Source organism: Sulfitobacter sp., assembly GCF_036960155.1.
GTDB lineage: Bacteria > Pseudomonadota > Alphaproteobacteria > Rhodobacterales > Rhodobacteraceae > Sulfitobacter.
The window spans coordinates 1-86,942 of the sequence record NZ_JBALWB010000017.1 but is presented as its reverse complement, the minus strand read 5'-3'; the positions used below and the strand labels follow the sequence as shown (position 1 = coordinate 86,942).

General features: G+C 53.5%; 93 protein-coding genes and 4 pseudogenes. 43 read left to right on the top strand and 54 right to left on the bottom strand.

What is annotated here, in order from left to right:
- From V7775_RS22285 to V7775_RS22260, 6 genes are all read right to left on the bottom strand, one after another.
- On the bottom strand, nt 1-215 hold a 215-nt coding region (locus tag V7775_RS22285), incomplete at its 3' end, for a type II toxin-antitoxin system PemK/MazF family toxin (RefSeq protein WP_335754138.1).
- A gap of 1 nt (nt 216) precedes the next feature.
- Nucleotides 217-459 carry an AbrB/MazE/SpoVT family DNA-binding domain-containing protein gene (locus V7775_RS22280; RefSeq protein WP_335754137.1) on the bottom strand — a complete coding sequence of 81 codons (243 nt, stop codon included), beginning with the start codon at nt 457-459 and terminating at the stop codon, nt 217-219.
- A 162-nt stretch (nt 460-621) separates the two neighbouring features.
- On the bottom strand, nt 622-1,461 hold the full coding sequence (locus V7775_RS22275; protein ID WP_335754136.1) for an EamA family transporter: 840 nt from the start codon (nt 1,459-1,461) through the stop codon (nt 622-624).
- 15 nt (nt 1,462-1,476) lie between these two features.
- Nucleotides 1,477-2,145, bottom strand: a complete 669-nt coding sequence (locus V7775_RS22270; RefSeq protein ID WP_335754135.1) for a hypothetical protein — start codon at nt 2,143-2,145, stop codon at nt 1,477-1,479.
- Nucleotides 2,139-2,399, bottom strand: coding sequence for a hypothetical protein (locus tag V7775_RS22265; RefSeq protein WP_335754134.1), 261 nt, complete (start codon nt 2,397-2,399; stop codon nt 2,139-2,141). The genes V7775_RS22270 and V7775_RS22265 overlap by 7 nt, the downstream gene beginning before the upstream one ends.
- A gap of 52 nt (nt 2,400-2,451) precedes the next feature.
- The gene (locus V7775_RS22260) at nt 2,452-3,249 is read right to left on the bottom strand and encodes a DeoR/GlpR family DNA-binding transcription regulator (RefSeq protein ID WP_335754133.1); all 798 of its coding nucleotides are present in this window, start codon (nt 3,247-3,249) and stop codon (nt 2,452-2,454) included.
- Between the two features lie 183 nt (nt 3,250-3,432).
- On the opposite strand from V7775_RS22260, the gene V7775_RS22255 reads away from it, so the two are divergent.
- The gene (locus tag V7775_RS22255) at nt 3,433-4,974 is read left to right on the top strand and encodes a sulfatase-like hydrolase/transferase (RefSeq protein WP_335754132.1); all 1,542 of its coding nucleotides are present in this window, start codon (nt 3,433-3,435) and stop codon (nt 4,972-4,974) included.
- A gap of 8 nt (nt 4,975-4,982) precedes the next feature.
- Here the strand turns inward: V7775_RS22255 and V7775_RS22250 are convergent, their stop codons facing one another.
- Genes V7775_RS22250 through V7775_RS22240 form a run of 3 tightly spaced genes read right to left on the bottom strand, consistent with a single transcriptional unit; the run spans nt 4,983 to nt 8,478 of the window.
- Nucleotides 4,983-6,452, bottom strand: a complete 1,470-nt coding sequence (locus V7775_RS22250; protein WP_335754131.1) for a M81 family metallopeptidase — start codon at nt 6,450-6,452, stop codon at nt 4,983-4,985.
- Between the two features lie 12 nt (nt 6,453-6,464).
- Nucleotides 6,465-7,370, bottom strand: coding sequence for a MurR/RpiR family transcriptional regulator (locus V7775_RS22245; protein WP_335754130.1), 906 nt, complete (start codon nt 7,368-7,370; stop codon nt 6,465-6,467).
- 1 nt (nt 7,371) lies between these two features.
- The gene (locus V7775_RS22240; RefSeq protein WP_335754129.1) at nt 7,372-8,478 is read right to left on the bottom strand and encodes an NAD(P)/FAD-dependent oxidoreductase; all 1,107 of its coding nucleotides are present in this window, start codon (nt 8,476-8,478) and stop codon (nt 7,372-7,374) included.
- 411 nt (nt 8,479-8,889) lie between these two features.
- Between V7775_RS22240 and V7775_RS22235 the strand changes: the two genes are divergently transcribed.
- The 5 genes from V7775_RS22235 (at nt 8,890) to V7775_RS22215 (ending at nt 15,173) form a co-directional block, all read left to right on the top strand.
- The gene (locus V7775_RS22235) at nt 8,890-10,929 is read left to right on the top strand and encodes an ABC transporter substrate-binding protein (protein WP_335754128.1); all 2,040 of its coding nucleotides are present in this window, start codon (nt 8,890-8,892) and stop codon (nt 10,927-10,929) included.
- A 101-nt stretch (nt 10,930-11,030) separates the two neighbouring features.
- Nucleotides 11,031-12,035, top strand: coding sequence for an ABC transporter permease (locus V7775_RS22230; RefSeq protein WP_335754127.1), 1,005 nt, complete (start codon nt 11,031-11,033; stop codon nt 12,033-12,035).
- 5 nt (nt 12,036-12,040) lie between these two features.
- Complete coding sequence (locus V7775_RS22225; protein WP_335754126.1) at nt 12,041-13,183, top strand: ABC transporter permease; 1,143 nt, start codon at nt 12,041-12,043, stop codon at nt 13,181-13,183.
- A complete protein-coding gene (locus V7775_RS22220; RefSeq protein WP_335754125.1) occupies nt 13,180-14,181 on the top strand; it encodes an ABC transporter ATP-binding protein in 1,002 nt (333 codons plus the stop codon). The genes V7775_RS22225 and V7775_RS22220 overlap by 4 nt, the downstream gene beginning before the upstream one ends.
- Nucleotides 14,178-15,173: an ABC transporter ATP-binding protein gene (locus V7775_RS22215; protein ID WP_335754124.1), complete on the top strand. Its 996-nt coding sequence runs from the start codon at nt 14,178-14,180 to the stop codon at nt 15,171-15,173. The genes V7775_RS22220 and V7775_RS22215 overlap by 4 nt, the downstream gene beginning before the upstream one ends.
- Before the next feature lie 98 nt (nt 15,174-15,271).
- Here the strand turns inward: V7775_RS22215 and V7775_RS22210 are convergent.
- A pseudogene (locus tag V7775_RS22210) lies at nt 15,272-15,407 on the bottom strand (IS5/IS1182 family transposase); the annotation flags it as partial.
- Between the two features lie 326 nt (nt 15,408-15,733).
- Here V7775_RS22210 and V7775_RS22205 point away from each other — a divergent pair.
- The 4 genes from V7775_RS22205 to V7775_RS22190 all read left to right on the top strand — a co-directional run bounded on the left by V7775_RS22205 (nt 15,734) and on the right by V7775_RS22190 (nt 18,015).
- Nucleotides 15,734-16,045, top strand: a complete 312-nt coding sequence (locus V7775_RS22205) for a mobilization protein (RefSeq protein WP_335754123.1) — start codon at nt 15,734-15,736, stop codon at nt 16,043-16,045.
- 181 nt (nt 16,046-16,226) lie between these two features.
- Nucleotides 16,227-17,303 (top strand): type IV secretory system conjugative DNA transfer family protein, encoded by a 1,077-nt coding sequence (locus V7775_RS22200; protein ID WP_335754122.1) that lies wholly within the window; start codon nt 16,227-16,229, stop codon nt 17,301-17,303.
- A complete protein-coding gene (locus tag V7775_RS22195) occupies nt 17,227-17,742 on the top strand; it encodes a type IV secretory system conjugative DNA transfer family protein (protein WP_335754121.1) in 516 nt (171 codons plus the stop codon). Before V7775_RS22200 ends, V7775_RS22195 begins: the two co-directional genes overlap by 77 nt.
- 18 nt (nt 17,743-17,760) lie before the next feature.
- A complete protein-coding gene (locus V7775_RS22190) occupies nt 17,761-18,015 on the top strand; it encodes a hypothetical protein (RefSeq protein ID WP_335754120.1) in 255 nt (84 codons plus the stop codon).
- Between the two features lie 794 nt (nt 18,016-18,809).
- Here the strand turns inward: V7775_RS22190 and V7775_RS22185 are convergent.
- From V7775_RS22185 to V7775_RS22155, 7 genes are all read right to left on the bottom strand, one after another.
- Complete coding sequence (locus V7775_RS22185; RefSeq protein ID WP_335754119.1) at nt 18,810-20,096, bottom strand: hypothetical protein; 1,287 nt, start codon at nt 20,094-20,096, stop codon at nt 18,810-18,812.
- A gap of 321 nt (nt 20,097-20,417) precedes the next feature.
- On the bottom strand, nt 20,418-21,512 hold the full coding sequence (repC, locus tag V7775_RS22180; protein WP_335754118.1) for a plasmid replication protein RepC: 1,095 nt from the start codon (nt 21,510-21,512) through the stop codon (nt 20,418-20,420).
- Between the two features lie 209 nt (nt 21,513-21,721).
- Nucleotides 21,722-22,717 carry a plasmid partitioning protein RepB gene (gene repB, locus V7775_RS22175; RefSeq protein ID WP_335754117.1) on the bottom strand — a complete coding sequence of 332 codons (996 nt, stop codon included), beginning with the start codon at nt 22,715-22,717 and terminating at the stop codon, nt 21,722-21,724.
- On the bottom strand, nt 22,717-23,907 hold the full coding sequence (gene repA / locus V7775_RS22170) for a plasmid partitioning protein RepA (RefSeq protein ID WP_335754116.1): 1,191 nt from the start codon (nt 23,905-23,907) through the stop codon (nt 22,717-22,719). The genes repB and repA overlap by 1 nt, the downstream gene beginning before the upstream one ends.
- Before the next feature lie 380 nt (nt 23,908-24,287).
- A complete protein-coding gene (locus V7775_RS22165) occupies nt 24,288-24,641 on the bottom strand; it encodes a hypothetical protein (protein ID WP_335754115.1) in 354 nt (117 codons plus the stop codon).
- Nucleotides 24,642-24,766: 125 nt separating this feature from the next.
- Complete coding sequence (locus V7775_RS22160; RefSeq protein ID WP_335754114.1) at nt 24,767-25,003, bottom strand: thioredoxin family protein; 237 nt, start codon at nt 25,001-25,003, stop codon at nt 24,767-24,769.
- Nucleotides 25,004-25,018: 15 nt separating this feature from the next.
- Nucleotides 25,019-26,071, bottom strand: a complete 1,053-nt coding sequence (locus V7775_RS22155) for a permease (protein WP_335754113.1) — start codon at nt 26,069-26,071, stop codon at nt 25,019-25,021.
- Between the two features lie 230 nt (nt 26,072-26,301).
- Between V7775_RS22155 and V7775_RS22150 the strand changes: the two genes are divergently transcribed.
- Nucleotides 26,302-27,699, top strand: a complete 1,398-nt coding sequence (locus V7775_RS22150) for an MBL fold metallo-hydrolase (protein WP_335754112.1) — start codon at nt 26,302-26,304, stop codon at nt 27,697-27,699.
- A 14-nt stretch (nt 27,700-27,713) separates the two neighbouring features.
- Complete coding sequence (locus V7775_RS22145) at nt 27,714-28,076, top strand: STAS/SEC14 domain-containing protein (protein WP_335754111.1); 363 nt, start codon at nt 27,714-27,716, stop codon at nt 28,074-28,076.
- 150 nt (nt 28,077-28,226) lie between these two features.
- On the opposite strand, the gene V7775_RS24905 is transcribed toward V7775_RS22145, so the two are convergent.
- From V7775_RS24905 to V7775_RS22115, 8 genes and pseudogenes are all read right to left on the bottom strand, one after another.
- Nucleotides 28,227-28,649, bottom strand: coding sequence for a hypothetical protein (locus tag V7775_RS24905; protein WP_443070158.1), 423 nt, complete (start codon nt 28,647-28,649; stop codon nt 28,227-28,229).
- A gap of 3 nt (nt 28,650-28,652) precedes the next feature.
- Nucleotides 28,653-29,127: pseudogene (locus V7775_RS24900) on the bottom strand (AAA family ATPase); the annotation flags it as partial.
- Between the two features lie 219 nt (nt 29,128-29,346).
- Nucleotides 29,347-30,891, bottom strand: a complete 1,545-nt coding sequence (locus V7775_RS24895; protein ID WP_443070157.1) for a Clp protease N-terminal domain-containing protein — start codon at nt 30,889-30,891, stop codon at nt 29,347-29,349.
- 220 nt (nt 30,892-31,111) lie between these two features.
- Nucleotides 31,112-31,861, bottom strand: a complete 750-nt coding sequence (locus tag V7775_RS22135) for a L,D-transpeptidase family protein (protein ID WP_335754110.1) — start codon at nt 31,859-31,861, stop codon at nt 31,112-31,114.
- 16 nt (nt 31,862-31,877) lie between these two features.
- Complete coding sequence (locus V7775_RS22130; protein ID WP_335754109.1) at nt 31,878-32,744, bottom strand: helix-hairpin-helix domain-containing protein; 867 nt, start codon at nt 32,742-32,744, stop codon at nt 31,878-31,880.
- Between the two features lie 99 nt (nt 32,745-32,843).
- Complete coding sequence (locus V7775_RS22125; RefSeq protein WP_335754108.1) at nt 32,844-34,103, bottom strand: APC family permease; 1,260 nt, start codon at nt 34,101-34,103, stop codon at nt 32,844-32,846.
- A complete protein-coding gene (locus V7775_RS22120; RefSeq protein ID WP_335754107.1) occupies nt 34,093-34,890 on the bottom strand; it encodes a hypothetical protein in 798 nt (265 codons plus the stop codon). Before V7775_RS22120 ends, V7775_RS22125 begins: the two co-directional genes overlap by 11 nt.
- Nucleotides 34,883-37,348, bottom strand: a complete 2,466-nt coding sequence (locus tag V7775_RS22115; protein WP_335754106.1) for a Lon protease family protein — start codon at nt 37,346-37,348, stop codon at nt 34,883-34,885. The genes V7775_RS22120 and V7775_RS22115 overlap by 8 nt, the downstream gene beginning before the upstream one ends.
- 252 nt (nt 37,349-37,600) lie before the next feature.
- On the opposite strand from V7775_RS22115, the gene trxC reads away from it, so the two are divergent.
- The 7 genes and pseudogenes from trxC (at nt 37,601) to V7775_RS22080 (ending at nt 43,607) form a co-directional block, all read left to right on the top strand.
- Entirely contained in the window at nt 37,601-38,035 is a 435-nt protein-coding gene (gene trxC, locus V7775_RS22110) for a thioredoxin TrxC (protein ID WP_335754105.1), read from the top strand.
- A gap of 116 nt (nt 38,036-38,151) precedes the next feature.
- The gene (locus V7775_RS22105) at nt 38,152-38,349 is read left to right on the top strand and encodes a hypothetical protein (RefSeq protein WP_335754104.1); all 198 of its coding nucleotides are present in this window, start codon (nt 38,152-38,154) and stop codon (nt 38,347-38,349) included.
- Nucleotides 38,350-38,391: 42 nt separating this feature from the next.
- A complete protein-coding gene (locus tag V7775_RS22100) occupies nt 38,392-39,225 on the top strand; it encodes a DUF6544 family protein (protein WP_335754103.1) in 834 nt (277 codons plus the stop codon).
- Between the two features lie 136 nt (nt 39,226-39,361).
- On the top strand, nt 39,362-40,246 hold the full coding sequence (locus V7775_RS22095) for an MBL fold metallo-hydrolase (protein WP_335754102.1): 885 nt from the start codon (nt 39,362-39,364) through the stop codon (nt 40,244-40,246).
- Nucleotides 40,247-40,284: 38 nt separating this feature from the next.
- Nucleotides 40,285-41,856: pseudogene (locus tag V7775_RS22090) on the top strand (TIGR01244 family sulfur transferase).
- 8 nt (nt 41,857-41,864) lie between these two features.
- Nucleotides 41,865-43,160: pseudogene (locus V7775_RS22085) on the top strand (SulP family inorganic anion transporter).
- Nucleotides 43,161-43,238: 78 nt separating this feature from the next.
- Complete coding sequence (locus V7775_RS22080) at nt 43,239-43,607, top strand: sodium-independent anion transporter (RefSeq protein ID WP_335754101.1); 369 nt, start codon at nt 43,239-43,241, stop codon at nt 43,605-43,607.
- On the opposite strand, the gene V7775_RS22075 is transcribed toward V7775_RS22080, so the two are convergent.
- The 3 genes from V7775_RS22075 to V7775_RS22065 form a co-directional block, all read right to left on the bottom strand.
- Nucleotides 43,584-43,994: a ClbS/DfsB family four-helix bundle protein gene (locus tag V7775_RS22075; RefSeq protein ID WP_335754100.1), complete on the bottom strand. Its 411-nt coding sequence runs from the start codon at nt 43,992-43,994 to the stop codon at nt 43,584-43,586. The genes V7775_RS22080 and V7775_RS22075 overlap by 24 nt on opposite strands.
- 143 nt (nt 43,995-44,137) lie before the next feature.
- Nucleotides 44,138-44,449, bottom strand: a complete 312-nt coding sequence (locus V7775_RS22070; protein ID WP_335754099.1) for a hypothetical protein — start codon at nt 44,447-44,449, stop codon at nt 44,138-44,140.
- Nucleotides 44,422-44,895, bottom strand: a complete 474-nt coding sequence (locus tag V7775_RS22065; RefSeq protein ID WP_335754098.1) for a hypothetical protein — start codon at nt 44,893-44,895, stop codon at nt 44,422-44,424. The genes V7775_RS22070 and V7775_RS22065 overlap by 28 nt, the downstream gene beginning before the upstream one ends.
- Nucleotides 44,896-45,074: 179 nt before the next feature.
- Here V7775_RS22065 and V7775_RS22060 point away from each other — a divergent pair, with 179 nt between their 5' ends.
- The 3 genes from V7775_RS22060 to V7775_RS22050 are packed head-to-tail and all read left to right on the top strand — an operon-like array spanning nt 45,075 to nt 46,242.
- Entirely contained in the window at nt 45,075-45,557 is a 483-nt protein-coding gene (locus V7775_RS22060) for a J domain-containing protein (protein WP_335754097.1), read from the top strand.
- Nucleotides 45,488-45,946: a DnaJ C-terminal domain-containing protein gene (locus V7775_RS22055; protein WP_335754096.1), complete on the top strand. Its 459-nt coding sequence runs from the start codon at nt 45,488-45,490 to the stop codon at nt 45,944-45,946. Before V7775_RS22060 ends, V7775_RS22055 begins: the two co-directional genes overlap by 70 nt.
- Nucleotides 45,943-46,242 carry a chaperone modulator CbpM gene (locus V7775_RS22050; protein ID WP_335754095.1) on the top strand — a complete coding sequence of 100 codons (300 nt, stop codon included), beginning with the start codon at nt 45,943-45,945 and terminating at the stop codon, nt 46,240-46,242. The genes V7775_RS22055 and V7775_RS22050 overlap by 4 nt, the downstream gene beginning before the upstream one ends.
- A 37-nt stretch (nt 46,243-46,279) precedes the next feature.
- Here V7775_RS22050 and V7775_RS22045 read toward each other — a convergent pair whose 3' ends face one another.
- From V7775_RS22045 to V7775_RS22020, 6 genes are all read right to left on the bottom strand, one after another.
- Entirely contained in the window at nt 46,280-47,176 is an 897-nt protein-coding gene (locus tag V7775_RS22045) for a carbamate kinase (protein WP_335754094.1), read from the bottom strand.
- Entirely contained in the window at nt 47,177-48,178 is a 1,002-nt protein-coding gene (gene argF / locus V7775_RS22040; RefSeq protein WP_335754093.1) for an ornithine carbamoyltransferase, read from the bottom strand.
- A 4-nt stretch (nt 48,179-48,182) separates the two neighbouring features.
- Complete coding sequence (gene arcA, locus V7775_RS22035) at nt 48,183-49,406, bottom strand: arginine deiminase (RefSeq protein ID WP_335754092.1); 1,224 nt, start codon at nt 49,404-49,406, stop codon at nt 48,183-48,185.
- Nucleotides 49,403-50,848: a YfcC family protein gene (locus V7775_RS22030; RefSeq protein WP_335754091.1), complete on the bottom strand. Its 1,446-nt coding sequence runs from the start codon at nt 50,846-50,848 to the stop codon at nt 49,403-49,405. Before V7775_RS22030 ends, arcA begins: the two co-directional genes overlap by 4 nt.
- A gap of 142 nt (nt 50,849-50,990) precedes the next feature.
- Nucleotides 50,991-51,137, bottom strand: coding sequence for a hypothetical protein (locus tag V7775_RS22025; RefSeq protein WP_335754090.1), 147 nt, complete (start codon nt 51,135-51,137; stop codon nt 50,991-50,993).
- A gap of 58 nt (nt 51,138-51,195) precedes the next feature.
- A complete protein-coding gene (locus V7775_RS22020) occupies nt 51,196-51,582 on the bottom strand; it encodes a hypothetical protein (RefSeq protein ID WP_335754089.1) in 387 nt (128 codons plus the stop codon).
- Nucleotides 51,583-51,695: 113 nt separating this feature from the next.
- Here V7775_RS22020 and V7775_RS22015 point away from each other — a divergent pair, with 113 nt between their 5' ends.
- Entirely contained in the window at nt 51,696-52,064 is a 369-nt protein-coding gene (locus V7775_RS22015) for an endonuclease/exonuclease/phosphatase family protein (protein ID WP_335754088.1), read from the top strand.
- Here V7775_RS22015 and V7775_RS22010 read toward each other — a convergent pair.
- Nucleotides 52,054-52,893 (bottom strand): universal stress protein, encoded by an 840-nt coding sequence (locus tag V7775_RS22010; protein WP_335754087.1) that lies wholly within the window; start codon nt 52,891-52,893, stop codon nt 52,054-52,056. The two genes, V7775_RS22015 and V7775_RS22010, sit on opposite strands and share 11 nt — an antisense overlap.
- A gap of 142 nt (nt 52,894-53,035) precedes the next feature.
- Between V7775_RS22010 and V7775_RS22005 the strand changes: the two genes are divergently transcribed.
- A complete protein-coding gene (locus tag V7775_RS22005) occupies nt 53,036-54,217 on the top strand; it encodes a hypothetical protein (RefSeq protein ID WP_335754086.1) in 1,182 nt (393 codons plus the stop codon).
- 20 nt (nt 54,218-54,237) lie between these two features.
- The gene (locus V7775_RS22000; RefSeq protein ID WP_335754085.1) at nt 54,238-54,669 is read left to right on the top strand and encodes a DUF2267 domain-containing protein; all 432 of its coding nucleotides are present in this window, start codon (nt 54,238-54,240) and stop codon (nt 54,667-54,669) included.
- A gap of 70 nt (nt 54,670-54,739) precedes the next feature.
- Here V7775_RS22000 and V7775_RS21995 read toward each other — a convergent pair whose 3' ends face one another.
- On the bottom strand, nt 54,740-55,414 hold the full coding sequence (locus V7775_RS21995) for a helix-turn-helix domain-containing protein (RefSeq protein WP_335754084.1): 675 nt from the start codon (nt 55,412-55,414) through the stop codon (nt 54,740-54,742).
- A gap of 185 nt (nt 55,415-55,599) precedes the next feature.
- On the opposite strand from V7775_RS21995, the gene V7775_RS21990 reads away from it, so the two are divergent.
- Nucleotides 55,600-56,367: a response regulator gene (locus V7775_RS21990; protein WP_335754140.1), complete on the top strand. Its 768-nt coding sequence runs from the start codon at nt 55,600-55,602 to the stop codon at nt 56,365-56,367.
- Here V7775_RS21990 and V7775_RS21985 read toward each other — a convergent pair.
- From V7775_RS21985 to V7775_RS21975, 3 genes are all read right to left on the bottom strand, one after another.
- The gene (locus V7775_RS21985) at nt 56,334-56,876 is read right to left on the bottom strand and encodes a response regulator (protein ID WP_335754083.1); all 543 of its coding nucleotides are present in this window, start codon (nt 56,874-56,876) and stop codon (nt 56,334-56,336) included. The genes V7775_RS21990 and V7775_RS21985 overlap by 34 nt on opposite strands.
- Before the next feature lie 8 nt (nt 56,877-56,884).
- Nucleotides 56,885-57,454: a sensor histidine kinase gene (locus tag V7775_RS21980; protein WP_335754082.1), complete on the bottom strand. Its 570-nt coding sequence runs from the start codon at nt 57,452-57,454 to the stop codon at nt 56,885-56,887.
- 72 nt (nt 57,455-57,526) lie between these two features.
- Nucleotides 57,527-57,883 carry a PAS domain S-box protein gene (locus V7775_RS21975; protein ID WP_335754081.1) on the bottom strand — a complete coding sequence of 119 codons (357 nt, stop codon included), beginning with the start codon at nt 57,881-57,883 and terminating at the stop codon, nt 57,527-57,529.
- Between the two features lie 126 nt (nt 57,884-58,009).
- Between V7775_RS21975 and V7775_RS21970 the strand changes: the two genes are divergently transcribed.
- Both V7775_RS21970 and V7775_RS21965 read left to right on the top strand, forming a co-directional pair.
- Complete coding sequence (locus V7775_RS21970; RefSeq protein WP_335754080.1) at nt 58,010-58,447, top strand: host attachment protein; 438 nt, start codon at nt 58,010-58,012, stop codon at nt 58,445-58,447.
- Between the two features lie 36 nt (nt 58,448-58,483).
- The gene (locus tag V7775_RS21965) at nt 58,484-58,930 is read left to right on the top strand and encodes a universal stress protein (protein WP_335754079.1); all 447 of its coding nucleotides are present in this window, start codon (nt 58,484-58,486) and stop codon (nt 58,928-58,930) included.
- 48 nt (nt 58,931-58,978) lie between these two features.
- Here the strand turns inward: V7775_RS21965 and V7775_RS21960 are convergent, their stop codons facing one another.
- Together V7775_RS21960 and V7775_RS21955 are read right to left on the bottom strand one after the other, a co-directional pair.
- On the bottom strand, nt 58,979-60,130 hold the full coding sequence (locus V7775_RS21960) for a site-2 protease family protein (protein ID WP_335754078.1): 1,152 nt from the start codon (nt 60,128-60,130) through the stop codon (nt 58,979-58,981).
- A gap of 72 nt (nt 60,131-60,202) precedes the next feature.
- Nucleotides 60,203-60,916 carry a VIT1/CCC1 transporter family protein gene (locus V7775_RS21955; protein WP_335754077.1) on the bottom strand — a complete coding sequence of 238 codons (714 nt, stop codon included), beginning with the start codon at nt 60,914-60,916 and terminating at the stop codon, nt 60,203-60,205.
- An 81-nt stretch (nt 60,917-60,997) separates the two neighbouring features.
- Between V7775_RS21955 and V7775_RS21950 the strand changes: the two genes are divergently transcribed.
- A complete protein-coding gene (locus V7775_RS21950) occupies nt 60,998-62,035 on the top strand; it encodes a sodium:calcium antiporter (RefSeq protein ID WP_335754076.1) in 1,038 nt (345 codons plus the stop codon).
- On the opposite strand, the gene V7775_RS21945 is transcribed toward V7775_RS21950, so the two are convergent.
- The gene (locus tag V7775_RS21945; RefSeq protein ID WP_335754075.1) at nt 62,023-64,599 is read right to left on the bottom strand and encodes a cation-translocating P-type ATPase; all 2,577 of its coding nucleotides are present in this window, start codon (nt 64,597-64,599) and stop codon (nt 62,023-62,025) included. The two genes, V7775_RS21950 and V7775_RS21945, sit on opposite strands and share 13 nt — an antisense overlap.
- Before the next feature lie 134 nt (nt 64,600-64,733).
- Here V7775_RS21945 and V7775_RS21940 point away from each other — a divergent pair, with 134 nt between their 5' ends.
- Entirely contained in the window at nt 64,734-65,078 is a 345-nt protein-coding gene (locus V7775_RS21940) for a phasin family protein (RefSeq protein WP_335754074.1), read from the top strand.
- Here V7775_RS21940 and V7775_RS21935 read toward each other — a convergent pair.
- The 5 genes from V7775_RS21935 to V7775_RS21915 are packed head-to-tail and all read right to left on the bottom strand — an operon-like array spanning nt 65,075 to nt 70,996.
- On the bottom strand, nt 65,075-66,727 hold the full coding sequence (locus tag V7775_RS21935; RefSeq protein WP_335754073.1) for a PHA/PHB synthase family protein: 1,653 nt from the start codon (nt 66,725-66,727) through the stop codon (nt 65,075-65,077). The genes V7775_RS21940 and V7775_RS21935 overlap by 4 nt on opposite strands.
- On the bottom strand, nt 66,724-67,935 hold the full coding sequence (locus V7775_RS21930; RefSeq protein WP_335754072.1) for an efflux RND transporter periplasmic adaptor subunit: 1,212 nt from the start codon (nt 67,933-67,935) through the stop codon (nt 66,724-66,726). Before V7775_RS21930 ends, V7775_RS21935 begins: the two co-directional genes overlap by 4 nt.
- Before the next feature lie 4 nt (nt 67,936-67,939).
- Complete coding sequence (locus tag V7775_RS21925) at nt 67,940-68,755, bottom strand: ABC transporter permease (protein WP_335754071.1); 816 nt, start codon at nt 68,753-68,755, stop codon at nt 67,940-67,942.
- Nucleotides 68,745-70,283 carry an ABC transporter permease gene (locus V7775_RS21920; RefSeq protein ID WP_335754070.1) on the bottom strand — a complete coding sequence of 513 codons (1,539 nt, stop codon included), beginning with the start codon at nt 70,281-70,283 and terminating at the stop codon, nt 68,745-68,747. Before V7775_RS21920 ends, V7775_RS21925 begins: the two co-directional genes overlap by 11 nt.
- Before the next feature lie 5 nt (nt 70,284-70,288).
- On the bottom strand, nt 70,289-70,996 hold the full coding sequence (locus V7775_RS21915) for an ABC transporter ATP-binding protein (RefSeq protein ID WP_335754069.1): 708 nt from the start codon (nt 70,994-70,996) through the stop codon (nt 70,289-70,291).
- Between the two features lie 125 nt (nt 70,997-71,121).
- On the opposite strand from V7775_RS21915, the gene V7775_RS21910 reads away from it, so the two are divergent.
- The 7 genes from V7775_RS21910 to V7775_RS21880 all read left to right on the top strand — a co-directional run bounded on the left by V7775_RS21910 (nt 71,122) and on the right by V7775_RS21880 (nt 74,723).
- A complete protein-coding gene (locus V7775_RS21910; protein ID WP_335754068.1) occupies nt 71,122-71,973 on the top strand; it encodes an NAD(P)H-hydrate dehydratase in 852 nt (283 codons plus the stop codon).
- 120 nt (nt 71,974-72,093) lie between these two features.
- Nucleotides 72,094-72,687: a Crp/Fnr family transcriptional regulator gene (locus V7775_RS21905; RefSeq protein ID WP_335754067.1), complete on the top strand. Its 594-nt coding sequence runs from the start codon at nt 72,094-72,096 to the stop codon at nt 72,685-72,687.
- Between the two features lie 85 nt (nt 72,688-72,772).
- On the top strand, nt 72,773-72,988 hold the full coding sequence (locus V7775_RS21900; protein ID WP_335754066.1) for a YgaP family membrane protein: 216 nt from the start codon (nt 72,773-72,775) through the stop codon (nt 72,986-72,988).
- Entirely contained in the window at nt 72,988-73,419 is a 432-nt protein-coding gene (locus tag V7775_RS21895; RefSeq protein WP_335754065.1) for a YeeE/YedE family protein, read from the top strand. The genes V7775_RS21900 and V7775_RS21895 overlap by 1 nt, the downstream gene beginning before the upstream one ends.
- A gap of 3 nt (nt 73,420-73,422) precedes the next feature.
- Entirely contained in the window at nt 73,423-73,869 is a 447-nt protein-coding gene (locus V7775_RS21890; protein ID WP_335754064.1) for a DUF6691 family protein, read from the top strand.
- Between the two features lie 23 nt (nt 73,870-73,892).
- Nucleotides 73,893-74,318, top strand: coding sequence for an ion channel (locus V7775_RS21885; RefSeq protein WP_335754063.1), 426 nt, complete (start codon nt 73,893-73,895; stop codon nt 74,316-74,318).
- A gap of 81 nt (nt 74,319-74,399) precedes the next feature.
- On the top strand, nt 74,400-74,723 hold the full coding sequence (locus tag V7775_RS21880) for a TraR/DksA family transcriptional regulator (RefSeq protein WP_335754062.1): 324 nt from the start codon (nt 74,400-74,402) through the stop codon (nt 74,721-74,723).
- Nucleotides 74,724-75,101: 378 nt separating this feature from the next.
- Here the strand turns inward: V7775_RS21880 and V7775_RS21875 are convergent, their stop codons facing one another.
- Both V7775_RS21875 and V7775_RS21870 read right to left on the bottom strand, forming a co-directional pair.
- Entirely contained in the window at nt 75,102-75,677 is a 576-nt protein-coding gene (locus V7775_RS21875; RefSeq protein ID WP_335754139.1) for a cation:proton antiporter domain-containing protein, read from the bottom strand.
- Between the two features lie 149 nt (nt 75,678-75,826).
- Nucleotides 75,827-76,240 (bottom strand): cytochrome c, encoded by a 414-nt coding sequence (locus tag V7775_RS21870; protein ID WP_335754061.1) that lies wholly within the window; start codon nt 76,238-76,240, stop codon nt 75,827-75,829.
- A gap of 321 nt (nt 76,241-76,561) precedes the next feature.
- Between V7775_RS21870 and V7775_RS21865 the strand changes: the two genes are divergently transcribed.
- From V7775_RS21865 to V7775_RS21850, 4 genes are read left to right on the top strand one after another with little or no spacing between them, the layout of a single operon-like run.
- Entirely contained in the window at nt 76,562-77,695 is a 1,134-nt protein-coding gene (locus V7775_RS21865) for an ABC transporter permease (RefSeq protein WP_335754060.1), read from the top strand.
- A gap of 5 nt (nt 77,696-77,700) precedes the next feature.
- Nucleotides 77,701-78,486 (top strand): ABC transporter ATP-binding protein, encoded by a 786-nt coding sequence (locus V7775_RS21860; RefSeq protein WP_335754059.1) that lies wholly within the window; start codon nt 77,701-77,703, stop codon nt 78,484-78,486.
- Complete coding sequence (locus V7775_RS21855) at nt 78,486-80,201, top strand: MlaD family protein (protein ID WP_335754058.1); 1,716 nt, start codon at nt 78,486-78,488, stop codon at nt 80,199-80,201. Before V7775_RS21860 ends, V7775_RS21855 begins: the two co-directional genes overlap by 1 nt.
- A 4-nt stretch (nt 80,202-80,205) precedes the next feature.
- Complete coding sequence (locus V7775_RS21850) at nt 80,206-80,817, top strand: ABC-type transport auxiliary lipoprotein family protein (protein WP_335754057.1); 612 nt, start codon at nt 80,206-80,208, stop codon at nt 80,815-80,817.
- 30 nt (nt 80,818-80,847) lie between these two features.
- On the opposite strand, the gene V7775_RS21845 is transcribed toward V7775_RS21850, so the two are convergent.
- Entirely contained in the window at nt 80,848-81,243 is a 396-nt protein-coding gene (locus V7775_RS21845; protein ID WP_335754056.1) for a cytochrome c, read from the bottom strand.
- 128 nt (nt 81,244-81,371) lie between these two features.
- Here V7775_RS21845 and V7775_RS21840 point away from each other — a divergent pair, with 128 nt between their 5' ends.
- Nucleotides 81,372-82,061 carry a hypothetical protein gene (locus tag V7775_RS21840; protein ID WP_335754055.1) on the top strand — a complete coding sequence of 230 codons (690 nt, stop codon included), beginning with the start codon at nt 81,372-81,374 and terminating at the stop codon, nt 82,059-82,061.
- 43 nt (nt 82,062-82,104) lie between these two features.
- Here V7775_RS21840 and V7775_RS21835 read toward each other — a convergent pair whose 3' ends face one another.
- Nucleotides 82,105-82,233 carry a hypothetical protein gene (locus V7775_RS21835; protein ID WP_335754054.1) on the bottom strand — a complete coding sequence of 43 codons (129 nt, stop codon included), beginning with the start codon at nt 82,231-82,233 and terminating at the stop codon, nt 82,105-82,107.
- A gap of 306 nt (nt 82,234-82,539) precedes the next feature.
- Nucleotides 82,540-82,785 carry a hypothetical protein gene (locus V7775_RS21830; protein WP_335754053.1) on the bottom strand — a complete coding sequence of 82 codons (246 nt, stop codon included), beginning with the start codon at nt 82,783-82,785 and terminating at the stop codon, nt 82,540-82,542.
- Between the two features lie 193 nt (nt 82,786-82,978).
- On the opposite strand from V7775_RS21830, the gene V7775_RS21825 reads away from it, so the two are divergent.
- Nucleotides 82,979-83,680 carry a transglutaminase-like domain-containing protein gene (locus V7775_RS21825; protein WP_335754052.1) on the top strand — a complete coding sequence of 234 codons (702 nt, stop codon included), beginning with the start codon at nt 82,979-82,981 and terminating at the stop codon, nt 83,678-83,680.
- 109 nt (nt 83,681-83,789) lie between these two features.
- Here V7775_RS21825 and V7775_RS21820 read toward each other — a convergent pair whose 3' ends face one another.
- Nucleotides 83,790-84,569: a formate/nitrite transporter family protein gene (locus V7775_RS21820; RefSeq protein ID WP_335754051.1), complete on the bottom strand. Its 780-nt coding sequence runs from the start codon at nt 84,567-84,569 to the stop codon at nt 83,790-83,792.
- Nucleotides 84,566-86,479, bottom strand: a complete 1,914-nt coding sequence (gene ftsH / locus V7775_RS21815) for an ATP-dependent zinc metalloprotease FtsH (RefSeq protein ID WP_335754050.1) — start codon at nt 86,477-86,479, stop codon at nt 84,566-84,568. Before ftsH ends, V7775_RS21820 begins: the two co-directional genes overlap by 4 nt.
- Nucleotides 86,480-86,942 lie beyond the last annotated feature (463 nt).

Genomic DNA, 86,942 nt, shown 5'->3' with positions numbered 1-86,942 from the left:
AGGCTTTTCACCTGATCTGCAAGTGCTGCGCTGGTCTGCGTTCCATCGATGACCACTTCGAATGGATATCCCTTCAACTTAGTCGTCATAGGACAGCAAAGCATCAAGCCAATCTTGTTGTATTTTGCCGGACTCAAAACGAGTGCTGGACGATGTCCGATTTGCGGAGTGAATTGGAGCCATACAATGTCACCGGCTTCTGGGATGTAGGCCATATCAGAGAGCTTCTTGGCCCAATTGTCCGCCCGTTTCTATCGCTTCGTGACAGTTTTCGCTGGTAATAGATTCCAACAAATCGTCCAACAAGACTTCTGGCGATTGATCCGGTTCGATAATGATGCGCCCATTTTCTTCACGTACATCAACGGGTGTGTCGAGCGATAGCTTCGCTGCCTGCATAACGGCTGCAGGTATCCGAACGGAGGCACTGTTACCCCATTTTTTCACAATCACGCGCATGTCTCATCCTCAACTTGAACCCAAGACATGAGCTGAACGAGAGCATGTATCAACATTGTTGATACTCTGAGAATCTATATTATGTTAAATGTAAAAAGACCCATGCAGCGTTGAATCGATTGAGAACTGGGAAATTCACCAAAACATACAGTTCCAGCTAGGCTATGCGTTAAACCCAATTAACGCGATGCCAATCGCCATCACCACAGCCGCGCCCAACCGTCTTTGCCAATTCCCCTCTTTGAGCAGGACAAAACCGATCAGGGTTGCAAAGATCACGGATGTTTCACGCAATGCTGATACGGCCCCCAACGGGGCAAAGTTCTTTGCATATAGAATGAGGCCATAAGCAGTCATCGAGACCATTCCTCCAGCAATGCCGACAGCCCAAATTCGCAATGGCAGCTGGGCCAGAACTCGCTTTCGGCGCATACCTACAAAACCTGCCAGGAACAGATGAAAGAATGCGCCCCATGCCCAATAGCTCAGTGTATCACCCGACAGTCGAACACCAATACCATCGATCAAAGAATAGACAGAGATGCAAAAACCTGTCGCCAAAGATAGACCCAAGGCTGTCGCCCCGATCCCCGTTCTCAAGGCCTTCCAGTTACTCAATAGAATACCGCAGATGATCAATGCGGTCCCTGCCCAAACCAAAGGTGGCAACACTTCACCCAAAAGCACCCATGCCCAGAGGGACACTAGTGCCGGTACAATTCCTCGGGCGATGGGGTAGACCACGCTAAGGTCGCCATGCTGATACGCGCGGCCGAGAAAATAGAAGTAACCAAAGTGAACGATTGTCGAGAGCCCAATGTAGATAAAGCTCTGGGAAGACGGCAAGGGCAACAAGACGACCATCACCGCTCCGGGCAACACATGACCCAAAGCAACAAGTCCTAAGGTCGTGGTTCGGTCGACTGCCGTTTTGACAATCGTGTTCCAGACGGCATGCAACAGGGCTGCAAATAGAATGATCGCTACGATAAAAAGGGACATGATGGTCCTTAGGGGTTAAGGCAGAAGGCAGGCCTGTTCTGCCCGCTTCATTTCGGTCTTTTCAATATTCAAAAGCTGCGCACTCTCTACGTCGTCAGATATCAGAACATTCGACGCCAGCTTCATATTGGCTAAAATAGCCTCGTGCATCGCTTGCAGTTCCTGCCATCTTTCTTTGGAAAAACTGCCCTGAGCCTCATGCAGTCTTGCTGCCAATACCGTCAAACGCTCGGTTCTAACATCGCCTGCGTCCTCAAGTCTTACGGCGTATTCCAGCATATCACGCGCGGCACTGCCCGACTGTCTAGTCATGACTTTGGTGGGCAAACCAGCCACAATGACACGTATCTGCGTCAAACATCCATTCACCTTTATGTTCAAATCCTGAACAGTCCGGATCTGTTCCTTCGCACCTGTACTGTAAAAATCCATCACAGGGTGCAACATGGCCTTGACCAGTTCGGTCATGCGGAGCAATTCGCGCTTGAGAGAGGCCAGCGCTTGTGTCGGTGTGCCAAAGCTCGCGGGAACAAGGGTTGTTTCAAGACGCGTCAGGACCGATACGTCAACCTTATCTGTCTGATCAGGCAAAAGCGCCTCAAAAGACCCACGCAGCAACCCGCAGAAGGGCAAGGCAAGCACCAACAAAGATGCGTTAAACGCGATGTGGGCGTTGATCAACATCTGTCCACTATAACCCGCACCTTGCGTACTGGCCGCGAACCCATGGCAAGCAGCGCGACAGCAGCCGAACTTTGTAACACAATCGCCAAGGCCACCCCAACCAAGCTTGCCTGCGTATGACTGCGTTGACCCGTCAAAACCCGCTGGAAAGATGTGCCATAACTACGCTCAATCCCTGAACGCACCATGCGCACGGCGAATAATAACAGCATCGTGGCGCCAGCAATGCAGATCAAGAAGGTTACAATCATCATGGGTTAAACACTGAACTGAGGTGGCGAAACTACAGCTTCCTGACCAGCAAATTTAGGATTGGGCAATATCGTCTCCATTCGCCAGATGCACGTTGATGCCCCAGCCTTGGATTTCCTTTGACAGATCCGACTTGGGAAGCTGATCCGTCACAAGATCGTCGACGTTGCTTGCATCAAATCCAAGATGAGGTGCGGTCTGTTCAAACTTATGATGGTCCAACGCCACCAACACCCTTTCAGAGCAGTCCGCGACAACAGCGGCAAGATTGGCCTCGGCCGCATTAAGGTACAAAAACCCACTGCGGATGGACAAGACATCCGTGCTAAAGATGGCCATATCAAATGAAAAACGCCGGCACTGCTGCTCTGTCACAAAGCCAAAGGTGCCGCGTTCATCGGTTTGCATTTCGCCACCCAGCAAATGCACACGGTTCGCGTTGTGCCCGGATAGCACCTGCGCCACGCCGATGGAATTTGTAGCAACCGTCAGATTGAAACGATCGCGCAGTTTTTCCGCCACGAACGCGGTGGTTGATCCTACATCAAGAAACAACGACATGCCGTCATGCACCCGTTCGACAACACCTGTGGCAATGGCCCGCTTTTCCGCTGCATTCTTGGTGATCCGGTTGAAAAAACTAGGGGCAGTGCGCGGCCCTACCAGATACGCACCCCCATACATACGCTCCACCACGCCTGACTTTGAAAGCCCTTTAATGGTGCGACGCACCGTTTCCTCAGACACATCAAGCGTCTTTGCCAATTCAGCACTGCGTGCAGAGCCACCCAAACGGTGCAAGGCTTCCAGCAATTCCATCTCTCGATGTGAGTGTTTAACTGGCTTTTTCATGTTTGGTGCTGTGATCCTCTTAGATTCTCCACAAACTCCCACAAATATGACCGACCTGACAGCTGTATTTGTGGAAGTTCGCACATAAGCAGTCAAAAATGCACGCCATGATCGGAATATGTCTTCACAGCCGGGCTCGTTTGGGTGCTATTAAAACAAGCGGCATCAAAAAGGATTCGCAACATGAGCAGCGCCAAGAACGTTCTGTTTATCGTCATCGATCAGCTTCGGGCTGACTGTGTTTTTGGTGATCTTGCTGACCATATGGAACTGCCGAACTTGCGTGCGTTGATGGATGATGCGGTGACGTTCCATCAGCACTTTTCGGTGGTAAATCCCTGCGGTCCTTCACGGGCATCGTTGCTGACCGGGCAATACGCCATGAACCACCGGTCGGTTCGCAACGGCACCCCCTTGCGCCACGACGTTCCCAATATCGCGACGGAAATGCGCAAAGCAGGCTATACGCCAATGCTGTTCGGGTACACCGACACATCCCAAGACCCGCGCATTTTTGATGCCAATGACCCGGCTTTGTACAATTATGAATCCCCGATGAAGGGTTTTCAGGAAGTCGTCGAGATGCAATTCGAGATGTCTTATCCTTGGCGCTCGTATCTGATTAACCAAGGGTACACGTTCGAGACCTTCGCGGATCTGTATACCCCCGTGTCACCCACTGGCGATGCACCCAAGGTCAATGATCCGGCACTGTACAGCGCAGAGGACAGCGATACTGCGTTCTTAACCGACCGTTTTCTGGCCACGATGCCTGCACACAAAGGCAACAACTGGTTTGCGCATCTCACCTATATCCGCCCACATCCGCCATTGGTCGCCCCCGCGCCCTACAACGATATGTATGACCCCACAGCAATTCCTCTGCCCACGCGGTTTGACCATCCCGATGCCGAGGCCGCAGTGCATCCGTTCTTTGGACCAACGCTTGCGCACAAAACGCCTGCTGGAAATGTGGCGGGCTTTCCCGATCTGGAAGCAACGGATGACAATATCCAAATCCAGCGCGCGGTATATATGGGGCTGATTACCGAAGTGGATGCGCACATCGGACGGGTGATCAAGTTTCTGAAAGACAGCGGTCAATACGACAATACATTGCTTATCGTTACTTCAGACCACGGCGAAATGCTTGGGGACCGCCACAGCTGGAGCAAGTTCACCGTCCATGATGCCGCATATCAAACGCCACTCATTATCCGCCAACCTGACAATGCTGACCGCGCTGGTAATATTGTCACGCACCCTGTTGAAACGATTGATATCACGCCCACTATCCTCGACTGGGTTGGCCGCGACATTCCTAATTCGATGGACGGCAGATCACTACTGCCGCTTTTACAAGGTGACGCGCCAAAGGATTGGCGGACCTATTCGTTCTCGGAACTTGATTTTTCTGAGCCATCCGAGCCTACCCTTTGGGAACGCGCCCTTGGGACAGGCCCTAGCGATTCCTCACTGTCGATCTTGCGCGAGCAACGTTTTACACTTGTGGAATTTGCAGCCGAGCTGCCCCCTATCCTGTATGATCATGAGGCGCGCGGCGAGCAGGAAAATGTCGCTGAAAAATCAGAGTATCAAAGCGAGTTGCACAGGCTTAGCCGGATGATGTTACGCCACCGAATGAAGAACATGGATCACACCCTGTCACTGGTCTCAATTACCAAAGATGGACCCCGCCAAAAGCAGCGGCACTCGCGGAGTTAACGCGCCTATCAATCCAGTGGGAACATCGGGCGCGGTACCTTTTCATAGCCCATTGACGCGTAGTCCAATGTACAAAGCGCACCACTGTCGCATACGATGATGCGCTCGGCGATGGGCGCGAACGCTGCGCGAAAGTGCTGCATCGATTTCAACGCCACAACTGCCTTTCGGGCCGGATCAATTCCAAAGGTTTCGAACTGTTTCAAGTCAAGCATCTGATGCGCAATGCTGACAACGAGTATGTCGATGCCCGCCACCTCAAGCACCGCAGTCAGGCCAAAGTTGCGTTCCAATCCGCCCAGAATAGGGCCGCTGCCCACCACAAGGCCATCGCCCTTCCATTTTAACATGCCCGTCACGCTAATCGGACCACCGCCAAATTCAGGTGCAGTTGTCCCACCAATCTCTAGCGTCACTTTGGCGCCCTCGGGTCGAGAATTTAAATATGCAGCTGCCACAGGGTCGATCAACGGACCAAAGCATGCATTACTCACGCCCGCTTCCAACAGCGCTGACAAAAGGCCTGTTGCGTCACCGTATGCTCCGGCACCGGGGTTGTCGGCATAGTCCGCAATGATCAGCGGTCCCGCGCTGCTGTTCCACATCTTTGCAGTCTGTGCCGCCTCGGCGCTGGTCACATAGGTATTCAAAACCTCAAACCGTCGCGCCCAGATGTCGTCGGCCAATGTTTCGCCTATGTGCCGGTGTGCGGGAGTATCCCCATCGCATGTCACCAGCACCGTAGGCCCAACCTCGGCAATATCTGCACATGGAAACGCGCCGTTGATACTGATGGCATATACCCCTTTGCGCGCTTCATATGCGCGGGCCAACGCATGGCGCTCGATCATTGGGCCAATGTCCGTTCGCCCGCCGTTGGCTTCCTCCAGCATAGGTCTGTGAAACCGAAGGGATTGGGGTGCGATATCGCCAGTCATTGTACGCTGCAAAAGCTCAGCTGCACGCCGCCCCGTGGCACGGACATCAACGTGAGGATAAGTCGTGAAGGAAACAAGTATTTGCGCCAAATCGCACATTGCGGCCGTGACATTTGCGTGCGGGTCCAGCGTCACGGCAATGGGTACGTCTGCGCCAACAACGTCGCGCACCCGCCGCAAAATCTCCCCCTCGCCATCTTCGCAAAGCTCTGTGACCATTGCCCCGTGTAGCATCAGGAATATGCCGTCCCACGTACCGTTTGCAGCCGCAATCAAAGGCGCGGCTAGCGCTTCGAACGCGTCGCGCGCCACCACACCACCCGGCCCTGCGGCGGCGCTGATCACATGGGTGATTGCCCAGTCATTTTCACGCCCTACGTCGAGCAAACCAGCAAGTTCGGTGTTGTTGCTACCCCGTGTTGCAAGCGCTTGGTCACCATTAAGAAAGTAGCGATCTCGAAAGCACTGCAATGTCGTCGGGTGGATGTTGAAGGTATTGGTCTCATGCGCGATCTCTGCGCTCAGAACTTTGAAATTCAAGGCGGTAATCCCTTACGGCTTTGGCTTATGCGGCGCCATTTGATCGACGTGGCCTGTAAACTTGCCATAAAGGCGCGCAACTTTATTCATACGAACCTCAACCTGCGGCCCTAATTCCAGGAACACGCCATTTACCAAAAGATTAGCAAGGCTGGCCATCTGCGCTGTAGATTCCCAGAACAGGTTAAACGACGTCGGAACCACGAATATTTCATCCGCAACCTTGTGACCCCAGTCGCAATAAGGATCGGTAATCAGGGTCACGGGAATTCCCGCCGCTTTCGCAGCGTCCGCCAGCAGCAAAGCGTTTTGTGAATACCTCCGGGCCTCAAAGATCACGAGGGCTGTGTTTTTATCTTCGGAGGCCAACAGGTCTGCGAAGTTGCCGCTAGCAAGGTCCAGCAACTGCACCTTATCGCGCAGATATTGTAGCTGATGGGTAAACACTTGTGCGATTCCACGCTCGGTTTGAAACCCTACAATATAAACACTACTGGCCGTAGCCAAACGATTGACCACGCGGCCCCATTCAGGTGTCTGAGCGGCTTCATATACTGCGACAAGGGCCCCCATTTCAAGTTCCAGACCACGGGTCAATTGGTCCTTGCCTGCTTTTGTACGTTCTTGAAGATCGCGTAGGCGGTCTTTGATCAACCAAGGTTGATCGCCCATATCACTGCGCAAATTTTTCTTGAGATCTTTGAACCCGTCATATCCGATCGCGCGGCAAAAACGTCCCACAGTAGGTTCGCTAACTTTGACTTTGGCAGCAAGACTTCCAGCGTTTTCAAACGGCAAGTTTGTAAATTCCGCCAACATATATACGGCCAGCGCGCGGTCCGCTTTTGAGGCGGATGTAGATGCAACCGCATCACTCAGACGATCACGTAAAGATTTGGTGTACAGGGATTTAGTCATATCATTGCACTCTACTTGGCGACAAAAGTTGCGCCAATTGGTCAACGTGTGTCCCGTGATTGCCAGTGCACAAATCCGCCGTCAACTGGGCCAATATCGGGGCCATCATAATCCCATACCCGCCCTGCCCAGCAAGCCAAAAGAAGTCGGGCACTTGTGCGTCAAAACCCACAACCGGTGCCTCATCATCCACAAAACTGCGCAAACCCGCCCAGCTGTGTTCAATCTTTGTCACTTTGATAGTTGTCTCCCGCTCGATCCAGTCTGCGAGCACTGCAATATCCATATCATCAGGCCACACGTCATGCGGATTTGTCGGGGTTGCATCACCGGGCGATGCCATCAGCAGGCCAGCATCAGGTTTCAGATACGCGTCAGACCCTGCGAAATCCACCGCAGGCAGCACCGCGCAGTTGGTGTTTTCCGGTGCGCTGATGATAATTGCAGTACGCTTTTTAGGAACCAGACCGATGGTTTGCGTCCCCGCCAGCGTACCAATCTGGTCAGCCCAAGCACCGGCTGCGTTGATCACCTTGGCGGCTGAAAAACTGCTTTTCGCAGTTTGGACATGCCAATTCGCCCCCATTCGGCCCATTGTTGTGACGCACTGTTTTACCATCACTACAGCACCACGCGCCTTCGCGCCTTTTAGGTAGGAAGAATGCAGTGTCGCTACATCAATGTCGCTCACATTTGCCTCATAAACCGCGCGCATTACCCGCTCTGGACGCAGAAAGGGCACCATTTCACAGGCCTCTTTTGTGTCAACATGAACAACTTCTTCTCCAAGCGACGACATCGCCAACAAGGCATCAAGTTCCCCTTCATCACCCGATTGCGCCACAGTCAAACATCCCCGCTTTGTCAGCAGTGGCGCTTCGCAGAACCCTGGAGGTGGTGATCGGAAAAAGTCGGCGCTGATCGCATTTATTTGACGAACAGTCTCGCCACCATAATTCCGGGTAAACAGCGCGGCAGACCGACCAGTCGCATGGTATCCAGTAGTGTCCTCTGCCTCGAGCAGCAAGACGCTCCCATGACTTGAGAGCTCGTACGCAGCGGATGCGCCCGCGATCCCACCCCCGATGATAAGAAAATCATAAATCAATGAAACTGCCTTTTAGAGGGCACAGATGTGCAAACTGGGTTGCCCAGACAACTGGCGCTTGTTTGGGAGAGTTTGCAAGAAAAATGTAATTTGTTGACTCTTTGAAAGTAATATTACTTAAATTGCCAATTGGGGTGGAATTATTAATGTCAAAGTCATGGTGCGCGCCGCTCGAGAAAGCAGCAACCCCGGATCTCAGTTTCAGCGGGCGGATGGACTTTGCCGACTGTCCGTCCACAGTCTTTCCTGCACCAAACGCAAACGAAACAGGCACTCCCTGTCAGGAGAGTCACAAAAGTATTACGGAACATCACTATTTCAGTGATTTAAGGCCTTAACTAGAGTTGAAATGTGCAAAAGGCCGCGCGGTTCGCTTTTGGGCACGTATTAACAACAAACAAGGAGACACGAATGAAGAAGATCCTTTTATCCAGTGCGGCGATTACGGCGTTTGCGGGGGCCGCGATGGCCGCCTGCCCCGCCGTCACCGTATCGGACCCAATGGGTGTTGCTGCTGGCGCATTCCCGCAGCAGTATGAACTGACCGAATTCCAAGGCCTTGCCAATTGCACGCTAGAGATGGCCGAAAACCCCGACATCGCAGCCATGAACGGACGTATTCGCGGCAATCCAGACATGCCCGCCTTGGCAGACCGCCTGCCGTCCGAACCATTGGTCGTTGCGCCCTATGAAATGGTCGGGAAATACGGCGGTACGTTCAACGCGCTGTCAAACGCGACAGAGGCTGGTACATCAGACTTTATGTCCGTGCGCCACGTCAATCTGGTACGCTATTCCGATGACCTGACCACTATCGTGCCCAATGTTGCAAAAAGCTGGTCATGGAATGACGACTTTACCCAACTGACATTCGTGCTGCGTGAAGGTCACAAATGGTCCGACGGCCAGCCGTTTACTGCTGAGGATGTTGAGTTCTGGTATGAAAACCTGCAGCTTGACAGCAATGTTATTGAAAGCCCCAAAGACTATGTGTTGGCAGGCGGCGAACCGATGACAGTTGATGTGATTGACCCCCTAACGGTGCGTTTCAACATGCCAGTACCCAAACCGGGTTTCCTTGCGCACTTTGCCAACCACTATGCTCAAGGCTTCCAGCCCAAGCACTTCCTTGGTCAGTACCACCCCGATATCAATCCTGATGCGGATACGCTTGCACAATCGCTGGGTTTCGAGAACGGCTATGACTTGGTCAAAGCCTACTACGGCAGCTCTGACTGGATGGACACGCCGACACCGATGTTGGCCCACCCTGACAAAGTCGCAAGCTTGCCTTTAGACGCGGCACCAACACTGGAAAGCCATATCGTCATCTCCGAGTCGACAGAAGGTCGCGCATTTGTCGCGAACCCCTATTTCTACAAGGTTGATACGGCAGGCAACCAGCTTCCTTATATCAACGAGATGGACGAAATCTTTGTTGGCGAAAGCGAAGTGCGCTTGCTGAAACTGGTCAACGGCGAAGTGGACTACAAAGCGCAGGCTTTGCAGATCGACTATGTGCCACTGCTGATGGAAAATCAGGAAAAGGGCGGCTTTGTCGTCGATCTAAAGCCCGACATCACGATGCCGACATTCGCATTCAACGTCACCTCTGACGATTTGGAAAAGCGCAAAGTCTTTGGTGATCTCAAGTTCCGCCAAGCGATGTCTGTTGCGATGAACCGCGACGAGATCAACGAGGTTGCGATGTTCGGCCTGGGTACACCTCAGCAGTACATCGGTTTCTCACCAACCCCTGCTTTCGTTCCGGCTGAATGGGAGCAGCACTTTGCGCAGCATGATCCCGAAATGGCGAAATCATTGCTGGATGAAATCGGCGTTGTTGATACAGACGGCGATGGCATGCGCGAATTGCCAAACGGTGAACCGCTGATCCTGAACCTGCAAGTTGCCACCCAAGGCATCTCAATCAAGATCGTTGAACTGGTCAGTCAGACATGGCGCGATGTGGGCATAAACAGCACTGTCAAAGAAGTCACCTCGGACGAGTACCGCTCATCGCAGTCCTCAAACCAGTTGGATGTGACCCTTTGGGAGAAATCTGTGCCACTGGCAGTGGTCTTGGGCAACGGTGAAATCTTTATTCCGCCCTATGACAACTACTTCAACATGCGCACCGCGATGCTGTGGGGCGAATGGGTGGACTCTGATGGTGCATCTGGTGTTGAACCACCAGCCTATGCCAAGGAAATGATCGAAGACGTCAAGGCGTTTCAGGCAGCCCAAGTTGGAACGCCTGAATCCGATGCCGCAGGCCTGAAACTGGTCGAGACGATGACCAGCAATCTGTTGTTCATCGGAACAGTGAAAGAACAAAAGCCGATCTATCACAACGCGGCGCTCAAGAACTTCACTCAGTTCCAAACGGCATCCTATGCCTACTACCGCACGTACCCTTACCGTCCGTCACAGTGGTTCTTTGACGAATAGGCTGACGGCTACATGATCACGTTGCGGGCCAGATATTTGGCCCGCAACCCACAAAAACAAGGACCCAAACGGGTCACATCTGCTGCGGGGCGCACAATCTGATGGTTCAGTTTCTACGATTTGCGACAATCCGCGCGGTGCTTGCTTTCATCACTCTCTGTCTGGTTTCCTTCATCGTGTTCTCACTGATGGAAATGGTTCCCGGCGATTGCGCCGAGCGTTACCTTGCCTTCAAAAACAGCCAAGGTGCACAAATTTCCATTGCTGATATTGAGGTCGAGCGTGTTCGCCTTGGTCTGGATCGACCGTTCTTTGAGCGATGGGTCAAATGGATATTTGGCGCCTTTCAAGGCGAATTCGGCGATAGCTGCATCCTGCGCCTCAACATCAGTCAACTATTGGGTCAAAAGGTCTGGCTGAGCATCGGCATCTGCCTTGGCTCGCTGCTCTTAGCCTATGCCATCGCCATTCCGGTTGGTATCATCGCTGCCACCTCGCGCAACCCGTTCCTCAACAACGGCCTGCGTCTGGTCAGCTATCTAGGTCTGGCACTGCCAAACTTCCTGCTGGCGCTTATGATCATGCTATTTTCGACCATCATGTTCGGCAATAGTTTGACAGGCCTGTTTTCCCCCGAATACCGCGACGCACCTTGGGACGCGGCCAAGATCAAAGATTTCCTAAGCCACGTCTGGCTGCCCGTCTTCATCCTTGGCTGGTCTGCAACTGCCTTTGCGATTCAAACCGTGCGCGCGTTGATGTCAGACGAGATCAGCAAGCTGTATGTCACTGCCGCCTCTGCACGCGGCGTATCGGGGCGCAAATTGCTGATGCGCTATCCCGCAAGGCACGCGCTTAGTCCGATCATCAACTCGTTGGGGTTCGACCTGAACCGCATTTTTAACGAACTGCCAATCGTCGCACTAATCCTGACCTTAACCGAAGCGGGATCACTGTTGATCGAAGCCCTCGCGCGGTCCAACGACCAACAGCTTGCTGGCGCGATCATCTTTTTCCTGACCGGCAGTATCATCGTCATTAACTTTATTACCGACATCACGCTGGCCATTGTCGACCCGCGCATTCGCCGTAGCATCTTAGGGTAACGGATATGACTGAAACTAACATCTACGATGCATCTGTCGATCAATCGGCCAAGGACGCGTATTTCACCGCCTCCCAAGGACAGCTGATCTGGACCCGCTTTAAGAAACAAAAGGCGGCGATGATCGGCGCGTGGGTACTGGTGATCCTGATCCTGTCCGGCATCTTTGCATCCTTTCTCACGCCGTATGATCCAACAATTGCAGGTCGCGACAAAGGCTACCTGAATGGCGCGCCCACCGTCCCGCAATTTTGCGATGATAACGGGTGTTCTTTGCGTCCATTCATCTATGCCTTAGAACGGGAACGGTCGGCCAAGACTAACTTTAGGTGGGTCACAACCGTAAACACCGAAGAGCGGCAGTATATGCAGTTCTTCGTCGAAGGCTCTGAATACAAGCTATTCTTTATGACGTTTGACACCCACCTGTTTGGGGTCGAAGACGGATACATCCATCTGTTCGGTACGGATTCGACAGGCAAGGACATCTTTTCGCGGACCTTCCATGCCATCAACACGTCGCTGGCGGTCGGCACCATTGGGGTCCTGATCGCCTTTGTGTTGGCGCTGATTATTGGGGGTATATCGGGGTTCTATGGGGGGTGGATAGACTCGATTATCCAGATGATCACGGACGCTGTGCGAACGATCCCCGCAATCCCGCTGTTCATGGCACTGGCAGCGTTTATCCCTGACACATGGAGCGCGGAGGAAAGGTTTTTCTTTATCTCGCTCATCCTTGGCCTGATCGGATGGCCCACGCTTGCGCGTCGCGTCCGTACCCATCTTTTGACGGAGCGCAACCAAGAATACGTGCTGGCCGCTCAGCTATGTGGCGCGTCCTCGGGCCATGTAATTCGCAAACATCTGCTGCCCAGTTTCACCAGCTACATCATTGTCGACCTGGTGATTTCGTTCCCTTACATGGTGCTTTCCGAAACCGCGCTCAGCTTTATTGGTCTTGGCCTAAAGGACCCTGTGAATTCCCTTGGCGTCATGCTGCAAAACGTCACCAGCGCTGACGTGCTGCTGAACTATCAATGGTATTTCATCCCGGTGATCTTCTTTATTATTCTAGTCATGGCATTTGTTTTTGTTGGTGACGGGCTGCGTGACGCGGCTGACCCCTACGGAGATACCAAGAAATGAGCCGCCTGATTGATGTCGAGAACCTGACCTTGCAATTCGACACCGACGAGGGCCGCATCACAGCTGTGGACAACGTATCATTCAGCCTTGAGGCGGGTGAAGTGATGGGGCTAGTCGGGGAATCAGGATCAGGCAAATCTGTAACTGCTAAGTCCTTGATGAAGCTAAACCCGCGCAATGCGATTTATGGGCCAGATACAAAGATCACGCTGCATCTTGAGGATGGCCCTGTCGATGTGATGTCCCTGCAAAACGACACCGAAATGAAGGTTGTGCGTGGCGGGGCAATATCATTGATCTTTCAGGAACCGATGGCCAGCTTTGCACCCGCCATTTCAATCGGCGACCAGATGGTTGAGCAGTTGATGATCCACACTGATTTTTCCAAGGCACAGTCCAAGGAACTGTCGATTGAAATGCTGGACCGTGTCGGCATTTCAGACCCCAGCACGCGCTTTGGGCAATATGCTTTCGAGCTGTCAGGCGGTATGCGCCAGCGTGCGATGATCGCGATGGCGCTGTCGACCAAACCAAAACTTCTGATCGCAGATGAACCGACCACTGCACTGGACGTCACCATCCAAGCGCAGGTGATTGACTTAATGAAGGACCTCGTGACCGAATTCGGCATGGGTATTATTTTCATCACACATGACCTTGGCGTGATCGCGCAAACCGCAGACAAAGTGGCAGTGATGTATTTGGGACGCCTGGTTGAACAAGGCACTGTACGCGATGTTATCCGCAAGCCTGCCCACCCTTATACGCGTGGCTTGTTGGCGGCATTGCCGACGCTAGAAGATATCGACGCTCCTTTGACGCCTATTCCCGGTGATATCCCTTCGCCACTCGAGCGCCCGCCCGGATGCGTCTATAATACGCGCTGCCAGGAGGTCATTGGCCCGAGATGTTCCGCTGAAATTCCAAAGTTCAGCCAAGTTGATACCGACCACGCAGCGGCCTGTCATTTGCACGATCCACAAGGGGACACCACATGAACGACAAGCCCCTGATCGCCGCCCAGAACCTGTCCGTCCATTATCCATTACGCGGCGGGTTGATCGGCCCCAAGCCTTATGTGGGCGCGGTTGAAAACGTCAGTATCCAAATCGCAGCGGGCAGTTTTTTCGGCCTTGTTGGGGAATCTGGATCGGGCAAAACAACTCTTGGCCGCGCCATGCTGCGTGCCGCACCAATCACCAAAGGCGATGTTCATTTCGATGACGGCGAGGTATCCTATTCTCTCAAAAATCTTGGCAAACAAGACCTCAAGGACTACCGCAAACGCGCTCAACTGATCTTCCAAGACCCCTATGCCGCCCTTAGCCCCCGTATGACTGTACGCGACATCATCGCAGAACCGTTGGAGGTCATGGGCCTAACCAAATCACGTAGCGAGACCGACGAACGCGTCCGCGAGATCGCCAACAAGTGCCGCTTGAACGTCGAACACCTGCGCCGCTTCCCACATGCATTTTCGGGTGGGCAACGACAGCGGATATCAATCGCGCGTGCGCTTGTTTCTGGTCCCAAATTCATCGTTGCGGATGAAAGTGTTGCAGCCCTTGATGTGTCCATTCAGGCTGACGTGCTGAACCTGCTCAAAGCGATCCAAAAGGACATGGGCCTGACATTCCTCTTTATCAGCCATGATCTCAGCGTAGTGGCGCATGTCTGTGATCATGTGGCCGTGATGTATCTGGGCCGCATTGTTGAAACAGCACCAACACGCACGCTGTTTTCAAACCCGCGCCACCCCTACACCCGCGCATTGTTGTCTGCGATCCCGTCACTGGACCCCGATGACCGTGGAAAAGCGCAAAAGCTGGAAGGTGAGATTCCCTCACCAACCAACCCGCCACCAGGGTGCAAATTCCAGACTCGCTGTCCCGCCGCGATTGACCGTTGCCGCGTCGAGGAACCGGTTTTAGAAAGTGCAGGAACCGAACATCATGTGGCTTGTCATCGCTGGAAAGAACTCAGCGCGTAATTGAATTGCAGACGACATTCATTTTTGAGTTTCGAGTCTGACAGGGCATTGTAGCATAAATCGATTGGAGGGTGAGGTTCCCTTTTCCTCAGACGGACTTATCTTAAGGTTTCTGTGATTGGTATGCCTAGAGTGGTATAGCGTAAGGATGGCGACGCAGATTTGAACCTCCGCGACTTGCCGCTCAAAGCCTCTTGCTATGAGGCTCTGACCCATCAGTTTCATGCAATGCATCCACTAACCGACAGGGTTATGCGTAGCATGATCCCGGAAGGTTTTGATTCCCCCCAAGAGGATCGCGCGCAAATCTCGAAACCGTAGGTGGAGAGTTTGCATAAGTGCGCCCTTCACTGTTTTTCAGCTCAGGTTTGCACACAATGGCTTCCATTTAGGTGCAGACCTCTCCCCCTGCCCTTCTTTGCGAGCTTCCGCCGATTCCATCTGCTGCGTTTCCATATTCCGCTGATCGTTGGGTATGAATTGGGATGCCGCTTGTTATCTGACGCGGAAGGTCGAAACTTCAATCTGAACGTGAAACTCAACACAGAGGGACTCGTGATATGGTAGACACAGCACTAGAACGCGCAGAGAAACGATTTACCCAAGCCAAGGCGCTACTTCAGGGCATTCGTAATCGGGAAGCTACCAAACAACGCAAGATGGATACGCGGCACAAGGTAATCCTGGGTGGGGTTCTGCTTGATCTGGCGGGGCGCGATAGCAATGCCGCCGCCATTCTGTATCGGCTCATGCGCAACCTGCCTCGCGAACAGGACCAGAAGGCATTTGTGGGTTGGGAATGGCCTTGGTCTGATCCCTGCCCTGCCCCGCTATCTTACGGGTCTGGTTCTGATCAGGACGGTACATCTTGATACGGTCTTTAATCTCCGTTTTCGGGTCGCTGTTCTTCTTTTTTCAGCGGATGATCTTCACGCCCATTCTGCTCGGTTGGATGGTCGGGTGTATGTGCCTCGGCGGAATGATCGGGGCTGTCATCGCCTATTTTGTATCAGCTCTATTCTTTGGAATACCATCGGGTCAGACGGATTGGGAATGGGTGATCTATGGACCGCTCATTTTTGTCGGTGTCGTCTTTGGGCTTCAATACTGGCGCATACCTCCGGTGCCGATGCCTTCTTCGGGTTGAACCGCGACAGCCACGGCTCGGCCCGCTTTGCCAACCGCAAGGAGCTGAAGAATCTGGAACGCGCGGATGGTCTGTTGATCGGGTGCAATCCACACACCGGACGGTTGTTGCGTTACGATGGCCCTGCGCATCTGATCACTCTCGCTCCGACACGGGCTGGGGCGGGTGTTGGCACCGTCATCCCCAACCTGCTGGCAGCGGAACGCTCGGTGCTGGTGATTGATCCCAAAGGCGAGAATGCCCGCATTGCCGGTGAAGCCCGGCGGCGGTTCGGGGCGGCTCATGTCCTCGATCCCTTCGATGTCAGCGACACTGGCAAAGTCTCCGAGATGCCGTCAGCGGCCTACAATCCGCTGGACCGTCTGACGCCAGACAACCTCGATCTGGGCGAGGATGCAGCCTCCCTGACAGAGGCGCTGGTAATGGACCTGCCGGGACAAGTCTCGGAAGAGCAATGGAACGAGGAAGCCAAAGCCACCCTCGCCGATCTGATCCTGTTCTGCGTTTGCCACGAGGAACAGAACCGCCGGTCACTAGCGACCGTCCGGGAATATCTTACCCTGCCCCCAGATCGGCTGCGGGCCCTGTTGGAGCTAATGCAGGACAGCGGTGAAGCGGGTGGCTTGATCGCGCGTGCCGCCAATCGGTTTCTTGGAAAGGCAGATCGTGAAGCCTCCTCGGTCATGTCAAACGCACAGCGCCACCCCTCCTTTTTGGACAGCCCGCGCATAGCGAAGGTTCTGTCGCGGTCAAATTTCCACTTCTCCGACCTGCGCCATCGGATCACGTCAGTATTTTTAGTGCTGCCGCCGAACCGGATGGACGCCTACAGCCGCTGGCTGCGCTCAGGCCCTCCAGGACATCGCACGGGACGCAGAAGCCTCTGTGACACCCAAGAACGGCAACGTGGCCACTCACACGCTCTCTCAGCGCCTGAAAGCGTCGAACCCCACGTTGGGGCCTGCGCTATTCCTGCTGGATGAGTTCGCCGCTCTGGGCCATTTAGAAGCTGTGGAACGTGCCATGGGGCTGATGGCGGGGTATGGCCTTCAGCTTTGGCCGATTTTGCAAGACATGAGCCAGCTCAAGGGCCTCTTCGGCGAACCGGCCGGAACCTTCATCGCCAATGCCGGGGTGCAACAGGTTTTTGGTGTGAATGATTTTGAGACGGCGAAATGGCTGAGCCAGATGATAGGCCAGGAAACAACTGGCTATCAAACCGACAGCTTCAAGCCGGGGGATGCCCCCAGTTTCAGCAACAACCTCACGGGGCGCGATCTGCTTACGCCAGATGAGATCATGCAACTTCGTCCTGAAAACCAACTCCTGCGCGTTCAAGGACAGGCGACGGCGGTTGCTCAAAAGCTGCAGTATTACCCTGATCCCGAATTTACGGGGCTGTTTATCCTACAGGACCATTGATCCGGAAAGGATACTGCCATGACAGACGCCTCCCCTGCCCCAATGGATGATGAGCTGCGTGAATCGCTCGATCTGCTTGCCACGGTAATGGCCAGCGTGTCGAACCGTGTGGATGCCAACACGCAAGTGCTGGACCGCCTGAACAAGACAGCCACGGAGGCGCGGCAGGCGGCGTTCGCGGCAAAAGCCCAGACCGATCCGAAGGCATATGGCGAGTTGGTGGGTGAAACCATCGACGGGAAGATTGACGTCAATCTCGTGCGCATGGGGTAGATATGCGTCGATCTGTTCGACGCATCAAATAGGGCGCAAGAAGTGCTCAAGAAAGCCGATGAGGACAGATCAGTAGTTCTTCGCCAGATCTGGGAGCGAGAATAAAAGATTGACTGGTTGAAATCGCGCCTGCCTTGGTTTGGTCTCGTTGCTGTTGTTCTGGCTTTGGCGATGACGGTGCTACTTCCCCGTTTCTTAACCAGCAATGCTGCAGCCTGCGCTGTCCTAGGAGGATCTTGGACAACGACAACAACGGGTGTCGATGCCTGCGTGTTCTACGCGGAGTGAGGTGAACGATTCCCATTCTCGGCCTCGCCCCTCTGGGGCGAGGCCGAGATCCGCAGGAACGCCAATAGAACCGGTTTGCTTCATTCGACTATCTCATGATGTCGGACGCTACCGGCCGCACAGAACAATGGTTGCTTTGTCGCTATTGCGTCCAAAGTGCGAGAAGCTGCGCCTTTTGTTCGGCGTGTTTTGCAGGATTTACGTAGTCCCGGAAAGTTTCATATGCGCAGGCTATTCTGGGTCAGCCACTTGGCGGCGACCAGATAGTCATTTGCGGAGGCGCTGAGGACGCTCTGTAACCTTTCTGTCTTTTCAGTGCTCTGAACACCAAAACCGGACAGTCTTCAAAGTGAGGCTCGCATGTCAAAGACCTGTGCATCCTTAATTTGACCTCGGTCTCTTCAGGAGATTTCGCCAATCAAGACGCTTATTCGCAAGGTCCTGAGATAATTTGAACGTGTAGCCAAGATGATTGCTAATCGACTCAGAACGCTTCTAAGTAGATGCTAATTTAGTTCAACACCTTCCAGGTCGTTAGACGTCAGGCGGTACCTGATCACATTGCCCTCGTGAAGACCGCTCAACTGATGCCTAATATAGTCAACGACAGCTGCCCTATCCGCTTCAGGGATGCCGTCTTGGGTCGCCATCTCTAAAACCTCATTTGGACGGAAGGCCTTGAACTCCAGAACGCACCGCCGCACCGTGGCGCGCACAAAATCACGATAGGCAAGTGCAGCCTTTTCAGGTTGCTCTACTTCAGCCCGCAAGATCCGATATTTCTCGGCCGAAGCCAAATAGGACTCGATATAGACGTCGCGAAGTAGAGCTACGTTGTTCAATTCATAAACGCCAATCAGCCCATCAATATACTCAGCGTCATTCATCGTAGTGAAGGACATTGGCGCAAGGTCAGATTTCAGGAGCGGGATATTGGAGGCAACACGGGATGTCCGCTTGTTCACATCCGCAAAGGCCTGCAAATAGGGAATATGGACCAAGAGAAAGAAGGACTGTTCAAACGGATCTGTTATCTGCCCAGCTTTAGCCGTCACGATGTCGAACTCTTCTGCAATCGTCACCGCATCATCAAGTGGCCAGTAGCTCGAGTGAGATATGCCGACAGCCATGGCTCTGAGACGGCCTGACATTGCTGGATCGGCAAGTAAACCATCAGACAGGAGCGCGTGAATGGCGAACAAGTCCGTACGGCCAAGCTCAATTTTATCGAGATTGTCGACAACGTACTGGATGGCTTCTTTGTGGTTCAGGATCATCAGGGCTTCTTTGCGATCTTTGCCCGCAACCTCTTCACCAAAGCGGATCAACCGCTCCGTCTGCAAGATATCATAGGTGTTCCCCTCCATGCGGGAAGAAGCCCAACTGAGATCGACAAGGAGCTGCTCAAGAATACGGCGCGCATAGGTCCCAGCGGGCATCCCCCTGCCCTGCAGTTGACCAGCCTCCAGAAGCCGCGTTCTGTCGGTCTCCGTCAAGTACCAGGTTTTACCCGGGACATAAGCATCAAGGAATTCCTTGCGATATCTAACCGGAGCCCGCCGATTGTAGGGAGTTGCGAGATGGGCTCGCACCACTGCAGCCCCCGCGATGTCATAGCTAGTAGCACGCCCTTTCCCTGAGACCTCCAAACGCCCGCTCTCGACAAGGCGCTTTAAAGCACGCCAAACGGTTGTTTCTCCGGCATTCGGATCAACGCCTTTTCTGATTGCATCCCGACCCGCACTTGGGTGCGCAGCAATGAAATCTAAGATAGCTTGGTCTGTGAGGGCCATGAAACGAAAACCTTCAAGAGTGAAACGATTATTGCCATATCTATATGGGCATTGCGTGCCTATCAAGTTTTCGTTCCACCCAAAATGAAACGATTAGTGTGCAGCGCAGCAGTAGAACGATCCGAACAATTGAATGAAACGTCTAAGATGTTGAATTAGAGAAGTTATTATCACTCATGGACGTCTCGTTTCGGCAATAGTGAAACGCAGATCGCAATTCACCAACAAAAACGTCTAAATCAGACATGGGCAGCGTTCTCTCGGAATAAGGCACTCTTTTTGCTTGTTGGGGGCAAAGATTGTCCGCGGACAATGGCTGGGTCAAGTAGCATAGACGTGACTTGTGGCAAGACGCCTAACTAGCTTCTCTGGACTAAAGCCTTCGCTTTTTGAGCCTGTCGTGATTGAGCGAAAGTATGCACCGACAGCTTTGATTTTATCATGAAACTGCATAATCGCCCAAACGGTCGCCGCAGCTCTTATAGCACCGAGGCGTTTATGTGCAGCTTCATAGCTTTGGCTTGTGATCCCTATCATAGGGGCAAGTGTTCGAGCGTGGGCAATGACATCGTGCATTGTCTCAATCTTCCTTAGCGAAAACTGAACTGCTTCTGGGCAAGCTGCCAGCAATTCTGAAACTGTGATAGGAACCTCTTCATTGGCAAGGAGCGTTTCTTTTTTTAAGTTGGGTCCTTCTTTATCAATATGTTCTTTATTTGACTTATGAAGGTGCCGGACAAATTGACCGTCACTGGCGGTCATAGTTGTCGTATATTCCGCGTTTTGATCATCGGCTGCTTCGGCTTTAACTTCTGTAACTCGCAGTTCCGAGATGATCTGTTCGCAGTCCCTTAGTGACAATTTTCGACGAAGGACACGGAAGATGTTGAGGGCTATGGTGTCATTTGGATTGTCCACGAGGCTATCATTGGCAGCAGCGCGAATCTTAGCTCGCAGGTAATCGATCTGTTCTCTTTCCCGCAGGACCTCTGCCGCCAACGCAGCGATTTCACGAAGACGATCAAAGAGCGGCGAAAGATCGAAGCCAAACCGTAGAGCTTTTCCCTCAATGCGGTTATGCTTTGTAAAGCGTTTCCGGTTTGGGCTGTCACGGCGAACGAGCAACCCAATTTCTTGTAATGTTGCGGCATGACGTCTGATCGTTCTGTCTGAAATGCCATTGCGTCGAAAAGTGAGTGTTGAGTTTGATGCAAATACCGTGTGGTGGTTGCGCTTGGGCGCGAGGCACGAAAGCATCGCGTCTAACGTTGAAATCACTGACGCGCTGAGTCCGAGACGCGGGGCTGCGTTTCGAAGCGTTGCAACGATGATGTGGCGTTCTGGAATGGAATTGTCCGCGGACAATACTTCACCAGTCTGCAGCCCAATGGGTGCAGTTGCTTGTGTAAATGCCATGTTTTTTCACGACAACCTGATGTGAAAGGCACCGATATCTCTGAAAACCAGAAAAAAGGTCGCAAATCTTCGGCAACCGAATCGGTTGTTGTTGACTGGCGCGGAGAAGCTGGTAAATCTGAAAGTGCAAAGAACAGATTGGGCTCTCCTAGGGAAACCTTGGGGGGCTCTTTCTTTTTGGGCTGTTGATCGTGCTCCTTATTTAAGTGTTACTGCTCTGTCTTCGACCAGTCAGGCTCTTGCTCTGACCGCCACGCCTCATAGAGACGCGTAAGCTCAACTTCTGCGTTGTTACGCATCCACTGAGCAAATTCTGGGGCATCGGACTTCGACAGTTTAAATGTCAAAGCACGCGCCGTTTCTTTCACCTCAGCCAAAGCTGTTCCATCATTGTATTTGACAGATAGGGTAGGGGAGAGGACTGGTTTGTCAGCCTTGGATTTCAGCGTCTGTGTAATGGCGTCGCTGACCAATCCAAAGCGATCCTCAGAGGTTTGGCTGGCCTTAAGCGCAAGCGTCGCAGTAATTTGTTCAAGATTGATACTTTCACTGCGTGACTGGTCCGCAAGCTCTTCCCAACGTCTGCGTCCGATTCCATGCGCGGAACCGATTTGTTCAATGACGGACTTCGGAATGGATCGCGCGACTTTAGTCATGCGGGATAGCATTGGTTTGTCGACCGCCAAGGCATCAAGGATGATGGCCTGTTCGTAACCGCTTGTGGCCAGCTCAGCCGCAAAAAGTGCTTTTTCAATAAAGCTGGGGTCAAGACGCTGGGTGTTCTCTTGTCCTTGCGCGAGAATGGCCTCTTCGTCAGAAAGTGATCTGACAAGGGCTTTCGCGGGAATGCCAAGCGATCGCAAAGCGCGCAATCTGCGGCGGCCATAGACAATCCTGTAGTGTCCCGGTTTGTCCGCTAAAGGGCGGACCATAATTGGCACTTGTTGGCCGTGAGATTTAATGCTCTCGGCTAGTGTTACAACGTCCGCATCTGAGAAGGAGAGGCGGTCCTTAGGGCCGTTCTCTTCGATGACATCAACGGAGATTTCTCTCACCGCATTGCTTGCGACATCCTTCAATGTGGATTTCACGCCACTCATTGCGCCGGTATTAGGGAACCGAGACTTTTGCTCGCCTGTGTCGGCTGCACTGCTGTCTACATCGGGTGGAGGCGGCGGGGGTCGAAATAGGTTTCTACGTGCCATTAGTTAGTTTCCCTTCCCCAAGCTTGCTGAATCGTCGTCTCGAATTCATCTGCAACCCCATTCACAGACTCTAATATGCGGGTTAGAGTCTTTTTTACGACTTGCGCGGGATCTAATTCATAAATGGTCTGCTGCGTCATCCCAGCATCGGAGATAGCAGTGGATTTGAGCATTGGAGTGGTTAAGACCTGATCGAGAAGGATAGATCGCAGGAACCCCGCCATTTGGGATTGTGGTACGTCCGTTGGCTCATACCGAGCTATCAAAAACTTAAGGAAGTTCCAGTCGATAGGTCCGGCTGCCTCTTCAAGAGTTTGTACAGTTTCTCCAGCCATTTCAAGGAATTGCGCCATAGAGGCCACGTCCAGCATGCTGGGTACGACCGTGATTAACAGGCCGGTCGATGCCAGAAGCGCGGTCATAGTTGTGAAGCCAAGCTGTGGCGGACAATCGATGATGACCAGATCATAATTAGCTTCAATCTCGTCGAGTGCTATCGCAAGGCGTTGTGTGAATGGCGGGTCGACCTTGTGCTGAAGCGCGTAAGCTGTTTCGGTCTCGTATTCGGACAGCAAAAGACCTGCTGGTGCGAGGTCAAGGTTGTGAAAATAGGTCTTACGGATGACTTGGCTTAGCGGTACTGGATCTTCATATTTTAACGCGTCATAGATAGTGCCGCTCTCTGCAAATTCGATCTCCGGGCGATAGCCGAACATCGTAGTTAAGCTGGCCTGCGGGTCCATATCGACTGCAAGAACCCTATAGCCGCGCAACGCGTAGCGCTGAGCCAAATGGATTGCACTGGTTGTCTTGCTTGAGCCACCTTTGAAATTGACGATGGAAATAACTTGGAGGGCGTCGTTGTCTCGTCGTCCAGGAAGATACGCCTCACCGTTCCGGCCCGTTCTGGCCATGACATGGCGGATCTGGTCAATTTCTTGGGCCGAATAGAGTCTACGGCCTCGGGAATCAGACTCTACCTCAGGGAAATCGCCTTCCTGATGACGTGTTCTTAGGTTTGACATGCTGATGCCAGTAAGTTCCGAAACTTCTGCAGGATGGAACTTGCGTAGCGCTTTTCTACTATCAGGCTGGAAGCTATTGCGCATATGATTGTTAAGCGCTTCCGACAGACGGGCGGCGTTCGCCGCAATGGATGCTGCGATGGAACTGGCTCCTGCGATTTTCATGTCCGAATCCATTCTGCCCTCACGACCTCTTGGTGGGTCATTTGTGTTTCGTCGCTAAAAGGCGTGATTTACGTCACATAGCGACAAGTGGACTTGTTACACGCAACTTATCCACAGACAATACTTTTTTGGTCTCTGGCTGTAGAGGGAGTGAGTGAGGTGTCGAGGTGGCAAGGTCTATTAGCTGACTAAAGAATTGATAATTATAGGGTAATCACAACACCAGCGGAATTTCGCAAGATATTGTAGGTTAATATATTACGGCCCCAAACTATGGTTGCTCTATCTATTGTTCGAATCGGCTGTGTTTCCGCGATAACGGTTTTGCGCGAATAGGGCCGGGCCTGAACGGGCAGGGGGCTGGTCCCCGTCTTTTCAAGTCAACCCAATGAGGTCGGATCGTGTGGCGCATGTAGAGGGGTTGCGATGACCTTCTTGGCGGCTCTCGGCTGGGCGTTCTTTGAAAACAAAAAGGCTCTGCCGCGGCGAAGCCAGTTGATCCCTACCACAAGGATTGGAAAGGGGATAGGCTTACTCCTTTGTGGTGTGAACGGGGTCGTTGCCCCTTTGGTTGTCTGGTTTTGAGAAAAGCCCTTGATGACTTGCTGAATGGCGACTGCAATGGGCGTGTTTGTACCCGCGCCCGGTTCCAACCCCGTTGCGTTAAAGAATACTCGCAAGCTAGGGGGCTGGAAGTACATCCCGATGACTGCACCCGTAAACAGCGTGGCCATAAAAACGGGATCAAGAACAAGCGGGATCGTCCCACTGTCCTGGGGGACCGCGCAGGGTCCATTTTGATTACACCAGTATCAGCAAGTGGCAGATCGTGTGGCATGTCGGGCGATTGAGATGCCATTCAGTGCCTTTTGAGCAGAGGAGCGATTTCGGTGGCACTCAACACCCGCCCGCTTGAAACGACCTGCTCATCAATCACCAGGCCGGGCGTTGACATGATCCCGAACCGCGCAATGTCAACAATATCGGTGATCTTGATAATCTCGGCATCCACATTTGCAGCCGTGAGCGCGGCTTTGGTGTTGTCAGCCAAAGCGACGCATTTCTTGCAGCCGGACCCCAGTATTTTGATAATCATTTGGTGTTTCCTTTCTCAGATAAATAGATGGGCCAAAGCGTTAAAAACATAACCGATCACGATAATTCCAACGGTAACTATCCCGATGAACACCATTAAAAGAGGCAGCTTTACAACGCGCTTGAGCATGATCATCGATGGGAGGGACAAGGCGGTGACGGCCATCATGAAGGTCAATGCAGTGCCAAGCCCGACACCTTTCTCGACCAAGGCTTCGGCGATGGGCAGCGTGCCAAAGATGTCGGCATACATTGGAACGCCTGCGAGCGTTGCAACCAGGACGGACCACCATTTGTCCTGACCCAGCAGGGCGGCAATAAAAGTTTCAGGCACCCAGTTGTGGATGGCCGCACCGATGCCCACGCCGATTAAAACATAAATCCAAACGCGATGCACAATTTCGAAAACTTGATCTACGGCGTACCTTAACCGTTCGCGGCGCGTGATTGTGCCATTGGCGTCATGATCGGTGACAGGGCTTTGGTAGACAAAGGCTTCTACCTGATCTTCCAGTTTCAGGCGGCCAATCAATGTGCCACCCAAGACGGCCAACACTAACCCCACGACCACATATGCCAAGGCAATACCCCAGCTGAAGATACTCGCTAGCAGTATCACCGAGGCCAGATCCACCAGCGGAGAAGAGATCAGAAACGAAAATGTCACGGCAAGCGGCAATCCCGCGCTGGTAAAGCCGATGAAGAGTGGAATCGAAGAGCACGAACAAAATGGCGTGATGGTACCAAGTAGAGCTGCGATGATATTTGCCCCAATCCCTCGTCGTTGCCCAAGGATGCGGCGGGTCCGTTCAGGCGGGAAATAGCTTTGGACATAGGAGATGCTAAAGATCAGAAACGCCAGAAGAATGAATATCTTGATGACGTCATAGATGAAGAAGTGGACGCTTGCGCCAATCTGGCTTGCTGGATTCATACCAAACCCGTCGCGCACCAATATAGTGACCAAATCTGATAGCCACTGCATGCGCAGCAGTTGATCGTTTAGCCAGACAAAGAAATCACCCACTGAAAACACTCCATAGATGGCTGAACCATCAGCACAAATCATAAGTGGTCCTGCAATTGGCGGATTGATCTAGCGCAATTCTATTGCCGGTTTTGTTGGCGTGCCAAATCTCTCGGGCTCGCTAAACGTTCAAAAGATTTAGGCCGATGGGTTTGGCCATGAGGCGGAAAAACCCGTGGCAAGGTCCCGCAATTGACAGGTGTCAAAAGGGGCAACCGAAGAGGTGATATTGCTTTCCCAATACTGGCACTGTTTATCGAGGGACCCACATTATGAAACTATCATTCCATGGCGCGGCACAAAGCGTCACCGGTTCATGCCATCTGCTTGAGGCAGGCGGGCTGCGGATACTTGTTGATTGTGGGTTGTTTCAGGGGGCAAAACACACTGACGAAGAAAATTCGGATGACTTCGGGTTTGACCCTTCCGAAATTGACTACCTGCTTTTGACCCATGCGCATCTTGATCATTGCGGCCGCATTCCACTGCTGGTCAAGCGCGGCTTTGCTGGCAAGATCATCACAACCGCAGCGACGCGCGAACTTACCAAACTGATCTTGATAGACTCAGCCCATATTCAGGAAGAGGACGCCATGCGTGCCTCGCGTCACAAGCGGCGCGGCGGGCACAAAGACATCCGTCCACTGTATGATCAGATTGATGTGCTGTTCGCTTTGGATTTCTTTGGACCCAATGTGGACTACGAACAAGATGTTGCTTTAAATGATGCGGTAACCGTACGCTTTATCAATGCCGGACATATCCTTGGGTCCGCATCGGTTGTTGTTGAAGCGGTCGAGAACGAAACCACTCGGCGGATTGTATTTTCCGGTGATCTGGGCAGCCCGAACCACCCGATCTTGTCCAATGCGACCACACCACCGGAATGTGATTATGTCGTCATGGAAACAACTTATGGTGGTAGAATGCACAAGGATCGTGAGGCGTCAAATGCCGAACTGACCCAAGTGATCGCCAACACAGTCGCACGCGGCGGAAACGTGGTGATCCCGACCTTTGCAATGGAGCGCGCACAAGAAGTATTGTTTCACCTGAAATATGCCATCGAAAGCAAAGACCTTCCCGAGTCACTTGCGATCTTTTTGGACAGCCCGATGGCGATCTCGGCGACCGAAATCTATCGCCGGCACGCGGGCTGTTTCAGTCCCGAAGTGCGGGATCTTATGTTGGCGGGGAAACACCCGTTCCATCCGCGCGGCCTGCGCTTTACCCGCCAGGTTGCGGAATCAACAGCGATCAATCGTATGCGGGGCGGGGCGGTCATTATGGCGGGGTCGGGCATGTGCACGGGTGGGCGCGTCCGGCATCATCTAAAGCACAACATCTGGCGGCCCGAGTGCAGCGTTGTTTTCGTCGGGTTTGCCGCTGAAGGCACACTCGCGCGCCAGATCGTTGACGGTGCCAAAAGCATCCGTATTTCTGGTGAGCCCATTCAGGTCAAAGCCCACATTCATACGATTAACGGGTTTTCCGCACATGCCGACCAACGGGAGCTTTTGTACTGGGTGTCGCACACAGGCAGGCCCAAGACCGTTTTCCTTGTTCACGGGGACTATGATCGTGGCATGTCCGACATGAAAAACAAGTTGGAGAAAAAGGGTTTAACGGTTCAATGCCCAACGCTGCATTCTGCTGTTGAACTGGATTAGGATAAGGGGATCACATGCTAGAGATTGAACACAGCCAAAGTCGCAAATGGATTACGCTGCGCGCGTCTGGAACGCTCAACCGTGCCGACTTTGACAGGGCGCTGCCCGAGATCGAGAATGCCATGGCATTGGCAAACAACCCTCTGAATTTGATGGTTCGCCTAGAAGACTTCCAAGGTCTGGAAATGGCTGCATTGTGGGAGGACCTAAAATTCGGCCTCGAACACAATCATGAATTTGGGGCAATCGCGGTTGTGGGCGATACGAAGGTGGAAGAATGGGGGACATGGCTGGCGTCATTGTTTGCAAATTCTGAGGTAAAGTACTTTAGTTTTGACGCCGAGGGCGAAGCTCTAAACTGGTTGAAGGTGGGATAGAACAACCGCGACAGACTGTGGCGGTTGAAAGGCTGATGCTCGTTCTGCGAAGACCCCCCGTACATCTATGGGGGCCGTGCCGAAGGGTTTGCGGATTGGTTGCCGACGCTTGCAAATCCAACCCACCCTCGGCGACCAGTCTAGCAAAGATTAGTTTGCAGACACATCATTTGACTGGTCTGCAGGCGAGGTTTCGTCATCCACGTTTATTGGGGCCACCTTTTCGAAGACGATCTTGCGGGTGTCATCCGGCCGGATTGCGCGAACATGGTCGCCGTCTTCAACAGTTGCGCCAAGCATGGCATGCGCCAGTTCTGTTTCCAGTTCTGACCGGATAAGGCGCTGCAATTCGCGAGCGCCGTATTCAGGCTGAAATCCAACTGTGGCAAAGTGGTCGACCACACTTATATCGAAGTCCAATTCGACCCCTTGACCAAGCGCTGTTCGGGCCACGCGGGCCAGTTGCAACGTGACGATCTTACGGATTTCGTCACGATCAAGTGAGTGGAAAACGATGACCTCATCAATGCGATTGATAAACTCGGGACGGAAGTGATGTCTTAGGACTTCCATCAATTTGGACTTCTGTTTTGCTTCGCCAAAGCTCTTGGCACTTCGCTTCTTGAGGTTTTTTTGAATGATGTCAGAACCGAGGTTTGAGGTGGCGATGATGATCGTGTTGGTGAAATCAACCACACGCCCTTTGCCGTCTGTCATCGAACACTTGCAGCAGGATTTTGTATACGTCGGGGTGCGCCTTTTCGATCTCATCCAGCAGAACAACCGAGTAGGGTCTGCGCCGTACTTTTTCTGTCAACTGACCGCCTTCATCATATCCGACATATCCGGGAGGCGCGCCGACAAGGCGGGCAACAGCGTGCCGTTCACCATATTCGGATATGTTGATACGGATCATTGCGTCTTCATCGCCGTACACCGTGGACGCCAATGCCTTTGCCAGCTCTGTTTTACCAACGCCGGTGAGACCAAGAAACAGGAATGTAGCAGTGGGTGACGTGCCTTCGCGCAATCCGGCGCGCGCCAATCGCACCGCGTCGGCGACTGAGTGGATTGCTTCATCCTGACCAATCACCCGCTCGTGCAGGCGATCTTCTATGGTAAGCACCTTTTCGCGTTCCTCGCTGGTCAGCTCTGTGACCGGAACACCTGTCAGTTTACTAACGATCTGCGCGACGTGATCAGCGCGGACTTCTGCCGAAGCGGAGGCACGGTCCCGTTTCCAGACATCCAAAAGCGTATCGAGGTTTGTCTATCTGTCTTCCAGTTCGGTTTTCAGACCAGTGGCACGGTCAAATTGTTTGCGCGCGGCCGCGTAATCCTGTTCGCGCTTGGTTTGCTTTACCTCGGCCTCCAGTTCTTGCACGTCGATTGGTCGGGCTGTCGCTCTGATCTTTACACGGGCGGCAGCTTGGTCGATCAGATCAATGGCCTTGTCGGGCATAAAGCGCCCCGTGACATAGCGGTCTGACAGTTCAGCGGCGGCGGCGATAGCCTCGTCGGTGATCGATACTTTGTGGTAGCTTTCCAAAGTATCGCGCAAACCGCGCAGGATCATCATGGTCTGGGCAACGGTAGGCTCATCAAAATTGACTGGTTGGAAGTGGCGCTCGAGGGCTGCATCCTTTTCGATGTATTTCTGGTATTCGTTTAGTGTCGTTGCGCCAATCAGGTTCAGATCGCCGCGTGCAAGTGCTGGCTTGAAGATGTTGGCAATGTCCAAGCCACCCTCACCACCGCCCTGACCGGCCCCAACAATCGTATGAACCTCGTCGATGAACAGGACAAGCTCGCCTTTTTGCTCTGTGATTTCTTTGAAAATTTTCTGAACGCGTTCTTCAAATTCTCCTCGATATTTCGACCCTGCGACCAAGGAATTGATGATAAGCTCAACCAACCGTTTGTCGTGCAATGCCTCGGGCACATCGTCCGCGACGATTCGCTGGGTGAGCCCCTCGATGATGGCTGTCTTGCCGACACCCGGCTCACCAATCAGAACGGGATTGTTCTTTTTGCGACGGACAAGCACCTCGATAGAGGCCTCAATCTCGCGGGTACGGCCAATCACGGGGTCCAACTTGCCGTCGCGGGCCATTTGGGTCAAATCGCGGCTGAATTCGTCTAGGCCCGGTGTATTCGATGGGGTGTCGATACGGTCTTCCTCTGCACCTTTTCCTACCACCTTTGTCACTTGTTGTCGCAACGCCTGCGAGGTTAAACCGTACTTGCGCAAAAGGTCCGCAGCCACTCCGTCACCTTCTTCTGCGAGACCAATCAGCAGATGTTCAGGTTCGACATAGGAATGACCAAGCTCGTTGGAGGCAATGAGCGCGCGGTTTAGGGCATCCTTCAGACGCGGACTGACACCAATCTCGCCGTCTGGCTCCGTGTCGCCGCGTTTAGCGTCTTTGTCGATCTGACGGCGCAAATCGTCGGTATCCACTTTGAACCGGTCAAGCAGCGTTTGCACAACGTCCGAACCTGTCAGTGAAAACAGGAGGTGTTCTGTATCAACTTCGGTGCGGCCAAATTCGTGTGCTTTTTGGGCAGCGTCCTGAAGTAGCTTGTTGGCTTGCCCACTGAGACGATCAGCGATGTTTACGCCGGTTCCCCGACGTGCAGCTGACCGTGCGGGAATGTCTTCTGGGGTGCTTGCTGTGTTGGTGCCACCGACACGGTCAAAAATGTTATTGCCAGCTCCGCGATCGCCAAAGAACTCTTCAAGAAGGGAACTGCCGCCAAAAAGTGATTCAAGCGGCCCTGATTTCGGGACAGCTTGCGGTAGTCTTCGTCGCAAAGCTCCATCGTTTTTCGGACACCGTTTGCCAAGACTTGGGCGCGAGAGGCCGCAGGGCGTGTTTTGCAGACGTCACAGATACCATTAGATATTTCATGTGCCTCCTTTTTCACCGCTGTTATGAACCGTCGTTGGCTGGTGTCTCTGAGGCAGATTAATTGACGGGTTCAGGGGTGGAGGAGGGAACGACGCTGCTATCCCAATCCCAATCCAAGTTTTATTATTCCACGCTTGTGGCTTCTGCGCAGGCAGTGGTCGTGCTGGTGTTGTCTTTTTCCAGCAGCTGGGACGTCGTGTTCAAACCGTAAACATCAGGGTGCGTAACCATCCTGCCTGCCGCATCTGGGAACCGTGTAAAATACGCGAGTGTGACTGAGATCGAGGGGGCAGGAGCGTCAAACGTTCGCTGGCCGTTTGCCAGCGTGTGGACGCGGGTGATGTCCATGTCCAATACGAAGGCTACCAGTTCATCCCAACGTTCAACTCTGACGCACCCATGGGATAGCGCGCGGTAGTCCTGCGCGAATAACGTGCGTTTGTTGGTGTCGTGCAAATAGATCAACAGTCCTGGTGCCAGCCTAACAGCAGCAAGCCCAAGAGGGTTATTGACCCCCGCTGGTCTGATGCGGTCAGTGTACTCACCGCTGGCAATCATGGACGGGGTCGGTCGCCAAGTTGGTCGAAACCGGACCGCTGATACAAATGTTTCCAGACGCGGGGTGGGATGCCAAGGTGCGCCGACAATGACACGGCTGCGCAATACTGGTGTTCCGTCCTCAAATGCGATCACCTCGAAGGAGGGGATATTGACCAATATGGACTTGCCAGTTTGCGGTACTTGGTACCCAAGGCCGGCCGTATCAAGCTGTGTCTGGAAATCTTTGGGTGTCGCATTGGCCAGACTGCCAAGCACCAAGGCCAAGAGTACGGAGAGGACCCTTACTAAAGGGCTGTGAGTGGTATGGGCCATCTTTCTGGGTCCTTTTCTATCGCGCATAAAACTGCGCACAATCCTGTTCACGTCCCCGCACGATGCGACGTCCATCAAGAGGGCTGCCGTGTTGTGTAATGACCGTTGACTGACCGCCGGGATGCCCGCTGCGTTCAAAGTAGATCACGACCCAGTCGCGGGTTCTGCCGTACTTATGAGCCGCCCCCGAGTTTGAAAAGAGCGCTGTAAACTGCCACTGACCGCGTTCCATATGCAAAACGGGGATACGGCGTTGACCTGACTCGTTAAAGCGGTGCGGCTTGATCGACGGCAGATTATCTGCCGTATCGCGGGATTTTTGATCCACGACCAGAATGTCAGCTATGGAGGGGGCATCCGTCGCTTTGTCGTGTGCCAAAGGTCGCCGCCGCGCCAACATATCATTCAATGAATGACCAATACTGTCGCTTCGCCGCGTGCCGAACCCTTTGATTTTTGACAGCCGACCATCGATCACGGCAGCCTCCAAGGCCTCCAATGTTTCGATGTGCAAGGTTTCGTGAATCCGGTGGGCCAAAGACGGCCCGATCATCGGAATAGTTTGAAACAGCTTTTCGGGGTCTATAGAGCCGCGCAATCGATCGAGAACACTCAAGAACCCGCTGTCTAAAAGTTCTGCAATGGCGGCAGCAATAGAGACACCTATGGTGGGCAGGTCTTCTAGCCCTCGCTTGCCACGGGTGCGGTAGATGGTGCGGATTGGTTCGGACAAACTTGCGACATAACTGGCTGCATCGCGGTAAGCGTTGACACGGAATTGCGTCGCATTTTGCTGCTCAAGCAGATCTCCAACTTCCCGCAGTTTTTCTGCGATAAACAGGTTTTCGCCTGCTCTTATTGTTGGGGCTTTGGGGTCTGTCATTTGGGCACCGTCTCCATAACGGGTTGTCATGTGCCAAGAAGTCTAGCTTTGTCTGGGTGGGGCGAATTGATTATCGTCAACGCGGTGCGGTGCAGGGCGTCAGTTCATGATAAATACTGGCCCGACAAGCATGGCTATACAGGTGAGCAATCCGATGACAGGAACGATTGCTGGCGCGGTGAATATTCCGTCGGGTGCGGGATCGCCGCGCCATTTGATTCGCAGAAGCGAAAGGTTGATCAAGATAAATACGGCTAGGACAACTTGCGATGTGCGTTCTGCAAGTGTGCCGATTGGGAAAAACAAAGCAAAGACCATCGTGGCAACGGTTACCAATACTGTTGCAAGTAAAGGTGTGCGTGTGCGATCGTTCAGCCTTGCCAATCCGTTGGGCAAACGGCCCACGTTTGCCATGCCATAGATGATACGTGAGGCAAGGATGGTTTGAATAACAATCCCGTTCAGCGTGGCACCAATTGCGATGAGCGTGATTGCGACTGGGGATATTCCGGTCAGTCGTTCAAACAAAAGGCTGACCGGTGCTGTTGAATCACCCAATTCGTCAAGAGGAAGTCGCAGCACAGCGATTGCCGCAACCGAAAAATAGAGCAGTGTCGCAATTGTTAGCGTGATGAATATACCCAGTGGCATATTACGGGCGGGGTTCTTGGTTTCCTCAACGATATTCACCATGCCGTCAAACCCGATAAAGGCAAAGAAGGCGAGCAGGCTGGTCATTGCGATGGCAGCCAAAGCGGGGGTGTCAGACAGCGCGGGAAACACAGACGGTAGCTCGCGAATGATTTCTGGCTTCTGCCAAAGCCCAGCAACGACGACGATGACCAGTCCCAAAACTTCGATCAGGGTAAAAACAGCCGCAAATCTGACAGATTCAAGAATTCCCCATGCGGCGACCAACCCCGAAAAGAGGACGATCACTGCAATGATTGACCAAAGTGGGATCGAGACCAGTGTGGCGACATACCCCGCACACCCCACTGCAATGGCTGCGGCAGAAACAGTTGCTGCCAAAAGCATCAAAGCGCCAGTGATGACCGTCAGGGAAGGCACCGAAAATGCAGCCTCGACATACGCCGCTTCTCCAGCGCTTTGGGGGAAACGCCCCGAAAGTTCGCTGAAACTGCACGCGCTGAAAAGCATGACAAAGGCAGCCAGCAGGAAGGACGTGGGGGCGTAAATGCCAGCTTGTTCTGCTGTGGCACCGACAAGGACATAAATACCTGCACCGATTGTAACCCCTAGGCCGTAGAACACCAAAAGTGGCAGCGTAATTTCACGTCTTAGCGTTGCGGAGTTGATGTCCTGAGGTGATAGTCCCCCCTCTAATTTAGCCGTCATTGTCAGAGTCCACCTTGGCAGTATGAGGCAAGATTTGCGTGTTATGCTCAAGCAGCGGATTGGTACGTGACGCACCAAACACAACGACGGGGCATCGAGCTGCCTCAAGCAAGCGCAATAGATCGTGCTGACTGCGGACAGGCCCCTGTTTTAAGTCCACAAGCACAGCTTGGGCATTCTGCCTTGTCAATGCGGTTAGCGCATCACCAAGCGTGTCGAATTCGAGTGCGTTTGGTCGAGGGTTATTGGTTGCTCGGTCAGGTTTCGTCTTGACTGAGAATGTGATTCGGCCGCTCCGCGAATAGTTTGAAAGCCGCTGGAATGCTTTTTCCATTTCATCGCTGGTGGGGGCGGATGTTTGGAATATGACGACTTTTCCCGGAATCTTGTGGATTTGGCGATACCCCAGCACGAGAACGTCCCAGCTGGCCGCTGCACGCAGCGCTGTGCTGACTAGGTCGCCTGTGTCTTGGGTGAATGCCCAAGCGTTTTCGGGCGGCGCGGCTGTCCGCGCGAGCAATTGTTGGAACGCGCGGGCATCGGCCATAAGCAGGGCGCGCACCTGTGACAAGCTGGGGGCTGACGATATTGCACCGCTTAACAAGACGACGCGCTGATCGGGGATTTTGCACGCCGCAAGCAAATCCTGTTCTTCGACCAGAATACCGCCAAGACCACCGCAAAACCCGTCCGGCAACCGTTGGACAATCCGCAGGGCTGCTTTTGCATCGGTAAATGACCCTGCACCAACAAGGATGCGCAGACCAGCAACGGGCAGATCATTCATTGCTCGGGTCCTTGTCATTGGCCTTGCCGTTTTGCACCCCGAAACTGCGGCGCGTTTCAGCAAAGGCACGCAGCTGTGCCTCGACTTTGCCGTTGATGCTGTTTGCGGGGAAATGGCCGCCGTTGCCCCGCCGCCCTGCGGGCACCCCTGTTAATACTTCGATGCCCTGATCAATTGACTTGATCGCAACGATGCGGAAATCACCCGCCTTGGCAGCCGCGACCACGTCACGACGTAACATGAGATGATCAACATTTGAGGCTGGAATAAGAACACCTTGTTCGCCAGTCAGACCTTGGGCCTTGCAGGTGTCAAAGAAGCCTTCGATCTTTTCGTTCACGCCACCGATGGCTTGAACTTCGCCGTTTTGGTTCACCGATCCAGTTACCGCGAGACCCTGAAGGATTGGCACGCCGGATAAGGCCGACAACATGGCATATAGTTCTGCCGATGATGCGCTGTCTCCGTCAATGCCGCCATAGCTTTGTTCGAACACCAGACTAGCGTGCAATGACATCGGCACATCCAGCGCAAAATGCGAGGCAATGTAACTGCTCAAAATAAGCACGCCTTTTGAATGCAGTGGTCCGCCAAGTTCGACCTCGCGCTCGATATCAATAAGCTTGCCAGCCCCCATCCGGACGCTGGCGGTGATGCGTGAGGGCCGTCCGAAATAGTGTTCGCCTACACCGACCACCGCCAATCCGTTTATCTGACCAACCACGGCATTTTTTATGTCTATCAGAATCGTCTTGCGGGTAACGGCCTCTTGCATCCGCTCCTTGATACGCGATCCTCTGCGCGCTGATTGAAGGATCGCGTTTTCAACTTCATTCTCTGATATCAGATCATGCTTTTGGCCAGCGGCATAAAAGTCAGCCTCCCGTATCACATCCCTAAGTGCGCCCAATCCAAGCGTCAGTTTTGTGCTGTCACCTGCCAGCCTTACTGCGTGGTCAACCAAAGCAGCGACTGCAGCCGCAGTCATTGGCCTCAGGTTTTCTTCGGCGGCATATCCGGCCATAATGCGGGCTAGGGCGCGCGTGTTTTTAGCAGTGCGCGGCAGATCGTCTTCGAAATCAGCCTGTAGTTTGAACAGTTTTCCAAACTCGGGATCGAGGCGCTGCAACAACATATGCAGCCGTCTGTCTCCTATCAGAATAATTCGCACATCCAGCGGAATTGGATCAGGTTCCAGCGTCACTGTCGACGACATGCTAAGCCGTTCTGCCAGAGATGTTATGGAAATAGATTGCCCCTGAAGACAGCGCTTAAGCGTATCCCATGCGTAGGGTTCGGTCAAAACTCGGCTGGCATCCAACACAAGGTATCCGCCGTTTGCGCGGTGCAGTGCACCTGGTTTGACCAATGTAAAGTTGGTGGAAAGGATGCCCATTTCCGATACGTGTTCAATGCGACCAGTGAGATGGGCTAAGGACGGTAATTCCTCGGTGACGATTGGCGCGGAGGACAGGCCAGCTTCGTGTGATACCATGATATTGATCGCATATCTGTCGAAATGTGCATCCTGATGGAATTTACGGATCACTTCGGGAAAAGGACCGCCATTCGTCTTTTGAGCGGAAACCAGAAACAGGTCGGCATTTGAAATCATGTCCATTCGCACCCGGTCCAAGTAGTTTTCAAGAGCGGCCACACCCGAAAACTCAGCCTCGACCTCTTTTATCCTTGCGGAAACGACCCGCTCGGCCATCGCAGCGTGCAGCGCCTCGACTCTCTGACGGTGTTCTTTTTCCAGTTGTGGGCCCTGTTTGAGAATTTCCGCTAACTGTTCTTGCAAGTCTTTGATTTTGGAGTCGATTTCTGCCCGCTCTTTTGGCGGCAGGGCCTCGTAGACTTCCGGCTTGATAGGCTTGCCATCCACGACGGCCGACAGCATGAATCCCATCGGCGTTCTTAGTAACGCGATATCTTGTGAATGAGCGCGCTCTGCAAAGTCTGCGATGGGTTCTTCGTGTTCCTGACCAGCCTCTTCATCGATGGCGCGGCGCTGGGTCTGGTACTCCTCTGAATCGAACAGTGCCGGTATCTCATTGGCCAAATCCTCTACAAGATGTTGCATGGCTGTCTTCAGATTTGCCGCAGTGCCGGGGGCCAGTTTGATCGCATGCGGCTTGTGGGCGGCGTCAAAGTTGTTGACATATATCCAGTCACACGGGATCGGACGCGCGGCGGCTGCATCTGACAGCAATTTTACAACTGCCCTGTGTCTGCCTGTTCCAGTACGGCCGAGAACGTAAAGGTTGAAATCCTTGTGATCGATGCCCGCTGAAAGTTTGATCGCCTCGATTGCGCGGTCTTGTCCGGTAAACCCGCGCGCGGGTTTCAAAGACGCCGTTGTGTCAAACCCCAGCATTTTGGGGTCACATTCACGGCGTAAGTGCTCGAACGGTACACTGCCCGAGGTATCAAACTGTTTTGATGCTTTGCCTGTCACGCCAAAATCCCTCAGTTCGATGGGGGATTAAAAGGGGCAATGCGTAAGGTTTTGTGGGCCGACAGTTGTGCCCAAACCACAGTCGCGCTCAGAAGGGCTGGTAGGATTAATGAAAAGAAATGTTGCATGGGGTGGCTCCAGTTGCTTTTGCCCCTTTATCTTCACAGGGTTGGAGCCCGAGGGATTGATGCGTATCAATTGGTTTGAGGCTTTTGCTTGGAAAATGAACGATAGCCAAAGGGATGTCAGACAATGGAAAACGCACTTAGACTAACCTGTTTGTCCTGCGGTCAGGCAAACCGGTTTCCTGCTGCAAGGCTTGATGCTGGACCCAAATGCGCAAAATGCGGCCTGTTACTGGTTGACGGGGATGTAATTGCGATCGGGCATCAGCGCCATGACAAGGCGACGCAGACAGACGCACTGCCGTTGATTGTCGACTACTGGGCACCTTGGTGTGGACCATGTAGGACGATGGCACCGGAATTTGCGAAAGCAGCCAAGGCACTGCGCGGTCAGGCGCGTTTTGCCAAGATCGATACAGAACAATATCAAGCCGTTTCCCAACGGTTGCAGATCAGGGGCATTCCGCTGTTGATTTTGTATGCTGGTGGCCGCGAAGTGGCGCGTCTTTCTGGTGCCCGGCCATCCGCAGACATCGAAGCATTTGTACGCCAACACCTTTGAAATAGACCTCAACAAAGAGGATTGGCCTGACATATGCAGTCGGCCCATTGATGCCGATCAATTCTGACTCCTGATTTATGCGGTACTGCAAAGTAGCCTAAAGCGGAGGACGACCCATGACACGAAAAGACACACCGCCAACACCCAGCGAGGTGCCGATACCTGAGGATCCAGCGCAGGATCCAGCCAGAACAGAGATACCGCAACAAAACGATCCCCTAGCAAAACCTGTTTCCCCAGAAATTACGGAACCGTTTGACACCCCCAAAGACTCGGCAGATGACCCGTTTGATAACGGTAACTTCCCGATCTAGCCCGCAGCGGTGGCTCGGCGTTTTTCAAATAGGGCGTGCTTTATGCGGATACTTCTTTTTTGTGCCTTGGCGCTTGTACTGGTCGTATTGGCTGGCTGGCGTTACAGCGATCACCGCGCGGACCGGATGGAAATGGCCCACCTATTGGCCCTGCAGCCAAAGGTTCCAATGTTGTTTGACTATGCGATGATCGCAAATCTGCCAGAGCCAGCACAGCGGTATTTCCGTTTCACCATTGCGCAAGGCACACCCCTTTTGCCTGTTGCCAAGCTGTCGATGACCGGACTGTTCAGTCTGGGTGATAAAGATCAACCCAACTATATGAAGATGCAAGCCCATCAGGTGTTGGCGCCCCCGCACGGCTTTGTGTGGAAGATGCGCGCACAATCGGGCCATCTGAGGGTGTCAGGATCAGACAGTTCAGGTTGGCTGCGTTTCTGGATAGGTGGGATTATGCCTGTGGCGCGGGTCGGTACATCCAAAAACCTCACGCGCTCAGCTTATGGCCGCAGTGTGGCCGAGGCTGTATTTTGGGCCCCTGCAGCGCTTTTGCCGGGGCCGGATGTTGTCTGGGATAAGGTGGATGTGGATACTGCAAAAGTATCCGTGCGCCATGCAGGAAATGAACAAAGCGTACAAATTACGCTGGCATCTGACGGCCAGCCCTTGAGTGTCAGTTTCGTCCGTTGGAGCAATGCGAACCCCGAGAAGAAGTATCGTGAACAGCCATTTGGTGGATATCTGTCAAAATTCAAGAAGGTTCAGGGGTACCAAATCCCTACCCATGTCGAGGCGGGAAATTTCTTTGGAACGGATGCTTATTTTCCATTTTTCATCGCGGATGTAACTGAGATTTCCTTTCCAAAATCACCGTAACAAAATCTGCTGTCTCAGAACGGTAGCCTTGATAAATCTCAACCTGATGAAGGCTTCATTGTTCCAATGTGTCCTTGTCACTGAAGCCCGCGCCGCGCGGCTCTAGCTTTTACCAAAGCGCAGAATGGAGAAAAAGATGTCACTGTTTCCAACGAATATGCATGTGCACCCCGAGATTGAATCGTTCTTTGATCCGCAAACAAACACGATCAGCTATGTGGTGATGGACCCCGGTTCAACATCCTGTGCTGTGATCGATTCAGTCATGGATATTGATTATGCCGCAGGCCGGATCACCTATGAACATGCAGACAAAATCATGGCCTACATAGAGAAATGTAATCTGAAGCTGGAATGGCTGATCGAGACGCATGTGCATGCAGATCATCTGTCTGCGGCACCCTACATCCAATCCAAACTGGGCGGAAAAATAGGGATCGGTGATCAGATCACTGTGGTTCAGGACACCTTTGGCAAAGTGTTTAACGAAGGCACCGAATTCCAACGGGACGGTTCGCAGTTTGATCGGTTGTTCAAGGACGGCGATACTTATGACATCGGTGGGATGGCTGCATTTGTAATCCACACACCGGGCCATACACCCGCCTGCATGGTCCATGTGATTGGCGATGCTGCTTTTGCGGGCGATACATTGTTCATGCCCGATGGCGGGTCGGCGCGGGCTGATTTCCCCGGTGGCGACGCAGGAGAACTGTACGATTCCATCCAGAAAGTGCTGTCCTTACCTGATGAAATGCGGCTGTTTATGTGCCACGATTATGGGCCGGATGGCCGTGACATCATGTGGGAAACAACGGTGGCCGAGGAAAAGGCCGACAACATCCATGTTGGCCAAGGCAAGTCCCGAGAAGAATTCATCAAATTGCGCGAAGCACGAGATGCAACTTTGGACGTTCCAAGGCTGATCTTACCGTCCCTTCAGGTGAACATGCGGGCGGGCGATGTACCCAAGACCAAAGACGGCAAGCCCATGCTGAAGGTTCCCGTCAACGCCATCTGATTGATGCCCCTTAGCATGTCCTCAGGAGAGAAAGATCTCTGGATATTCGAGAAGTAACAAGCCAGTTTTTTGTGGCACCCCAAGTCACGGAAACTGATCTGGCATTTCTGCGAAAAAAGGGATTTCGATCCATCATCTGCAACCGACCGGACGGAGAGGGCGCAGACCAACCAACGTTTCAGGAACTTTCCAAGACAGCTCAGAAAAATGGGGATGGCAATGCACTACCTTCCAGTTTCAGGGGGTCTTGTTCAGGATGAAGATGCAGTAGATTTCAGCGATGCCATGAGCGCCCTGCCGCAACCCATTTTGGCCTATTGCCGGACGGGCACGCTATGGTCTTTGGCGCAGGCGAACAACATACTGCTGGCGGATATTCTCAGTGCCACAAAGAACGCAGGTTATGATATTAAAGGGGTCGTTCGCCGGATTGCGAATGGCGGCAAAACGCCGGTTGATCAGGCGGATATCTCGTATGATGTTGTCATTGTAAATTGTCGGGGCCGGAGAGTCCGGCATCGCCATTGCGGCCAGCCTTAAGGCGCGCAAACCGGGGTTGGAAATCGCGATTATTGATCCGGCGGACGCACATTACTACCAATCCAGATGGACGTTGGTAGGTGGTGGTATCTTTACCGCCGAGGAAACTGTGCGCACAATGGGGTCATTGATCCCGAAGGATGTGCGGCTAAAATCTGCGGTTGCGGCCTTTGAACCTGACAAGGGCGTCGTGATCCTCGATGGGTCCGCGTGGTGAACTACAAACGTTTGGTTGTCTGTCCGGGGCTCAAGCTGGACTGGGGTCGGGTTAAGGGGCTTGTTGATACGTTGGGCCGCAACGGTGTGACGTCAAACTACCGCTATGATCTTGCACCTTACACTTGGGATCTGGTGTCGGGAATGAAGTCGGGACGCGCGATTTTCACGCAACCAACCATGCCAATCAAATGTGCAGGTGCCCGGCAAAAGGCGATGTACCTCTGAGCAGATCACTGGACTCGCCGCAATGTTATCAAAGATATCGACGTTGGTTACCACCATGCCGGCGGTGTGCTTTTCGGCATAAAGGATTACGTTCCCGCGCTGCAAACCTATGTCGACAAATATCAGATCGGGTTAAACTTTCACCAACATCTGGTCGCCATTGATGGCCCAGCCAAGAAAGCGTGGTTTGACCTGTCGAAACCTGACACGCCTGTCCAACGGGTTGAGGTCAAATTTGATATGATCCATGTCACACCACCCCAATGCGCGCCTGATTTCATCGCCGTGTCACCCTTGGCGGACGCTGCGGGCTGGGTGGATGTCGATCAGGCAACCCTGCGCCATAAGACATACGAAAATATTTGGTCGTTGGGGGATGTGATGAACGCACCAAATGCCAATACTGCGGCTGCGGGGCTTGTCCGTTAACAGTCGCGCGCGGCAAAATTGTCCTTGCTGAATTCGGGTAAGGGGGGATCTTGCGACCCAGCTTTCCAACTTGGTTGATTGACGGCACCAAACCAAGCCCTCTGGCATGGCTTCTCAAAGAAAAAATCCTGCCAGCCGTGTACTGGAAGGCGATATTAAAGGGCCATGAATGGCTTACCACGCCTGAGAAAATCTAGGCGCAGTGATGATTCTAAAACCTGCGGACAAAGGCGTTCGATTGGCCCATTATTTACCCATATTGGAATGGGGCCGCACTTATAGTCGTCAGAATATGTCTAACGATCTTATCGCGGTGTTAATTGTCACCATCATGTTGATCCCGCAATCGTTGACTTATGCGATGTTGGCGGGCTTGGCGCCCGAGGTTAGTCTCTATGCGTCGATTGTGCTGATCCTGCTCTATAGCGTTTTTGGCACCAGCCGAACTTTGGCCGTTGGTCCAGTCGCGGTTGTATCATTGATGACAGCTGCAGTAATCACCGACGTGACAACCACTTTGGATGTCGGATACGCGGCCGCGGCCCTCAGCCTTGCGGGACTATCGGGTATCACTCTGCTGATAATGGGAGCTTTGCGGTTGGGGTTTATCGCCAACTTTTTGTCACATCCTGTGATCTCTGGTTTTATCACCGCATCGGGTATCTTGATCGCGTTGAGCCAACTCAAGCATGTGTTGGGTGTTGATGCAGACGGGCATAACCTACTGGAAATACTGGCCTCGATCATCGCGCATCTTGAGGCTGTCAATCTAATGACATTGGCTCTTGGCGCAGCAGCGATTGGGTTTCTTTTCTGGCTTCGAACAGGCCTCAGACATGCTTTGACAAAACTTAGTTTGCGCGCGGGGGCCGCAGATTTTTTAGCCAAGGCAGGTCCGGTTCTGGTGGTTAGTGTAACCACATGGCTTGTCTGGCAGTACGACCTCAATTCAAGTGGCGTCCAAATTGTGGGGCCGGTCCCACAAAGCCTTCCGCCGCTCACGTTCCCGACCTGTCTATTGAGCTACTGTCAGCGCTGTTTATGCCAGCCTTGCTGATCTCGATCATCGGCTTTGTGGAATCGATCTTTGTAGCGCAAACATTTGCTGCCAAGAAACGATCAACGGATCGATCCGGACCAGGAACTGATTGGTTTGGGTGCCGCCAATATAGGTGCCTCGTTGACGGGCGGGTTTCCTGTAACGGGTGGCTTTTCGCGGTCTGTCGTCAATTTCGATGCGGGTGCATTCACCGCTGTCGGACTTGCCATCGCCGCTTTGTACCTAACGCCGTTGATCTATTATCTTCCCAAAGCAACGCTTGCCGCAACAATCATCGTGGCGGTCTTGTCCTTGGTCGACATCAGGACTCTGTGGCACAGTTGGGCCTATTCCAAACGTGACTTTGGTGCTGTGATTGTCACCATGCTGCTGACGCTAGCCCTTGGCGTGGAACTGGGGGTCATGGTTGGCGTGATCCTGTCTATCATCTTATTTTTGTAGGACACGTCCCGCCCGCATGTGGCCGAAGTGGGGCTGGTTGAGGGATCACAGCACTTTCGCAACATCCATCGGCATCACGTGCAAACTGATCCCATAGTCCTGAACCTGCGCATTGATCAAAGCCTATATTTCGCCAACGCACAGTTTCTGGAGGATTATATTTATGACCGGATTGTCGATGACACGCGTTTAAAAAATGTGGTGCTGATGTGTTCTGCGGTGAATGAAATCGACCTGAGCGCGCTAGAGGCATTGGAACTGATCAACATCCGCTTGAAAGAGCTGGGAATAACTCTGTCGCTGTCCGAGGTGAAAGGGCCCGTGATGGACCAGCTTGATCGTAGCCATCTGGTCGAACATCTGACAGGCAGTATTTACCTTTCGCAGTATGATGCGTTTCGCGCGCTCTCACAGCCTTCGGTCTCAGGTGTTGCTGCGCAGGACTAAACGAATGAATTTGGCGGCAGAGCGATAGTGGCTTGGCCCTGCCGCTTCTGCCCAACGTCCGGGTGTCCAATTATTGTAGGCGCCGTACATCGGGCTGACGTATAATTCGCTATTCAGTTTCTCTATCAGAAATTGGACCAGACGATCATGGGCATCTTGGAATGCGGCAACCGCAGCGGCCCAATCCAGATGGGCTTGTCGTTTGCGTAAATCTGCATTGTAACGTTTCAGATCGCTCCGCTTGTAACCTTTGGCGGGAAAATAAACTGTCTTTCCCGCCATCCCGTCCTTGTACCAGCCTAAAAACAGATCAATCCAATGGGCGCGGTGGCTAATGACGCCTTTAATGGACGTCCCTTCGATGCTCAGATTGAGCTTGGGTTTCATCAAGCGGGGCGATCAACTTTGTTAGCTTAGCGTATTCTTTGAGGGTGAGGTCGATCAGGTCCGTCCTATTTGTGCATGCCATTTCGCTGTTGTCCCTTTCCTTGGCTAGTGAGCCAAGAATACTGGCAGGTTAGTTTGTTCGATCATCGAGCGCGTTGTGCCGCCCATGATGACAAGATCTGCACCGATTTCTTGCGCGCGAGCCAGAACGCACCGTCCAATGTCACGTCCGCCGCTTGGAAACTGTGACACGGTGACTTTGCAGCCATGATGGCCAAGACCCCGGCCACATCTGTGCCGGGGTCTTGGCCATCACGTTCGTTTGTCATCACTGGACCAATGCAGCCAACCACAACTTCTTTAGCGGCCTTCAAATAGGGCAGTGCTGCGTGGGCGGCACTTGCGGCCCCTTCGCTGCTGTCCGATGCTAAAAAGACGGTTGTGGCCTTTTGCAACGGGCCCTGTTCATTTGAAATCCGATAGGGGAATGAAACAACACACCGGAGACCACTTCGCGCAGGATGTCGGGCGTGTCGCGCAGGTTGGCCGCGACATAGGCCTCGTCGCTCACATGCGCGGCGCGTGCCACCACGTGTTTGACTTCTATGGCCGCGCAGATTGCGGATTGGACGATCCCCGATGCGTTGCTTTTGGCAAGCAGGGCTTCGATTTGCTGTACGCGCGCCTCTTGGGCTTCTTTTACTTTAGGGACCATTTCCGCCCAGTAGTCGGGGATGCCCGAAATGCCGTAGAGCGACACGCAATGAGGGGAATCAGGTGCCCCGTCAATAAGCAGGCAGATGAGGCGCGTGTCATTTTGTGCCGCTGCTTCGGCCGCATCCGAGATCTGGGCGTCCGGGGTTTTGGTGTTCATCGCAAAAAGTATGGTCCGGCGTTTCATGTCGTTCTCCATTGTGAAGGGTGCTGAGGCAAGCGGCGCAAGCATTCTGATGCAAACTGACAGAGGTTTGATTGGTGCCAACCAACAAAGATCAATGGAACAAGGGTAATCCGTGCCATCGTCGGACAAACCCTTCATGATCGGACAACTGGCTGATGGATTTCAAAGACTAATACAAAGTGCTTGAGTTGGCCCCCAGCGCTGGTGCGGATAATATAAGGAAAGCGTTTCGCAAAGCGGCGCGGAAATATCATCCTGATATCAACTCTGGTGCAGACCCTGAACGGCTCGCTGCATATGACCAGTTGGGACAAGAGCCGCCGCTGGGGCAAGGTGGGTATCACCCCCCGCCCGGTTGGGACAACAGTTACGCCTTTTCCGATGCAAACGGTCCGCAAAGTGACGAAGCGTTTAGCGACTTTTTCGAGGAACTGTTTCGCCGTGGCGGCGGTCCGGCAGAGGCCACGTGCGGCGGACCAGCAGCGGACAGTCACGGACGCATAAGAGATTACCATCGAGGATGCCTACCTTGGGCCGGAGCGCCAAACTGGCCCTCAGAACACCTGTGGTGGGGCCGAACGGGGCCGTTACCATGCAAAACCGCACCTTGTCCGTTCGGGTCCCAAAAAGGATCTCCCAAGGTCAACATATCAGGTTGGTAGGACCAGGCGGCCCCAGCATTGATGGACGTTCGGCAGGCGATTTGTTTCTCGAAGTCACTTTTGCTGCACATCCTGTGTACCGCATTGACGGGAAAAGCCTGCATCTAGATTTGCCGATCACCCCATGGGAAGCTGCGTTGGGAGGCCACGTTGTGATGCCAACCCCCGACGGTCAGGTTGATCTGCGCATCCCCAAGAATGCGCGGTCCGGACAAAAAATGCGTTTGAAAGGCAAGGGTCTGCCGGGGACACCTAACGGTGACATCTATGCGACCCTCAAGATTGTGAACCCAAAAGTAGAAACGGAAGAGGCGCGTGCGTTGTTTGAAGAGATGGCTAAAGCGATGCCCTTTGATCCACGCGCCAATCTTGGAGGAAAGGGAAGATGAAGAAAACCACATTACAAAGCGATATTGTCGAGGCGCTGTCACTGCAGGACTTGTGCCGGTTCTGTCAGTCTGATGAGACTTGGGTGATCGAGCTGGTAGAGCATGGTGTGCTGGAGCCGGTTGGAAGCACAAGCGGAAACTGGCGATTTGTCGGCACCAGCATCGTGCGGGCCAAGAAAGCACGCAGGCTGAACCGCGATTTAGGGATCAACGCCGCTGGCGTCGCGCTTGTTCTCGATCTGCTGGAAGAGCGTGAAACCGTACTGCGCCGCCTTGCGCAATACGAAGCGATTTAGAGACACCTCCAAAGATAGCGCCTTTTTGTTATAGCCTCTAGCTTGCCAACTGAACCCTTGTGCCGGTTGTCCCTGCGACCAGCTCCAAACAGTCTGCAAGCCGTCCAATTGCCGCAAAGCCGCCTGTGGCCAGCGCAAAATCACGCGCGGCCTCGACCTTTGGTCCCATTGAACCCGCGGGGAATGATATTTTGGCAAGAGCGTCAGGGGTGGCTTGCTGGATCAGCGCCTGATCCGGTGTGCCCCAATGTTCGAATACGCCCTCAATGTCAGTTAACATCAAAAATGCATCCGCTTTGATCTGACGCGCCAACAGACCGCTAGCGTGATCCTTGTCGATCACAGCCTCTATCCCGATCATCGTGCCATCAGGTTTTTGGACAACGGGAATGCCGCCGCCCCCTGCACAAATAACGATTACCTTTTGATCCAGCAGCAGGTTGATCACGTCGAGTTCAAGGATACGTTTCGGACGCGGAGAAGGCACTGTGCGGCGGAAATTTGCGCCGTCTTGGCCAATGGTCCAACCGCGTTCAGCACTCAGCTTAGCGGCGTCTTCTTCGGTATAGATAGGGCCGATAAATTTGGTCGGGGTCTGAAATGCCGGATCGTTTGGATCAACTTCGATCTGCGTAAGCAGCGTCGCGTATTGCACATCCGGCGCATAGGCATTGTCCAACTCTTGTTGCAACACATAGCCGATCATACCGTCCGTCTCAGCGCCCAGAACGTCCAATGGAAAAACACCACCCTGCAAGGCGAGATACCCAACCTGCGGACCATTGCCATGTGTGATGACCACCTCGTGTCCGGCCTCCAGCAAGCCCGCCAACGATTGCGCGGCGACGCGGATACTGGCGCGTTGACCCGCAGCGGTGAGGGTTTCACCACGTTTTGACAGGGCGTTCCCGCCCAAAGCAACAACAATACGCATTTAGAATCCTAAGGTTGCGACCAATACGGCCTTAATGGTGTGCATCCGGTTTTCGGCCTGATCAAAGACGATGGATGCCGGTGCCTCAAAGACCTCTTCCGTCACCTCCATCGCGTCCAGACCAAAGGTGTCGCGGATATGCTGGCCCACTTCGGTCTCGGTATTATGAAATGCGGGCAGGCAGTGCATGAATTTCGCGTGCGGATTACCCGTCATTTTCATCACCTCAGCGTTCACCTGATAGGGCATCAACAGCTTGATCCGCTCGGCCCAGACCTCTTCGGGTTCGCCCATCGAAAACCAGACATCAGTATAGACGACATCACATTCAGACACGCCTTGCTGTACGTCTTCGGTCAGCAAAATTCGCGCACCTGTATTTTTGGCCTCATTCAGCGCGGCATTCACGATTGCCTTGTCCGGCCAGAGCGATTTGGGGCCGCAAAGGCGCACATCCATGCCCAGTTTGGCCGCACCGATCAACAGGCTGTCGCCCATATTGTTACCCGCATCCCCCAGAAAACAGAACGCGATTTGGCCCAGTGGTTTGTCCACTTGTTCCGTCATGGTCAGCACATCAGCGAGGATCTGGGTAGGGTGAAATTCATCCGTCAGCCCGTTGTAAACTGGCACGCCAGACCATTTTGCCAAGGTCTCGACCACCTCCTGACCAAACCCGCGATACTCGATTGCATCATAAACCCGCCCCAATACGCGGGCGGTATCCTTGATGCTTTCTTTCTTGCCGATATGGCTGCCCGATGGCCCCAGATAGGTAACATGTGCTCCCTGATCATGTGCTGCCACTTCAAATCCAACCCGCGTGCGGGTGGAATTCTTCTCAAAGATCAAGGCAATCTCACGGCCCTTAAGCATTTGCTGTTCGGTGCCTGCATACTTCGCAGCCTTTAGATCAGCCGAGAGTTTCAAAAGGAACTTAATCTCTTGCGGGCTGAAGTCACGCAAGGACAGGAAGGAACGGTTTTTGAGGTTAAACGACATCAGATTACTCCACAGGATCGCGTGAAATGGGACAAGTCATGCAGTGGCCACCACCCCGCCCGCGGCCTAATTCGGCCCCGCGGATGGTGATCACTTCGATCCCTGCACGGCGCAATTGCGTGTTGGTGTGGACGTTGCGGTCATAAGCCAGCACGACGCCCGGCTCTAACGCAACGACGTTGTTGCCATCATCCCATTGCTCGCGCTCTTGTTCAAAATGATCGCCCCCAGTACCAATGATGCGCAAGGATGGAATGTTCAGGGCTTGTTGGACAATATCAAATATATGACCGGGGTCTTCGACGACGCGTAGGCCATGTTTGTCGTCGGGGTAAAGGGAGTAGCACCTGATTTTGTCCGCAACTTGGGTAAAGCTGGTCACTACATCGCGGTCACAAAAAGAAAACACCGTATCCAGATGCATTGCGGCGCGTGAGGCTGGCATTTGGCAGGCAATAACCCGTTCGGCCCCGCCTTGATCGAACAATGATACAGCCAGTTGCCCTACAGCCTGCGGTGTTGTGCGTTCTCCCATGCCCACCAAAACACACCCGTTGCCAATTGGCATGACATCGCCGCCCTCAAGTGTGGCCGGGCCAAAGTCCTGATCAGGATTGCCCCACCAGATTTTCGTTTTGCTGGCAAAACGTGGATGAAAGCGGTAAGTAGCCGCAGCGATCAACGTCTCTTGCTGACGCGCTTGCCAATGCATTGGGTTCAATGTGACGCCGCCGTAAATCCAGCAAGAGGTATCACGTGTAAAGATCAGATTGGGCAAGGGCGGCAGGACGAAACCGTCCGATCCCAGGAACCTGCCGAACATGCTGTGTGGCTCGAACGGTAGATCACTGACGGTGATGCCACCCGTCAAAAAACGGGTGAGCGCGGTCGCGGGCATCTCGTTCAGCCAGCCGCGCAGCTCGTCCATCATGCCTACACCGATGTGATCTTCAGTGATTTTACGGTCCAGCAGCCATGCGCGGGCCTTTGGCAGATCAAGGATATCAGTCAACAGATCATGCTGTTCCAGCACCTCAACACCCCTATCCCGCATTTTGTCACAAAATGCAAAGTGATCCTTGCGGGCCTCATCGACCCAGAACACATCGTCAAACAACAACGCGTCGCAGTTGCTGGGGGTCAGCCGTTCATGCGCCAGTCCGGGGCGCGAGACCATAACGGTTCGAAGTTTGCCAACTTCGGAATGGACACCAAGCGGGGCGGTCATAACATCACCGCCGCACTTAGCAGGGCCATCGACATCAGCGACAGGAGCGCCAACAAGGGCCAGACGAAGCGCAACCAAGTGTTGTAGGGTATACGTCCGATGGCCAATCCGCCAACAACCACCGCATAGGTTGGCGCGACCAGATTGGTGATGCCGATGGCGGTCTGAAACGCGGTGACGGCCAGATCACGGCTAACGCCAGCGAAGTCCGACAGCGGGGCCATGATTGGCATCGACAAAACCGCGAGGCCGGAGGTGGAGGGGACCAGAAAGCTCATCACGGCTTCAATGCCAAAGAGCGCGTTGACAAAGGCGACTTGCGACATGCCGGTAATCCAGCCCTCAAAGGTGTGCAGGAACGTGTCGGTGATGCGGCCCTGATCCATGATGATGACGATGCCGCGCGCCAACCCGATTACAAGCGCGACACCCAACAAGTCACGAGCGCCTTCGACAAAAGCGTTGGTGAACGCTTTTTCACCCAGCCAGCCCAATGTGCCGATCACAATCGCAGCGGCCAAAAACAAAGCGGACATCTCAGCCATCCACCAACCTTGGCTTGAGACGCCCCAGACCATGACTACGAAGGTTGCAGCAAACAGGATCAGGATCACGATTTGCATGGCCGTCAGACGCGCGCCCTCAGCTGGGGCATACTTTTGCAGGAAATGCGCCTCATTGGCTTCTTTCATATGTGCGACAAGCGATTGGCTGGGGTCGCGGCGCACCCGTTCAGCGTAACGCATCACAAATGCAACTGCCGCAAGCCATGACAGGCCGAGGATCACAAACCGCAAAGTCATCCCTTGGGTGAACGCAATGCCCGCCGCATTGGATGCAATCGCTGTTGAGAATGGATTGATGGTGGAGCCGATCACACCAACACCAGCGCCCAGCATAATAATCGCGACACCTGTAAGCGCGTCATATCCAGCGGCAATCATGATGGGGATCAACAAGACATAGAACGCCAGCGTTTCTTCGGCCATGCCATAGGTCGTCCCGCCTGCCGCAAAAAGTGCCATCATGATCGGGATCATCCATTTCTCGTGACCTTCCAGCTTGCGCATGGCTTGCGCCACGCCGGTATTGATTGCTCCCGTGGCCGTCACGACGCCCAGAAAGCCGCCCACAATCAGCACAAACAACGACACATCAATGGCATTGGCTGTGTAGGAGGATGGATCGTAAAAGCCTGCGATGGGGGCCATCAGCACGTCGAGTAAACCTTGCGGCGCTGATTCAACTGGTGCGTAAGTGCCGGGAACAGGGACGTCCTTGCCAAGAACACTGTTGGGTACGCGCTGGTACTCGCCTGCTGGCACGATCCATGTCAGGGCCGCCATTGCGATGACAAGGACGAACAGGATTGTGTAGGCGGTCGGGAACCAGCCCTGCGGCGGTTGCTTTGATGACGTGCCGTATTGGGGTACCATGACCATCGAAAACTCCTCCCGCAGGATTGTTGTCGTTAGAGCAGAGTTATGGCGTATCACAGGGTGTATTGATTGAGATTGGTCAATCGGGCCGCAAGCAGGACTTACTTTTTCAGCCGTCGCTTGTATTTCAAATACAGCCGTTGGTTTAGTTGGATGAACCGCGAAAGCCCCTGTCCCAACATGCCTGCGGAATTGCGGACCAATAAACGTAGCCAGTTAGGCTGGCGATAAACCCGCCAAGCGCGTTCACGATCAGGTCACCCATCGTATCGTCCAGCCCGGATTTTTGCATGCTTAGGTCAAAAACATATCCATCGCGTACTCAAATACTTCCCAAATCGCGCCAACGGTCATGGTGACACAAAAGGTGATGAAGGCGATGGCCGAGGGGGGGCCGCGAACCGATCCCCTTCGAACAGCATAAAGACAAAGAGGAATCCTGACAGTCCAAACCCTAGTGCTGAAGAGCCGTGCAATGCCAGATCCCACCACCACAGACGTTCATAAAAATCGAAAGCCTCTCCCAGAAAGATTGAGGCGAAAAAGAACAAGGTGGTGAAGATCAAGACCGGCAGTGGCAGGGTCAAAGACCAGCGCGCAGCAAGTAGAGGAGGCATCAGTGACAAGGCCAAGGTTGCAAAGCTGACAAAGGCCAGCGACCAGCGGGCAAATCCCAGTGAAACGAACCCTGCGATGAGCAAGAGCGCCCATATGGCAAGGATCTTGGGCTGGATCAACAGCGACGGCCAGAACGCACGCTGCAGTTCATCAACAGTCTTGGTGCATATGTCGTCGTTTTGCAGGAAGTGGACAAGCGGCTTGGCCCGCGCCGCCCGGCGCTGCCGCGCGCATGACTTTGGACGTGGGCGCTGGGTTGACCGTTGTGGCCACTCATCTTGGGCTGTTGCGCCGTGATAGGCGCGCGCAGCTTGCCGTTTTGGATGACGCAACATCGGCCGACGCGCACGTCGTGATCGCAGGTGATTTCAACGAGTGGTCCGCGCGCAAAGGGTTTGAACCACTGGCGACGCGTTTTGTGACCCAAAGTCCGGGGCGATTGTTTCACTCAGCACGACCCATGGCAGCGCTTGACCAGTTTGCACTGTCGCATAGCCTTGAAATGCGTGACAGTGGGGTAGAGCAGGGCACTTTGGCAAGAGTGGCATCGGACCGTTTGCCAATCTGGTCCGATATCCTTGTGCCTGAAGTTACTTGCTAAATAGCACTGGCAACTGCTGATCACGCAGCAACGCATGGGTGGTCGCTCCAATAACAAAATCATAGGCGCGAGAATGGCCAAAGGCACCAGTTGCAATAATGTCCGCGCCCATTTCGAACGCCGCTTTGTTAAGGACTTCAGCAATACTATGACCTGAGGGTTCCCGATGCTCCAGTGTGGTTTTCAAACCGTGGCGTGCAAACATCTCGACAACGTCAATTGCATCCCCATCCTTCAACGCGTCTTGAGGCGCCTTGCCAACGCGCAACACGGTCAGGTTCGCGCCGACTTCAGCGAGCCCTAACATATCATGTGCAGCGCGCGCCGCTTCTCTGGTGTCGCTCCAACCCAACAACAGATTGCTACCAATCTCGGGGCCATCATACTCCAGCGGCACCACAATAACTGGCCTGCCGCTTTCGCGGATTACTTGGATTTGTGCGTTCCTTTGATCATATCGGTCATTCTCTTTGTCTTCATGCGCCATGATAACAAGGTCAGCTGCTCGCGCGCATTCAACCATCCGCTCACTTGCAGAAACGGCCTCGGCGCGGACCAGCCGGAACTCGCTGACGAAATCCTCGTTTGTTGTGTGTTTTACAAAGATCGCTTTGATCGCCTCGGATTCCCTTTTTTGACTTTCGTTGAACGTAGTGAATGCTGGTTCGGGGATGTGCATTGCAATGCCTGGATACACCAGCAACGCCTCAACTGTGTGCAACCCGATCAAATGTGCATTGTGTTTGCGCGCTAAGGGAACCGCCACTTTCAAGAGCGTTTCAGTGTTTTCGGGCGTGGTTAGGCACACCATGATTGTTTTCAGTCCCATGCGTACATTCCTTTTCATGCATCAATTAGCGTTCCATGAAGGTTAACAACGCGTGAAAAGGCGCGATTGATCCGAGTCAATCGGGTGCTTGCGTATTCGGATATTTCAGTGGGCAACCCCAACTCTTCCGAGGAGCTTATTCATGTTCACCTTCACAAATGTATTGGCCGCCATTGTCACTCTTGGCTTTTCGACAGCAACCTTGGCTGACACGGTCTCAACTCGAAACGGTGAAGATACCTTTTTCGCTGGGTCGCAAATTAACCAGGCGGTAGACACGGTCGGGGATACTTTCATGGCGGCACGTTCGGTTAAAGTAAATGGAGCCACGCAGGGTGATCTGCATGTCTCCGGGCTTGATGTGTCGGTAAGTGCTGATGTCATCGAAGACCTGTATGCGCTGGGGGGGACCGTTATTATCCGCGGTGCCATTGCTGAGGATCTGGCCGCAGCGGGGTTTTCCCTGCGCACCGAAAGCAGCTCGATAACGCAAGGCAATGCGCGTCTGATGGGCAATTCGGTCACGATTGAGGGTCCCGTAATGGGTGCACTGTCCGTTATGGGCCGTGATGTTATCTTAAATGCTGCCATCAAAGGGGATGCCCGCATTTTGGCGCAAACGCTCTCGTTTGGACCCGATGCAGTTGTCAGCGGTACGCTGACATATAGCCTTGAGGAAAAGATGAGTGTTCCTGATCGGGTCGCGGCCACTGATCGCGTGATATTTGAAAGGGTTTCAGGCGGGCGTGTTTGGGAGGAATGGCAGGAGGTGAGCAAAGACATGCCCGCGTTGCCAACGTTTATGTCCATTATGTTCGGCTTTGCGATCTCGCTTCTGTTCTTTTTGGTACTTGGTGCTTTGATGCTGGGTTTCATGCCCAAACGCCTGTCGAAAATGCGTCGCAGTATTGCACAGGCACCCGGTCAAACTCTTCTTCTCGGAGTCATCGGTCTGTCGATGTTGTTTGGCATGGTCCCGATCGTCGGGCTCACCATAGTCGGCCTTCCTTTTGTGCCCATCGTACTGCTGGCGATCGTCGTGATCTGGACGCTTGGTTATGCTTTGGGTGCCTACAGTGTAGCAATGCGCCTTTGGTTAGGCTTGGGAGGCGCGGTTGAGCCAAGTAGCGTTGCCCGCTTGCTGGTCCTAGCTGCCGCGATCATATTTGTCGCATTGCTGAACTTCATCCCGTTCGTGGGCTGGGTCGCCAATTACACACTGGTCCTGCTTGGTATTGGTGCCATGACACGCGCGGTTTTCCAATCAATGCTCGGCAATCCCGGCGTTGCGTTGGACGTTGACATGAAACCCATCGAAGACTGAACAGAAACAGGAGAGAACCCATGACTGCTCAAGGATTGGAAGTCATCGACCACAGCATCCATTTGACCCATGAATGGATTAACGAACTGGCAGAGCGCCTTGGCTGGTCTTCAAAAAGAAGCACGCTGCGCTTGTTGCGGATAACGCTGCACCACATAAGGGATCATCTGTTGGTGGATGAACTGGCGCAGATGTCAGCGCAATTGCCTCTCCTGATACGCGGCTTTTTCTTTGAAGGTTGGATGCCCAAGCGAACCCCGATCAAGGAACGCAACGCGCAAGATTTCCTTACATTCATCGCGGATCAGATGGGTGATGCAGAGGAATATCGAGGGCGAGAGGATATCAAATGCGTCTTTGATCTGTTGAACAACCGCTTGAGCAGAGGCGAGATCGAAGATGTTCGCGCCACTCTGCCCGCGCCGATCCGCGAGCTTTGGCCAGCACCGTAAACTAAAGAAAACGCCACGGGGTTGGTTAACCCCGTGGCGTTTCGATATGGCTAGATCATGGACCTTTGTGTCAGTCCCGATCGCCCAATGATAACCCCAACAAGGCCGTTGGACGCTGTACGATAATAGTATGAATGTTGTCGATGGCGATGATTTTACTTTTGCGCAACTGCGTGAACGTCCGGCTGACGGTTTCGGTGGTGAGGCCCAGAAAGTCTGCGATATCAGAACGACTCATCGGCAGTGTTACACTTCTGTAGGCACCCAAATCTACCCCAACACGCTCTGTAAGGACGCACAAAAACGACGCCAATTTCTCGCTGGCCGATTTTCGCCCAAGCATCATAAAGTGGTCCTGCATGCCGCTGATTTCGCGCAATGCGGCTTGTAACAGGGCATTGTGCAGTTTGGGATCACCCTCACCACTTTCAAGGGCAGAGCGGCGAAAGGGCTGCAAGCGCACTTCTGTCAACGCCTCACAATCTGTATGATGAATGTCTGCGGAAGGAAATCCAACGATATCACCGGGATACCCAAATGCGATAACTTGGCGACGCCCATCTGCAAGCAATCGCGTCAGCCGCAAAACGCCGCTTGTGACTTGATAAAGCCACTCCACATCGTCGCCTTCATAATACAAATATGCACCGGGTTTCAGGCGCGCCTCGGCGGTTTGCGGCAGGGTAGTCGCAAGCGGTGTAAATGCGGATTGAGCGGCAGTTACAGTAGGGATTGTGACGTACATCGCGATGAGCCTCCATTATGATTTGAAGCCATCTTGAAAAATTAATGTAATCGGGATTATTCGAATAGCACGGGTTTTTGTATCAATTTGTAACAGAGCTACCAATGCTTCGCTCTCGTTGTACCTATGCAAGCCATGTTTCATCGGTACAACGAGAGCGTAAGGGATCTTAGAGGGACCAGACAATCCTTGCCGTTGATGACGATCCCAAGATCAGAAACCTTCTGCGCAATGTGCTTGAGGATGATGACTTTGGTGTGATTGAAGCGGAGACGGCGACAGAAGTGTTGCAAGTGAATGAAACCTCGGCTGTCAGTCTGATTACACTGGATTTAAATCTGGAGTCGGATAACGGCATCGATCTGGCACGCCAGATCCGGCGCACGTCTCAAGTTCCGATTATCATGGTGACGGACAAGGAAGACGTTATCGACTGGGTTGTTGGGCTTGAAGTTGGGGCAGATGATCATACCATAAAGCCGTTTCATCCGCGCAAGGTGCTTGCGCGGATCAGAAGTGTTTTGCTCCGCTCTGAGACAACATCACAGGGTTTGCAAAAAGCCGCAGATACCTTGGTAAGCAGTCCGGCCCAATCCCCTAAAAGGGTGCACTTTTCCTTTGACGGCTTGATCGCAATCCCTCATCAGATGAAGCTGATGAATCGCAGCGGTGTTGAATGCGAGCTGACCAGCGGTGACTTTAGGCTGCTGGATGTTTTCCTCAATAGACCCAAGCGGGTGCTGTCACTAGATCAATTGATGGACCTAGCTGGGGGCACAGAGTGGAACCCGTTGGACCGTGCGATCGACAATCAAATTGCGCGCCTACGCAAAAAGATAGAGCGTGACCCGTCGGACCCAAAGCTGATCAAAACAGCGCGCGGTGTCGGTTATTCTTTCTCTTGCGAAGTTCAGATTGTTCAAGCGTCAATAACATCGTGCAAGAGCGCCTGAAGCCTGCGCGCCAACTCTGACTGTCGATAGGGCTTGTGCAGGATTTCGTATGGCCGCTCATGTGCCAATCCTAACGTAATCACATTGCTGGCATAGCCAGAGGTCAAAAGCACTTTAAGCTGGGGGATTTCTTGCGAAACCTTTGCCGCAAGGTCAGAGCCATTCAGGGCACCCGGCATCACCAAGTCTGAGAAAGCCAGATCAACCTGCGCCCCGGCCTTTAGCATCTGATAGGCTTGATCACTGCTTTCCGCCTCCAGAGCCTGAAACCCGAGGTCGCGAATACGTTCACTCGACAGCTTACGCACTTTCGGATTATCTTCAACGATCAGGATGGTTTCGCCATTTCCTTGCGGTAATACTGAGGCACGCCCATTTGGAGCATCAGTCCCACTTTGCACAGTACTGTGCGGCAAGGCTGGGAAGTAGAGGCCAAAACTGGTTCCAAGACCCAGTTCACTGTACAGCGTGACGTGCCCGCCAGATTGACACACAAAGCCATAGACCATGGCCAGCCCTAACCCCGTGCCACCACTGTCAGATTTGGTTGTAAAAAAGGCTCAAACGCGCGTTTTTGCGCCTCAATGTTCATCCCTGCACCATCGTCGCTGACAGACAGGCGAACATAATCCCCCGGCTCAATATCGGTTTCTTGTGCCATGTAGGTGTCATCGATGGTCACATTTTGGGTTGAGACCATCAATTCACCACCTGAGCCCATCGCGTCACGTGCATTCAGCGCCAAGTTCATGAGGGCGGATTGCAGTTGAACGAGGTCAACCATCACTGCATCCAGGTCATCAGCAAAGTCGGTTCTGATATGATACGTGGCTCCTATGGTTCGCTTAAGGAGCGCGAGCGTATCTGAGCAGAACTTTCGCAAGTCCGCTCTTTCAGGGTTGAGATTGCATTTGCGTGCAAAGATCATCAGCCGAGATGTCAAATCTGCGCCAAGTTCAGCAGACTCAAGAGCGTCTCTTATCAACGGCAATTGCCGTCCGTCCGTGCTGCGCATTTCCAGCAGTTCCAAATTTCCAACGATAACGGTCAGCAAATTGTTGAAATCATGCGCAATGCCACCCGTCATCTGACCAATGGCATCCAATCGCTGCGAACGGGCAAGCGCGTTTTTGGGCGCTTTGCGGTGGGTCAGATCATGCTAGATTCCGATGAAGATGTGTTGGCCACTGACCTCTGAGTGACCCACCGAAAGGTGCAATGGAAACACAGAAGAGTCCTTGCGTTGTCCCTCAACATCGCGCCCGATCCCGATGATCCGTTTCTCCCCCGTCTCGATATGATGCGACATAAAGCCGTCGTGAATCTCAGCCAAAGCCTGCGGCATTAACATGTTCACACTTTGCCCAACCATTTCGGCGACGTCATACTTGAACATTTTTGCTGCTGCCGGAATGGCCCGCAGGATTGTTCCTTGTCCATCTGACACGATTATTGCGTCCACTGCGGCTTCAAGGATCGCGAATAAGACTGCGCTGTCCTCGTGGGCATTGGTCATTTGGGATGTTCCTTTTGTCTACCCTGCCAAATGCTGCGCTACGGGAGCAAGCCTGAATTGACTTGTATCAAAGGTCTGCGGACATGATCTGCCAAATTCGTGACAGACACAAAAACGGAGGCAGGAATGAAACCAACCATTACTTGGATTGTTTTAGCAAACGCGCGGACCGCGAGGGTAGTAACGCATCAAGGGCCCGGCAAAGGCTTGACTGCTTTGGCTGGCAAGACTTGGCAGACAGCCGAGGCAAGTGTGCCGCGCGATAGGGCTGGCGTTGGACATAGTAGTGCAGGGCCGGGGGTTGCCGCAGTTGAACAAAGTGACGCGAAACTGGTCAATGACACGCGGTTTGCAAAAGAGATCATTGCACAGATCGCGAAGGACTATCTCGTCAAGAGGTTTAACCGACTGATCTTGGTTTCAGGCCCCCATATGATGGGTCTTCTGCGTGCTGAGATTGACGGCCCCTTAAGTGCAGCATTACTCGGTGAAATACCCAAAGACCTTTCGGCGCAATCGCTCGAAAAAATCGAAACACATCTTGGCGAATTGGTCGCCATCTAGGGTCAGAGATACTGATCAGCAAACCGGAGATATCAAATGTTCAGACAGATTATTGTTGCTCTTGACGGGTCAGAAAGATCCAAGAACGCGGCCCGTGTTGGGTTCGACCTAGCAAAACTTTACTCAGGCACGGTAACGCTGGTGCATGTGCCGCACGGAGAAACCGCCGCCTTTGTCGTTGGTGCCGTATCCGGCTATCACGCGGCGATTACGAAACCGTCGCTTGAAGAGATCGAGAAGGCGGGTCAACACGTCCTCGACGAGGCCCTGACCATTGCGGCAGATGTCGGCTTTGAGGCGGTTAAGACACATATGCCGCATGGCGATGCGGCCACCGAAGTTCTGCTCCACGCCGATGAAATTGAAGCCGATTTGATCGTGACGGGGCGGCGCGGGCTTAGCGCGATTTCCAGTGTGGTTTTGGGCAGCACAACCCAGCGGATTAATCACCTTGCCAAATGCGCGTGCCTTTCCGTCGTTTAGTCGCGGACGTTGATGTTACTATGCGGCCCTGCCAATCGGGGCATCTGTTTAGTGTTTTGCTGCTGCTTTCTGCTCATGTTCAGCAAGACCATTGTCGTTCAGACATTCTGTTAGGTCTGCCAGAGTGATGACACCAAACAGTTGGTGGTCCGAAATAACCAAGAACTTGCAACGTCCGGTATGTTGGATCATTTTCAGGAGTTCCGCGACTGGTAGTTCTGGCGCAACCATCACACTTTGATCCAAGCCTACAAAGACATCACCAACGCGCGTATTGACCCAGTTTTCACGGTCAATACGCGATAGAACGGACCCGTCGATGTATCCAAGAATGACGTCTCCTTCGACCACAGGAACGAAATTTACACCGTGACGTAGCATGATCTGACTGACGAACTCCGATAGGGTCATGTCTGGTCCAACAGTGATAGGATCGTGCTCCATCACTGCGTTCACAGCCTTGCCCTCAAATACTGCGCGGGCAAGCTGAGAGGTATAGCTCGCGCGTGCCGCGATCAGAACAACCCCCCCGATCATCAACTGCCAAAGCCCTGCGACGAACGCCCCTTGGAACAGTGCGGTAACCCCAAGCGCCATAAGGAAGTAGCCAAAAAACGTTCCTGACCTAGCTGCGATTTGGGTTGCTGCAAGTGCGTCCCCAGTTCGGTACCACAGAAATGCACGCAGCACGCGCCCGCCATCCAGCGGAAAGGCTGGTACCATGTTGAAAATTGCTAACACCAGATTAGTGAAAGCCAGATAGGAGACCACTTCGACAACGGTTTGAGAGCTAGAAGCCAGCCTCGTCGCTTCTGCGAAAGTCCACAAGCCAAAGGCCAGGCAAAACGACATGACAGGACCCGCCAGAGCAATCCAGAACTCGTCACGTGCTGATGATGGCTCTGCCCCGAGTTCGGCCATCCCGCCAAAGATGAACAATGTGATGCTTTTGATGGGGACACCCAAGTGCTGTGCGACGACTGAATGTGCCAATTCATGCAACAAAAGGGATGCAAAAAATCCGAACATCCCGACCAACGCCATCATCAGATACGTGGCGCTGGATACATCGGGTAAAACGTTAGGGAAATATTGTTGCGACAGGCTCCAGGTCACCAATCCCGCGATGATCACCCAACTGGGGTCGACTTTGATTTTGAAACCTTTGAGGGAAAAGAGCTTTACGGCATTTGAGAACATGGTTGGCTCCGCATTTGCCATAAACCTAACGTCAATTTGCGGTCGTCAATTGATATCGCTCAAATGGGCAAATCAAGGATGGAAAAAGCCCCCGACAAAGTACGCCAGAAGTGCCGCCACGCCGCCTATCAACAATGTCTCAGCACCAGAACGCCACCATTTGGCAAGTGACCAATGGCTTTTGGCGGCACCAATTATGAAAAAGGTCAGGAGGGTCGCAAAAATTGAAGTGGCAAAGGCATTCTGAAGGTCAAACAGAAAGGGGACCAGTGGCACCGAACCAGCAATCAAAAAGGCCGCGAAAGTAGCCAAAGCTGCGCGCAACGGTTCTGGGTCATCACGTGCCAATCCGTATTCGTCCGTAAGCATCAAGCCGATCCAATTTTCGCGGCTTTGTGAGATTTCACTGGTCGCCTGATCGAGCACGGCACCGGACAGGCCCCGCATTTGCAAAATCTGTCGCAGCTCTTCTAACTCTCCCTCTGGGTGCTGTGCGATATGGCGTTCTTCGGTCTGAATAATGCGTTTGCGGTCATCCAGCTCAGCCTTGGTGCCAGAATAATTGCTGGCCGCCATTGAAAACCCATCCGCCAGAATATTGGCCAATCCAAGCGCCACAATGATACTATGGGGTAGTCCTGCGCCTTCAACCCCGGCAACAATCGCAAAGGTCGTCACAGCCCCGTCGATCCCGCCATAAATCATGTCTTTGAGGTTGCTGTTTTGTTGGCCAGCGTTCAGGCGGGTGGCGATTTCATCGCGGCTGTGTCCATGTTCTTGTGTCATGCATGCAGTATCGCGGATAATAGCCTAGCATTGATTGAGGCATGTCAACGGGCGCGCGCTCTTGTTCGTTAGACCGCAAGGATGCAGATCCCAGCCACATCCCTGATCCAAAGTTTGGTTTTCTTCGCGCTGAGTGCCGCCTGCGTTTGGGTTGCCGGAGCGCGGTTGGCATATCTAGCGGACGCCCTGGCAGATCGGTTCAAACTGGCGAAATCGCTGGTGGGTCTGTTGCTTTTGTCCTTGGCGACCTCGCTACCGGAGGTCGCCACAACACTGACGGCCGCCATCCAGCAATCGCGTGATCTTGTGCTCAACAATCTGTTTGGCGGCATCGCGTTACAAACTGCCATTCTAGCAATGGCAGATTTTTGGGCACGCGGCCCGATTACAAATTACCCCCGCAAGGCAAACCACGCACTTGAGGCGACCTTGTTGGTGTTGCTGTTGTCTGTGACGCTTGTCATCACCAATCTGGGCGAGACATTAGTGTTTGCTGGTGTAGGCGTTGGCAGCATTTGCATCGCAGTAATCTACGTCGGAGCAATCTGGTTGTTGCGCCGTTATGATGACAGCAGCGATTGGGTGCCCATTGATTTGCCCGATCCTGATCCTCTTGCCTTTCCGGCACCCACGGGTTTGGCGTATGCGGGCAATACCAGTTTGATTTGGCAGGCCATTGCGTCCTGCGCAGCCATTTTGATCTTTGGTTTGTTCCTTGTCTTGTTTGCCGATCGCATTGCAGACCAATCGGGTCTTGGCACCGGGTTTATTGGCGTCACATTGCTGGCCGCGGCCACATCATTACCGGAACTGAGCACAAGCATCGCAGCGGTGCGTATCGGTGCCTATACGATGGCGATCTCGAACATCTTTGGCAGTAACCTGATTATGCTGGTGCTGATTTTCCCTGCCGATATTCTGTTTCGCGCAGGCCCGATTTTGCAAAATACGTCGCGCATGGTTAGCCTTACAGTGGGATTTGGAATGACCGTTACAGCAATTTATCTGATCGGGCTGATTGTGCGACGCAAACCACGCATAGGCGTGTTCGGACTGGATTCAATCCTTGTTTTGCTGACGTTTTTAGCCAGCCTTGCGGCATACTATTATGTACGCTGAAGATTCAGGCTCACTGCCTTTAGCAGCTCAGGCACCACCAGAATAGGGAGGGCAAAGATGCCGATTAAAGTCCATTCATCGACCCCAATGGGCACTGTATGCAAAAGGACCTGCAGTGGTGGCCAGTAAACGGCCAGCACTTGTGCGCCTAGTGTCACTGTAAGTGCCAACAACAGAAACGGATTGCTGAACCAGCCAATGCGCCAACCCGGCAAGCGCAGGGAGCGGAAAGCAAAGACGCTGACTTTTTCGAATACCACCATCGCCGTGAATGCGGTTGTTCGGGCCAGTTCAACACCGATTTCCATTAGCTCAAAGAAAATCCAAAGGCTCGACAAACCTGTGTAAGCTCCCAGCACAATGATGGTCGCCATGCCGCTTTTGCCCAGTATCGGAGTGTCCTTGCGGCGCGGTTTTTGACTCATCTGGTCAGGTTCAGATTTCTCCAGCCCCAAGGCAACCGCCGTAACACCGTCGGTCACAAGGTTCATCCACAAAATCTGGGTTGCAAGGAAAACCAACGGACCGCCAATGGCGATATTTACCACTAATGCGATGACTTCGCCCGCGTTCGAAGACAACAAATAGCGCACGAATTTCTGAACATTGGCGAACTGGCGTCGCCCTTCTCCGATGGCCCGCACGATGGTCGCGAAATTGTCGTCGAGCAGCACCAGATCAGAAGCATCGCGCGCAACATCAGTGCCTCTGATCCCCATCGACACGCCAATGTCCGCTTGTTTCAGGGCAGGGGCGTCGTTCACTCCGTCTCCTGTCATTGCAACAATCTGTCCCTGTGCTTGAAGGCTTGAGACGATGCGCATTTTTTGTTCAGGTTTGGTGCGCGCAAACAGGACGTCGCCCTGCAACAGATCGCTAAGGTCTGCATCATTCAAGCCGTCCAGATCAGTCCCGGTCAAGTGTTGCGTTACATTCAAAGACAACTGATCCGCGATTGCGCCTGCGGTGATTGGGCTGTCGCCGGTGATCATGACAACCTTGATTCCTGCCGCGCGGGCAAGGGCAATCGCATCATGCACCTCTGACCTTGGGGGGTCAATCAACCCAACCAGACCAAGGAATATCAAGTGGTCCTCCGTGATCTGTTGATCAGCGGCGGGGCGGCGGGCAAACCCAATGACGCGCAATCCTTTTTCCGCAAGTTGGCTGTAGGCTTGCAGGATCATCTCATGGTCCGCTGGTAACAGCGCGCGCGCACCGTTTTGAGTCACGACCTGAGTGCAAACCTCAAGCACTTGTTCAGGCGCGCCCTTGGTCAACACCGATGTCTCTGTTTCAGATTGATACAGCACAGACATCCGTTTACGCGCGCTGCTGAATGGAATTTCCGCCAGTAAACCGCGTTCACTTGGCAGGTCACACCAACCTTTGTAGGCAAGCGTAATCAACGCCCCTTCGGTTGGGGCACCCACCATCTGCCAGCCTTCACCGTCGCGGTGCAATCGCGCGTGACTGCAATATAGGCCAGCCTGTAATAGCGCCGCCAGCACAGGATCGTCTGCTGCGCGCAGGCGTTTACCATCAACCTCAATGTGCCCAGCAGGATCGTAGCCTGTGCCAGTCACATCATAATTGCGATCCATGGTCCAGACCTGTGTTGCGGTCATCTTATTCTCAGTCAGCGTCCCCGTCTTATCCGTACAAATAACCGAGGCCGCACCCAGCGTTTCGACGGCTTGTAAGCGGCGTGCCAAAGCATTCTGTCGCACCATCGCCGTGGCCCCTAGCGCAAGCGTGATCGTTACAACTGCGGGCAACCCCTCGGGCACCATTGCGACAGACAAAGACAACCCTGTCATCACCATTTCTATCAGATCACGCCCTAAAAACAGCCCAAGGCAGGTGACACCCACCGCGACCAGCAGCGCGGCAATCCCAAGCTGGCGAGCCAGTTGACCCAGCTTGATTTGCAGGTTTGTGGTCTTTGATCCAACCGATCCTGTCAGATGAGCGATCTTGCCAAATTCAGTGTTTGCACCCGTTGCGATGACCCGTGCTTCGGCCCGCCCAGCAGTGACAGATGTCCCCGCAAATACCGCTTGTCCGCTTTCGGCCTCACCCTTGGCGACCGCCACAGATTCCCCTGTCAGGACGCTTTCATCAACACGCAGTTCGACGGACTGAACAACCAATCCGTCTGCTGCCACTTTGGCCCCGGGTGCCAGAACAAGGATATCACCCGGTACGATGTCTCTGGCGGGGATCATCTGTTCCTGTCCATCTCGCAGGACCATTGCTTGTGGCGACAGCATTTTGCGCAGGGATGCCAGCGCAGTTTCTGCTTTCCATTCCTGCACAAAGCCCAAACCGGCGTTCAGCAAGACAACCAGACCGATAGTGATCGCGTCCACCCGCTCGCCCAAAGCAAGTGCGACGACAGCGGCAACGATCAGGATAAGCACGAGGAAACTGGAGAATTGACGCAACAAAACCCGAAACGGCCCTGATTGCACCACCACTGGCAGTTCATTCCACCCATGAATGTGACGCGCGGCAAATACCTCCTGCTCCGTCAAACCTGTCTGTCGCGCAATGTCCTTCACGGGCCTACCTCGTTTGCTAATATTTGGGTTTCGTTATCGGCACGCAGGGTCTTGGTGGATTGAGCAATATCAAACCCACCGCGGAATCCTGGCCTAGCGTGGCACGCGTAAATTCATCAATCGGAGGACCTGAAATGGCCGATAAACCTCAGACACAAGACCCCAAGACCGCCGCAAAGGAGGAGCCATTCAACGCAATGACCCAGCTTCAGGGAGCTGGTTTCGGCAATATGCTGGGCATGAGCACCGCATGGATGGAAGCGTTGAGCGACATGAGCGCAGAAGTGGTTCGCTTTGTCGCCGAGCGGATCAAAGAAGATGTGAAGATCCAGCACGAAATCCTGCATTGTAAGAACGCCGCTGATCTTCAGCATATCCAAGCGCAATTCATGCAAAAAGCAATAGACCAATATCAGGCCGAGACGGGCAAGCTTGTTGAAATGGGGACCAAGGCTCTTGGCCCCGAACACAAACCCTAGCCAAACACATAGCGCCCTGGTGCCGCATCAAGCGCGTCAAGATGCGTAGAACGAAGGATCTGGACCGGCCCGCTGCGTTTCTTCAGCCATTGCGCCCAATGCGGCCACCATGATCCGTCTTGGGGGTGGTGGCCATCAAGCCAATCCGTAGCGGTGATATGCGCATCGCCCTCATCTTTGTGGCCGCAGCGAAAGTGGCGTCCAGCGTGGCCCGGCTCTGACAGGATACCGCCGTTGTGGCCTCCGTTGGTCAAAACAAATGTCACATCCGTATCCGTCAGCAACGACAATCTGAAAACCGATCGCCACGGCGAAACATGATCCGCCTCCGTGGCCACACAGTAGACCTTTGCACGAATATCGCTAAGCGCAATTGCGGTCCCATCGACCCTGAACCGCCCCTTGGCCAGATCATTTCCCAAGAACAATCGCCGCAGATATTGCGAATGCATCCGCGCTGGCATTCGGGTGGTATCTGCATTCCACGCCAGCAGCGGGTTGTCAGGTGTCCGCTCACCAAGAAGGTAATGGCGGATGACACGGCTCCAGATCAAATCGTTTGAGCGCAAAAGCTGGAAGGCCCCAGCCATCTGATCGGCCTTCAGGTATCCACGTGTCGCCATCATGTCTTCCAAAAAGGTCACCTGGCTTTCGTTGATAAATAGCCCCAGCTCGCCGGGTTCGGAAAAATCGACCTGCGACGCAAGCAGACTGACGCTGGCCAGACTGTCATCGCGGTCCCTTGCCATTGCCGCCGCGACAATGGCCAAAAGTGTGCCACCCAAGCAGTAACCGGCTGCATGAAGATGGGTATGCCCCAGCTCTTTGATCTTGGCGATAGCCGCGCGGACCCCCAGATCGACATAGTCCTGCATCGACAGATTTGCGTCATCTTCTTCGGGGTTTTTCCATGACATAATAAACACTTCAAAACCCTGATCGCGCAGATAGGCCACCAGTGACTGCTGTGCGGTAAGGTCCAGAATATAGTATTTCATAATCCACGCAGGCACGATCAGAACCGGTTCGGGATGCACCTTAGCCGTTGTCGGGTGATAACGGATCAGCTCGATCAAATCATTGCGCAGCACAACGTCGCCGGGTGTTGTCGCTAACTCTTGACCAACACTAAACCTAAGGGACTTGCGCGGCTGCTTGGTCAGCAGACGGTTGAAATCCTCGATCCAGTACCGCGCACCTCGCATCAGGTTCTGTCCGCCCTCGGCTTGTGTACGCATCTGCACCTGCGGATTCGTTGCGGCAAAATTCGAGGGCGACATCATGTCGAGCCACTGTCGCGCTGCAAAGTTGACCATCTGTGCGTGTTTCGGGTCAACACCGTTTATGTTCGTGGTAGCGGTGCCCCACCAGTTCTGCGTCGCCAAAAACCCCTGCGCATAAACCTTGAAAGGAAAACGATCCCACGCGGGGTCAGCAAACCTTGGATCAGATTTCACATCCTGCGCAGTCTTCGTTGTCAATGCTTGTTTGAACAGCTGGGATTGCTTATCCGGCGACCCCATCAGGTGCAGCCCCCAATCCACATACGCGGTGGCGAGCGCTGCGGGGGACAACCCGCCAGTGAATTTACCAAGTGTTGCGTGCCATTGGGCGTCAAGCCCACGCGTTTCGTCACGATCCGTGTTCATAGCTGCGACCTTTCTATGAGCGTCACACCGGCGGCAATTGCATCACTGGGGTGGGTGACAACCTGTTCGGCAGGCTCCAACCCTTTCAGCACCTCGACAATCCGGTTGTTGCGGCGGCCCAAGGTTACGGCCCGCTTTTCGGCGATCCCGTCCAGCGCCACAAAAACAGCCCAACTGCTGCCATCTCGGAACGCGGCACTTAACGGGATCTGCAGCACGTCTTCTGCATGCCATTCGACAATTCTGAGAAAAACAGAAAAACCGTCACCCAGATTTGGCCGTGCACCTGAGGGGTTGATCAAACTGAAATACACATCGACCCGCTGTTCTTCGATTCCAAGTGCCGAGATTTTAGTGCGGGCCTTGGGGTCAATCCGTTCCAACTTGGCCTGCAAAATTTCACCGCCGCCCCAGCGTTCCACATGGGCCAATGCACCGGGCGCAAGGCGCACCGCATCATTCGACAAAATGTCCGCAACCAGTTCAAGCCTGTTCGGATCGCCGATACTGACCAGTGGTGTGCCCATAGAAACCGGCCGTTCGCTGATGGCTGCCACCGATAGAACGACACCATCAGCGGGCGAAGTCAGTTGAATACAGCAGCTCTCCAGTGCTGCATCCTGATCCTTGGGTGACAAAAGACTGGCCCGCGCCCGTTCAATTGTACCGTCCGCCATTTTAATACGTGCCTGCGCGGCCTCAGTAGTGGCATTCGCGACGGCCAGTCTTTGAGTGTCGTCTTCCAACCGCGTAACCGAGGCCACGCCGCGCGTGACCAGCGCCTTGGTCCTTGCAAACTGCGATTGCGCAAAGCGCAGCGTTTCTTCAGCCTGCTTCAAATCGGCTTGTGCAACATGTCGCGCGGCCAGCGCCTCTTGCAACGCCGCTTCTGCCTGAAGCTGTGCGCGGGCGTCCAACAACTCGGAAGAAGAGGGCCGGACGATCGCAACAACCGTCTCACCCGCCCGCACATGATCGCCTTCGGCGACAGGGGACCGCAGCGCCGTGCCGGATATAGGTGAAGCGACCTCAAACAGATCGCGTACCTGCGTCTGGCCATCGGCATTGATGGTCACTTCCAACGGTCCTTGCGTCACCATTGCCAAATCAACGGCTATCGGATCGGTGCTAAAACTGACATAAGACAGCCCTGCTAAAAGTGCTGCTCCAATGCCAATCAATACAAGCGTACGTGTTGAATAGGCCATCGCTTTACTCCCTCGTTTTCATGACAGACACCAGATTGAGTCGGTCCAGTCGCACGCGTACAATCATCACAGAAGCAAGCGCGGCGCTTAGCACAACAAGGCTGGCAAGTGTGAAAGTTGCCGGTTTCAGCACCAGCGGAATTGCGTAAAGATCACTGGTGAAAGCATTGGTCATCAGATGGGCGATGCCCGCACCGATCAGCCAGCCAAAGGGCTGGGCCATCAGCGCGATCAGCATCATTTCACCCACCAGAATGTAGGAGACCTCGCCCCGCCCAAAGCCAAGAATGCGCAGGCTGGCGAGCTCGCGGGCACGTTCCGACAGTTGGATGCGTGCGGCGTTATAGGTTACGCCAATGGTGATCAGCACGGCCACCGCGATGTAGATCGTGTTCATGACAACGATGTTTTGCTCAACCGTGTTCTCAAACGAACGGCGATTCTCGTTCATTTCGATAATGCCAGAAATGCGTGGTATATCTTTGATGGCGGCGTGCAACGCTTGGGTTTGCATCGTGTCGAACGTGATGTTCACCACCGACAGGCGTGGGGCCTGACGAAACAGTGCATTCAGATACTCAAGATCCATGTAGGCGCCGAGGCCAAAATGCAAATCCACCAGTGCTGTGACAGTGACGCCAAAGGTTTCACGCCGCCCGGTTAGAAATTCGATGTCGATGGTCTCGCCGCTTTTGACGTCGAGATGGCTTGCAAGCCGCTTTGATAACACAATGCCGCCAGGAGGCACGTCTAGCGAAATGCCGCTTGCATCCAACACGCGGCTAAGATCATTGCCGGGGCGGCGCGATTCAATGGCCACTGTGCAGAACTGCCGCGTGAAACTGATGGCTTTCAGCCTGCAACACGCCCGGCAAGTTGCGCACGTCTTCCAACGCCGCTTCGGGGACATCTTCGGCAAAGAGCAACATCGCGTCTTGGCGGTTGGTTTGATAAAATGCCAAATCGACAATTTCGCTAAGGGCATCATTGATGAATGTTGCTGCGATCACCGACGCGACAGCTAAGGAAAGGCCCAGCGAGGTCAGAAAACTGCGCAATGGCCAGCGCAGCAGCGAGCGCAGGATCATGACCGTAGATTGCGCCAAACGCATGCGCGTCATCGCGTCATCAATGATTGAGCGTTTAAACCGTGGAGGAGCAGCGGGCTGCATCGCAATGGCGGGTGCCAGACGCGCAGCTTTTAGCGCTGCCTGCGCGGCACCCAAGCTGGTTGTCAGCAAACCTGCCAAACCAGACGCCGCATAAACCCAATAAGACACGCGGAAAATCACAAAAGGGAAATCAAAGAACTGCGCATATTGCGCTGCCGTTACCCGAGCCAGCACCGTTCCAGCAATCCATCCAGCCAGCACCCCAACCACAGCAATCAGCGCGGCCAGCATCAGATAGTGCAGGCAAATTTCGGTGTTCGAATATCCGATGGCCTTGAGCAGCCCAATTTCGCTGCGTTCCAAGGTTATAATCCGGCTCATCACCATGCTGACCAGAAACCCCGAAATGGCAAAAAAGATCGGCGGCAGGATCGCAGCCATCCCTTTGAGTTGGCTAATCTCGGCATCCAGAAACGCATCGGATTGGTGCGTAGCGCGGTCATAGGCCCCAAAGCCACCGTAGGGTTCCAGCAGCCTATCAAGTGCGTCAATCACCGGCGCGGTTGTCATCCCGGATGCAATGGCCAGTGAAATGTCATTGAACGCCCCCGTCATGTCAAACGCAGCCGCTGCGGCGCGTTCGGGCATCCAGATGATGCCAAAGGCTGCGTTGTCTGGCATCATCGCACCGGGGCCGATAGTATAGACAAACTCAGGTGACAACGCAGTGCCGACAATCGTCAGTTCACGCTTGTGGCCGCGCAGATTGGCGCTGAACTGGTCGCCGGGTTCAAACCCATTTGCCGTCGCAAATGGCGCATTCACAACAACTTCGTGTGTGCTGAGAGGATCGGAGAAACGGCCTGTGACCAGCAGGGGCACATTTAATACCGGATCAGAGGTTTCAGGGAATGACAGGATCTTGCCCACTGCTGTTTTGGTGCGTCCCGGAATGTCCAAAATTGCATCGCCTGAAATCCGCGCCTCGACGCTCATCACCCCGTCGATACGGTAAATTTCGGCCAGCAATGACAGGGGCGCGCGGATGGTATGGGCAAAAACATCGGCAAAACGGTTGCGCTCGTAGTAAGCGGTGCGCGTTTCCGACAGAGCTTTATACATCCCGACGGAGGTCAGCAGGATTGCCACACCACAGGCCAAAACCAAGGCAATCGCAATCGCTTGTATCCAAAGCCGCTTAAAGTCGCGCAGCAGTTTGATATCTAGGGCATGCATGGCAATCACCACACAATCTCGGACGGGGCGATGCGCGTCTTATTGATCCGCGTCTCACTGATCTTGCCGTCTTGGAAAAAGATTACCCGATGTGCCATGCGCTGAATTTCGGCGTTGTGGGTGATGACAACGGTGGTCGTGCCGAACCTCTCGTTGATGTCGCGCAAGACCTCCAGCACTTGCACACCTGTTGTGCTGTCCAAAGCACCTGTGGGTTCATCGCACAACAGGATTTGAGGGCGCTTTGCGATGGCCCGGGCGATGGCGACCCGTTGCTGCTCTCCACCCGACATTTCTGACGGAAAGTGATCCATCCGGTTGCCTAAGCCAACCAGTTCTAGTGCTTCTTCCGCTGGCATTGGATCGGGGGCCACGTCGGTGACCAGCTGTACATTCTCTCGGGCCGTAAGGCTGGGCACCAGATTGTAGAACTGGAACACGAAACCGACATGATCACGGCGATATCTTGTAAGGCCTCGATCGGACATATCTGTCAATTCATCGTTGTCGAACCAGACCCGCCCGTCCGTTGCATGATCCAACCCGCCAAGGATATTCAGCAGCGTGGATTTCCCACTTCCCGAGGGGCCAAGCAGAACGGTCAACTCACCTTTGTAGAGCTCAAGATCCACACCATCTAGTGCGTAAACCTTCACATCACCTGTGTCGTAGACCTTTGTGACACCTTCTGTTTTGAAAATGATTTCTGCCACTTATGCCTCCTTGGTACCCCCTAGATAGAGATCTGTCGTGCACTGGAATTGATTGATCTCAATTCACCGGTTGAAAACATTGGGTATTAGATGTCTTGCTGGCCTGAACGGAGCGGGAACTGAAAATGCCAATTCAAGAACCACAAGCGACTGTCTTTGAAATGTCAGACGCCCGCTGGCAAGCGTTGAGAAAGTCTGGAGATGCGCACAAATATGCCTATGGCCATGCGGCCGTTGTATCGGGCCCGGCAGGGCAAGGAGGTGCAGCAAGACTGGCCGCACGGGGCGCGTTGCGCATCGGGGCTGGGGTGGTCAGTGTTGTGTGCGGGCAAGACTCCCTTATTGAGCATGCGGCCCAGTTGAACGCGATCATGGTCAAAACCTATACTTGCGATGTTGGCTTTGTAGGCCGCCTTAATGCGATCAAGCCTCGGTCAATCTGTATCGGACCAAACCTGGGTTTGGATGGCGACAGTCGAAGCCATCTCGCGGCCGTTCTCTCTTTGGGGCTTCCGACCTGCTTTGATGCCGATGCTATCACTTTGATCGCTGACACGTCGGCAAACCTGCCTGCCATTTCAAATCCGCAAAGCGTTATGACACCTCATGAGGGCGAATTGCGACGTTTCATCCCCGAGGCATTTGCAACAACGTCCTGCCGCATGTCGCTTGCACAAACCGCCGCGAAAAAGGCGGGGTGCGTAGTTCTGTTGAAAGGGCCCGATACAGTTATTGCCGCTCCCAACCACATCCCAATGATTGTCTCGTCAAAACCGTTCCTTAATGCAAGTTGGCTTGCTACAGCAGGATCAGGCGATGTGTTGGCCGGTTTTGTAACGGGTCTTCTGGCACGAGGATTTAACGGGTTTGAAGCAGCCGCAATCGCTACGGACCTGCATTTTCGCTGTGCTGATGCATTTGGCCCCGGTTTGATTGCTGAAGATATCCCGGAAATGCTTCCAGACGTTTTGCGTTGATGTAGATCAACCAGTAACGCGGCATCTGTCGTAAAAAGATCAAAAGGCAGGTGATCTTTTATGTTGATGACAAACTCATGGCGGACGGCCTTTCCTAGTCTAGAAGGAATATCTGATAGCGTGTCGGAACTCTTGGACAAACGCTCACGCCAGATCACCTTGCAAAAAGAAGCGCTAATTTTCGGGCCAGGGAGTCCGGCAGAAAACCTACTGTTGCTGTTGTCGGGCACCGTGCGGGTACAACAATTGTCAGAAGATGGCCGCGAGATTGTGCTTTACCGCGTGCATTCCGACGAAAGTTGCGTTCTGACAACGGCTTGTCTGTTGGCTTTTGAAGGCATAGCTGAAACAGAAATCGAAGCGATCATGATCCCGCGCAATGTCTTTGACGAATTGATGGCAATCTCCAAAGAATTTCGCTCCTTTGTATTTGAGGCATACTCAAAGCGGATCACGGACCTGTTTCTGGTAATCGAAGAAATTGCGTTCAAGCGGATGGACGTTCGCGTCGCTCAAAAGCTGCTTGAGCTACAGGACGCCAGATTTGTTTTGCGCCTCACACATCAACAGCTTGCAACTGAACTGGGAACAGCCCGCGAAGTGATCTGCCACCAACTCAAAGAATTTGAGCGTCGTGGCTGGGTACGCCTGAGTCGAGGGGAGATCGAGTTGCGCGATGTCGCGGCGATAGAACGGCTTGCTGATGCATCTTGAATGCAAGCTCTTGTGACATTGTCACCGACAGACTGGCGCTATGAGCGCGTTTACTTACTGAAAAAAATCCAAAGAGGAGAATGATATGCCTGCAAATGTTGGAAATATGGACCGCATCCTAAGGGCCATTCTAGGTCTTGTGCTTTTCATTGCACCGCTTTTGAACATGCCCGCCATTTGGTCTAGTGCCGGACTTACATATGGTAGCATGGCAGTAGGCTTGGTCCTTGTCGCAACCGCCTTTTTCCGGTTTTGCCCACTGTACCGGATTGTCGGCCTGTCCACCTGCAAGATCAACTGATGGAGACCGTGTTTACACCCATCGCATCGCTGGTGGGCGGCATGTTGATCGGTCTCGCAGCGGTTACTTTGATGCTGTTGCGGGGGCGGATTATGGGTGCAACCGGCGTCTTGGCCGGCGTGCTCTTGCCCGCCAGCAGGTATGACTGGACATGGCGAGTGCTGTTACTGGCTGGCATGTTTGTAGGCCCTTGGGTCTATTATGCCATTGCAGGCCAACTGCCAGCGATCGACGTGCCCGCGTCGACACCGTTGCTGCTGCTCGGCGGGTTTCTGGTCGGTATTGGTGTCACATTAGGAAGCGGGTGCACCTCCGGTCATGGCGTCTGCGGCATGGCACGGCTGTCGCCCAGATCATTTGCTGCGACCGCTACCTTCATGCTGACGACTGGCCTGACGGTCTACGTCATACGTCATATTTTGGGAGCCTGAACCATGCGGAACATTCTGACTTTTCTAATTGGTATTCTGTTTGGCACGGGCATTTCCATGTCAGGTATGGCGAACCCCGCGAAGGTTATCAATTTCTTCGACATTGCAGGCGCTTGGGACCCAAGTCTTGGCTTTGTGATGGGCGGTGCTGTCGTTGTCGCTTTCATCGGGTACCGTCTGGTCTTGCGCAGGCCGAGCCCTGTTTTCGAGCCGTCCTTTGATATTCCACAAAACCGGCGGCTTGATGCCCGATTGCTGACGGGTGCCGGCATCTTTGGTGTGGGCTGGGGCATCGCTGGCTTTTGCCCCGGGGGTGCCTTGCCTGCATTGGGAACATTGAACGCGGAGGTTGTCACTTTTGTGGCTGCCCTGATTGCAGGCATGCTGGTGACAAGGGTCCTGTCGGATTGGGCTGCGGCCCGGTCGAACACCGCGCAACCGGCCGAGTGAGCAAGAAGAATAGGGACAGCGTAATGCTCTTTGCCCTTTTTATCGGGTCCACCATGATGATCGGCTCACTGGCCATATCCATCATGCTTTTTGGGTTCGCCGCACGGATGTTGCGTTGGCTAGATAATACAAATGCGTTTGGTTATGGACGGCTTCCTCTAGTCTTTGATCTTGGAATCGCGGGGCTTTGGATTCTACTTGTCTTGACCAGCTCCGTCTGGGGTTGGGCGGCACTATATATCGCTCTGGGATTGTTCGACGGGCTTGAACCTGCGCTCTACTTTTCGATCGCGTCGTTCACGACAGTCGGCTACGGAGATGTTGTTCTGGAGCCAGGCTGGCGCTTGCTGGCAGGCATGACAGCAACGCACGGGTTGCTGACCTTTGGTTTGTTCACCGCGTTTCTGGTGGAGGTTTTCAACTTCCCAACCCGCGCGCGTCGCCCGTGAGGGCAGGGCCATTGATCCGCATCAATCCGTAGAATTGGTTTGCCTATATCTATGTCCTGACAAATACATTGAGGACAAAACATGCCTGACCTGACCCATTACGCACAGTTGATTTCCACGCGCCTGCAAGAGCTTGATACGCGGATACACGAGGTTGACCATGAACTTGGCGAACCAAAGTCTGCAGATATGAATGACCAGTCTATCGACCTTGAAGATGACGAGGTGCTGGAAGGTCTCGGGATGGCCGCACAAAAGGAAATTGCGTTGCTCAATCTTGCCATGACACGGATCAAAGACGGCAGTTATGGCATCTGCAAAAAATGCGAAGAGCCGATTTCAGAGGCGCGGCTGAACGCGGTTCTTTATGCACCATTATGCAAACGCTGCGCGACCCTAGATTAGGTGCTGCGACGGACGGCCCACAGCGTGGCAAATGGTCCGACCATTTCAAAAACACAGTCGCTCCGATGATAATACCTGCCTGAGGCAGCAAAGCCATGCCAAAAAGGTTCCGCTCTTTGGATGCGGCCCCGCAAAATAGGCACCAATCCAACCGCCCATAAGCCGCGATGCCACGCGCAATGCGATGAATGAGAGACCTACCAAACCTAGGGCTTTGACAGAACCCAACTCAAGCGAAGCACCCGCCAAAATGAAAAAGACAATCATAAGGGGCCATTGAATATGTTCTATCTCATGAAACGCGCGCGTGTGGTGGCTGGCGAAGTTAACGATCAGTGCGCCCGCGACCATACCTGTCATCAGAAACGAGGCATTAAATCAGACCGCAAGGCCAGCCGTCAGAAACCCGACGGCCAGCTCTTCGATTTGAAGCGGTTCACCCTGTTCAATGCGGCTAGTCAAAAAAGCAGCTGGCAGGCCAATCATCAGCCCTAGGAACAGAGCGCCCCCAATCTCATAAAGGGCGGCAACGGCAACGGGGTCGGTTCCACCTGTCAAATGTGACGCGATGGCGAGGCACAGACTAAATGTCAAAAGGCCCCAAGCATCATCAATAGCCACAATCCCCGTTATGATCTGGGTGAACCTATTGGAAATGCCCCTTTTCTTGATCACGTCCATGGTGGCAGCGGGGGCAGTTGCCGTGGCAATACTTGCCAGTACAACCGCTAGTGAAAAGTCCACCCCTAGCAAAGTTAACCCTGTAGTGACGCAACCCAAGGTAAGCAAAACAATCGCGGCAGAAATCACCAGAATGTCGACACCGTGGGACTTGAGCGTCCCTAACTTGAGCGAGCCTCCAAGCAGCAGTGCAACCAACGTCAATGCCATGACGGTGATGTTGTCCGTTAATGCATCAACGGTTTTCGGCAGCAGTCCCATTGCACCAGCAATGAGCCCTCAAACCAACAAAAGGGTCACGCGGGGGATCTGGGTGCGCCGACCAATTTGATCGGCTGCTAATCCAACCTAAAACAAAACTCCCAGCGTCAAAAATGCATAAGTGTCAATCATAACAACATTTTCACCCTTATCGGTAGCGCTTACTCTTGGATCGATTCCAGGTAATCAAGCAGGTCTTCGAAATCTGCCTCAAGTACTTCGCCGTCGGCACCACCCTTCGGGTAAACATGCCGCAATCCGACAGACGCAAAGTCGGGCATGGGCGAGTCCGGATCCTCTTTCTCGAGCAGTCCCATCACGAAACGGCTTACGAATTCCCGCGGAAAGTAGCCATCGTTGCGTTGCTTCAGCCCGATCAATTCAGGTGGGGCAACACCTAAACCAAGCGACGCAGGGCCGCCTCCCTCGCCGCGTGTGCCGTGGCATTGTGAACACTCTTTGGCGTAGACAAGTTGCCCGCGCTTTTTCGCGTCGGCAGCGTCGATTGATGCAGGCGTACAGGCGGACAGCGAGGCCGCGCAAGCGCTCGCGAAAATGAATGAATGAAGGTTCATGTTTTGATACGTCTCCGGTGTTTACAAAATGGTAATAGGGGTAGAGAAACCGAATGGTTAGCAAGTATCCAACACAAGATATCTTTTGACAACACTCCCACGAAGCACTGTTAGGGCGATTGATCTGCATCAAGCTAGATGCCAATGTGCTGTCTAAACCATTTTTATGCATCTTTAATTGTGGACCGAGAGAAAAATATGGTTCTTGTTGACCTTCTAGCGAACCCAGCTGCAATTTCCACGCCTCTGTCCGAACAAGTATTTGAATTGCGCCGGTGCCAAGCATGCAGCAGTTGAGCATCATTTATACTGCAGCGCCCCATGAGTGAAACTGAAGCCCCGTTGGAGAAAAAGATCATCGTCTCGAAATCGGATGGTAAAGTGATCTTGTCTGGCCACTTGTTGATTGACACGGTGATGGAGCTGACTGGTCACGCGCGGCACATCTTTCCAGGTGAAATGTCATCTATCGATATCTCAGCCTTGGCCCAGATTGACACCGCCGGTGCATGGTTTCTTGTTGATCAGCGCACGCGCGCAGCGCAGCGTGGCATCTTGCTTGAAATTAAAGGAGCTAACTCTGCCCAAGCTCAACTGCTCAAGACGGTTGAGCAAAACATGCCGCCAGAGGGCCAACCTCCTTTATTGCCGCCAAGCATTGCTGATCTCTTTGAGATTTTTGGGCAGAAAGTCACGCGCGGGTTCCGCATGATGGTCGAGCTTGTCGCGTTTCTGGGTCAAGTAATTGCGACGTTGGGCGGGATCATGCGGCACCCTAGTCGCTTGCGTCTGACGTCGGTGGTGCATCACTGTCAGGAAATTGGGGTGAGTGCGGTACCTATTGTCGCTTTGATGGCATTTCTGATCGGCGTTGTTCTTGCCTTTCAAGGCTCGGCACAGTTGCGGCAGTTCGGGGCGGAGGTCTTTGTGGTCGACCTGATCGCAATCTCGATCCTGCGTGAACTTGGTATCCTGCTGACCTCAATCATTGTCGCAGGACGTTCAGGCTCGGCCTTCACCGCCGCAATTGGATCGATGAAAATGCGCGAAGAGATTGATGCGATGCGCACCCTTGGCCTTGATCCGGTGACAATCCTTGTCGTGCCGCGTGTGCTTGCCTTGATGCTGATGTTGCCGGCACTTGGGTTGATTGCTGACATATCCGGATTGGTCGGCGGGGCGTTGATGTCGTGGATTGAATTGGGCGTTTCGCCTGCGGTTTTCCAGACGCGACTGGTCAGTAACACAGACGTCTGGCACTTTGGTGTTGGTATGATCAAAGCGCCATTCTTTGCGCTTATTATCGGTATTATCGGATGTTATCAGGGCATGAACGTCGGCGGGAACGCTGAGTCGCTTGGGCGTTTGACTTCTGCATCAGTAGTGCTGTCGATCTTCATGGTCATTGTGGTGGATGCCATGTTTTCAATCTTCTTCGCGATTGTGGGGGTGTGACGCACATGGCAAATGATCCCATCATCAAGGTCCGCGGTTTGGTCACGCGGTTTGGCACGCATACAGTGCATGACGGTCTGGATCTGGATGTGCAGCGCGGTGAGATTATCGGCGTTGTTGGTGGATCGGGCACCGGTAAATCCGTACTCTTGCGCGCCATCGTTGGCTTGTTGGACCCTCAAGAAGGCCAGATCGAAGTCTTTGGCGAAACCGTGCGGGCCACATCTGACGGGCAGTTTCGCGCATTGCGCCGCCGTTGGGGTGTTATGTTTCAGGACGGCGCGCTTTTTTCATCGCTCACTGTGCGACAAAACGTCGAAGCGCCGATGCGCGAGCAGTTGAAGCTGAATGATACCCTGCGTGAAACACTGGCTGGGATAAAGGTGCGCATGGTCGGCCTGCCCGAGAATGCGATGTCAAAGTACCCCTCCGAGCTGTCGGGCGGGATGCGCAAACGCGCCGGATTTGCGCGCGCCATCGCGATGGACCCCGAAATTGTATTTCTGGATGAGCCAACGGCCGGGCTTGATCCTATTGGGGCCGCCGCATTTGATATTCTGATCAAACAATTGCAAGCGTCGTTGGGGCTTACTGTCTTTCTGGTGACACATGATCTGGACAGCTTGCACGCGATCTGTGACCGCATCGCGGTACTGGCCGATCAACGGGTGTTGGCTGTGGGCACGATGGATGAAATGCTGCAAGTTGATCACCCTTGGGTACATGAATATTTCCACGGACCGCGTGCGCGCGCAGCTTTGTCAACCGCCACCCAAGAAGGAACGTATTGATGGAAACCCGTGCAAATTACATCCTGATTGGCGCGTTCACCCTGCTGTCCATTCTCGGCACGTTGGCGTTTTTTATCTGGTTGGCAAGCGTTCAGGTGAACAAACAATACCAAAGCTACGGCATTTTGTTCGAAGACGTCTCGGGCCTTGATCCATCGGGCGATGTCTCTTTCAACGGCATTTCCGTTGGCCGCGTCATCGGTTTACGTATCGCTGAGGAAGACCCTTCAAAGGTATTCACCACCATCGAGATTGAGGCGGCTACGCCCATCCGCTCTGACACCATCGCCCAGTTGCAATCTCAAGGCGTGACAGGCGTCGCTTACATCTCGCTGTCGGGTGGCACCCCCGCGGCACCCCCGCTGGTGGAAAACTCCGAGGGTTGGCAGATCATCCCGTCACGGCGTTCCAGCTTGCAATCAATCGTGCAAGATGCGCCCGATTTACTGGAGGAAGCGACCAGACTGCTGGAACAGTTCCAGATTCTGACCGGGCCGGAAAACCAAACCTACGTCACGAATATTCTGCGCAATTTGGATGCGTCTTCAGGCCGGCTGGACCAGGCATTGAATGATTTTTCCGAGATATCGGGCACAGTGCGGGATGCGACCGTTCAGATCACGGTGTTCACGGACCGTCTGGACACAATCGGTGCCTCCGTCGCCAACACGCTTAAGCAGGCGGACAGCACAATGGCCGCTGCAACGGGCGCATTTGAAACGGCGGACGAGGCGCTGGCAGGGTCCATCGATGCGATTGGCAGCGCTGAAGAAACCTTTGATCAGGCAACGCTCATATTGAAAGAACAGCTGCCGGATATCCTTGCCCAAGTGGCCGAGGTAGCGTCTTTGACCAATGCAGCCATCGTTGATTTACAAGCACGATCTAGCACAACACTCGACGGGTATGCACAAGCGGCTGACCTATTTAATGCACGACTGATTGAGTTGGAAGGGTCGTTAAAAGGAGCCAACACCGCCTTTACCGCCGTGACCGAAGCCTCAAACAGCTTTGATCAGCTTGTCGATGGGGACGGCACCTTGCTGGTGAGCGAAGCCCGCGTTGTTTTGGCCGACGCCAAGACTGCCATCGCTACGATTGAGGCCGTTGTCCTAAACGATGTACCAGCGATTATGACAGATATTCGCATCGGGGTTGCAAGCGCCCGTAAGGCCGTTGAGGATGTTTCCGCGAACCTGACGGGCCTGACAGATCGTTTTGACCCGGTGTTGCAAGAGGCGCAGCAAGCCATCGGCTCTGCCAACACGTTGTTCAACAGAGCGCAGAGCAGCCTGAGCACGTTGGACACCACACTTGAAAGTGCAGATGGCGCGTTGGGGTCGGCACAGACAACATTTGACGCGGCATCAGAGGTGCTGGACACTGATTTGGCACCGATGATGAATGACATACGCACGGCGTCGGCGCAGATCAGTCAGGCGGTCAGCGATGTCACCAAGGACATGCCCGCCATCACAACCGAACTGCGCGCCCTGATCGCCCGCAGCGATGCAGTTGCCCGTCAAATTCAAACCGCTGTTGCACAAGCCACCCCCGGTATTGGTGATTTCGCCAGCAAAGGGCTGCCTGAATTATCACGGCTTGCCGCAGAGGCGCGTACACTGGTAAAAACACTTGGCGACCTGACCCGCCGGATTGAACGTGACCCCGCGCGCTTCATTCTGGATGGCCGCGTCCCCGAATACAGGAGATAAGCCGATGTCCAAATTGACCCGCCGAATGGCCCTTATGGGTGCCGTCTGTTCTTTCAGTGGATGTTCCGCGATTACCTCACTGAACACGGCGGCCAAACCTTTGGATACCTACGATCTGCGCCCAGTTTCGAGGGCGCGTGCTGGGGGGCGAAAATCGCGCACATTGTTGGTGGCGCTGCCCCAAGCCCCAGCTGCGCTAGCGACGGATCGGATCTTGATTAAACCAGACCCCGCCTCCATCACATACCTGCCCGACGCACGTTGGAGTGATGAATTACCGGCGGTCGTGCAGTCGCTGCTGATCCGGAGTATTTCTCAGACCGGGCGTATCGCTTACGTTGGACGGACCGACGCAGGACCGATACCCGACAAAGCACTGTTGGTTCGGATCGACGCATTTGATGTAAGTGTATTGGAAGACGGCACGTTTGAAGTGCGAATTGATCTTGATCTCACGATCATCAACGACCGGGATCAGCGCGTCGTCGCGACACGTCTTTTCTCGCAATCTAGCGAAGTCTTGAGCGATGATCCCAAGATGATCGTTGCGGCGTTTCAAGCCGTGTTGAATGATATTTTGCCAAACATGTCAGATTGGGCAGTTCAAAAGGTTTGACCAAGAACTCTGGCAACAAACCTTCAAACACTATTCCTGAATTCTTCTTAGATAGGCCACCAAGTCGACAATGGGGCGGCTCGTCATGATCGGTTGACCTGTTTCAGATTTTAACGAAGTGTCTGATCCTTCAAAGAAGGGCCCATAGATAGGCATCGGAGAGCCATGGCTAACAAGCGGGTCACGCCCGTCAATGCGCATGACAACACGAGCTGTCGGGAACTCACCGTGCCGTGTTGCTAAGTCATTTAACGCAGGTGGCTGTAACAGTAGTGCAGGAGCAAAGGGGCCATTTCCGCGTCCTGCTAAGCCATGACAGACGGCACAATGCACATCATAAAGTGCTGCTCCGGCATCAGCATCTTGCGCCAATGCACCGTTTGGAACCAAGAATAAAGCCGCTATCAAAGGAAAAAGCTGTTTCATCGCCGTTCTTTCTGTTTGGTAAAACAAGATTAAGAGCTGAATCCGTCAGCTTGAATGACATGCATCAATTCACCCAGAAGAAAATCCTATTGCAACGATCAGGAGATTGTTTGCGAAAGGAACCGTGAATGCTCTCACGCAGAAACCTAATCGCGTCCGGCCTCCCGGCCACCGCTCTCGGGGCTGTCGGATATGGGTTGTGGCCAAAGTTGGGCGCGTTCGACGTAGAATTGGCGCGCCAAAGGGAATTGCCTTCGCCTGATCCTAAGATGGTCGAGTTGGTGCGTATGGCAACGCTGGCCGCCAATGGCCACAACACGCAACCTTGGAAATTCCAACTGACCGACGGTCGCGTGTCCATCTTGCCAGATTTTACGCGCAGAACGGCGGTGGTCGACCCTGATGACCACCATCTGTATATCAGTTTGGGATGTGCTGCCGAAAATCTAACGATTGCCGCCAAGGCGAATGGTTGGCGGGCCAACACTACCATTGAAAATAGCGTCGATACTCGGATTGCAATTGGCCTCGCAACAAGCCAAGAGCGTCTAACCGATCTGTATCAGGCAATCCCGCTACGTCAGTCCACACGCTCCGAATACGATTCAACGCCAGTCTCAAATATTGATCTTGAGCTTGTTGTTGAATGCAATGGCGCCCAAATGGATGATCCCGCCTTTGTGGCCGAGTTGCGCGATTGGATCAGGTTCACACCAGACCAAGCGCTGGCCGGAAACGACGGTTTGTTTTCTGCCTGTTCGGGCAATCCGGTTGCCCCCAGTTGGTTAGCCGAACGTCTTTTTTGCTCAATTCTTTAAGTAAAAAACTGAAAATGACAAGTACTGGCGTCAGATCCGCTCTTCAGCCGGGATCGCGGTTTTTATAGGCAACAAAGAAGACCTCAAACATTGGATCAAAGTCGGCCAAAATTTTCAACGGTTTGCGCTGCAAGCTACTGTCTTTGGAATTCGCAACGCACATATCAATCAACCCATTGAGCTCCCAGAGTTACGGGAGGGTGTTTCCAGATGGTTGGGTAGGCCAAATATTCGGCCTGACTTGATTGTTCGGTTCGGTCATGCTCCGACATTACCAATGTCGTTGCGCAGACCTGTTACTGATATCATCATCTAAACGGTGATCGTCTTGTTTTGTGAATTTGGTCGAAATAGCGAGTGATATTCGAACTGAGGTACCCTTAGCCTGAGGTGCGCGTCCGAAACGATTAAGAAGACGGCCAGTCAGATAGCAGATTGTTTGGTAGGCCATTTGCCATGCTCTTGTTTTGCAATCGGGTCATTTATCCGAGATTGCGGCCTCCAACGCGAGTTTGGCCATACATAGTTTATAGCAATGAACAAACTCGGGACATGCAATGCAGTCATCCCATTCTGCGATATTTGTTTGGATGCTGCGTTGTGATCGAGCCAACCCGGCGTTGTCCACTTCAAAACTAAAAACCTTGCCTTGCATAGTGTCGTTGGCTTCGAAATGCAGGCTGTCGTGAAACATCGTGCCATAACAGTGCTTGTGTTCGATCATAGATGTCACCTCAATTCCTCCACTCGCTAGACAAACTTACAGCACGATAGATTCTGGCACTTTGATTTTGATCAATTCTGATGGCCTTCCAGACCGCGAAGTAGGTTGATCGTAATCAGTTACGCTAGAATGCGGAATGATAGCCTTTCCTCAGAATTTGCCTTTGGAACGAATATGGCAAACATACTTGCAGATGCAGATCCCCCCCCTCACTATGGCAACGGCTGACCACCTTACCAGCGGAGCCACAACGGATCGGGAAAAGCTTGAACGAATCTTTATGTTCGTTCGTGATGAAATCTTGTTTGGCTTTCCCACAAAGGGTGATTTTGTCCCAGCGTCCGAGACGATCAAAACTGGGGTTGGCCAATGCAATACCAAGGCGGCGTTGGGCCTAACACTTTGTCGCGCGTGTGGAATCCCTGCACGCATACATTTTTCATTGATCAGCAAGGACATCCAACGAGGGTTCTTTTCGGGGCTAGCCTATTGGCTGTTGCCGCAAGAAATCTCTCATTCGCGGATCGAAGTAGAGATCGAGGGCACGTGGCGGCGGATTGACAGCTTTATCAACGACATGCCCCTGCATCAGGCAGCAGAGTGCGAACTTGCCCGCCGCGGATGGAAGGTCGAGTTTTCGCTTGCTTTGATAAATGTCCACGCAGGCGCAGATCTAAACATCGACAAAGAAGTCCTTGCGCAGATGGCTGCTGTCACTGACGATCACGGAGTTTGGGATGAAGCCGCTGACTATTATGACAGCGCCTTGTATCATAATCGTCCTGATTTATGGCGGATGTTGGCCTATTGGCTGATGATAGGTCGTGTAAATCGCCGCGTCAAACAGCTTAGGAAAGGGCAAGCCAGACATGCAACTGCGAGGGATGGATCATGATTGAAGCAATTCATGAACCAGCCTCAGCAAGGAAGTTGATCCACTCTCCAGCATGAAAGCGGCGTGAGAAAACCACTGGATTCTGACAAGAACTAGAGACGAAGCGCCATTATTTTTGCCCTAGATAAGCAAACCGATAGGCCAATGCGACACCGCCAGCACCACCTAGAATGTTCCCAAAGGTAACCCAGAATAGGTTTGCCACAGCTTCACCCATTGTTAGGCTGGCCCCAACCATCCAACCCTGCGGAAAAAAATACATATTCGCAACCGAGTGTTCGAGGCCAAGCAACACGAAAGCGCTGACGGGCCAGAGAATTGCCAATACTTTTCCCGCGACTGTCCGTGCCGCAAATGACAACCAAATCGCAAGACATACTAGCGCATTGCACAAAGCACCGCGCACGAAAGCCTCAATTGGTTGCAATGTAGCCTTGGTTTCGACGATTGTTGCCGCTGTGGTACCCATTAGACCTTCAAGAAGTCCTGAAAAACCAAACGCGATTGCAAGTGCAGCGGCACCGATAAAGTTTCCCACATACACCACGGCCCAACTTCGCAGGAGTAACGGCACCGTGATCTTGCGATCAACAGCCGCCATGACCATAAGTGCATTGCCAGTGAATAATTCCGCTCCACCGATGACAACAAGAATAAGACCGAGTGAAAACACCACGCCGCCCAGCAGTCTTGCAGGTCCATAGCTGGCATCCATTCCCGTCATAACAGCGGTGTAGGCAGCCGCGCCAAAGCCAATGAACACACCTGCAAGAACAGCCAGAACAAACATCTGAAATATCGGTAGATGTGCCTTAGCGACACCTGCACCTTCTACTAAAACGGCAATCTTTGCTGGCCGATAAGCGTCGTGGGTGTCTTCAGTACTCATTTGTGTTGATCCGGCGCATTTGGTTCGTCGACCTTGGGCTTCTTCACAAAAGGGTGGTTTTTTTCAGCCGGTTCGAGACAGTCTTTGATATCATCCAGATTAAGCGTTTCTTCGGCCTCCAATCGCGCCACCAGCATTGCAACCTGACCGCGGTGGTCGTCAATAAGCTGCGTGGCCTGATCTTCGGCGGTGTGCAGCAGTTTCATCACTGCCTGATCCACCTGCGCTGCGGTTTCGTCCGAAAAAGATCGTGGCTGGGCAATCTGCTGGCCAAGGAACGGGTGATCCTCGCTTTCGCGCAAATCCACTGGGCCGATCTCCGGGTCCATTCCCCAGCGTGCCACCATGGAGCGCGCCATCGCAGTTGCCCGACGGATGTCGTCATCTGCCCCCGAACTGACTGAGCCCAACAACAGCTTTTCCGCCGCGCGCCCAGCCAACAGTGTGGTTAGCTGGACGCGCAAATAACCCTCGGGCAGAGTATGGCGTTCGATTTCCGGGAGCATATGCGTGCTGCCAAGACTGCGCCCGCGTGGAATGATCGTTACTTTGTACAAGGGGTCGGCGTCGGGATTGTAATAGGAGGCTGCGGTATGCCCAGCCTCATGCACTGCCAATCGGTGCTTTTCGTCGGGTTGGATCGCGAGAGTGCGCACTGTTCCCATCATGATTTTGTCGCGTGCCTCGTCCAGGTCGGCGGACGTTATGTCACTGGCTGAATGGCGCGCAGCCGTAATCGCGGCTTCATTCAACAGGTTTTTCAGGTCAGCTCCCGAGAAGCCCGGCGTGCCTGCCGCCACCTGATCCAGATCAACATCCTGGTGCATTGGCAGGTCCTTGACATGCACATCCAAGATCGCGCGGCGCGCTAGCTTGTCTGGCAAAGATAGAGTGACATGGCGGTCAAACCGACCCGGACGCAAGAGCGCGGGGTCGAGCACATCGGGGCGGTTGGTCGCGGCCAAAACCACCACGGCCTCGCGCGCCGCAAACCCGTCCAATTCAGCCAGGATCTGGTTCAATGTCTGTTCGCGCTCATCATGGCCGCCCCCCAGACCAGTGCCTCGGGTGCGCCCAATGCTGTCCAATTCGTCGATAAAGATGATCGCCGGGGCTTGTTTACGCGCCTCTTCAAACATCTTGCGCACCCGACCGGCGCCGACCCCCACAAAAACTTCGATGAATTCTGACCCCGAAGTAGAAAAGAAGGGCACATCTGCCTCGCCTGCGAGCGCGCGGGCCAACAGTGTCTTGCCAGTTCCTGGTGGACCCATCAGCAAGACACCATGTGGCACCGTCGCGCCCACCTTCTGAAACCGGTCCGGATCGCGCAGGAACTCAACAAGTTCAGAAACCTCACGCTTGGCTTCGTCTTGACCAGCAACATCTGCGAAAGTGACTTTACTGGTTGTTTTTGTCGGTTTTGTGGACCTGCCGCCAAGAAAATCACCAATCCCGCCCGGTAAACCGCCACTGATACCGCCGCCCATCATCCGCCTGCTGATCCAGAGATAAAAAGCAATGATCAGGATCCATGGTAGGAATGACAACAGAACCGACGGGGTCGCGGGTGCTTTGGCAGTGATGATGACCCCTGCATTTTCAAGCATTGGCAGTAAATCCGGATCAGGTTGCTGCGGCGTGATCGCGCGGTGCTGTTCGACACCTTCGTTGGTGGGAGAGCGCAAGACGGCCACAATGGCCGTAGCTTCGAGTGTCACTTCGATGACATCGCCATTGCGGATCAATTCCTTGATTGCAGTGTAGGATACAGCCGTCTGCGTTCGCTCATTTGTCGGAAATTGCGTTGAAAATAGTGTAAAGGCCGCCAGACCGATAACAAAATACCACAAAAACTGTTTCAACGGAGACGGTTTGACCGGCTCCGGCGGTCCGCTGTGATTTTCCATGATATTCCGCCCCCAAACGTAGATAGTCGAAGGCAAACTGACGCTGTTGCCATCAATGCCCGATGTCTCGGAGCTAAGTTAATCGAACTACGTTCAGTAGGATTGATCTGGAACAATTGGCTGAGTGTACAAAACCGCACGCATTGTAATCACCTGGGCCAGTTGCAGATAGTTACGTACAAGCGGAACGTTTGATGTTGGATTCCGATTGGACGGACAAATGAATATTAAAAATTTGCCTCACAGAATATGAAGCTGATTCATACGTTTATTAACATAATATAGATTACAGGCTTCTTAGTAACGCTTTGATTTACATTAAAAATGTGGACAGAAAATCTACCTCACCCCTGGATCAAGGCCACGGATTTAGCGCGCACCTCTGCAAGCTCCGTTGAGGTAACTTGACCTTTTCGCTTTGCTTTTCTCACTTTCCAATCAAGGCTTTTCACCTGATCTGCAA

Excerpts from the sequence above, each read along its gene's own strand:
- V7775_RS22280 (WP_335754137.1), bottom strand. The coding sequence starts at position 459 with ATGCGCGTGATTGTGAAAAAATGGGGTAACAGTGCCTCCGTTCGGATA.
- V7775_RS22275 (WP_335754136.1), bottom strand. The coding sequence starts at position 1,461 with ATGTCCCTTTTTATCGTAGCGATCATTCTATTTGCAGCCCTGTTGCAT.
- V7775_RS22270 (WP_335754135.1), bottom strand. The coding sequence starts at position 2,145 with ATGTTGATCAACGCCCACATCGCGTTTAACGCATCTTTGTTGGTGCTT.
- V7775_RS22265 (WP_335754134.1), bottom strand. The coding sequence starts at position 2,399 with ATGATGATTGTAACCTTCTTGATCTGCATTGCTGGCGCCACGATGCTG.
- V7775_RS22260 (WP_335754133.1), bottom strand. The coding sequence starts at position 3,249 with ATGAAAAAGCCAGTTAAACACTCACATCGAGAGATGGAATTGCTGGAA.
- V7775_RS22255 (WP_335754132.1), top strand. The coding sequence starts at position 3,433 with ATGAGCAGCGCCAAGAACGTTCTGTTTATCGTCATCGATCAGCTTCGG.
- V7775_RS22245 (WP_335754130.1), bottom strand. The coding sequence starts at position 7,370 with ATGACTAAATCCCTGTACACCAAATCTTTACGTGATCGTCTGAGTGAT.
- V7775_RS22235 (WP_335754128.1), top strand. The coding sequence starts at position 8,890 with ATGAAGAAGATCCTTTTATCCAGTGCGGCGATTACGGCGTTTGCGGGG.
- V7775_RS22230 (WP_335754127.1), top strand. The coding sequence starts at position 11,031 with ATGGTTCAGTTTCTACGATTTGCGACAATCCGCGCGGTGCTTGCTTTC.
- V7775_RS22225 (WP_335754126.1), top strand. The coding sequence starts at position 12,041 with ATGACTGAAACTAACATCTACGATGCATCTGTCGATCAATCGGCCAAG.
- V7775_RS22220 (WP_335754125.1), top strand. The coding sequence starts at position 13,180 with ATGAGCCGCCTGATTGATGTCGAGAACCTGACCTTGCAATTCGACACC.
- V7775_RS22215 (WP_335754124.1), top strand. The coding sequence starts at position 14,178 with ATGAACGACAAGCCCCTGATCGCCGCCCAGAACCTGTCCGTCCATTAT.
- V7775_RS22205 (WP_335754123.1), top strand. The coding sequence starts at position 15,734 with ATGGTAGACACAGCACTAGAACGCGCAGAGAAACGATTTACCCAAGCC.
- V7775_RS22200 (WP_335754122.1), top strand. The coding sequence starts at position 16,227 with ATGGGTGATCTATGGACCGCTCATTTTTGTCGGTGTCGTCTTTGGGCT.
- V7775_RS22190 (WP_335754120.1), top strand. The coding sequence starts at position 17,761 with ATGACAGACGCCTCCCCTGCCCCAATGGATGATGAGCTGCGTGAATCG.
- V7775_RS22185 (WP_335754119.1), bottom strand. The coding sequence starts at position 20,096 with ATGGCCCTCACAGACCAAGCTATCTTAGATTTCATTGCTGCGCACCCA.
- repC (WP_335754118.1), bottom strand. The coding sequence starts at position 21,512 with ATGGCATTTACACAAGCAACTGCACCCATTGGGCTGCAGACTGGTGAA.
- repB (WP_335754117.1), bottom strand. The coding sequence starts at position 22,717 with ATGGCACGTAGAAACCTATTTCGACCCCCGCCGCCTCCACCCGATGTA.
- repA (WP_335754116.1), bottom strand. The coding sequence starts at position 23,907 with ATGAAAATCGCAGGAGCCAGTTCCATCGCAGCATCCATTGCGGCGAAC.
- V7775_RS22165 (WP_335754115.1), bottom strand. The coding sequence starts at position 24,641 with ATGGCCACGCTGTTTACGGGTGCAGTCATCGGGATGTACTTCCAGCCC.
- V7775_RS22160 (WP_335754114.1), bottom strand. The coding sequence starts at position 25,003 with ATGATTATCAAAATACTGGGGTCCGGCTGCAAGAAATGCGTCGCTTTG.
- V7775_RS22155 (WP_335754113.1), bottom strand. The coding sequence starts at position 26,071 with ATGATTTGTGCTGATGGTTCAGCCATCTATGGAGTGTTTTCAGTGGGT.
- V7775_RS22150 (WP_335754112.1), top strand. The coding sequence starts at position 26,302 with ATGAAACTATCATTCCATGGCGCGGCACAAAGCGTCACCGGTTCATGC.
- V7775_RS22145 (WP_335754111.1), top strand. The coding sequence starts at position 27,714 with ATGCTAGAGATTGAACACAGCCAAAGTCGCAAATGGATTACGCTGCGC.
- V7775_RS24905 (WP_443070158.1), bottom strand. The coding sequence starts at position 28,649 with ATGGAAGTCCTAAGACATCACTTCCGTCCCGAGTTTATCAATCGCATT.
- V7775_RS22135 (WP_335754110.1), bottom strand. The coding sequence starts at position 31,861 with ATGGCCCATACCACTCACAGCCCTTTAGTAAGGGTCCTCTCCGTACTC.
- V7775_RS22130 (WP_335754109.1), bottom strand. The coding sequence starts at position 32,744 with ATGACAGACCCCAAAGCCCCAACAATAAGAGCAGGCGAAAACCTGTTT.
- V7775_RS22125 (WP_335754108.1), bottom strand. The coding sequence starts at position 34,103 with ATGACGGCTAAATTAGAGGGGGGACTATCACCTCAGGACATCAACTCC.
- V7775_RS22120 (WP_335754107.1), bottom strand. The coding sequence starts at position 34,890 with ATGAATGATCTGCCCGTTGCTGGTCTGCGCATCCTTGTTGGTGCAGGG.
- trxC (WP_335754105.1), top strand. The coding sequence starts at position 37,601 with ATGGAAAACGCACTTAGACTAACCTGTTTGTCCTGCGGTCAGGCAAAC.
- V7775_RS22105 (WP_335754104.1), top strand. The coding sequence starts at position 38,152 with ATGACACGAAAAGACACACCGCCAACACCCAGCGAGGTGCCGATACCT.
- V7775_RS22100 (WP_335754103.1), top strand. The coding sequence starts at position 38,392 with ATGCGGATACTTCTTTTTTGTGCCTTGGCGCTTGTACTGGTCGTATTG.
- V7775_RS22095 (WP_335754102.1), top strand. The coding sequence starts at position 39,362 with ATGTCACTGTTTCCAACGAATATGCATGTGCACCCCGAGATTGAATCG.
- V7775_RS22075 (WP_335754100.1), bottom strand. The coding sequence starts at position 43,994 with ATGAAACCCAAGCTCAATCTGAGCATCGAAGGGACGTCCATTAAAGGC.
- V7775_RS22065 (WP_335754098.1), bottom strand. The coding sequence starts at position 44,895 with ATGAAACGCCGGACCATACTTTTTGCGATGAACACCAAAACCCCGGAC.
- V7775_RS22055 (WP_335754096.1), top strand. The coding sequence starts at position 45,488 with ATGCAAAACCGCACCTTGTCCGTTCGGGTCCCAAAAAGGATCTCCCAA.
- V7775_RS22050 (WP_335754095.1), top strand. The coding sequence starts at position 45,943 with ATGAAGAAAACCACATTACAAAGCGATATTGTCGAGGCGCTGTCACTG.
- V7775_RS22045 (WP_335754094.1), bottom strand. The coding sequence starts at position 47,176 with ATGCGTATTGTTGTTGCTTTGGGCGGGAACGCCCTGTCAAAACGTGGT.
- argF (WP_335754093.1), bottom strand. The coding sequence starts at position 48,178 with ATGTCGTTTAACCTCAAAAACCGTTCCTTCCTGTCCTTGCGTGACTTC.
- arcA (WP_335754092.1), bottom strand. The coding sequence starts at position 49,406 with ATGACCGCCCCGCTTGGTGTCCATTCCGAAGTTGGCAAACTTCGAACC.
- V7775_RS22030 (WP_335754091.1), bottom strand. The coding sequence starts at position 50,848 with ATGGTCATGGTACCCCAATACGGCACGTCATCAAAGCAACCGCCGCAG.
- V7775_RS22025 (WP_335754090.1), bottom strand. The coding sequence starts at position 51,137 with ATGCAAAAATCCGGGCTGGACGATACGATGGGTGACCTGATCGTGAAC.
- V7775_RS22015 (WP_335754088.1), top strand. The coding sequence starts at position 51,696 with ATGACTTTGGACGTGGGCGCTGGGTTGACCGTTGTGGCCACTCATCTT.
- V7775_RS22010 (WP_335754087.1), bottom strand. The coding sequence starts at position 52,893 with ATGGGACTGAAAACAATCATGGTGTGCCTAACCACGCCCGAAAACACT.
- V7775_RS22005 (WP_335754086.1), top strand. The coding sequence starts at position 53,036 with ATGTTCACCTTCACAAATGTATTGGCCGCCATTGTCACTCTTGGCTTT.
- V7775_RS22000 (WP_335754085.1), top strand. The coding sequence starts at position 54,238 with ATGACTGCTCAAGGATTGGAAGTCATCGACCACAGCATCCATTTGACC.
- V7775_RS21995 (WP_335754084.1), bottom strand. The coding sequence starts at position 55,414 with ATGTACGTCACAATCCCTACTGTAACTGCCGCTCAATCCGCATTTACA.
- V7775_RS21985 (WP_335754083.1), bottom strand. The coding sequence starts at position 56,876 with ATGGTCTATGGCTTTGTGTGTCAATCTGGCGGGCACGTCACGCTGTAC.
- V7775_RS21980 (WP_335754082.1), bottom strand. The coding sequence starts at position 57,454 with ATGACGGGTGGCATTGCGCATGATTTCAACAATTTGCTGACCGTTATC.
- V7775_RS21975 (WP_335754081.1), bottom strand. The coding sequence starts at position 57,883 with ATGACCAATGCCCACGAGGACAGCGCAGTCTTATTCGCGATCCTTGAA.
- V7775_RS21970 (WP_335754080.1), top strand. The coding sequence starts at position 58,010 with ATGAAACCAACCATTACTTGGATTGTTTTAGCAAACGCGCGGACCGCG.
- V7775_RS21965 (WP_335754079.1), top strand. The coding sequence starts at position 58,484 with ATGTTCAGACAGATTATTGTTGCTCTTGACGGGTCAGAAAGATCCAAG.
- V7775_RS21960 (WP_335754078.1), bottom strand. The coding sequence starts at position 60,130 with ATGTTCTCAAATGCCGTAAAGCTCTTTTCCCTCAAAGGTTTCAAAATC.
- V7775_RS21955 (WP_335754077.1), bottom strand. The coding sequence starts at position 60,916 with ATGACACAAGAACATGGACACAGCCGCGATGAAATCGCCACCCGCCTG.
- V7775_RS21950 (WP_335754076.1), top strand. The coding sequence starts at position 60,998 with ATGCAGATCCCAGCCACATCCCTGATCCAAAGTTTGGTTTTCTTCGCG.
- V7775_RS21940 (WP_335754074.1), top strand. The coding sequence starts at position 64,734 with ATGGCCGATAAACCTCAGACACAAGACCCCAAGACCGCCGCAAAGGAG.
- V7775_RS21935 (WP_335754073.1), bottom strand. The coding sequence starts at position 66,727 with ATGAACACGGATCGTGACGAAACGCGTGGGCTTGACGCCCAATGGCAC.
- V7775_RS21930 (WP_335754072.1), bottom strand. The coding sequence starts at position 67,935 with ATGGCCTATTCAACACGTACGCTTGTATTGATTGGCATTGGAGCAGCA.
- V7775_RS21920 (WP_335754070.1), bottom strand. The coding sequence starts at position 70,283 with ATGCATGCCCTAGATATCAAACTGCTGCGCGACTTTAAGCGGCTTTGG.
- V7775_RS21910 (WP_335754068.1), top strand. The coding sequence starts at position 71,122 with ATGCCAATTCAAGAACCACAAGCGACTGTCTTTGAAATGTCAGACGCC.
- V7775_RS21900 (WP_335754066.1), top strand. The coding sequence starts at position 72,773 with ATGCCTGCAAATGTTGGAAATATGGACCGCATCCTAAGGGCCATTCTA.
- V7775_RS21895 (WP_335754065.1), top strand. The coding sequence starts at position 72,988 with ATGGAGACCGTGTTTACACCCATCGCATCGCTGGTGGGCGGCATGTTG.
- V7775_RS21890 (WP_335754064.1), top strand. The coding sequence starts at position 73,423 with ATGCGGAACATTCTGACTTTTCTAATTGGTATTCTGTTTGGCACGGGC.
- V7775_RS21885 (WP_335754063.1), top strand. The coding sequence starts at position 73,893 with ATGCTCTTTGCCCTTTTTATCGGGTCCACCATGATGATCGGCTCACTG.
- V7775_RS21880 (WP_335754062.1), top strand. The coding sequence starts at position 74,400 with ATGCCTGACCTGACCCATTACGCACAGTTGATTTCCACGCGCCTGCAA.
- V7775_RS21870 (WP_335754061.1), bottom strand. The coding sequence starts at position 76,240 with ATGAACCTTCATTCATTCATTTTCGCGAGCGCTTGCGCGGCCTCGCTG.
- V7775_RS21865 (WP_335754060.1), top strand. The coding sequence starts at position 76,562 with ATGAGTGAAACTGAAGCCCCGTTGGAGAAAAAGATCATCGTCTCGAAA.
- V7775_RS21860 (WP_335754059.1), top strand. The coding sequence starts at position 77,701 with ATGGCAAATGATCCCATCATCAAGGTCCGCGGTTTGGTCACGCGGTTT.
- V7775_RS21855 (WP_335754058.1), top strand. The coding sequence starts at position 78,486 with ATGGAAACCCGTGCAAATTACATCCTGATTGGCGCGTTCACCCTGCTG.
- V7775_RS21850 (WP_335754057.1), top strand. The coding sequence starts at position 80,206 with ATGTCCAAATTGACCCGCCGAATGGCCCTTATGGGTGCCGTCTGTTCT.
- V7775_RS21845 (WP_335754056.1), bottom strand. The coding sequence starts at position 81,243 with ATGAAACAGCTTTTTCCTTTGATAGCGGCTTTATTCTTGGTTCCAAAC.
- V7775_RS21840 (WP_335754055.1), top strand. The coding sequence starts at position 81,372 with ATGCTCTCACGCAGAAACCTAATCGCGTCCGGCCTCCCGGCCACCGCT.
- V7775_RS21830 (WP_335754053.1), bottom strand. The coding sequence starts at position 82,785 with ATGATCGAACACAAGCACTGTTATGGCACGATGTTTCACGACAGCCTG.
- V7775_RS21825 (WP_335754052.1), top strand. The coding sequence starts at position 82,979 with ATGCAGATCCCCCCCCTCACTATGGCAACGGCTGACCACCTTACCAGC.
- V7775_RS21820 (WP_335754051.1), bottom strand. The coding sequence starts at position 84,569 with ATGAGTACTGAAGACACCCACGACGCTTATCGGCCAGCAAAGATTGCC.
- ftsH (WP_335754050.1), bottom strand. The coding sequence starts at position 86,479 with ATGGAAAATCACAGCGGACCGCCGGAGCCGGTCAAACCGTCTCCGTTG.